Consider the following 115,343-nt stretch of genomic DNA (forward strand, 5'->3'; position numbering starts at 1 on the left):
TTGCGCTTTGTTCACTGTTTGAGGATTAGGTAGTAGTCGTTCCATACCCGAGAGTGCTACAACAACAATTGTCGGTTGCGCTGATTGTAATTTTAATAATGTATTAACTCGTTGTAGCCTTAATTCTGGTGAACTAATAGCCATTTCCGTTGCCAAAGATTCTTCAGCTGGAAAATTAAGAACATCCGGTACTAAGCTTGATAAATCTGAAAATAGTTGATCAGCATGAACTTGAGTATCAGTGACAACCAGTATCTGTTTCTTTTTAGCACGATATAAGGCTGCAATACTTGCCGCTCTAGCACTACCATTAACACCTAATAATAGTTGACTTGAATTTTCAATTGCACCCTCATTAAGTTTTTCAATTGTTGCTGTTTTTGCTAAAAAATCAATCAGCATTTTATTATCTTACTCCCTCATTATTAAGATAAGTTCAATAGCTATTAACCATTGAACTTATTACTTAACTCACTTGCTTCACTACCCTTTATCCAATAGGTCAGTGCCTCATTACTTTTATCCAACATGTCGTTGACTTGTGGTTGTTCAGAAGTCGTAAACTTACCCAACACATAATTAATGACTGCTTGTTTCTCATGTTGGGGATGCCCTAAACCAAATTTTAAACGTAAAAAGTTCTGAGAATTAGTATGTGAGATGATTGACTTAATGCCATTATGACCACCTGCAGAACCTTTTGCACGGAATCTTAGTTTTCCAAAAGGTAAGTCCATATCATCGACTAATACCAATACATCTTGCTCAATATCACCACCGTAGTAATCTAATACTGCCCGAACAGCCTTACCAGAATCATTCATATAAGTTGTCGGCTTAACGAGTAACACTTGTTCCCCATTGACTACTAGTTTTGCAACAGTTGCAAAGTGTTTGCTAGGTGAAAAAGTCACATGGTTAACTTCAGCAAAAGCGTCTATGGCCATAAAACCAATATTATGACGTGTCTTATCATATTCGGAACCAATGTTCCCTAATCCAATAATATATTTCATTTTTATTATACGTATATCCTCAATAAAATTATAAATCTTATTTACCAGTATAACAGAATTGTGTGTTATCATGATATATGGCTATTTCATGATAAAAAAATTAATTTTAGGGTGCGCATATGATTCATAAGTCATTAATTAAACCAAAATCAGAACTCACAACTGTGACTGAAAATACAACTATTGCTGAAGTAAATGAATTGTTTAATTCTCCCAATGAAGCCCATACTAGAACTATGCCAATTTTAGATGAATCTGGTAAACTCTTTCGTGGCAATGTTTATAAACAACATGTTTACGAACACATTGCAAAAAAAGGCGATATCAATCTGCCTGTCACAGCAATTATGCGTAATTCGACTAAATTTATTTACACTACTAGCCAGTTTTACGAAGTATTCTTTGCTATTAGAGATTTGCCATTTATTGCGGTTTTAGATGAAAATCATTATTTTACTGGTATATTTACACATGATGTCTTAATGGATCTCTTATCACAAAGTTGGTCTGTACATACTGGTGGTGTAGCTGTATCTGTTACCTCACACAATAGTCAAGGTGATTTAAAAGTTATTTCAGGTATTATTTCTCGATATGCTTATATCGAATCAGTTTTAAGCTTACAATCTAAAGATGGTACCGTTTCGCTAATGTTTACATTGCCAATAGATATTGAAAATCCTCAACTGGATAAAATCGTTTCTCATCTCGAAAAAAAGCATTTTAAAGTCACTAGTATTGAAGATCTACAACGTTTTAATTAGTCTAAATATAACGCATCGTTTTGATATATAATCAAGGCGATTTTTTATTTACTATAAAATAAAAGGTTAACTTCCTGTAAAAGAAACCTAACCTTTTTAATTATAAAATTATACCAACAACAATCACTACTGTCATTCCTAACATCAAAATAATTAGGTTTTTAATCGATAATATAAATGTCTCTTCTTTGATTGGGCGGGCAGTAAAATGACGCGCATTGCTGATAATCAAAGGTAACAAAATAATAATTGCATAACTTGTCACCGGTAACCAACCAACGTAAGTAACAATCAACAATTCCGCCACGGCTAGTATTGCCCAAAATAGATAAAGCTTTTTTGCGGCAGCGATACCAGTATAATGAACAATCGTATGTCTATTGTTACGTTCATCTTCAGCATGGTCTGCGATATTATTGGCCAACATAATTTCTGCGATGAACACCGTTAAAGGTAAACTAACCACAAACCATTGCCATAATACACTTGGCATCGGTACCATACGTGTATTGACATATACCTGGGCCACAAAAATGAAATAACCCATGGTGATACCTGAAACGATTTCCCCAAAAGGCGTATTAGTAATGGGTTTTGGTCCTGCCGAGTACAAATACCCAATTAAAAAGCTGACGATACCAATAACCCACGTCACATAATCAGTACGCAAGGCGACAATAACACCTGCTAAAGCGGCAATCAATGCCAACCCTGCAGCAACGTACAGTACCTGCTTGTTAGAAATCACTTCACCTTGTGCTGCTTCACGCAAAAACTCATTTTCTTTTTGTCGTTTTGAGTCTTCATAGCGATTAAATGTATTAACTGCTAAATGAACGCATACTGTCGCGATTATGAGTAATAGTGCGTTGATCCAATTTAAACGGCCATATTGCCACTGACTATAGGCTAATCCGACCATTAAAGGGGCCACACTAGGAATCACAACACGAATCTCAACTAAGTCTAAAAACTGTTTTGGTGTCATTTTTTCAACCTCTAGTCTTTTATTTTACCAGAAAAATATCGTCAGCTAACTTTGAGTTTTATGATAAGCAACTAACCGCACCTCACCATCAATAAATTCACCAATAAAAATATCGCCAATGTGCTGATAACCTTGTGCCTTAACCTGATCATTGAGCCAGTCTTCCGTTTTATCAATCATCTCTAATACATCCACATTAATTTGGCCATCGTAAATAATGGGATACTTAATGCTATCATCACCAAATTCTATCACAGTTAATTGCCCATTCTGCTCCAAAATAGCCCGCTTGACGTCTGCAATTTTATAAATCCCTTGTGTCCGTAGCTTAAACATTAATTCATCAGCCGTCATACCGGCACGTAACACATTATCGACATGAACTTGACCACGTTCAATCACGACGCGTGGTTGCCCATCAATTAGCTTTTTAACAAGGTTGTTATGTTGCTTAGCAAATTTCAACGACATCACGAGCATCGTCCAAATAATAAGCACAATCGTAAATTGGAAAATAGTAATGGTATCGGAATAAATCACTGCCCCAATAATGCCACCTAATACATAATTTTGAACCTGATCTAGTGCTGATGTAGGCGCTAAATTACCTTTACCCATAATATTAATTTGGATAATTAACGCTAACAAACCAATCGCTAATTTAATTAAAATCGGAAAATAGGTTGTCATTTGATATAGTTAATCTCCTTTACTGTAATATAAGTTCGCGTTAATGTATAAGACTGTTGGTCAGGACTAATTGTCATCCGAAAAAACTTGTCCTTTATTTTAACAATCATGCCATCATTGATTGTTTTTTGATTAAAATAGAGGTCATTTTTACTTACATGTTGTGTCTCAGCAACTTTTTGTGCAAAAGAAGGCATCTGCGTTACTTGTGTATCATTTGACTTTGCTTGTTCATAGTCTGTATATCTAGCACCTGCTAAAAATAAAAACAACAATAATGCAATAATACTTAAGTCTCGATATTTAGTATTATACCGATTTCGTAATGAGGCAACTGCACCAACCGCCATTAATCCAAAAACAACTACCATAGTATAAATGACAATAGTATCGTTCAAGTTAGCATTCTGACTTAAAAAATTAACACTATAAAAATTCACAATCTATCTCTCCCACGACCGCTTTTTAAAACAATTCAAACAACAATAAAAAGCGCAGTTTATGTTTATTACAAACAGCTGCGCTTTACTCATCTTAATTAAAAAACACTTCTATAACTGTTTAGTATCAAAACTGTTATCGATAACACTATTTGGGGCTAATTGTTGGAGCGTTTTGAGACTCATACTAACGGTGCTTGTTCCGCTCGTTATGAAAGGCTTAATCGTCTTTCCGGATAAATCATTTACTGCCAAAAATCCGCGCATAGCGTGTGCCATGTCCATGCCATACATTGGATAACCGAGATATATCGTATCATCTGATAACACATCTGTCGGCGCTTTTTTGACTTCTGGTATGCTCTGTGTGGCAATTTCCTTAGTAATACGTGGCGTTGCTAATATTGTACTACTTGGATAGGGTACAACTGGTTCGATAGCATATAAGCGATCGCCTGTTTTGTTGGCTATCTCCTCTGCAACCTTTTTCGTATGCCCACCCTGTGAAAAGTAAATGATCATATACGCCTCCAATGATTGCTCGCTGGCAACTCTTAATTAGTTTCTATGATAGTATACCGCAACCCTGAAGCTTTATCAATTCACAAAAAAACGATAAACCCTATCAAAAAGGTTATCGTTTGACTGTATCACTTCATTACATCATGCCTGGCATACCACCTTGTGGCATTGCAGGCATTGCATCATCCTTTGGTAGTTCCGCAACGACAGCTTCAGTAGTTAATAGCAATGCTGATACAGAGGCTGCATTTTGCAAAGCTGAACGAGTTACCTTAGTTGGATCAACAATACCAGCAGCAATCATATCAACCCATTCATCAGTTGCCGCATTGTAACCAAATCCTTCGTCTTGATCTTTCAACTTGTTAACAATTACTGAGCCTTCAAGACCAGCATTTTCAGCAATTTGACGTACTGGTGATTCAAGCGCCTTGATCACAGTATTAATACCTGTCTGTACGTCTCCCTCTTCACTTAGTGCCTCTACAGCAGAAATTGTATTTACAAGAGCCGTACCACCACCAGCAACGAAACCTTCTTCCACAGCAGCGCGTGTTGCGTTCAAAGCATCTTCGATACGATACTTACGTTCTTTGAGTTCTGTTTCAGTTGCTGCACCAACGTTAATCACAGCAACACCGCCAGCCAACTTTGCCAAACGCTCTTGTAACTTTTCACGGTCAAAGTCAGACGTTGTTTCAGAAATTTGTTGCTTAATTGTTTCAACACGTGAAGCAACAGCATCTTTATCACCAGATCCTTCAACAATTGTTGTATCGTCCTTAGTGATATTAACCTTGCTTGCTTGTCCAAGTTGATCAATTGTAACATCTTTTAAGTTCAAACCAAGGTCTTCGGTAATGACTGTTCCACCAGTTAAGATAGCAATGTCTTCAAGTTGTGCTTTACGACGATCACCGAATCCTGGTGCCTTAACCGCAACAACATTAAATGTACCACGCATCTTGTTCAAAACAAGTGTTGGCAATGCTTCACCAGTGATATCATCAGCAATAATTAGCATCGCGCGACCTTGCTCAACAACAGCCTGTAACACAGGCAAAATATCTTGAATATTACCAATCTTCTTATCTGTAATTAAGATGTATGGATTATCCAAGTTTGCTTCCATCTTGTCATTATCAGTCACCATGTACTGTGACATGTAACCACGATCGAATTGCATACCTTCAACAACATCGAGTGTTGTTTCAATACCCTTTGATTCTTCAATGGTAATGACACCGTCATTACCAACCTTATCCATTGCCTCGGCAATTAAAGCACCTACTTCTTCATTAGCCGCTGAAATTGAAGCAATCTGAGCAATTTCATCTTTTGTATTAACTGTATGTGACATCTCATGCAATTTTGCGACAGCAGCCGCAGTTGCCTTTTCGATACCCGTACGGATGCCAACTGGGTTTGCACCGGCTGTAACATTTTTCAAACCTTCTGCAACGATTGCTTGTGTCAAAACTGTTGCTGTTGTTGTGCCATCACCAGCAATATCATTTGTTTTTGAAGCAACTTCAGCTACTAGCTTAGCCCCCATATTTTCAAAATGATCTTCTAATTCAATTGCTTTAGCAATTGTTACACCATCATTTGTAATTGTTGGTGCACCATATGATTGCTCGAGAACAACATTACGTCCCTTAGGACCGATAGTCGTCTTAACAGTGTCAGCTAACTTGTCAACACCAGCCTTCATTTTTGAGCGTGCATCTTCTGAAAACTTTAATTCTTTAGCCATTTTTTTAAATACCTCTTTAGAATTTTTGAATTGTTAATATTTGGATTAAGCACTTGTTTTTATTAACTTTAAATTGTTACTCAACAATTGCAACAATGTCTTTTTCATGTAGTGCAAGATAATCTGTTCCTTCAAAAGTAACTTCTTGACCAGCATACTTGTCAAACAAAACAGTGTCGCCTTCCTTGACTGTCAAACTTTGCTTTGACCCATCGTTTAAGACATACCCAGAACCGGCAGCGATAACTTTACCGGTTACTGGCTTATCCTTGGCATTATTTGCTAAAACAATGCCACCAACTGTTTGTTCTGCAGCTTCTGTTACTTCAATAATCACGCGATCACCTAATGGCTTCAACATGAGACAATACCTCCGATTTTTTAGTTTTAGCACTCTTTTTACACGAGTGCTAATTACAGTTATAAGTATATCACGTTCACTAGTTTTGTCAATAAAAAAAACACCACTTAAGGTGTTATGCAGATAGTGTTAAGTGTTATATAAATGTTCCACCATGTGCCTCACTAATATCATAAGCAATCATAAATACGTTTGGATCAACCGTATGAATTGCCTTAATCAATGTATTGTAATCTTGATTTTCTATAATCACCATTAACATTTCACGATTATCACCAGTATATCCACCTCTAACATCCATTGCTGTATAACTTGTTTCATTGTCAGATAGATATTGTTTGATGTCAGCAATACGTTCATTGCTTGTAATGTAAACCATTTTACGTCTATCAAGACCGGTTTCAATGTAGTTCATCACAACTGCTGTGACAACTAATGAAAAGAAAGCCAATAATAATGCCTCAATACCCTCTGTAAATAAGTTTCCGAGAGACACAACCATATCAATGAGGAGTAACGATGCGGCTGGTGCAACTCGAAAATATTTTTTTAAAATCATTGGTGGTACGGCTGTCCCACCACTCGAAGCATCAACACGATATAATATCGCCACACCCGTAGCAAAAACAAATCCGCCCACCAATACTGAGAATGTGCGATCTGTTAAAATTGTATAGCTTGGCGTAATTTTTAGAAGAACCGGTAAAATTAAGCTACCTAGTGTAATTCTAGCTGTCGTGCCACGGTCTAAAAAGAAGGCTGCGAGACATATCATAATAATATTAACAACCAACACTGTTATCGCTCGATCAACACCTAAAAGCTCATTAATTAAAATGGCAAAACCTGTTGCACCTCCGGCAGCTACTTTTGCTGGCGCATAAAAGAAATTAATACTAATCGCTACAATTTCTAATGCCAAAACAATTGTTGCATAGCGTAAGATTTGATATTTATGCAATAATTTCATTTAGTGTCCTTCTTTATTTGTTTCTTTTTAAATAATGCTTTAATACGCGAAACCAGTGTTGGATTCTTAAGCACTTTGTCATTCCCGATATGTTCACGTATTAATTTTAATATCTTACCTGATTCAGGAGAGGAAAAATTAAAATTCGCCTTATCAGTTTCAATTCTAAAACGACGACTTATTTTATTTCTAGATACACTAGCGTAGACATAGGTCACATTTTCCCAAGGAATCTGAATATAGTCAGAAACATTATTATCGTTAAAAAATTCAAAAGCACGATCACCTACCAAAAATTTACCGTACTGTGCACCTATCCCCAAGTAGGAAATCCCCTTAGTTGCAAGCTGTGCTTTTATATTTAATGACTGAACCATATTATCTCCTTTTAAAACCTCTATCATTAACTGATAGTATTACATCCATCGTATCATTAAATTATTTAATACCATAGTTTTTATCTTTTATGTACAAAGGCGCCCGCCACAATTGACGAGCGCACTTTATTTGCTTTGTGAATTTTACATGATATGAAGAGCATGCATTAGAATTCCAAAGATGAAGATACCAATGATCATAACAATAGGTGATACCTTTTTCTTAAGTAGCCACATAGCCAAGAAAGTTAATAGCAATCCCATTAATCCTGGAATCAAACTATCTAAGTTAGCCTGTAAAGTATTTGGTGCCATCTTTGTTAATGACATGCCAGATGCTTGTTGTGACAAGATTTCTTGCAACTTCCCACCAGTTACTGAACCATTTGGGAACTTAATATATGCGCCTTCAGCTAACTTTTTAGCTGGCAATTCAACAGCAAATTTAATTGATACCCAACGTTCAACTAGGACAGCCAAGATAAACATTCCTAAAATAGAGGCGCCCTTTGTGATGTCTTTAAGCAAGCCACCTGACAAATCTTGAGTGATCGCTGATCCAGCCTTGTATCCGAATTCTTGGGTGTACCAGATAAACGACATACGGATAGCATTCCACAAAACGAAGAATAAAATAGGTCCTAAGATATTCCCTGACAGTGCTAATGATGCACCTAAGGCACCAAGAATAGGACGAACTGTAAACCAGAACACTGGATCACCAATACCAGCCAAAGGTCCCATCATACCAATCTTCACACCTTGAATAGCCGTGTCATCAATTTTTGCACCATTAGCACGTTCTTCTTCCAAAGCTAGTGTCACACCAATAATTGGTGAAGCAACGTATGGATGTGTATTGAAGAATTCCAAATGACGCTTCAATGCAGCTGTACGATCCTCTTTAGTTTTATATAATTTTTTAATTGCTGGGATTAATGAGTAAGCCCAACCGACGTTTTGCATACGTTCATAGTTCCATGATCCTTGAAGGAATTGTGAACGCCATGCGACAGACATACGATTGCTACGTGTTAGTTCGATTTTTTCAGCCATCATGTTGCTCCTTCCTAGTACTGATCCAAAATATCGCCGACAGGATCATTTGATCCACCACCGTTTGAACCATTGCCACCATTACCACCCATCTTTGACAAGTTAAGGTAAATGAAAGCTAATGCAACACCGATAGCACCTAATGCGATTAATGTTAATTGGCTAATAGCAGCTAGTGCAAAGCCAATGGCGAAGAATGGCCATACTTCACGTGTTGCCATCATATTAATAACCAACGCATAACCTACAGCGACAACCATTCCACCACCAATGGCCATACCACCAGTTAACCATTCAGGCATTGATGACAATGCTGATTGAACAGCTGAAGCAGGAATAGCAATTAATAATCCTGCTGGAATAGCTATACGCAAACCTTGAAGCATAATACCGAACAAGTGCAATCTTTCAATTGTCTTGTATTTACCTTCTTTAGCAGCAGCATCTGCACCGTGAGTCAATCCAACGGCAATTGTTCTGACAATCATCGTTAAGAACAATCCCGCAACAGCCAATGGAATGGCTGAAGCAACAGCAACAGAAATACCTGTTGCCGTGAAGTTGTCTCCCTTAACCATAATAATTGACGATGCAACTGACGCCAAAGCGATATCAGGTGCCACAGCTGCACCGATATTTGCCCAACCAAGAGCAATCATCTGTAATGAACCGCCCAGCATGATACCCGCTGTTAAATGGCCAGTAGCTAATCCGATTAATGTTGCCGAAACCAATGGTTGGTGAATTTGGAATTCATCCAATATACCTTCCATACCTGCGAAGAAGGCAATGATTACGACTAAAACCATTGAGATTATAGACATAGTTTAAACACCTTTCCTAATAAACATTCAATTTATTTAATGTGAGCTTTTTTGATTAATTCAAACAAATTAGCTTTGTTATCATTAGGCACTTTACGAACATCAAATTCGACACCTAATTCACGCAACTTTTCAAATGCTTCAACATCTTCTTTATTCATTGAAAGCACTTTATTGACCATTGTCTTACCTTCTGAGTGAGCCATTGATCCCACATTTAGTGTTTTAATGGGAACCCCACCCTCAACAGCTCTCAAAACATCTTGAACTGTTTCAAATAGCAAGAAGGCATCAACCCCACCAAATCGATCATCTTTGGAAACTTCTATCATTTTACTGATAGGCACAATGTTTGCCTTAACACCATTTGGCGCAGCTTGTTGAATTAAATTCTTCCGCAATTCATCACCAGCAACGGCATCCGAAACAACAATGATACGATTGGCTTTGGAATCTGGTATCCAAGCTGTTGCAACTTGACCATGCAATAGACGCGTATCCAAACGAACAAGCTTAATATTCATATGACCCGCCTTTAGACCGCTATTAAAGGCTGTCTTTGGCTTTTCAGCTTTAACTTCTTCTGCTTCTGGAACCGACTTCACACCATCCTTAGCTACAGGAACCAAATATTTTGCTAAATCTGCTGCAGTATTCATACCTAAACGTCCACCATATGCTTCAATTAACATAGGTAAATTAAGCCCTGCAACAATTGCTGTATGCTCGGGATTCTGTTGCTGAATCAAACTTGCACGGTTGAAAGGTGAGCCTCCCCACAAGTCAACCAAGAACAATGTATCATCATCATTATCAAATTTTGCTAGTGCTTCTTGATAATGCTTATCTAAGTCATCTGGCCCTTCAGTAGGTTTAAATGTGACAACTTCAACATTTTCTTGTTCGCCGAAAATCATTGAACCTGACATGATTATGCCTTCTGCAAAGTCACCATGACTGGCAACAATAAGATTAACCATTGATAATCTCCTTCTCAATAAATTGTTTACTATACGATTATATACTAGTTAAACCATCATGTAAACGCTTTCACAACAAACTGTGAGTTTCTTGTTTCTAACATTTAGTATACGCTTATTATGAATCTAAGTAAACGCTTTCATACCCTCTTACAAGCTACTTTTACAAAATTTACATATTGTTTCCTGAAAACTTACACTATTAGTTGTCAAGATAAGCGACTTCTTGCTTGTTATAACTTTCCGGTGTGACGAAACTGACAATAATATCTCCGACCCCTTCAATTGTGTAATTACCTGTATCTTTTAACATGATAAAGTTATCCCCTTTTTTTAACTGATAAGTTGCTTTAGAATCAGTTAACGCCATATCGCCATCGATGACATTAAACAATTCATACTGATGATGTTGATTAAAATGGCTCAATCCTCTCACTGATAATTTATCAATTGTGAACTTGGGAGATGTCAGTAATCGCGTCAATATTGTACTATCTTGAATGCGTGTTCTTTGATTCAGTATTGGGTCAACATGAGGTACCTTTGTTACTGCTATCGCTTCGTCAATCTGCAACGGTCGTTTCTTTTGTGTCGTTTCGTCAATACGATCAAAATCATAAAATCGATATGTAGTATCCGAACTCTGTTGAATTTCTAAAGCTAAAATACCTGCTCCTAATGCATGAAAAGTCCCTGAAGGAACATAGAAAAAATCTCCTTTTTGTACAGGAATAGTTCTTAAAAGGTGTTGCCAATCTTTTTCATCAACTTCATGCTGCAAAATTTCACGAGTTTTAGCATGATGCCCATAAAATAATTTTGCACCTGGATTAGCGTCCAAAATATACCAACTTTCAGTTTTTCCAAAGTTTTCAGAAGACTGTTTATCATTAGGATGTACTTGAATTGATAAATTGGTATTCGCATCTAATATCTTAACCAATAGTGGAAATTCTTCATTTTTATGATGCCCTCCAAAAAGTTCAGGATTATCTTCCCACAATGAGGTCAATGATCTTCCTTTATATTTGCCGCTACTCACAGTAGATACGCCATTCTTATGTGCAGCAATTACCCAGGCTTCACCAGTATGTTTGGAATCTAAATGATAATTAAATTGTTCTAAACGAGTTCCACCCCATATTTTATGGTGTAGTTCAGGATGTAACATCAATACTGTCATGATTATTTCTCCTTAATAAAACAAGATTTGTATGCGCTTTCATTTTAACATAAAAAAAATACCTGCTAAAATTTTCACAAGTATTTTAAATTATTTAAATAGTAAATCCCTTATCTTTAGGGTAATTTTCCAGTGCTGTCGTATCTCTATTACGCTTAAACATTTTGGTGTTATTTTTAATCCAAGAACTTTCCACACCTCTATCAGCATAATATTTTTGCATGGTTTTATCATAATTAGCGACAACTTTTTCAAGTTTCTCTTGATCATAGTGATCTTTCATCACAAAACCTGGCAAAGGTAATTTGGGTTTAATGCCCGGTTCTTGATTAGGATACCCTATTGAAAATCCCATAACTGCTTTCACAAATTTTGGTAAATTAAGCCGTTGCTCATATAATTCAAATGCTCCTAGAGCACCAGCCATTGTAACAGTTCCCAAACCTAACGATTCTGCGGCAACTTGCGCTCTTCCTAACGCAATACCAGCAGAAATAATGCCCCCCTCTAACATGGGATACACTGATATTTTATCTTCCGCTGCTTTTCTAACGTCTGGGTCTAATCCAATTAAATCTTTATTAAAATCAACAGCCAATACAAAATATCTAGCTGCCTTTTCAATGTAATCCATTCCTACTATTGAAGTTACCTCTGCTTTAAATGCTTGATCTGTAATTTCAATAAAGATAACAGGTTGAAAATTATTAATGTTAGGGCCAGCTGTCGCTGCTTCAAAAATTGTATTAATCATCTCATCTGAGACTGGTTTGTCAGTGAATGCCCGAATTGATTTATGATTTTTTAATACATTTAAAGTTTCATTTGTCATTTTGATATTAAATGTCCTTATTTTTACTCAAGAACATTTCTCCATTTATTTATTAAATAGATTTTAACATGTTTTTATGATAAAATGATAAGAATATTAAACAGGAGATTATTATGCAATTCGGAAGATTCCGTATCGGATTACGTACTTTAAAAACAGCTACAGCCGTCATGCTCATCATTACAACTTTTTATTTTTTAAAGCGCCCACCCTTTGTCACTGCCTTAGCATCTGTTTTCGCTTTGAGAGAAAGTTGGGACAAAACGTTAAGTTTTGCTAAAATTCGTTTAATCTCAAATATGGTTGGTGGTGTTTTAGCTTTAATTTACTTTCTGGTCCATACCCATACGCACCATGCTGTTTGGGTATCCATGATTTTTTTACCTTTTCTAGTGGTTGTTGCAATTGTCTTTCTAGATGGTTTCAATTTCAATAGTGGTGTTATCGGCGCTTTGGCAGCTTTACTTATGATTTCACTCAGTATCCCTACTGGTGCAACCGTTCTATATGTCATTGATCGTATCGCAGATACTTTCATTGGTGTAATCGTAGCCATTGCTGTTAACAGATTTGCATCTCCTGAACCAAAAAATAAGGCTTAAAGCCTTATTTTTTTTATAAATCTAAATAATCCTCAATGGTCTGCATAACACCATCATTCACATTAGTGTTCAAAGCTTTTTTATCAATTGCTTGTAACATAAATTTATTAGCATTAGGCATAACATAACTATTTGCGTATTTTTTCAACATTTCTAAGTCATTACCATTATCTCCAAAAGCCATGACTTCACTATCAAGTACGTCATAATAATCTTGTAGTACTTGCAAACCAGTCGCCTTATCCACACCTTTACCGAGAACATCCACAGAACCAAATCCTGATCCGGTTGCGTGTAATTCATCACCAAAAATGTCTCTTAATTCTAATACATGTTGATGAACTTCGTCATTTGGCCATACAAAAGTAATCTCCAGAATATGATCGTCAACTTCCATTAATTTTTCGACTTGTTTTACGTTTGGATAAAATTGAAAAACCATTTCTGCCACTGGCCCAGTTGCATGATTAGAAACATAAGTTGCTTTATCTCCCGTCATAAGGATGATATTCTCAGCCGATTCAGGGTTTTTTGCATTCCAATCAATGACTTTATGTAATTGGGCTGGAGATAAATGTACTGAATAAAGTTGCTCTTCATGTGTCGCAACCATTGCTCCGTTTGAACCCACGAAATCAATTTCATAACCTTTTTGAATTGTAGGCGCAAAAAGTTCCTGTAAATTTTTGACTTGTCGACCTGAAGCGGCGACAAATCGAGCATCTTGTGTTTTTAGCTTATCTAAAATACGTTCAAATCTTCGTTGACTATAGTCATCATTAGCAGTTAGAAATGTGCCATCCATATCAGATGCAATAATTCTGATTGTCATCAATTTCCTACTTTCTTAAAAATGATTAATTTGCTCAATACAAAATTAGATGCGACAACAAAAACATTCTGTATTATATTCCACAAATTCGCATCTTGTCTCAAAAAATCTACACCAAAAATTAAAATAAAATAACCAATAATCCCAGTTATGACACGCGCCAGGAAAAACTGCCATATTTCTTTTAAAATTTCAGCAAATGTTGAGTGAGTTGAATGAAATACCCAAACACGATTCGTTAAATAAGCAAAAAGTACAGATAAAAACCAAGCTGTCCCATAGGCTATATTATGCCCTGTATGCAATAGTGTATTGAACACAAAAAAAACGATAATATTAACTAGCGTTGTAAAGCCACCAAATAATATATATAACCAAAAAGATTGATATTTCTGGTAAAGCGTTTTTATAGTGATCATAAAATTCTCCAATTTAACCTTTCAATTATATCACATACTAAATTAATTAAAAAAGTCGCCCAATGGCGACAATGTGTTTTACTTAAATTGTTCTATATACGATTTATAGGCTACATCATCAATAACCCAGTCTAATTCACCAATGTATTCAGCATGCGGGTCATGATAAGCAAATCCATGCTTAAATTTATAGAGTCCGTCATCAGGTGTAAAATCACCAACACCACCAAAATCATACTCTACTTTTCCAAGAGATAGACCCCATTTTAACATTTCCCACTGTACAGCATATGGTCCATAATGCTTAGCGTAGGTTCTATCTGATCCAGCGTACATATACCAAATTTCATCCCCATAACTAAATCCTATACCACTAGCTATGACTTTATTTTCAAAATGAGCTAAAAATACTTTAAACAGACCTGTGCCATGCCAAATTTTTTGCATGTTCAAGAAGTAACTTATTGGACGATGTGTTATTCCCTGTGCCGCAGCCATCATAACATAGGTATCAAAGAAAGATCTAATATCTTCTTCGCTATCACCATTAGTAACAACTACACCATCTTTGGCGGCACGCCGAATTTGATTACGATAATCGCGCTTGAAGTGCAACATTAACTCTTCTTCGTTATTAATACTTTTTGCGCCTTCACCCCTGCCATCATAATACAAAACAACGTTTTTACGTGGTTGAATATTACCATGCATATTTTGAATGTCACGATTACGCGTTTTAAATCCTGCTTCTAGATAGGCTTTGTTTAGGTCATCACTGTACGCAACTTCTGGATCCATGCGAATCAAAAACACATTTTTGGGTAGTACCATTAAGGCTTCATCAATCATTGATTTGATTAAATCAATGTCGCTAACATCTGCAATGGGTCCACGCCCTGCATACCCAAGTAGTTTGCCAGGAACAGCTTCTATTGTTAGTATCGTCAAAACAGCATCAATTTTTCCAGCGGTTTCGTGATAAACATAAACATGACCCCAGTTATTTTTTAGTTCGCCCCACAAAGGATCTTGGGTAACTTGTCCTCTTGGATCTTCGCGCACAAACTTTTGATAAGCTAATACTTTTTTTTCATCGTTTAAATCTAAAATAGGCATTTTTTATAACCCTGTCGTGATTGAACCGTAGTTATCAATAAAGTAAACCAGTGTCTGCAACTCATTAGTCAAATCAACATTCTGCACACGTACATTATTTGGTACTGTGACACGCAAAGGCGTAAAGTTCAAAATACCTTTCACACCAGCTTCAACAAGTTGATCTGTTATGTCTTGCGCAACTGTTTGAGGCACAGTTAAGATAGCAATATTAATACGTTGTGCAGTAATTTGCTCCTTGAGATCCTCCATTGCATATATGGGAACACCGGCTAAAATTGTTCCTGCACGCGATTCATCAACATCGAATGCTGCTGAAATACGCATATTTGACGATTGATGAAAATTAAAATTCATCAAAGCTTGTCCTAGATTTCCAGCACCAATCAACGCAACGTTAATTAAACTATCTTGATCAAGTACATTAGCAAAGAAATCTAGTAATGCTTTCACATCATAACCATAGCCTCGTTTACCCAAAGCACCAAAATATGAAAAGTCGCGACGAATTGTCGCAGCATCAAATTTAATCGCATCACTTAATTCAGCCGAAGAAATACGGTCTGTTCCCGCATCATGTAAAAAAGTAAGATAGCGAAAATATATAGGTAATCTCTTTGCTGTAGCACGAGGAATTTTTGGTTGTTGAGTCATGATTTTCTCCAGTTTCAGATCATAATTTTGCCACTGCTGGCAGTAAATATTTTTTTTAAAACAACTATATAAAATAGATTGTGAACTTATGCATAGCAATTATACCACAAAAATAAACCTTAACAAAAAAGATAGTGATCTATTCACAATCTTTCATTGTTTAATAAGATCGAAATCTAATCCTGGGTTCGTATTCAAATCAAGATCGGCAAAAATTCGTTGTTTAAAATTCCAATAACCAGCTGCACCGATCATTGCAGCATTATCACCAGTATATTCTAATGGAACAGGTATAAATTGTGTATCATTGAATTGTTTTAGTAAAATTTCTAATGTATCACGTAACTGCTTATTTGCCGCTACCCCTCCTGCAAGAACAAAGCTTTTTACAGGAAAATCTTCCAATGCACGCTTTGTACGACCAATCAATGCATCAACGACAGCATTTTGAAAACTAGTAGCTAAATTGTTTTGGTTGATTGATTCACCCTTTTGTTCAGCATGATGTACATAATTAATGACAGCACTTTTCAAACCTGAGAAACTGAAATCATAATTGTCTTCATGTGCCATAGCAGTTGGAAACTTGACAGTGGCTTGTCCTCTATGTGCCATCTCATCAATTGTCTTCCCCGCTGGATAAGGTAGTTTGAGTAATCGACCAACTTTATCAAAACTTTCACCTGCCGCATCATCACGGGTCTCACCTAAGACAGCGAAATCGTTTTCTGATGTCATCAGTACAAGCTCAGTATGCCCACCGGAAACCATCAATGCCAACGCAGGATAAATAATTGGGGCATTGAAATTAGCAGCGGCAATATGACCCGCCAAATGATTAACCGGGATAATTGGCAAGTCGTGCGCCAAAGCAAAACTCTTAGCACCCATTAATCCGACAAGTAATGAGCCAACTAAACCAGGACCATAGGTAACAGCTACCGCATCTAGATCATCAGGAGAAACATTTGCAGTTAGCAGTGCTTCATCTAACACACGCGTTATCCATTCAATATGATGCCGACTTGCAACTTCAGGGACAATCCCTCCAAATCGTTGATGAGAATTAATTTGTGTTGCTACAGCATTACTAAGTACTATATGCCCGTCTTCAACAACAGCAACACTTGTCTCATCAGCACTTGATTCAAAAGCAATAATTTTTGTCATAGTTAACACCACATTTTGTAACTGAACACCAAGTTACATTACCCTTTCCATCATAATAGCAGCATGTCCGTTTTTATAATATTTTTCTCGCCTGTAATAAGAAATAAAGCCCATTTTTTTGTATAAGGCAATAGCTGTTTTATTTTTCTCATCCACTTCTAGCAAGAAACGTTTAATTCCTGGAATCTTAAGAACATGACAAATTAATTCTTGAGCGATACCTTTGCACTGAAAATTGGGATGAACTGCCAGACTAGCAATCTCAATTTCATCTAAAATTTTAGTGATACCAATAAAGCCATTTTTCGTACCAGCAATAAAATATTGACTGCGTGGACTCACTAGCTCATGCTGGAAAACAGAAATTGGCCAAGGAGAGGGACTAAAAGCCGCATCAGCCACTTCAAAAATACTCAAACTATCTTCAATTGTCGCTTGTCTAATTGTCAATTTTTTTTACCATTGAAACAGCATCTTCGTGGTCTCCAAGATAATAACCTTTTTTTATACCAGCCTGCTTAAATCCTAATCTATCATACAAAGAAATAGCGCGATGATTTGAAGCACGCGCTTCAAGCGTCAACGTTTTAATTTCAAGGTTAACTGAAAATTTCTCAATTGACTCAATTAGCATTTTACCTAACCCCATACTTTGCCATATTGGCACAACAGCAATATTAGTAATATGTATATCTAACAAATCTCTATCAAACGCAGCGCCAACAAATCCGATAACTTGTTTATGCCTTTCTACAACTAAATATAAACGTACCTGTGGCCGAGAAAGTTCGCTTAAAAAATCTCTCAATTGCCATGGTGCTTTCCCAGCATATACAGCTTCTTCAATATTAACTAATGTGTTAATATCCTCAATAGATGCACGGCGTAACAAAAAAGTGTACCCATTGACATCAACAGCACACGTTTTAAATTTCGGTAATGTTAATATAATTTTATTTTTTCGATTGAACTTCAAAAACATAATTTTCAGGCTTGTCCTCACCGGGATGGGCTGCTAGCCAATTAAGTTCAGCTTGTGTACGGCGTAGATAATCTGGATTAAATTCTGCAACAGAACGTGATGGGGTTGCGCCTAATCCCAGTGTTACAATGCTGTGTCCGTCAGGTAGACTATCGGCAGGTGAGATGATTTTTGCATTATGCTCAAAGGTTTCTTCAATCAATGATTCAAAGACATCCGTATCACCCAAAAAAACAATTGATTTTTCTTGTGCTTTCAGCCAATCAAATAAATTATTTATTGGTTGGTGAGCATCAGGTAATAGATTTTTTTGTTGATAATAAACACCTGAAAAAACATTATTATTTCGAGCATTAAACAAAGGAACTATTAAGTCATCACTTTGGACCTGACTGGCAAGAATAGCTAAACTGGATAGCCCGACCACTTCACATTTTAATGTATCGGCTAAGACTTTGGCGACTGTGACACCTATACGTAATCCGGTAAACGATCCCGGTCCTTTCGCCACAACAATGCGATCTATATCTTTCAATCGCCATTCTTGCTCATCAAGTACAGACTTAATGGCTGGCAACAATTGAATTGAATGATTACGCGCTTCATTAGTCGAAAACACACGTAAAACTTGATTATCTTCCGCCAAACTTACTGTTAAAGGCTGGTTACTTGTATCAAATGCTAAAATCTTCATAATCTATATTCTACCACAAAAAAACCGCCAAACGACGGTCTTTAACTGTTATGCTGATTTCAAACAAATACGATCACCATTTATTTAATTGGCGACTGGTATGGCATGATAGGTGTGGTTATACCGACATTACTTGCATAAGTATAAGGTAATTGGTCTAACTTCGCAAGATTTTCTGTACGTCCAGTGACGATAACCCCAGCAAATTCAGCCGTTTTAAGCGATGGTGCAAGTTGCTTTTCCGCATCTTTAGCAATATCAATATGATCAACATTTTTTCTGTTAATTTGACTTTTTAAAGCCTTCTTCAGACCTTGATAATCATTATATTTCGTTTTATCATGTAGCCCAGCAAATTGATCGTTCAATTTCCCGCTGCCGTCATCCTTTGCATTCAAACCAACATAACAACCAACATGACTTGACGTATCAAGTGCAGCAGAATGGAAACCAAGCCAATAATAGTTGATCATAATATTGTGTGGCATCATCTTTAAAATATCTTCATATCTGTATCGCTTATCAAACGTGATAGCCACTTCGCCTAGTGTGTTGGGTAATACTTGTAGGGTTTTCGCTTCATGTGTCGGTGTAATTGGTGACATCAACTTGTCTTTGTTCTTTTGGCTACCATACCAATTTGGGTAGGCCCGATTGAAAAATATCGGTTCTTTTTGCCCTGTTTTAGGGTTTGCTGCCATAATGTTAATGTTTTTGATGGTATCATTCTTATAGATATTAGAGGATGTTTCACTGCTACTCTCTGGTCCACGCAGATTGAGTATCACTTTTTTTTCAGGATAAGCAACGCGATAACCATCAATATTCTTTTGACGATCACTAGATAATGTTGCACGCGTCATTGCCGTAAGCCTATAATGTTGCGATGTTGACCTAATATTTGGTGAATATATAAGATCATCAATATTAAATTGATTAATCTGCTTTTCAGCTTGAACGTCCATCTGTTTCCCTAAAATAATGGTTGTTGCCATAACCGCAACAAAACCAATAGTTACTGTAACGATGCTTGAAATAACTGCTGTTATGAGTAGTTTTTTACGCTTTTCTTTTTTGATTATTCGCTCAAAATTTTGGTTATCGTTCATTTTGTGCCCTTTCTATTGTCTGCCTCAGTTGCTGTCTTGTGCGATATAAATCAACTTTTATTTTTGAATCACTCGCATTATATATTGTGGCAATATCACGAATACTGTGGCGACTGTCATAATAAAGTAATATCAACGATTTTTGGTAGTCATCTAACTTGTCTAGTGCCTGTTGCAAAAGCTCATTTTTAGTCATGCTTGGCGCAATTTCAGAATATTGTGCATACTGTGCTAGTAAAATATCGCGATACTTTTTTTGCCGACGATATAAATCGTAAAAACGTGATAAAGCAACACGATATAGCCACGGTCTTAATTTCTCAGGCGGTAACATGATGTCGGCTTGAATCAACCTGACAAAGACATCTTGTATAATGTCTTCTGCATCTTGTCTTTGAATCCGATGATTAATCAAAAAACCGGTGAGCTCATGTGCTATGTCAAGTAAAAGCTGTTCATAGTAATCTATTTTCATCTCCCCCGCCTTTCTATAGATATAACGAATCAAAAACAAAATGGTTACAAAAAAACAAGTATTTCTCAATATGAGTCATACTTGCATTTAAAAAAATTTTAACTATTTATTTTGTTGCTGCTTCAACTAACGCAATTACTTCATCATTTGTTTCAGCATCCAAAGCCTTTTCAGCCAATAATTTCATGTCAGCTGTATTTAACTTTTTCATTAATGAACGTGTCTGCAAAACAGAAGGGGCACTCATTGAGAATTCGTCCAATCCCATACCAACCAATAGCGGTACAGCAATAGGATCACCCGCCATTTCGCCACACATAGCGACGAACTTGCCTTCTTTATGAGCGGCATCAATCACATTATTGATTAAGCGTAAAATTGAAGGGTTATAAGGTTGGTACAGATAAGCAACCTTATCATTACCACGATCTGCAGCCATTGTATAACCAATCAAATCGTTTGTGCCAATTGAGAAGAAATCAAGTTCCTTAGCAAACTTGTCAGCCAGCATTGCTGCAGCTGGGATCTCAATCATAATTCCCAACTTCACATCACCCATAGTTACGCCATCTTTTTCAAGATTAGCACGTTCTTCTAAATAAATTTTCTTAGCATCACGGAATTCTGCCAACGTCGCAATCATTGGGAACATAATCCATAGATTACCATAAGCAGATGCACGTAACAATGCTCTCAATTGTGTACGGAAGATATCAGTTTGATCAAGAGAAATGCGAATTGCTCGATAACCTAAGAAAGGATTCTCTTCTTCAGGTAACTTCCAATAACTTAAGTGCTTATCACCACCAATGTCCATTGTACGAACTGTAACGGGCTTACCATCCATCTTTTCAATGACAGCTTTATAAGCTTCAAATTGCTCATCTTCTGTAGGTAAATGATCTGATTCCATATACAAAAATTCTGTACGGTATAAACCAACACCCTCAGAACCATTTTCCAGCACTGCGGGCATATCTTTTGGTGACCCAATGTTAGCACCTACAACGAACTCTTTGCCATCGGCACTAACTGATTGCTGATCTTTCAACAATGCCCATTCAGCACGTTGTGCTAAGTAGTCTTCTGCTTTCTTCTGATAAGACGCCAGCGTTGCATCATCAGGATCAACAATGACTTCACCCGTAAAGCCGTCAACAATCACAGTGATACCATCTGACACTTCTGCCGTAGCTACATCACATCCAACGACAGCTGGAATTTCTAAAGTGCGTGCCATAATTGAGGCATGGGCTGTACGCCCACCCAAATCAGTTAAAATACCTTTAACAAATTCACGATCAAGTTGTGCCGTATCTGAAGGTGTTAAGTCTTTAGACACTAGGATAACTTGCTCGTTAATTAGCGCTGGATTAGGTAGAGAAACGTTTAACAAATGAGACAAAATACGTTTGGTTACATCACGAATATCAGCTGCACGCTCTTGCATGTAAGCATTATCCGTCATAGCCTCAAACATATCGATATACATGTTCGTTACTTCTTTAACAGCTTCTTCAGCATTAACCTTATCGTCAGCAATTTTTTGTTTAAACGCAGCAGACATTTCTGGATCTGAGAGTACCATCAAATGTGCCTCGAAAACTTGCGCCTCTTCAGCACCTAAGTTTTGTTCTGCTTTGGTTTTGATAAGTTCAACATCAGCACTAGAAGCCTTCAAAGCATCATCGACACGAGCTTGTTCAGCTGCTACATCATTAATTTCAGTCTTTGTAAAAGATAAATCTGGATCAACTAATAAGTAAGCCTTAGCAATTGCTACACCGTTACTTGCCGCGATTCCTTTGAAGTTTTTAGTCATAATTATTCAGCTAGTCCTTCTGCTTCCATTGCAGTAGAAATAGCTTCCATTGCATCTTCTTCATCAGCACCATCAGTCTTGATTGTAACATCGGCACCTTGGCCAACACCAAGTGACATCACACCCATGATTGACTTCAAGTTAACATCCTTACCTTGGTAAGATAATGTAACATCTGAAGTAAACTTTGAAGCAGCTTGCACTAGTAGTGTTGCTGGACGTGCGTGTATTCCTGTTTCTGCTATGATATGAAAATCTTTTGATTGTGCCATGATTATTTTCTCCTTTTTAGCTGTGAATCAGCTTCTGCTAATAGTGTATCAAAGCGCTTACAAAATATCAAGTAAAATGTTAGCTAAATCGTTGGTATGACAGGCTAAACAGTTAAAAACGTTGTTGTATCAGGGTTTTATATGTAAACGTTTACATATATAATATGTTTATTTTCTGTAAACAAAAAAACAACCCTAAAGTTGTTTTAACATTAATTTAAAAATTCATGGTTTCCTGATGCTTTCCCTAACCGATTATTAAATGCTTTTCCTAATCCAATAGCCGGCATTTTTTCAACATAGATTGTTTGAATATCAGGTTCATCATCGTAAAAACGTAAACCAGCAAAGAGTTGTTCTGTTGCACTCATTGTCGTGCAGCCCAACGACCACGTTTGCTGGATGGATAAAGCCAATTTTTTTAAGGTACTATCCTGTGCCATAACTGCATCATGAGATGTAATCACTTCTTTTAATGACAAAGCATCTAATGAATCAAACATGATAACTTGTTTGTCTGGGGCATAGTGTCTATATTTCATACCAGGGGCTTTTGGTATAACATTATCAGCAACTGAAGTAGTACTAGTTGCATCAATAACTTTAGTACCAAGTACTTCTTCTAATTGCTGTTGTGTCACTGCGCCTGGTCTCAATATTGTTGGTGTGTCATTAGTCATATCAATTACTGTTGATTCGACACCCACCTGTGTTGGCCCATCATCAATAATTGCAGCTATCTTACCCTGCATATCGTGCCAAACATGTTGTGCCGTTGTGGGAGAGGGCTTTCCAGATGTGTTAGCACTTGGTCCAACAATCGGCACGCCAGATTGCCTAATCATTTCACGCGTCACATCATTTGCTGGCAGCCTGAAAGCAGCTGTTTGCAACCCCCCTGTCACCATCATAGAGACTTGACCAGTTTTAATTGGTAGAATAATAGTCAATGATCCTGGCCAAAATACCTTCATTAAGCTCAAAGCAGCATCAGTTACTACAACAAAATCTTCAAGTTGATCAATGTCTGCAATTGTCATAATCAAAGGATTATCAGCAGGTCTCCCTTTGGCAATAAAAACCTTGCTAACTGCTTCTTCGTTTGTAGCATCAGCGCCTAAACCATATACCGTTTCAGTCGGAAAAGCTACCACTTCTCCTGATTTAATTAACTGACTGGCCAAATGTATATTATCACCGTCTATACGCTCTGTTTTCATCTTAATTTACTCTCCTGCAAAAGTTTTACTCATTTATTAATGACACGAATCATACGATCCAGCCCAGCAAAGTCTTGTTTCAAGGTAATATCAGCTTTTGGTAAATATGTTTCCATAATTTTTTTAACTTGTTTTCCTTGTTTATAACCTATTTCAAAATAGGCACGTCCGTGTTCAGTTAAATGGTTTGATAATCCTGAAGCGATTCTTCTATAGATGGCTAAACCATCCTCTTCTGCAAATAATGCTTGGTGCGGCTCATATTTTATCACACTACTATCCATCTCATGTTGATCATGTTCTGAAATGTAGGGCGGATTACTAACAATCAAATCAAACTTCAAATTAGATAACCCAGAATACACATCACTTTGTATAAACCGTAATTGCTTAACTCCCAATCTTTGCGCATTTGCTTCTGCAACAGATAACGCATCAGCAGAAATATCAACTGCAAACCCTCTCACACGAGGATTTTCTAACATTAACGTCTCAATAATTGCTCCAGATCCCGTCCCAATATCTAGTACAGAAACTGTATTCCCGGTTTTACTGCTAGCATCTTTAAGAATCCATTCAACTAATTGTTCTGTTTCTGGTCTTGGTATGAGAACCCGTTCATCTACAAGATACTCTCTACCATAAAAAGGTGCTTGCCCTAAAATATATTGTGGCGGTTGTTGTTGTGTCAATTGTGCAATCCATTTCGGCCACTTTTCCACTAAGTCATCTGGCATCATTCGTGACATATTTGCACGTAAATATCCATAATTAATGTTCAAAGCACCGGTCAAAAGGAAATCAATATTATCTGTAGCCTCATCTCGATCAATGCCGGCAGCCGTTAACTCATTAATTGCCCATTTTTTGGATTCCAAAAGTGAAATTTTAATTTTGTTTGTCTTAGAAGTTTTTATGTGTTGTTTATTATTAGAAGGTTGGCGAGATATCACTTCAAATTGATGAGGCGTTTTAAAATTTTTTTCTACCATAGTTACACATTATTAAGATCAGCTAGTTTGGCAGTTTGGTCGGCAATGACTAATGCATCAATAACTTCTCCTAATTCACCGTTCATAATACGATCAAGTTTATTCAATGTTAAACCAATACGATGATCAGTTACACGGTTTTGAGGATAATTATAAGTTCTGATACGCTCAGATCGATCACCTGTCCCAACAGCGGACTTACGCTTTTCAGCATATTCTGCTTCGTTTTGTTGAGCATAAAAATCGTAGACACGGCTCGCTAACAATTTACGCGCTTTTTCTCGGTTTTTAATTTGTGTTCTTTCTTCTTGCATTTTAACCATGATACCTGTTGGTTTGTGAATTAGACGTACTGCTGTTGAAACCTTATTGACGTTTTGACCACCAGCACCACCAGAACGGAAAAATTCTTCTTCCAAATCTGATTCAGCTAGCTCAAAATCTATTTCTTCAAATTCAGGCATCACACCTACAGTAGCAGTAGATGTATGTACGCGCCCTTGTGTTTCAGTAGAAGGTACACGTTGTACACGGTGCGCACCAGATTCAAACTTTAACTTTGAATACACATTGTCACCAGTAATCATAACAGCAACTTCTTTATAACCACCAACTTCTGTTAAAGATTCATCAATAATGCTAAGTACCCAACGCTGTTTTTCAGCATAACGACGATACATATCTAATAAATCAGCAGCAAATAACGATGACTCATCTCCTCCAGCAGCACCACGAATTTCCATAATAATATTCTTGTCATCATTTGGATCTTTAGGTAACATCAAAATTTTTAACTCAGATTCGAGTGTTTCCTTTTCAGGCTTTAATTCATTTAAATCTTCTTTAGCCAAAGGTGCCATCTCGGGATCATCCAGTAAATCTTCAGCATCTGTTATATCTTGTATGACCTGTTGATAACGAGTATACGTTTCTACTGTTTCACGCATCTCACCAGCCTCTTTTGATAAGGTCATATATTTTTGACCATCGCTGGCAATTTCCGGATCAGCTAGTTGTTCGTTGAGTTCATCATAACGATCAACAACTGTTTGTAAAGACTCAAATATGGGGTCCATGTTATTTCTCCAATGTTAAATAGTTTTTATAAAATAGACTTGTTTCTAATTCATTTTCGTCGTTAATGTTGTTTTGGAAACATCACCGCCAGTTTTTGTATATCTGGTTTAAACCAATGATGTCTGCATGTTGGAATATAGGCCTCGTCACCACCAATAAACACTTGCACACCTTGACGCTGAGGTTCTCCATTCACAATGCGTAATTGCGTTGTCGCTTTTTTACCACAGAATGAACAGATGGTTTTCATCTCTTCAAGTTTATCAGCCAATTCGATCAGTCTCTTTGAGCCTTCAAATAACTGGTTAAAAGCATCTTGTTTCAATCCAAAAGTCATGACGGGAATATTCAATTCATCAACGACATAGGCTAACTGATCGACTTGTTTTGCACTCAGAAATTGTGCCTCGTCAACTAATATCACTGCTAAATCATCATTTTGTTGACTTTTTTTGACTAACAGATATAAATCATCTTCTTTTTTTATGACCATGGCCTGCCGCGATAAACCAATTCGGCTAGCCACAATACCAACACCAGCCCGCGTATCTAGTATTGGTGTCATCAATAAGATATGACGTCCTTGCGATTCATAGTTATGGGCTACTTTAAGTATTTCAATAGACTTTCCGGAATTCATCGCGCCGTATTCAAAGAATAATTGTGCCATAATCATTTATGTATTTAAAAAGTACAATACATAACCTTTCAATATATTTAACATATTACTAATAATTGTCACTGTTTACTATTATAGCAAACAGTGTCAAATAATTAATTATCAAATCGTCTTATGCCTATTTTTAGTCATCTTATTTGCCATTTCAAAGATAACTATCCTCGTGAATCTACCCAAAACATACCTTTGTCGTGGTAAAATGATAATTATGAAAGTGGGGAAACTTATGACACTTAGAAGTATAGTTGCACGTGCCACAGCCAAAAGCGCTCATTGGTTCTTGCATGACGTCATGCACCGTGGTGGTACAAGCCTACCTGGTAAATTGGCTGTAGCCATTGATCCAAATATCTTAAAGTCAATTCAGCAAGATTTTGACTTGGTCATTGTTACTGGTACAAATGGCAAAACCTTAACAACTGCTCTGATAACACGTGTTTTGCAAGCTGGTGGTTATGAAGTGATTACAAATCATTCTGGTTCAAACATGATTCAAGGTGTTACCGGCACATTAGTCACACGTAAAATTAAACCATCCTCTAATGGAAAAAAGCCAATTGCTGTATTAGAAGTTGACGAAGCTAACGTTGAAAAAATAACCCATGCAATTAAACCTAAAATGTTTGTTTTAACAAATATTTTTCGTGATCAATTAGATCGTTATGGGGAAATATACACAACTTATGACAAAATTATTGCTGGTATCAAGCATGCACCTGAAGCAGTTGTACTAGCTAATGGCGATTCTCCCCTATTTACCAGAGGGGATTTCCCAAACGAAAGACGCTATTTTGGATTTAATCATATCTCACCTGAAAATTATACTCCTGGTCCTGCACCGATTAACACTGACGGTATATTGTCACCAACAGACCATACTGTATTAAACTACGATTTTATTACTTACGCTAATCTGGGAAAATATTTCAGTAATTCAGATGATTTTGCCAGACCAAATTTACGATACCAAGTTACGAGTATTGATAAATTAACACCAAACTACTCAACATTTGCAATCGATGGCACACCATTACGAATTGAAATTGGTGGTTTATATAATATATATAACGCACTAACCGCATTTTCTGTTGGGCGAGAATTCGATGTGTCACCAGAACAAATTAAAACAGCGTTTGAATCAAATGCACAAATTTTTGGCAGACAAGAAGCTATCCATGTTGATGGTAAAGATGTCACAATTGTTCTGATTAAAAACCCTGTTGGCACAAATTCTGTCATTGATATGATGTTAACTGAAGACCATGAATTTTCATTATTAATATTACTCAATGCAAATTATGCCGATGGTATTGATACCAGTTGGATTTGGGATGCTGAATTTGAAAAGCTACATGATACTAACATTAAAGCAGTAGCCACTGGTGGTGAACGTCATAAAGATATCAGTGTTCGTTTGAAAATGGCTGGTTTTGAAGACCAAGCTACCTATAAGGATTTAGCAACAGTTGTCCAAGCAATCAAAGCAATGCCAACTGAAAAAGTTTATGTTGCTGCTACTTATACTGCTATGTTACAACTTCGCCAACAATTAGGAAGTGCTGGCTTTATCAAGGGAGGTTTTTAATGTCAACATATACACTTTCTTTTGCACACCTTTACGGTGATTTAATGAATACCTATGGCGATTACGGTAATTTTATCGCATTCAATTATTACGCAAAAAAAATTGGTGTCCAAACTGAATATCACTTAGTTTCATTAGATGATAAATTTGACGCTGAAGCCTTTGATTTTGCTCTCTTTGGCGGTGGACAAGATTATGAAGAATCAATTGTTGCAGAAGATTTGAAATATAAAGTTGATGATATTAAAGACTATATTGAAAATAATGGGCCGTTATTAGCTATTTGTGGTGGTTTTCAATTATTAGGTCACTACATTGAAATGGCTGATGGCTCAAAAGTTGATGGTATCAGCGTGATGGATCATTATACAACCAATATGTATCAAGATAATCTTACTGTTCTTAAAGGACAACGCTTGACAGGTAACATTGTGATTAAAAATAATGACACTCATGAAGAATATCATGGATTCGAAAATCATCAAGGACGTACTTTTTTAGGTAAAGATGAACGAGCACTAGGTACTGTTATTTCAGGAAATGGTAATAATGGTATGGACAAAACCGAAGGCGTCATTTATAAAAATGTTTATGGCTCATATTTCCATGGTCCTATATTCACTCGTAATGGTAATTTAGCAAAGCGTTTACTAGTAACTAGTCTGGAACGTAAGTATCCAGGTATCGACTGGCATAGTCAACTAGAAGCTATTGAAACAGAATCATTTTAAAAAGCACATCAACACAATTGTGTTGATGTGCTTTTTTATTTATGTTGTTTATGAGTCGAATTGTAATTATCTATCTTCTGTTGCTTAACTTTGTTAATTTCGCGATGATACCAACGCATAATCATAATTAAGCCAACCGTAGAAATAGTCATCGCAATAACAACCCAGACAAAAAATAAAGTTAATTTAGTTTCAAATGACATTGTTTACTCCTTAATTGAATTTACTCAGACAAATGATAATAGTACGTTGAAATTGAAATATCAGTTCGTGCAGCAAAAGCTGTTCTTAAGCGTAATGAATTTTGATTATGCAATATATTTTGCCAAGGTTTTTTAGGCACAAATTGTGGTAATAAGACCGTGACTGAGTGATTCCTTTTCCCAGCTTGCTTAACAACTGCATCAACAAAGCCAATTGCTGGTTTAATAATTGATCGATATGAGGAATGAATATCTACATAACGTACATCAGGAAAATCCGCTTTAAACGCGTTCGATATTTTTAACTCTTTTTTTGGATTAACATCAAAGCTGACGTGCATGGCAATAACGTAATCACCAATAGATAATGCATAATCAACAGCTTCTGTCGTCACTTTAGTCACATTTGATACTAAAACAATAACTGTTGATCCATCATATCGATGTCTGACAGCGCGATCGTTTTTCACTGATTCTAATCTTAATTGACGCGCAATACTAATATAATGATTTTTAACTTTTAGAAATAAGAATAATACAATCGGCATAATTAATAAATAAGGCCAAACATGTTCAATTCTAGTGGCAAATAGAGTAAGCACCAGAATAGCCGAAATGGCGGCACCAACAAAATTAATCATTGCCTTAAATACCCAACGTGCTGGCCTCTTACGCCACCAATGAATAATCATGCCCGATTGCGACAAAGTAAATGGTACAAAAACACCAACGGCATATAGAGGAATTAAAGCATCAGTTGAGCCATGAAAAATCATTAATAATATAATCGCACCAAATGCTAGTGACAAAATACCATTTGAATAGCCCAAACGATCTCCCTTATCCATATATAGGTGAGGAAGATATTTATCTTTGGCTAAATTAAGTGCTAGCATTGGAAAAGCAGAAAAACCTGTATTTGCTGCAACAGCCAATATCAAAGCTGTTGCCAATTGAATAACATAAAAGCCAACTCCATGACCACCGAACGTGGTTGCCGCAATTTGTGATAAGACTGTTGAATGCGCATTTGGTGTTATACCATACCAATAACTTAAGAAAGTAATGCCACCAAAAAACATCGCTAATACAATAGCCATCATTGTTAGTGTCGTCGCAGCATGTTTTTCCTTGGGTTCCTTAAAATTCGGTACAGCATTTGAAATTGCCTCAACACCAGTTAAGGAAGACGAACCACTGGAAAAAGCTCTCATGAATAGCACAAACGACAACCCTGAAAAACTGGTTCCGATTTTAGCAGCGGCATGATACGGCAATTGGCCTGTTATCGCTTGGTAAATCCCCCACAAGATCATAATGCCTAATGCCCCGATAAAAAAATAGACCGGGAACATCAGAAAATTAGCACTTTCACGTAATCCTCGTAAATTCATACCTGTTAATAGTACAACGACAATCACGGAAAGTGGCACAACATATGCCTGTAAAAATGGTACAGCGGCAGTGATGGCATCTGCTGCTGCTGATGCTGAAACAGCAACTGTTAACATATAGTCAACCAATAAAGAGCCACCTGCAACCAAACCAGCTTTGGCACCCCAATTTTCACTGGCAACGGCATAAGCCCCACCACCAGAAGGATAAGCATGAATAATTTGGCGATAACTCAACACAATCGCTGCCAACAGAATAAGCACTAATATGGCAATTGGCAATTGCAACCACAATGCAACTGCTCCCGCAGCTAACAATGTCGTTGTGATCGATTCTGTACCATACGCCACTGACGACAGCGCATCTGAAGAAAGTAACGCTAAAGCTTTCTTTTTAGACAACGATTGGCCACCCTCATCGAGTGTTTTCAGTGGTTTACCAATCAAAATCTTCTTGATATATTGAAACATATTCTTCTCCCAAGCATAAAATAAAAACAGCTATGCTCAAACCTTTTTGTATATTACTCATCACATTGTACGCCATTTCACAGCTTAAAAAAAGCCATCATTTATGACGGCTTTGTAACAAAAAACATTAAATTTTATTGACGAATGCATCAAATATTTTCTGAGCTTCCGGATTGGTCATCAATAACATTTCTGGATGCCATTGTATACCATATATTTTTTTATCATCATTTGAAAAAGCTTCAATTACACCATCAAAACTTTTAGCATCAACCACTAAACCATCCGCTAAATCTTTAATTGCTTGATGATGAAATGAGTTAATTAGCGCTTCAGGAGAAACAGCGTCATCTAACCAATTAGATCTTTCCCATGATACACGATGTGTAGGTGTTGACCACTTAGTCGGATACTGATCATGTTTAACTGTTAACTTTGGATATTGAGTTGGTAAATCTTGATACAGCGTGCCGCCCATAGCCACGTTAATAACTTGTGCCCCACGACAAATACCAAATACCGGTTTACCAGCACGAATAGCTTCTTTCAATAAAGCCAACTCAAATAAATCGCGTTGACGATCAATTTCACCAATCTGTGGTATAGGATCTTCACCATAATAATCTGGTGAAACATCCTGACCACCAGGTAATAGTAACGCATCAACACTATCAATGTATGCTTCAGCTAATTCCGGTTTCCCTAAAGGTAATACCATCGGTAATGCCCCTGCCCCCGTAATTCCCGCAATATAATTTTTTTGAACATAGTTAACATAATTTGTCCCAAATCTAGGGTTCGCATGTACGACATGATTACTAGAAATACCTATTTTTTTCATGAATGATACCTCAATCTGTTATTTTGCATATTTATAGTTTTGATAACCAATAAGTGGATAATTTAAATTTTTCACCGTGCTTTTAAGTAAATGAACATTTGACATCTGATAAAGTGGTGTAACACCATTCAAATCATTGTTTAGTTTAGCCGCTTCTTGTTGTAATTGGTAACGGCTATCGTTTGCTTCCCCTTGTTGATTAATTTGCTCAATTAAGTTGTCATATTTTTCATTATGCCATTTTGTAAAATTAATCGCACCATTAGAATATGCCATATCTAAAAAGTCAATTGGATCGTTGTAATCAGTAGACCAGCTTAACGTCCCAGCTTGAAAATTTCTTGAATTAAATGCGGCTATTTCGGCATTTAAAGGCATTTTATTTAAGTTGATTGTGACATCTGGCAATACAGTCTCAATTCGATGTTTTAAGTAAGTACCCAACAAATTATAACCATCTGTATCTGCAATATTCAACGTAATACTAATCTTTTTTTGGTTTAATTCTTTTTGTGCTTGTTTCAAATACGAAGTTGCTTTGTCTTTGTCAAATGGTAGATCCAAATTTTTATTAAAATCTTGCCCATCGATTGTCACTTCGTTACTTGGCACAATAGATTTAGCAGCCACAGAGCCATCCCCTAAGGTTTGATTTGCTAGAACCTGACGATCAATAGCATAACTAATGGCGCGTTTAAAATTAGTATTACTTGTAATTTTGTCTTGTGATTGCCAAACAATAAACACCATTCGACCCTTGGGTTTGGATTGCATGCCTGAAATATTTTTCTTTTTCAAATCACCGATGACACTACCAGAGATTTCGGCCTCATCTACTTGTCCAGCAATATATTGCTTACTTGCAAGCGTGGCATCTTTAACAACGGTGCTCTTAATTGTTTGGTAATGAACCTGATTAGCTCCGGCATAATAAGGATTTTTGACAAATTCCCAAGATGTAGCTGACTGGTTCCACTTTTTAATCATATATGCCCCGTTAGACATAGTTGTCTGATCAGTTTGTCCATATTTCTTGCCGTACTGCTTCACTTTAGCTGAGTTGATAGGATATAACTGGTTAGCTAAAATAAAATTAAAGTAAGGTACAGGGTGCGATAAAGTGATTTCAATTGTTTTATTGTCAATTGCTTTGATACCCAAATTATCGATGTCGCTACTGTTTTTTCTAATCTCATCATAATTAGCTAAATCTTTAAAATGATTGGCACGTGTTGATTTAGAACTAGGATTGACTTGTCTTTTTGCAGAATCAACAAAATCTTGCGCCGTAACAGCCGACCCATCAGACCACTTTTGATTATCTTTTAATTTAATAGTATAGACTTTATTATCATTTGTTGGTTTTACAATCGATTGAGCCATGCCAGGTATTACTTGACCTTTGTCACTCAGTGTATATAAACCTTCAAGTGTCTGTGTTTCAGCCCAATTAGAACCAATATCATCAGCAAAGTTAGGATCTAAAGTAGTAATAGGATTCTGAACTGTCACGCTTAATTGATCTTTGCTTGTTTTAGATTTTTGATTGAGTAGTGTGTAACTCCCCAAAACAACTAACAACACCACAGAGATAGTAATCAATGGTTTTTTCTTCATGTTTTAGATACCAACTCCATCGTTTATTTAACTTATTTTTTCAAAGTATTGATTAAGTATAACCCGATAAGATGTTATTGTTCAACTCCACAAATACATTTCATACAATCACTTCAATCTATGTACGGCGACAATTCGCCATTGTTAGTGCCAAACTTCTTCTATGATTTCTTTAACCAATTTAAGCTTGTCCCATTGTTGTTTTTCAGTCAAAATGTTCCCTTCTTCTGTCGAAGCAAAACCGCATTGTGTCGAAAGCCATAATCTATCCAACGGCAAATACTTTGCTGCCTCATATATTCGATTAATAATGCTTTGCTTATCTTCTAATTCAGGTGTCTTACTGGTAATCAAACCTAGAACAACTTGTTTATCCCCAGATACTTTTGCTAATGGTTCAAAACCACCAGCCCGTTGTGAATCATATTCTAAGAAATAGGTCGCAACATTTTCTTTGGCAAATAATGTGTCAGCAACACTGTCATATGCACCGCTTGAAGCCCAATCAGAATGGTAATTACCACGACATACATGTGTGTTGATAGTTAAATCATCTGGAAGATTTTCAATAGCCCCATTATTAAGATCCAAATATAGACGCTTTAATTCATCAATATCAAATCCTACCCCAGCCATTGTTTCCCAAAATTTAGGATCAACCAACATGCCCCATGTACAGTCATCTAATTGAATAATTCTTGCTCCTGCATCATAAAAAGACAGAATTTCTTCGTGATATACTTTTTTAATATCTTCATATAATGCTTCTTGGCTATCGTAATAGTCACCAATTACTAATGCATTTTTACCTCGTACGAGTTCTGCATAAAATTGTGATGGTGAAGGAATAGTCACTTTTGCTGTTACACCAGCCTGATCAGCTAGTTGCTTTAAATACTGAAAATGTTTTATGAATGGATGCTTATCAGCACTGAAACTCAACTTACCATTTAGGCGAGCTGAATCATCTCGAGTTTCTTCATGAGCAAATAAGTAACCTTGACCATAGTTAAAATGCTCAATACCGTTAAATCCCCAGAAATTATCTAAATGCCAATATGAACGTCTGAATTCCCCATCTGTTACAACATCAAGGCCAATAGCTACCTGCTTCTCTACTAAATCAGCAATCGCTTCATTTTCAACTTCTTCCAAATCTGTAGCTGTAATTTCGCCATTTGCGAATTGCTTTCTTGCTTCTTTTAGAGACTCTGGACGCAAAAATGAGCCAACATGTTGAAATCCAATTTTTTGTAATGTATTTGTTGTCATAATTATCTCCTATACCAATAAAAAAATATTAATTAATCCATGGTCCTACTACATAGAAAAATGTAGACCGCACCCTCTGCTTATTATGGTAAAAGAATTCAAAAATATATCGCCGCCATAATAAATTTACTTCCAGTATCTTGTCGTGAAATTCAGTAAAAATAAATGTTTTACACGACTCTTCTTTCAAACGCATCACTAGATATGCCTTGTTCTAAGATGATTTTGGCCCATTCTTTTGCAGAATGTAAACTATGATCTTTAAAATTACCACAACTTTCAATTTCTGCAGCAGGCACTTCAACGATCTCGTCACTCACAATACGTTCTAATACTTTTTTAAATACTTTAGCCAATGTCTCTGAATCATAGTTAACCCATGAAATAACATGAAATCCTGTGCGACAACCAAATGGTGAAATATCAATAATGCCATCTATTTCATCACGAACCAATCCTGCAAATAAATGCTCTAGTGTATGTAATCCACCTGTTTCAATAGCTGTCTCATTTGGTTGTGTGAGTCTCAAGTCATAATTAGTAATCGAACCGCCATTTGGTCCTTCTTGAGTTTCAATTACACGTACGTAAGGTGCTTTAACCTTTGTATGATCTAATGTAAAACTTTCAACAACAGTTTCTGACATAATTATTCTCCTCCTTTAAAATAACTCAATGGTTTCTGTACTTCGGTTTTTGTCCCGTGATATTTTTTAGATATATATTCTTGTGATGATTCGCTGTGATATAACGTCAATAACTTTTGATAAGTTTTGTTGTCTTTATTTTTGTTAGACGTTGCTAGGATATTAATATTATCACGAGTGTCACTGCTAACATGTTCATAAGCCAAAGCATCTTTTAGAACATTTAAGCCACTTGCTTGTGAAACAGAATTTGAAATTAAAACGGCAGCTATTTTAGGATCTTTAACCACCCTACCACCAGTTGTATCATCAATTTCCTGAAATTTAAAATGATGGGGATTACTGCTTATCTTTTCAATTCCATCCAAAGCGCTAAAGTGATTATCTAATTTAATTAAGCCATTATCAGATAATAATTTCAAACCTCTTGATTCATCTGCTAAATCTTTTGCAATCGCTATTGTTGCACCATCTGGAATATCATCTAAGGAATGATAATGGCTTGAATATATCCCCATTGGTTCTAGATAGGTTGTTCCAATATTGATTAATTTTCCAACTTTACTAGACTTATTAAACGCTTCAAAATAACTGTAACTTTGGAAAGCGTTAACATCTACTTGCCCTTGGGCAGTAGCCACATTTAAGGATTGACCATCGGTAAATTCTTTAACATTAATATCTAAATGTAATATCTTGGCCTCATGACTTTTAGCGAGGTGACGCCATATATCAGCATCACTAGTCACGGAACCCACAGTTATCTGATGCGTTGATTTTTTAGCATGAAACAGTGTGAAACTCAAACCGAACAATATCATTAAACCAACAATTGACAAAATTATTTTGCTTTTTCTTTTCAAATACAACTTCTCCTATACGTTATTTTACTAATGTCAATTCTTGATCAGCGACTTGTTTAATTAATGCTAATTTTTGCCACTGATCTTCAATGGTTAATATATTTCCTTCTTCTGTCGAAGAAAAACCACATTGAGTTGACAGTGCAAGCTGTGACTTTGGCACAAATTCTGTTGCTTGGTTAATACGAGATAAAATTTCATCAATATTTTCTAATTCTGCAGATTTAGATGTAAATAACCCAAGGACAATCTCTACATTTTCACGATTGTGCCATATTTCTTCTAGAGGAGCAAAATCGCCAGAACGTTCATTATCATATTCTAAGAAAAAAGCATCATAATTCAGTTGACCTAAATATTTAGCGACAGCTTGGTAACTACCTTCGAACAAATAAGTGGACTTAAAGTTACCTCGGCAGATATGAGTTGATAACTTAAGATCATCTGGTAATCCTGATAATGCTTTATTAATCACATAGACGTCATCTTCTGCTAGCTTCTCTAATGACTTTTTTACTTCGGGCTGATCTCTATTGTGGTTAATTTGATTGATTAAATATGCCCAGGTTGTATCATCTAATTGGATATATCTAGCACCTCTATCATAAAAATGCTGTAAAGTATCATGATATGCTTGAGCCAAATCATCTAAAAAGTCTGTCCATTTTTCATAATATTTTTCCCAACCGTCTGATCTTTTGTCACGATTTATAATGAGACTGGGTGATGGAATTGTTTGCTTGGGTTCTATGCCATTAGGAACAATTGACTTTAGGTAATCAAAATCTTTAAAAAATGGATGATTTAAGTTAGCATGTACTTTTCCAACTAAGCGAATATTTGTTGAACGTGTCTTTTCACCATGAAATTTGTATGAGTCTTCTTGATCATAGAATTCAAAACCACCTAAGTACCCCAGAAAATCTAAATGCCACCATGAACGATTAAATTCCCCATCAGTCACAGCCAACAAACCAGCTTCAACTTGTTTGTCTACAAGTTTCTTTATTTCTTCATGTTGCACAATAAGTAACTCATCTTTGGTGATTTCACCATTCTCAAATTGCGCACGTGCCTGTTTTAATCTTTCAGGTCTCAAATAAGATCCCACCTGATCGAAAATATAGTTTAACTTTTTTGGTTCTGACATCTTGTTACTCTCCTTTTATTCAACTGCCACAAAAAAATCCCGTAGTTCAATCATATGACTGAACTACGGGACGTTAAAATGACGTGTTACCACCCGGTATTCATATAGGACTTTCGACCTATACCTTTAAACGTACGCTTTGTAAAAATCGTCGAGAACATCTGTGATAATTACTTAGTTATACGTTGTGCAATAACGGACACTACCGATTTTAATTCACCGCGCAACACATATGAGTGTTCGCTTGCTCATCTCCATAAAAAACTCCAAGACCATTTTCTACAACTGCCAAATACCCACTTGCACCAAATGTGAGTTCTCTACAAGATATTGGTTGTATACTTATCTCATCAACGTTATGTTGGTTATACTTTATCGCCAACATTATGAGATGTCAATACTTTTTTAAAAAAAATTTATTTTTATCATTTTTTTGACACATTAAAATTAAACTTTTATATGTTTTTATGGTATACTTTTCAAAAACTTAGAGAATAGGAGTTTATCATGTACGAACCAACAAAAAATAGTGATGCTGTTTTGGAAAACTATATCCATGAATCTGGTCGTCATGTCATGTTTTTATCAGCTGACTGGTGTGGCGATTGCCGAGTAATCAAGCCATTTGTCCAAAATATAAAAGATCATGTATCACAAACTGCTACATGGTTTGATGCAGATCGTGATGATAATATCGCCGTTGCCAAAAAATATAATATGCGTGGTATTCCTTCATTTGTATTATTCGAAGATGGCAAAGAGATTTCCCGCATTGGACATGGTGAACGTTTAACGCCACAACAAGTTCTTGAGTGGTACGATACAACGTTAAATTAAAAAACTCGGTTAAAACGAGGTTTTTTTATTATAATATTTGACAAAATTCAATGATTTCTTTATTAGGACCAAGTATATTGAAGTAACGTATGCCATTATCCCAGAAAGTTTTGATAGACTGAATATTTGAATCAATTAATTCAAATTTCCCAGCTTTTATAATTTCAAAAGCTTTATCAATATCAGTTGTATTCAATGAAAAATGATTAATTGCCCCTGAATGTCCGGTACTATCTCCTTCCCAAGTTTCGATGACAAGATTACCGAATTTCATAAACGCACAACGACTATCATCATTATGAAATAATCCAGCTTCTGTGAAACCTAATGATTGATAAAACTTTATTGTTTTTTCTAAATCTTATGTTGGCATACCAATATGTTGTAACCCCGTAAAATAATTACTAATAGTCATTTTTATCCCTTTCTACTATTCAATATCATGCTTAATTTCTGTTGCAAAGAAGTAACTTACTAATGCAAATGCAATTGTTGGTACGATAAATGATAGTTGCATCGAACCTACAGCATCTGACACCACACCTTGAATTGCTGGTACAACAGCGCCTCCAACAATTGCCATAACTAAAATAGCTCCTGCTGTCTCTGTATGCCTCTTATCTTCCACATTATCCAAAGTATGCGCATAAATGGTTGGCCACTGTGGTCCAAAGAAAAAACTAGCACCGACTGCAGCATATACAGCGAGCATACCAGGAGCAAACGTTGCGACTAATAGGAAAACGGTTCCTAAAATTGAATAGCTCGTTAAAACTTTTGTTGGCTTGATTTGCGTAAATAGCCACGTAGCCACAACCTTACCCAAAAAGAAAACAATGTATGAATAGATCATAAAATTTGAAGCTTGTGCATCAGTAATATTATGATTCATAACCAATGCAAGACGAATAGTAAATGACCAAACTGCTGTCTGCATCCCAACATAAATAAATTGTGCTAAAATGCCTTTTTTAAAGCGGTAGTTATGAATTAAATACACAATTGATTCTTTAAAGTTCACTTTTGGTTGTTTACTTTCGTCAACAACTGGTTTAGCACTAGGCATTTTTGTAAAAGCTAGAACAATCAACATCGCAATTAATACAAACAAAATATACTTGTATGGTTGTAATGTTAGTTGTAACATTTTTTCACCGTATGCAATACGCTCAGCGCCTTGCATACCACTCATTTTTTCTGACAAATTGCCCACTGATCCAAAAATCAGATACTTTCCCAATAAGATACCCGTAATACTACCGATAGGATTTAAAATTTGTGAAATGTTTAACCGCAAATTAGCATACTTTTTAGGTCCCATCATTGAGCTATATGTATCACTGGCTGTCTCTAAAAATGATAAACCAATCGCAATCGCAAAAATTGCAACTAGAAACATAGAATATGTCGCCACTCGAGAAGCCGGAAAAAATAATCCTGCACCAAGTATGTACGCTACTAGACCAGTCATTATTGTCACTTTATATGATGCTTTACGTATTACAAAACTAGCCGGGATAGCCACTAAAAAGTAGCCCCCATAAAACGCAGACTGCACGAAAGCGGTAGCTGCATCGTTTAATTCAAATACCGTTTTAAATTGCGTAATCAAAATATCATTCAAACTAGCTGCTGTTCCCCATAACGGAAACATTAATGAAACCACAATAAACTGAAATATCGGTGTCTTTTTTAAATAACCATCAGCTAATTGTCCAAAATCATGATGCTTTTTTGTTGTGCTACCAACAGTGTTAATCATACTGCTCTCCTCTATATAAAAAACTAATTGTAAGCGTTTACAATTATTAATGTTAGCACATTTTAAAAGTTTATGAAAGCCCTTTCAAAAGTGGTTTTATGAACAAAAAAACTATGTTTATCTTTAATAGATACCATAGTTTTTTAGCTTTTTATTTTTCAGTTTTATCAATAAAAGATTGTACGATGTCAGACGGGATAGAAAATCCCATTCCTTCAACACTTGTACCGTCATCTGATGCCGCAATCTTAGAAGAATTAATACCGACAACTTTTCCTGACAGATCAATTAATGGTCCGCCAGAATTACCAGGATTAATCGCCGTATCAGTTTGAATAACTGTTTGCGTCCCATGCCCTGTGGCTTGTGACGATAATTCACGTCTTGGTGCAGAAACAATGCCGCTTGTAACCGAAGTAGCATATTGTGACCCTAACGGCGAACCAATAGCCAAAACTTGTTGTCCAGACTGTATATTACTTGCTTTTTCAAGTGATGCACTAGTTTTAATCAAATTTGTTTCGGTTTTGATTAGAGCAAGATCTTTTTGGGCATCAGTTCCCACAACTGTCGCTTTGGCTTTATCGCCATTAGCCGTAATGATTTGTAATGCATTGGAATGCGCTACAACATGATTATTAGTGATAATATAGGCAAAACCGTTATCAATTTTGTAAACAACACCGGAGCCTTCAGAAGCAGTTTCTAACTGTCCATTTTGATTCCCTTGTGAAGAATTTTGTCCAAATAAACCCGAAAAACCATTTATTGGTTGAGACGATTCTTTTTGCATGTTCTGAACTGTCACAACTGCATTTTTAACTTTATTATAGGCTGTAGTAGCCTGATCCTGACTTGTATATGCAGTTTTATCAATATTTGTTTGTCCAGAAATGTTAGCCACTTTCTCAGTGGCTGGTTGCCTTTGAAACCAAGAATTAGTTTGTGTTCCCGAATAAACGACACCACCACCAACAAGAGCTGCTACCACTGCTACAGTAACTAGCGCATGTTTCATAATATGACCCTCCATTGTTTTTAATAAGTATAAAATAGATAGTTTTATTGAAAATTAAAGTGGTAAAGTAATTTTAAATATTGTGCCCTTAGGTTCATTATCTGTAACCGCTATTTTACCACCATGCGCTCTGACAATCCATTCAGCAATTGACAAACCTAATCCTGTACCACCAGTCTCACGACTACCTGTTTTATCTTCTCGATAAAAGCGGTCAAAAATATGCTTTTTTGCTTCATCACTAATACCTTGCCCTGTATCGGAAACTGAAATAACAAACTTCTTCTTTTCTATAGTAGCAGTAACAGAAACAGTTGCGCCTGTATCTGAATATTTCATAGCATTATCAACTAATAAAACAATTAACTGATGAATTCTTTTTTGATCAATATACACTGGTTGGTTCACATGCACTGATAAGAGCACTTCTTTACCGTCAAATTCAGCCATTTCTTGATAAGGTGCAATAATGCAAGATAAAAACTGAGCTACATCTGTTTCTTCTTTTTCAATACGTGTCATATTGGATTCTGATTTAGCTAATGTCAGCATATTATTAGTTAACGAGGTTAAGCGTCTGATTTCAGATAGCGATAAAATAATAGCATTTGACTGTTCACGAACAGTTGATTCTGGATGTGTTAACATGTTTTCCAGTTTTCCTTGAATCACTGCCATTGGTGTACGTAGTTCATGCGCAGCATTATTAACAAAATCTTGTTGTTGTTGCCAAGACTTAATAATTGGTTTCATATTTTTGAGGCTAATCCAATACGACACCATTAATGCTAACAAACCAAACATGCCAAAAGACCATAAAATAACTTTTTTAAAATGGTTAAGGTTAAAGATAGTATCTGTCACATTAACGGTAATCATACCGTATTTAACAAGCTGCCCCTTATTGTTATGCGTATTGTCAATAAACTCAACCGTTGCGACACGATAATAGTTATCCCCAAGTTTGACAGTTTTAGGTTGGTCTGTCAAAGAAGGCGAACGATATTTAAATTGCTTACGGTAAATTTCTTGTAGGGGTTCTGGCACATGATCATCCACAATCAACTTTTTATTTTTATCGTAGACCCAGACATCTGCTAACGTATTGGATTGCAATAACATCGGTGATTTTCGATTACTATCTTCTGAATCTTTTAAAGCACCAGCCAAATTAAACTGCTTAATTTGCTGATTGATTGCCAAATCTGAATTTTGAAATATAGTGCGTGTATAGGATATAAACATCACGCCACCAAGCACCGAGAATATAACAAAAAAACTAACAATTAACAGTAAAAATCCCCTAATTTGTTGTTGTTTATTAATAACATTAGGCATCATCGACCTCTAAGATAAATCCAATGTTACGCAAGGTTTTGATCAAATCATTTTGCCCTACTGCTTCTAATTTACGACGTAAGTTGTTTAAGTAGATGTTAACCACATTAATTGTCGTATCAGAATCAATTCCCCACACGCGATCAAATATTTGATCACGAGTCACGATAATATTCTTGTTTTGGGCTAGATATGTCAAAATGTCAAATTCTTTACCAACTAATTTCACAGGTTTCCCATGGACTTGGACGCCACGATTTTCAAGATTAATTAGTACGTCTCCAACAGTAATCATGTTGTCTTCAGAATAAACCCCTGCTCGTCGTAACAATGCTTTGACTCGCACAAGTAACTCTTCACGATAAAATGGCTTGGTAAGATAATCATCAGCACCAACATTGAAACCTTCTAATTTATCATCTAATGATGTTTTAGCTGTTAAAATAAGTACTGGTGTTTCAACATCATTATCACGTAAGTGTTTAATCACCGACAAGCCATCCTCGCCTGGTAACATTAAATCAGAAATAATAAGATCATATGGTGACTCTTGCCCTTCATATTCACCATCTAGCCCGTTAGTGACAACATTAACATCAGCAAAATCTTGCAAAAAACCAACTATATTATCCGCTAAGTTTACATCGTCTTCGATCAATAAGATTTTAATTGCTTTTGACATGATTTTCTCCACTGTCCTTTTATGATTGAGATAATTTTACGTCTTTATGATTAATATCAGATTAAAGAAAAAATTAAGATTAATTTCTATCTAATTAATCTTATCATATAAAAAAACACCTTATCACATATAAGGTGTTTTTTCATCACGAAGCTACTTCTTTGTCTGATAATTTAAGGACATGCCACAATATAAGCGCAATTGCCCATGTTACGGCAAAAATCACCACCAAAATCATCCCTAAATGATTGAAATCTAAGCCATTTGCCCAGTTAGTGATTGGCCCATTCCAGTGGAACATAACCCTAAATGACTGAATAAAATCAACTAAACTAATGAATCCTGCTGCCATAATTGAAATACCCGTTAAGATTAAATTATAGTATATTTTTCGATAAGACGATGCAACGATCCAAGTATAGGTTGTACTCATAAAGAATCCATCTAGTGTATCCATCAAACACATACCAGCAGTAAATAATAATGGAAAAGCAAGCGTAGTATACCAAGCAATTCCTGAGTTAGCAGCAGTGGCTGAGGTCGCTAATACGGCAATTTGTGTTGCTGTATCAAATCCTAATCCAAATAAAAACCCAACTATTGCTACTTGCCAGTTATGATTAATTAGTTTAAGTAATTTCAAAAAATACTTAAAAATGCGTGATTGTTGGTAAGTTGTATTATTCTGATTTTCTCTTTCACCATAGCTAGCAGATTTAAACTCTCTCCAGATGCCTCTCATAATGACTGTATTCACAATCGTTAGCATCAATAACATAGTAGCGGCAATCATGGTACCAAAAATACTGCCAATTGTTTCAAATACAGGCATTGAATTTTTAGCCCATTCAACAAATAAAACTGTCAACAAGGCCATCAATACAACCACCATTGAATGTCCAAAAGAAAAACTAAATCCCACACCTCTTGTATTTTTACCATCATTAAGCATTTTGCGTGTTATATTATCAATTGCTGCGATATGGTCAACATCAAACGCATGTCTTAAACCAAAAGTGAATGATAAATAGGCCATCCCGATAATTTCTGGATATCTGGAAACACCTGACATGAGAAGCAATACGCCAGCTAACAAAATAAGTACGATAAAGCTTCCATACTTTATGATATCCGTTTTTAAAATGGTATTACTTCTTGAATTTGTCATATGTTCCCTCTATATCTATAATTTAATGCGTTAAATTTAATAATAATAACCGTGACGATAATCCCACGATACAAAAATATCACTCATATTCTTCATAATTTTATCTACGTCTAGTCCTTTACGAATAACCACTGGGGCAGGCTGAATCCCTACCTGACCATTTTGTTGTGGTATCAAGTTTCCTTCATCATCAACCATGGAAACCATTACGCCTTGCTCATAACGCGTTTCAAGTGTCTTGTCAGGCTGAATGCTAGCTACGTACTCATCCGCTTGAATAATTAAGTCAGCAGCATCTTCAATTTTTTCTCCAATACCAGATACTAAGCCTCTATTTCCTTTACCAGAAGGATTTGCAGAACTTGCAAATGAAAATTTATGATATTTTTCCCACATTTCTTGAGCAATTTGTTCGCTTGGTTTTCCAAATTTGATTACAAAACAACTAGTTTCACGTTGATCCATCATAAGTTCTTGACTACCATCATTTGGAATCATCGCCTTAGCGGAGTCTTTCCATGGCAAAATGCAGCCCAATAACACATCATCATCCCAATGTTTTTGATACATTTTTTCAATTTCAGGTGTCATCTGTGCTAATGTCTTGACTTGTTCTAGTGAACCACAAAGTACAACACCTGGTTTGTTACGTTTACGATTTTTGGCAGCAAATTTGCGTTCTAATCCCTGCTTATCAGAAGTCATAATAATATAGCCCACTTTTGTTGGACTAACAATCATTCCACCATTACCTTTCAAAATATCAATTGCTTCCCGCTGCGTATCTCCTTGCCAAATAACTTGCTTTGTCTCTACTTGTGTCATAATTTAATGCTCCTTTTTTTAATTGATAATTTGTTTTTTTGTTTCTGGTCCAAATACTGCAACAACAATCGCAGCCATAATTGCGATGCCAGCTATAAAGTAGAAAATTAAATTTGGATTAATTCTTGTTAATGCCCATGCAACCAGATATGGGGTTAATACTGTTAATATTTTTGCTATACCATTAGCATAACCAACACCTCTAAACCTAAAGTATGTCGGGAACAGCTCTGACATATACACTGCAACAATTGATGACATCAGTAGATAAATCATTGTAACTAAAGCAAACCCAATGACTAATACTCCAGTTACTTGTTTTTGATTCGCATAAATTAAACCAAAAATTGCTGTCATAAAAAATCCAAATATAATAACCTTCTTTCTGCCAATCCGATCAACCAACAATGTACCCAACAATGCACCTATCGGCGCTCCAGCCATCATTAAAGCTGAAAAAGTCAATGAATGAGCAATGTCAATACCTTGTTTGATTAACAAGGTTGGCATCCAAGAAGTAAACATATATTGTACTAAATTAATTGCTGTAACAGATATAATTGCCACAAACAAACCATGTTTGATGCCAATGCCTATATATGAAGAACTTTTGTATTTATCTTGTGTATCCAAAGCAACTTTTTGCGCACCGCTCTCTAACTTTGTAATAATTACTTCTGCCTGGTCATAGTGTCCATGTGAAATTAACCAACGTGGTGACTCAGGAAAGTTGTGTCTAATCACCCATAATATTAGAGCAGCGATCCCAACAATAATAAATGTTGCACGCCAAGAAAATTTAGGAATAATTATAGCGGAAAAGCACAACGTCATGGGTGCTGATAAATTGGCAATAACTGAAATTAATCCACTCCAACGTCCACGATGTTTAATTGGTGCAAATTCATTAATTAATGAAAAACCTGTGACGATTTCTGCTCCAAGACCTATCGCAGCAATAAATCTCAAGACAATTAAAATCCATATATTTGGTGAAAATGCAGCAAATACTGTAAACAACCCAAATATTAATAAATTAGTTTGGTAAGCTTGCTTACGTCCTAAAAAATCACCTACAAATCCGGTAATAATAGACCCGACAAACAATCCTAAAAATCCTGAAGATAAAAAAATTGAACCCTGTGCTAGAGTACCAAAATGAGTTGTTATAATAGCCCCATTAATTGCACCAGCAAGATAGACATCTGTACCATCTAACAGCATTCCCGCTGCAACCATTGCAACCACACGATAGAACATCTTTGTTTCGCCAATAGCATTCATTCTTTGTTGTAAATTTATTGCACGATCCATAGCATTCCTCTATCCAAAATTTGGTCTATTATGTTCAAAAATCGTAATTTGATCTTCATACTTCATTGTTACGTCGATATCATCTTCACCACTAATAAATTTTTCTTTCCATTGTTGGTTAATATCAAAGTGAAAGTGATATTGCCTAAAATGAACTACTTGCTCAGGTAGGTCAATTGTGACAGATTCATCAGCTCTAATCTGTCTTAAAATCGTTCTTTCTTCCTCAGACAAAACGATAGGCAGTAAGCCATTTTTAGTTGCATTCATATAAAAAATATCTGAAAAACTACCACCAATAACTGCTCGGAACCCATAATCCGTTAATGCCCACACAGCGTGTTCTCTGGAGGAACCAGACCCAAAATTATTCCCAGTAATTAAAATACTAGCACCAGCATGCTCAAGTTTATTCAATTCAAATTCTGTATTAAGAGACCCATCATCTTGGTAACGCCAATCATAAAACAAGTGTTTACCAAATCCTGTCTTTAAAATATTTTTCAAAAATTGTTTTGGCAAAATAATATCGGTATTAATACTATCATTGGGAATAACAACTGCCCGACCTGTTTGCTTAATAAAAGCTTCCATAAGTGTTCTACCTCTAATCTAATGTTTCAACGGTGATATCAATGAAATGACCAGCAATCCCAGCAGCAGCAACCATTGCTGGTGATGCCAAATGTGTCCGAGATCCAGCACCTTGACGGCCCACAAAATTACGATTGGATGTTGAGGCAACATGCTTACCAGATGGAATTTTATCTGGATTCATAGCTAGACAGGCAGAACATCCTGGCTCACGCCATTCACAGCCAGCATCTTCAAATATTTTTGCAATACCTGTTTTGATTGATTTGTTTCTAATAGCACGACTCCCTGGCACAATCCAAGCCGTAATATTATCTGCCAAATGATGCCCTTTCATAATATTGGCTGCAATTTCTAAGTCTTCATATCGACTATTTGTACATGACCCAATAAATATGTAATCTAACGGCACATCTCTAACTTTAATACCTGGTTTTAATCCGATGTAATCATACGCTACTCTATCATTGTCATTAGAAATTTCCGGTAACACTTGGTCAACTGGTGTTGTCATTCCTGGATTTGTTCCCCAAGTTACCATTGGTTTGAGATTTGTTACATCAAACACGATTTGTTTGTCAAAAGCAGATTCATCATCTGTATAAAATTCTTGCCAATAAACTTTTGCTTCTTCAAAATGTTTAGGCGCAAATTCTCTCCCTTTAATGTAATCAAAAGTTACTTGATCTGGTCGAACCATTCCTGTTTTGGATCCTGCTTCAATAGACATGTTGCAAATTGTCATACGCGATGCCATTGATAATTGTTCAATCACTTCTCCATAAAATTCAATAGCATAACCGGTTCCAAACGATACACCATGCTTAGCAATGATACCCATAATAATATCTTTCGCATAGATATTTTTCGGTAACTGACCTATTATTTTAATCCCCATCGTTTTTGGTTTCACTTGCCAAATAGTTTGGGTAGCCATAACATGTTCAACCTCAGACGTCCCAATACCAAATGCAATGGCACCAAATGCACCGTGAGTTGCTGTGTGTGAATCACCACAAACAATTACTTTTGCGGGCTGTGTTAACCCACGTTCTGGTCCTACAACGTGCACAATCCCTTGTTTATCATCTCCAATAGATGCTAATGGCACCCCGAACTCCTTGGTATTTTTTTCTAATGTTGCCATCTGTAAACGTGACATCTGATCTTGTACATTGAAAATATCTTTTGTGGGGACGTTATGATCCATTGTGGCAAAAGTAAGATCAGGTCGTCTGAGTCCTCTATGACTACTTCTTAATCCTTCAAAAGGTTGTGGTGATGTGACTTCATGAATAAGGTGTAGGTCAACATAAATAAGTTGTGCTTCACCAACTTCACCTGTGATAACATGCTTTTCCCAAATTTTATCAAATAATGTTTTGCTCATTTCATAGTAACCTTTTGTAATGTATGTTCGTTAATATACGACACAATGTTGTCTGTTACTGTTTTGGTGGTATCTTTCCCCCCCATATCAGGTGTACTAATACGCTTTGTCATAACATGTGCAACAGCTTTTCTAATTTCTTGCGCCATTTCTTGTTCATTAAAACTCTCAGCTAACATCATTGCCACCGTATTAATCATCGAAATAGGATTGGCTATCCCTTTCCCAGCAATATCTGGTGCAGATCCATGAATAGGTTCGTATAAATTAGGTCCTTCGCTACCAATTGACATAGAAGGAATTTGACCAATTGAACCTGCAATTTGAGCTGCTTCATCACTGAGAATATCGCCAAACAGATTTGGTGTAATCACAACGTCAAAACTGTTTGGTTCACGTATGATTGCCATAGACATTGCATCCACATAATAATAATCAACTGTAACATCTGGATACCGCTTTGCAATGCTTTGTCCCACCTGTCGCCATAATTTTGAGGTCGCAAGTACGTTTGATTTATCGACAATTGTGACATGTTTTTTCCGTCGAGCAGCCATTTTAAATCCTACATGCATGATCCTTTCAATTTCTTCAACGCTATAATACATCGTGTCAATGGCATTTGTTGTTGTTAATGCACGTGGTTTGCCAAAATAGGCACCAGAAGTTAGTTCTCTAACAATCACAAAATCCGTATGGTCAATGATGTCGGCTTTCAATGGTGAACGTTCAAGCTGAATTTGACTCACTTTAGTCGGTCGCACATTAGCAAATAAATTCAATTCTGATCTAATTTCTAACAGACCTTGTTCTGGTCTTTTTGCCGCATTGTCCCATTTGGGTCCACCGATTGCACTCAATAAAATGGCATCTGATTCTTTGGCCTTCTCAACAGTTGATCTAGGTAGCGGATCATTACAACGATCAATACCATCCCCGCCAAAAGGCAAATCAATCAACTCGTAATTAAAATCAGTATTTTGGGTCACTGCAGCTAATACTGATAGTCCTGCATCCATAATTTCCGGTCCAATGTAGTCCCCTTTTAAAACTGCAATTTTTTTTATCTCACTCATACGTTTTTAACCACCTTTTCCGACCAAAAATTCTGCATCATTTTTTTGATTTCATCATCGGAAACAATATTTGTTTTCTCAGCAATTTTTTTAAAAATAGGTAAAATATACGCCATATCATCTCGTGAAATTGAATAGCCCATTTCTGACAATTTAACCATAATTGCATGAGATCCAGATAGTTTTCCTAGCGGTAATGATGCTGTGGCACCCACACTCTCTGGACTCAAAATTTCATATGTTTCTGGTCTTTTCAAGTAACCATCTTGATGAATCCCTGATTCATGAGCAAAAGCATTACGTCCAGTAACTGGCTTATTATCAGCTATTGGCATATTTGTTTTGCTCGACACCATATCTGATATCTTTTTTGACTGCTTTAAACTAATCATTGTTTGCTTATCAAACTTTTGTTTTCTTACATGAATCGCCGCTGCAGCTTCAATAATATCAACGTTTCCAGCACGTTCACCAATTCCATTAATAGTCCCTTGAATCTCTGTTGCACCATGCGCAATCCCTGCTAGAGCATTTGCCGTTGCCATACCTAAATCATTATGTGTATGTGTTGACCATCTGACTTGATCAAAATTTTTAACGTGTGATTTAAGATAGTCAAACATTTCTCCGTATTCTTCGGGTGTTGTATAACCAACGGTATCAGGTAAATTAATCATAGTTGCTCCACAATCAATTGCCACCTGAATAATTTCTGCCAAAAAATGATATTCCGTTCTTGTTGCATCTTCTGGTGAGAAAACAATTTCATTCATAAATTGTTTAGTATAAGTTACCTCTTCAATTACTTTGTTAATAATCTCTTTTTTTGTCATATGCAACTTATATTCTCTATGAATGGGAGATGTGGCAATAAAAATATGAATCATCGGGTGCTGTGCAGATTGGGTTGACTTAATAACTGCATCAATATCCTTCCGAACCATTCTTGCTAATCCAACAACACTAGCATTTTTAACTGCAAGTGAAACTTGTTGTACCCCTTCATAATCTTGATCAGAAGCTGCTGGAAAACCAGCTTCAATTGCGGAAATGCCATAATTTTCTAATGCTTTAGCTATTTGAACTTTATCTTCAATTGAGAAATTAACGCCAATAGTTTGTTCACCATCTCTCATCGTTGTGTCGTAAAATGTAATCTTTTCCATCATCACCATCTCCTTAAAAAAATAAAAAATCCCGAACCAATCGTCACGACTGGTTCGGGATTTAACACACATCCTTATTCGCTAGTCGTTAGGTAATGACCTAACAACCAGCTGTAAAAGCTCAACTTGTTAGGACTGACTGAACAAGTTGAGGAGGAGGGCTGCATTATTAATATTAATTTGTGAAATTGCATAACTCTTCATGTGATTAACTTCCTCTATATTTAATAAATTTATCATATTACTTTTAGCATTATAGGTCAATGTCAAATCTAGAAATATGCCAAATTTATATAAACTGATTCAAATCCCTAAAGCCATACGTGCATAACGTGACATGCGATCTATGGTCCAAGCCGGATCCCACTGTAATTCAATCGCTACTGCATTAATTTCTGGCAAAATTTTCAAAGCATCATTAATCATTTCTTCCAAAACACCAGTTAGCGGACAGCCCATGGTAGTCAATGTCATATTAACCACTGCATGTCCTTCGCCATCGTAATTTACATAGTTAATTAAACCCAAATTAACAATATCGATTTGTAATTCGGGATCGATCACCATTTCTAATTGTGACATAATGTTGTCTTCAATTTTTGCCATATTATCCCACTGATCCAACCATTTCAAATTTCATTAATCGATTTAATTCGACTGCATACTCCATAGGTAGTTCCTTAGTAAAGGGTTCCACAAAACCCATAACAATCATTTCTGTCGCTTTTTCAGGTGTAATCCCTCGACTTGTTAAATAATATAATTGTTCTTCAGATACTCTTGAAACCTTAGCTTCATGTTCCATAGAAACATTGCCATTTAGAATTGTATTATAAGGAATCGTGTCAGCCGATGATTGATCATCCATCAAGATTGTGTCACACTCAACATGAGCAAATGAACCATCTGATTCACGACCAAATTTGATAGTACCCCGATAGTCTGTTGAACCACCAGCATGTGCTATTGATTTTGAAATGATTGACGATGACGTTTTTTTGGCATTGTGAATCATCTGTGCCCCGGAATCTAAAGTTACCCCCTCTCCAGCTACAGCAATTGACAACATTGTCCCTCGCGCCCCTTCACCTTCCAAATAAACTGATGGATACTTCATGGTTGTTTTTGAGCCAAAATTGCCATCCACCCACTCCATTGTGGCATTTTCATGTGCGGCAGCACGCTTAGTTTCTAAAGAATAAACGTTATTTGACCAGTTTTGAATGGTTGTATATCGGCAATAGCCGTCTTTTTTAACAATCACTTCCACTACGGCCGCATGCAATGCATCACCAGAATACATTGGTGCCGAACATCCTTCAACATAATCAACGTGCGCCCCCTCATCAACAATAATTAGTGTGCGCTCAAACTGTCCTTCATTAGCCGTATTAATTCTGAAATAAGATTGAATGGGCGTAGTGACGTGGACACCTTTTGGCACATAGATAAAAGTGCCACCTGACCATACTGCCGCATTCAAAGCCGCTAATTTATTATTTGTGGGCTTTACTAACGAACCAAAATAAGCTTTCACTAATTCTGGATATTCTTGTACTGCGGTATCTGTATCCGTGAATACGATACCTGTTTTTTCAAATTCAGCTTTCATCCGATGATAAACCACTTCCGATTCGTATTGCGCTGATGAACCAGCCAACCATCGTCTCTCAGCCTCTGGCACACCCAATCGTTCAAAAGTTTGTTTCAAAGTATCTGGTACATCATTCCAGTCACGATACTTCTCATGTGTTGGCTTATTGTAATAATATATCTCATCAAAATTAATGTCACTTAGATCTGGACCCCAAGTTTGCATCGGCATGTCTAAGTAAGTTTGATATGCACGTAACCGATAATTTAACATCCACTCTGGTTCTTTTTTTTCTGCAGATATTTTGCGAATAATATCTTCATTGATACCACGCCCTGTTGAAAAAACGGCTTCATAGTCGTCCTGGGTGCCCAATTCATCTTTTTTTTCTATTTTTATAGCTTCTTTTGTTCTATTTAAAGCTTCTCTACGATCAATTTCCATCTTCACTCCTTTTTAGTAATGGGCTAATAAGTCGTCCAAAGCATGCCAAGATAAAGTAGCACATTTAATACGGGTTGGAAACTTAGTGACACCTGCTAGTAGTTGTGCCTCTCCTATTGCGTCAAAATTAATATTTTCACCCATTGTCATAGCTGAAAACATTCTCATGAGTTCTTGAGATTGTGAAATTGTCTTGCCAATCATGATATCCGTCATCATTGAACAAGATGCAATAGCAATCGCACAACCATCACCATCAAAATGACAGTCGATAATTCTGTCATCATCAACAGTCACAGCAAGACTAATCATATCACCGCATGTTGGATTAAATTTTTGTATCTGATGCTTATCCTTTTCAGTAACTGGCGCATGATGATGTGGATACTTAGCGTGTTCCATCACTGCTTGACGATATAAATTGTCTAAATTATGTAAAGTCATATTGAAAATAGTCCTGTATTCCTTTTAACACGGTTACCAATTGATCAATTTCTGCTTTTGTATTGTATGATGCAATACTGACACGAACTGTTGATTTAATATTTAAATATTGCATTAAAGGTTGCGCACAATGGTGGCCCGCTCTGACTGCTATCCCTTCTTGATCAAGCGCCGTAGCTACATCATGCGCATGCACGCCAGATAACTTAAAACTAATAATATTAGCCTGGTCTTCGTTTCTTGGTCCATAAATTTGAATACCTTTAATTACTTTTAACTTGGTTAGTGCATATTTGGTCAACTCACTCTCATAAGTGCTTATATTAGACATGCCAACTAATTGAATATAATCTATTGCAGCACCAAGACCTACTGCACCAGCAATATTGGGTGTTCCTGCCTCGAAGCGCCAAGGTAATGATTGGAATGTTGCTGATTGCTCTGTCACATATTCGATCATTTCACCACCAAGTTCTAAAGGTGTCATTGTCTCTAACAAATCGCGTTTACCGTATAAAACTCCAATACCTGTTGGCCCCATCATCTTATGAGCAGAAAAAGCAAAAAAATCTGCATCCAAGTCAACAACATTAACTAGCATGTGCGGTACAGACTGTGCGCCATCTACAACAATCACGGCACCATTATCATGTGCTAATTTTGATAAAGTTTTAATCGGATTGATAACCCCTAAAACATTAGATGCTTGTGTTATTGCAACAATTTTAGTAGCGCTGGTAATTTTATTTTTAGCATCCACCATATCCAAAGTAAAATCATCATTTAAGTAAATATATTTTAGTTTTGCACCAACCTGCTTTGCAAGTTGTTGCCACGGTAATATATTAGCGTGATGCTCCATAATTGAAATGACTATTTCATCATCCTTTTTGACGTTTGCTAACCCATATGATTGAGCCACCCAATTAATACTTTCTGTTGTACCACGTGTAAAAATAATTTCTTCTCGATGCTTGGCGTTAATAAAGCCTTTTACCTTATCACGTGATGCTTCATATTGAGATGTTGCACGCTCAGACAAACTATAGATACCCCGATGAACATTCGCATTATTATTCTCATAATAGTATTTTAATGACTTAATAACTGCACTTGGTTTCTGAGACGTAGCAGCGTTATCAAAATAAATGAGTTGCTGCCCATTTATTTTTTGATTTAATAATGGAAAATCTTGCCTATTTATCTTCATCTATCAATTTACTTTCTATTGCTTGAATAACATATTGTTTAGAAGCTTTTGTTGGCATTTTTGCTAATACATCACCCATAAATCCTCGAATAACTAATTTACGTGCTGTTTTTTCACTTAATCCACGACTCATCAAGTAGTACAATTGCTCAGCATCAATTCGCCCTACAGATGCAGCATGTCCTGCCGTCACATCATTTTCATCGATAAGTAGTAGCGGATTAGCATCCCCACGAGCATGCCGAGATAACATCAAAACACGTGATTCTTGTTGCGCATCCGATCCTTTAGCGCCTTTAATAATTTTTCCAACACCATTAAAAATTAAATTTGATCGATTTAAAATTACGCCACGTTGAAAAATGTGCCCTACAGAATGTCGTCCATAATTAATAACTTTGGTTACAAAACCTTGAGTTTGTTTTTTATGTGTTATTGCAATAACATTGGCATGTGATATAGCGTTTTCTCCATTCAATTGGCTAACCAAATTAGTCACCACTTGACCATCATTAAATGCCACATTGTGCCAGTCCAATTGTGCGTGACTTCTAACATCAGCCTGCCGATTAATGTAAGCTGACGTATTTTCTTTTAACGCATCAATACTATTAAATTGTACACTCGAAGATTCTGATGCAATGACTTCCACAACAATTGATGCTTTTGTTACTTTATTGCCAATTGTATTTAAGGTTTGTAGTATGTTTACTGAAGCATTATCCCCAACATATATTAAGATACGTGCCACAAAATCTGCCTCTGATGTCGCTAACTGATTTAAAGTTAAATGTAAAACATCATGCACTGTGACATGGCTTGGTATATATAAAAAAATCCCTGTGTTAAATTGATGAGCATTTTGATAAGTTAACTGATCGGTTTCATCAAAAACAACTTGCCCTCGTAAACGCTCAAATAATTCTGAATGTTTTTTTTGCGCGTCAATAACACTCATCAGAATGACACCCTGGTCAATTAATTCTTGGTCAAGTTGATAATACGTTGTCGAAATGCCACTAATTTCAATTCCTTGTTCGTTTGATAGAAAATAGCTATTTTCTGTTTTCTCATTACTTGGGGTCATTCTATCTAACGCCCAAGCTTTATAACGTACTTTTGTAAATTTTGGCATAGGTAACTCGTTTGTTTTGCTCATATTCATCCTCTATTGACTAACTAATCAGCATCTTCATCAGTTAACGTAATATCTAATCCAAGTTCATCGCGCAAACCAGCATATCCTTCATCTTCAAGCTTTTTTGCCATCTCGGCACCACCAGTTTTTACAATTCTGCCACCCATCATGACATGAACAAAATCCGGCACAATATAATCTAATAAACGCTGATAATGTGTAATCATTAATGTGCCAAAATCATCAGAACGCATATGATTAACACCACGTGATACAACTTTTAGAGCATCAATATCTAATCCGGAGTCAATTTCATCCAAAATAGCAATTTTGGGTTCAATCATCATCATCTGCAAAATCTCATTACGTTTTTTCTCACCACCTGAGAAACCTTCGTTTAAATAGCGCTCTGCCATTTCTTCCGTCATAGACAAAAAAGCACGCTTTTCATCTAATTTTCGGATGAAAGTCATAATATCAATTTGGTTATGCTCATCACGTCGCGCATTAATTGCAGCACGCATAAATTCTGCGTTGGTTACACCTTGTATTTCGGAAGGATATTGCATAGCTAAGAATAGACCTGCTCTGGCACGCTCGTCTACAGACATTTCTGACAGATTCTTATCATCTAGGTATATGCTTCCCTGCGTTACTTGATAAGCAGGATGTCCCATAATAGCTTGTGACAATGTTGATTTTCCTGTACCATTGGGTCCCATAATTGCATGAATTTCGCCAGTTTTAACTATTAAATTTACCCCTTTTAAAATTTCTTTATCAGCCACTGTAACATGTAAGTTTTCAATTTTCAAAGTTGTCATTTATATTCTCCATTATATTGCTCAATTTTTTTAATAGTATTTTATTTCCATGTAACTTAGCCAATACTCTAGCATTGATTAACATCTCATTTTTAATGAAGTCCGGTTTTGATGTGGCATTACTTAAGTTAATCATAACCCAAAATAAATTTTCTAAAAGGAATGTTCCACCATTTTTATGACAAAACTTAATTCCTTTGGATGCTGTAGATAATGCTAAGCTGTTATTTTTAGTTAAACATTGATAATTAGTCATAACGTAGAGTGCCATCATGCTATAAACTGTATAGTCACCAGATATAATGTGATACTCTCGTAAAGACAACTCTGACATTATTTCGTTGGCTCGTTTGGGAAATCCAGTTAAATAATAATAGTAAGCTGTCAATGCATAAAATAGATATTTTTTGTCATCATCTAAGTGTTTAACATCAATAAGTTGCATCTTTTCTTTGGCTATGGGCAGGTTTACTGACCAAACCACAGATTCAAAATATAACAATAAATTAACAGCCTGATATCCCGAGAAAGATAGGGTTTGTTTTTGGCAACGTGTTATTATTCCCTTAAAAAGATCATAATTTTGTATACCAGCTGCTCTTAAAGCTTGTTGCAGTAAAGATTTTTCCTGATCGATTTCTAAATGTCTCAATGAAAAAACATCATCCAAAGTTAAACCAAGTCGCTCACATAATGCGCCAACAATATCAATTGCTGGAATCTGCTGATTACGTTCAAATTTAGATAAAGTTGTCTGTGTACAGATTCCCTCTGACAATTTAACTTGAGAAATTTTCATTCGTTTTCGTGCTTTAACAAATTTATCAATGTCAATATCCATTTTTCTCCCCAAAAAAATCCTAACTGATTTACAGTTAGGATTTTATAAACTCCCCTAACCGTCTACATGGTAATCAGTAGACAGTCACTAAAATGCCTACACACTTATCATGAGTAGGTTAAGCAATACTTGTTTTTTGTTATATTTATTTATCAACATATACTAGCCTTTAATTAGAAAATTATTATTTTAACGTTTTTATAATACAACTTTAATTAATAATAGTCAATAAAAAAAAACTACTATTTCTAGTAGTTTACTTCTTTGCCCATTTTGGCTTTCCTTTGTCCTTTGTTTCACGTTTACGCTTCTTCTTATGCGATTTCTGTTCTAAATCATGTGTTTCTAACGTTATCGTTGGACGTGAAGGTCTTTTATTGTTATCTGCACTAACATTTTTATTTTCAATTTTTTCTGAACTTGGTTTTGATTGGTTCTCAGTGTGCTCTGATACTGAACGTATTAACTCAAAATCTTCACCTAACTCACGTTTTAAATTTCGAATATCATGATCATTACCTAAGTTTAGTACACGCCCTTCTTTACCCATTCGCCCTGTGCGTCCCGTACGATGAATATAAGTTTTTTTACGTTGCGGTAATTGAGCATTGACAACAAGAGGTAAGTTTTCAATGTCTAACCCTCTGGCAGCAACATCAGTAACAAGCAATAAATTAACTTCTCCTTTTTTAAATAAGCGCAGTGCGTCTGCTCGCTGGACTTGTCGCTTATCATTACTACCAATACTCATAACACTAACGTGGGCATGGCGAAGTGTTGCTTGCATATTGACTAAAGCAGTAATTGTGTTAAAAAATACGAGCGCTTGCTTATTATTACGTGCTAATTGAATTAATACATTTGCCTTTGCTTTTTGATCGACATACTGAAATTCATGTCTAATTGATTTAGGTGCATCTGTACCAACTGATACTGGTCTCACCTCTTGACGAAAAGTATCTGCAACATATTTTAAGTCAACACCAGAAGTTGCCGAAAACAAACCAATTTGGATAGTAGTAGGTAACTGGTCAGCTAAATTTTGTAAGCTTTCATGCCGCTCTTCAGTTAACATAGCATCTGCTTCATCAAAAATCACAGTTGAAACACCCATGAGTTTAAGTGCACCGCCTTCAACCATTGTTAACACGCGTCCGAGCGTACCAACTATAATATGTGGCTTATCTTTTTTTATTTTATCTGCTTGACGTCGACCATTTGCACCGCCAATCAAACTTGTAACTTTCACACCAATAATTGCTCCCCAATCCCTAGCAACAGCAGTCGTTTGCATTGCTAGTTCTTGGCTTGGTGCTAAGATTAATACTTGTGTTCTCTTAGCATTAACATCTATTCTAGACAATATGGGCAGCACAAAAGCTAAGGTTTTTCCAGTTCCTGTAGGTGCTAATCCAAAGATATTTTCACCGTTTGATAATCTTTCCCAAACAGCTTCTTGGATTGGTGTTCTGCCATTAAATTGTTGGTCAAATTTTTCTTGTAATTCTGGTCTAATAGCCATTAATTAATTTTCTTTCTGGTCTGCTGGGAAAACTATGCCCGCGGATGAACGTAAATCAAATAAAGTTTGATTTACTTGTTTTGCAAGTTGGAACCACTGTGAATATTTTATGTAATTAGAATTGGGATCATTAATAACATCAGCAAAATCTTTAGCTTCGCAAATCATAGGATTTTCATCTATTCGTTCGCCAATATCGTCCGCATTACCTTCACCATCGTGATAAGTAACGGTTTCTAATTCAGCAATGTTAGATGTTGTAATTGTTTCTTTTAGTCCGTAAATCTCACTAGATAGATAAGAATTAGCATTTTTTCCAAAAATGACTGTTACATTAAAGTCATCATAAAATAGATTAGCAACACCTCTCCCATCAGCACCATTATCTAATAGTGTGGGTAAATACTGTACAGCTTGTGGGGCGCCAAATAAAGCAATAGCAGCATAAATAGGATAAACACCTAAATCGTAAAGTGCGCCACCACTAAATTCTCGTGTTAACACATTTGGTTCTTTTCCTGCTAAATAGGCATCAAATCTAGAAGAATACTTTTGATAAACAAGTGTTGCCCCTTGAACCAAAGACAATTCTCCCATGGTTTGTTGCATAATTTTAAAGTTTGGTTGATGAATGTGACGTGCCGCCTCAAAATAACACACATCTTTATGTTCTGATAATGCTTGCTCAATAGCTAAAAATTCTTCTGGATTACTTGTCGAAGGTTTTTCCACAATAACATGAACACCAGCTGCAATTGCTGCTTTTGATTGCTCAAAATGTAAAGCGTTCGGTGAGGCAATATAGACTGCATCAATATCTGTGTACAAGTCACTTAACGTCGTAACAACATCTATCCCATCCGCTGACATTGATAAGGATGATAAAAATTGTTCTCCTTTTGCCATAGTACGTGAATAAACTTTGACTAACTCATAATCTTTGGTTGCTATAGCTGCTTCTATGAACATTTTTGTAATCCAATTGGTTCCAATTACGCCAAATTTTATCATTTTATCTCCTTAAATTCTTGTACACTGCCATTAAATACACTGGTTGGCATTTTAATTGCTTTCAAGCCTTTCCCAATAGTGTGATCTTCACTATATTGAATAAATTGATTACTTTTTGATTTGTTATCTGTATTGTCTTCAATTAACCAATATTTTGTTTTAGTTATTGTGGATTTCAACTTTTTTTGCACGCTGGGTACAGTGTATATGATTATATCTCTATTATAGTGTGCAGATAATGTTTGAATCAATGACGCGAGTCTCAATTTGCTAGCATGAGTTGCCACTTCATCACTTGTTACATAAACGGCTATAGGTAATTGTCCAATATTATCTCCAATTTTATTGATGAAGTATTGAGCTTGAGCAGCTGCATCATCCCCTGAATCAAAAACCTGAATAGTTCCTACTTTGAGATTTGCTTCTTTTGCCCTATCATAACTTGATTGATAACTATCATCAGAAAAGGACGTGCCAGAAGTCGCCCTTAGGTACGCAAAATCAATATTGTTACTTGCTAAGTTATTGTAATCAACATATCCTGATGTCTCATTAATAGCTACTCCTTGAATGCTAAACCCAGCCGGTGCACTGCTTGTTTCCGTATAAATTGGTTTGGCAGTGAACCAAACAATAGCTGTTGCTATAATACCGATGATTATAAGTAGCCATGTTATAATCGGTAAAGTTTTATTTAGTTTAACTTTTAAGTTTTCATTACTAAAATTAGTCATAATATTCATTATACAAAAATAATTCGTTCAAAGCTCGTATATTAGATTAAACTTATGTCACAAAATATCATTGTTTGAAGTTAACTATTATTCATGAGATAATGAGCGTATTATTAAAAAAGGAGATAATTGTTAGTTTTTTAACTGACATAAATAATTATGACTTTAGATTCTAAACTAAATCAATATGCATCCTTAATTGTTAAGCGTGGTGTTAACGTACAGCCTGGACAAACAATCATTTTGTATGCTGCTGTAGATGAAGCTCATTTTGCACGCAAGATTGTCGATGAAGCTTATAAAGCAGGTGCTAAAGAAGTGATCTTAGAATGGTCAGACCAATCTGTTACAAAATCATTTCTAACATATGCACCAACTGAACGTTTGGAAAACATCCCAGACTATGAAGTACAAAAAGCTAATCAACTGATGGACAATTATGCTTCAAGAATTTCACTTATTTCTCAAGATCCTGATGGCTTGTCTACTGTTGATACTAAAAAATTACATATGTATACTAAGGCCAGCCAAAAAGCACTTAGTCGAGTAAGAGAAGCCACAATGAAAGATGACATATCGTGGCTAGTAGTTGCAGCTGCTGGACAATCTTGGGCTGAAAAAGTTTTCCCAGATTTGAAGGGTGAACAAGCTGTTGAACGTCTTTGGGAAGAAATTTTTAAAGCTGTTCGTATAGATGATCACTCTGATGCAATAGATAACTGGAATCAGCATATCAAAAAACTTCAGACTAAGGCAGAGTGGCTAACATCTCAAAACTTCAAAGCACTGCATTACAAAAATACTCGATCAGATTTTACAATAGGTCTTGCAGATGGTCATATTTGGGAAGCAGCAATTTCTAAAGACAAGTCAGGTAATATTTTTATACCAAATATGCCAACAGAAGAAGTGTTTACAGCACCTGATAATCGCCATATTGACGGTCATATTGAGGCTACTCTACCGCTATCCTACCAAGGTAACTTAATTGAAAATATTAAGCTAGATTTCAAAGATGGTCGCATTGTCAAATCGGATGCAACCAAAGGATTAGATGCATTAAATCAGCTCATTGATACTGATGACGGTTCTAATAGCTTAGGTGAAGTTTCTCTCGTTCCTGATGCATCTCCTATTTCTCAAAGTGGTATTTTATTTTTTAATACTTTGTTTGATGAAAATGCATCAGATCATTTAGCAATTGGTGCTGCGTATGCTTCAAATATTCGTGGTGGTAAAACTGATAAACTAGAAGTATTAGCTAAACGTGGTTGGAATATATCTGACGTACATGTCGATTTTATGATTGGTTCCCCTGATATGTCTATTGATGGTATCACTCAAGATGATAAAATTGTTCCTGTTTTCCGTTCGGGCAATTGGGCATAAAAAAAGCGCAAATTAAATATAATTTGCGCTTTTTAAAGATGCTTATGATTAATAGTTGCTTGAATGGCATGTGCCACAACATCATCAAAATTTTGTTGGTTAAAATCATCTAATCCAGCCCTAGTTGAACCGCCTGGAGAAGCTACCATATCTTGTAATTGTTGAGCCGTTTTATCACTATTAGCTAAAGTGTTAGCCGATCCAATAACTGTTTGCGTAACAATTTCAGTTGCCAATTCAAACGATAATCCCTTATCTGCACCAGATTTTGCTAGAGCATCAATAAACTTAAATACATAAGCAGGTGCTGAGCCAGCAACAGCTGAGAAAACTGCAAACTGATCCTCGGCAATCTCATATTGTTTCCCCAATAGTGACCAAAATCGCTCGACTACGAGTTGATTACTAGAAATTAATTCTGTTTTAGTTAAAGCTGTTACTCCTTGATTCAAGCTGACATTGACATTAGGTAATGCCCTGACAATTTGAGTTGTATTGATCGCCTGCGATAGTTCGTGCAGGGTCACACCAGCAAGAACTGAGGTAACCACTCTATTTTTAAAGTTAAGCTGGCTCGTAATATTTTTAAGTTGATTAGGAAGAAATGCTAATATTACCATATCACTCTGATTAATAAGTTCTTGAGCTGGCAAAGCAATCACACCTAATTCATCAGATAACCGCGCAGCTGAATTTGGTGACGAAACTAAAATATCTTTGGGTAAAATATTCTGCTGTAGTAAGCCATTTATCATCGCTTTCGCCATATTTCCTGTCCCAAGAAAACCGTATTTTGTCATCATATCATCCTTTCATATTAAAAAATTATGAGGTATTGTAAGTTAACTCTAAAAATTTAGTTGTGGACGTCAGCCAGCTTTCTATCAATAGCATCTAATACTTTTTCACGAGCCAGTTCATCGGTTACAAAATCAAACTTGTCTCCATCAATTTGAATTTTTGGTGAACGATTGTAATTATCAAACCATTCATCATAACGTCGATTTAACTCTTTATAATAATCATATAATTCTGGATTTTTGTCAATCTGCTCAAATGATCGTCCTCTCTTTTTGATACGTTCAAGCATTGTTTCAAAACTAACACGTACATGAATCAAGAGATCTGGATTCTTAAGATTTTGTACACCCTCAATTTCTGCCATCATATTATCAAGTAGTGACTTATAAATATCAACCTCAGTCTGTGTCGCACGATTCAAATCTGCAGTCAACTGAAATAACAAGGCATCCTCATAAATTGATCGATCTAAAATATTATTGGTATTGGAGGATTGAGCAATTTTAATTTGTGACAAACGCTTATTTAAAAAATAGATTTGAAGTAAAAAGCCATACTTTTTAGGATTTTCATAGAAGAGTGGCAAAATTGGATTATCATCAACACTTTCATAAAAAGCTTTTGACCCTAGGTGATTTGCTAACATTTCTGTCAAGCTAGTTTTCCCAGCGCCTATAGTACCTGATAATACAATCATAACTAATCTCCTTGTTCTTAACAATTTATTTCTTAATTAGTATAGCAAATATATTTTCCTTTTTCAGAAGTAAAATAATCATAATCTGTCAAAAAAAAAACGATACATTATACTGTATCGTTTTTATAGTGGACAGTCAGGGGCTCGAACCCTGGACCCACGGATTAAGAGTCCGTTGCTCTACCAACTGAGCTAACTGTCCATGTGTCGCTTTCACAACAAAATATAGTATATCATGTATTTTTGTTTTGCGCAATAGTTTTAATTCACTGTTTGCCTGTCAATTATCACGTAGCTCATAAAATAATCTTGTCACATATAACAATTTCAAAAGGAACGCAAGTATTAACAACACGATACCCGCACTGGATAAAGATATTGTTAGTTGATCCAATGAGCATGAAAAACCAACACACAAAATAACCACTATTGCCAACAACTTATGTCAAAACTCTTTTAATTTTCTTGTCAAACCAAATAAAAGAACAACCATTAGGTTGTTCTTTTTGTTTGCAATTTACTTATCATTATAGCCTGTTGGATGGCTCTTGTGCCAATTCCAAGCCGTCTTAATAATGTCTTGTACGTTATCATATTTTGGCGCCCAACCAAGCACATCACGGGCTTTGTCAGAGTTAGCAATCAAAATATCTGGGTCACCGGCACGACGTGGTCCTATTTTAGATGGAATGTCAACACCTGTTGCTTCACGTGCAGCTTCAACCATTTCTTTAACTGAAAATCCAGTTGCTGACCCTAAATTGAATTGGTTAGAATCATGCCCATCTGCCAAATACTTTAGCGCACGAATATGTGCATCTGCCAAATCTAAGACATGAACATAATCACGAACATTAAAGCCATCTGGTGTCTTATAATCATCGCCAAACATTTCAATATAGTCACGTTGTCCCAACCCAGCTTGCAAAATAATAGGCACTAAATGAGTTTCAGGCTTGTGGTCTTCACCAATTGTGCCATCTTCAGCTGCACCAGCAACGTTGAAGTAACGTAAGGCTACCCACTTCACGCCATCAGCTTGGTCAGACCAAGCCATGATTTTTTCCATCATCAACTTTGATTCACCATAAGGGTTAATTGGATTTTGTGGATCCGTTTCCTTAATTGGAATGTTGACAGGATTACCATAAGTTGCTGCTGTTGATGAGAACACAATCTGCTTAACATCATGTGCTTTCATTACTTCGAGTAACGTTATCATACCGCTTGTATTGTTATCAAAATATTTAAGCGGGTTTGCTACTGATTCCGGTACGATTGAAAAAGCAGCAAAATGAACAACCTGTTCAATATTTTCTTGTTCAAATACTGCCGATAATGCTGCTTTATCGCGAATATCAACTTGATAAAACTTGGCCGCGGGGTGTACAGCGTCACGATGTCCTGTAAACAAAGCATCAACAACTACCACTTCACGACCAGCTTCAACAAGTGTTTTGACCATGTGTGAGCCAATGTAACCGGCACCACCTAGTACTAATACTGACATAATAAGCCTCTTTACTTTGAAATAGTATCTTAAGTTTACACCATAATTACAAGTTACGCCACTTGAACACAGCCTCGGCACTCACAATATCTCCCATTAAAATACGGTGCTTGCTAATATTTCCATTCAAAAACACCTCTGATTTAATTGTATGTCCAATATGAATCTCATTTTCAAATTTTAAATTAATAGATGTAATTTCATGTTTTAACAAATAGTCAGGCGAGATAACATCTTGCATCCACTCAAAATATCTTGAATTATTAACATGCTGATTCGCATCGATATCTAAATAACGGACATGATAATCCTTAAAAACTGTTTCTTCATCTGCCGTGATTTTTTCAGGATTCGGTATACGTGGAATTTGTTTAACACGCTCTGCATGATATTTTTCAATGATATCTTCTGGTAACCGAGCCATTTTTCTATTTTCAATATCAATCATTGCCCATATCGAATCCACAATAATGATTTCTTCATCATTTTGATCAAGAAAGACAAATGGTCTACGAACAAAAAAAGGATTATACTTAGCAGCATTAGTTTGAATTTTAATCACTTCATTTACTTCTGGTCGGCGAATTATTTTTACCTCATACTGAAGTATGATCCATCCTAGACCTCGTGATAAGTGAACAGATTGACCCACTCCTAATGCATCACTTTGCATTTTTGATGCTAGTACTGCCCAATTTAAAATCATTGGTAATGATAACTTACCAGTCACATCAGCCTCATAATATTCAACGCGACGCTCTAATTCAAATAAATTCATGTCTTATTCCTTTTTATTTCCATAACTATTATCAAAATAAACTAAATAAGTTCGTGATAATCAGCATAGACAGCTTGACGATCAAGTTGACGTTCTTTAGCTATTTGTTTAATTGCAGCATTAGGTTTTAAACCTTTTTCGACTAAATATTCGACTGCATCATGAACAGAAAGTGTTAATAATTCATCTTCATTGTGAGACTTTCCCACACCTTGATAACCAGACACCACTATCACAAACTCACCACGAATTTCGCTTTCTTTGGACCATTGCATTAACTCACCTATCGTCCCTCTAATAAATTCTTCATAGCGTTTAGTTAATTCTCGTGCTAATACAATAGCTCTATCACTGCCATAAGTATGATTTAAATTAGTTAAAGTTTGTTTCAACCGATGTGGTGATTCATAAAAAATAGTCGTATCTGGGAAGGTGGATAACTTCTCTAGTTCTGCTAGTTGTTCACTATTTTTGCGTTGTAAAAAACCATAAAAATAAAAAGGTTGTGGCACCAAACCACTTGCAATTAATGCTGTAATACCAGCTGTTGCTCCTGGAATTGGAACAACTGGAATATTATGCTCAATAGCTTCAGCTACAAGTTCCTTGCCAGGATCAGAAATTGACGGCATCCCCGCGTCACTCACTTGAGCGATCATTGTACCCTGTTCTAAAGCTTCAATTAAACTAGGTACTTTTGACTGCCAATTATGTTCATGAAAGCTGGTTTGCTTTGTTTCAATATCAAAATGATTTAATAATTGTTTTGTATGTCTAGTATCTTCAGCAGCAATTAAATCTACCTGTGTTAAAATCTCAACAGCTCTTGGTGTCATATCTTTTAAATTACCAATTGGTGTTGGGACCAAAAATAAAGTGCCTGTTGATTGCTCTTCAAAACTTTTCTGACTGTGCATCTTATTCTCCCAAGACGTTAGCAACGTCTAATACAATTTTTTCTAGGCGTGTTTGTAATGACAAATTATAATTTTTCAGAAAATCATCCTTAAAGATGGCATCACTCACTGCTACTAATTTTTCCCTTGAGTAGATTTTGTCTAACGTTTTATATAGACCAACTAATTTTGGAAAATATAACTGTGATTCTGGTACTTGAGCAAACATAATCATATCTCGCGTTAACTGATGCAACCAGTTTAAAAATATAGTTTGTTGTTGAGCATCTTGCAAATTATCAATTAACTTTTCTTGCACATAAACAAACGCTTGTATCTGACGCTGCAGCGTTAATTCAAACCACTTAAATAACACAGTTAGAGTATTATCGGACCACTCCTTATATGCTTTATCATCTGAATCTATATCTATAGTCACATCTGATTCTGGTTGTAAATGTACAATCTGTGCTCGAGAGCGAATAGTAGGTAATACTTCATTAACATTTTCGGCAAACATCATTATCAATTGTGGTCCAAATGGTTCTTCAATAAATTTTAATAATGCATTTCCGGCTTCGCTTTTTAACGTTTCTACACTATCAAAAACGAAAACTTTTTTATTACTTTCACGCGCAACAGTGATAAATTCTGGTTTTAAAGCGCGAATTTGGTCTACTTTCCATGTTCTATTATTTTTCAAACCACTTTTCGGTAAACTAGGTTGTGTAATTTTCACATCTGGGTGGTCGTTCTCATTAATACGAATGGCATTACGTTCAGTTGGACCAATAACTTGCCATGCTAAATAACGTGAAAAAGCCAGCTTAATTGGCTGGCTCGGCCCAATAAATAAATACAGGTGACTTAATCGATTCTGAGTAATCAACATGTCAAAATGCATCATCATTTTTGGATAATATACTTTAGTTGTTTTTAAAAAATCTGGTTGCATCGTATTTAGAACTGATAAAATGATTCAATACTTTGTGTATAAACAGTCGCACCACCAACCTCTACTTCAATTGGATAAGCACCGACATGATCACCACCGGCATCTAGGTTAATTGGCGGTACCATATATTGTTTACGTTTCTGTGATACCTTTTGAATAATATCTAATACAGATTGGACACGTTCATCTTCAATGGCAATTAAAAATGTTGTGTTCCCTGATCTCAAAAAACCACCAGACGTTGTTAGACGGGTCGCACGTATATCTGCTTTGACAAATGCATTACTTAGTTTGTTTGTATCCTTGTCCTGGACAATAGCTGTCAATAATTTCATAACGACTCCTTTCGACTATCAAGAGCATTTTGCAACAACTTTCGTGCATCTGAGATGACATCTGGGAGCGCTTGTGTTGCATCGATTATTTTAATTCTATCAGAAAATTCACTTTGAAGTGCAAGATATGTTTCGCGCACCTTTTGATGAAAGGATATATCTTCTTTATCTAAACGATCGATTTTACCCTGACGATTGGCCATAACGCGATCCAATCCTTGTTCGACAGGTATATCAAAGTATAGCGTTAAATCAGGCATCACATTATCAATTGCAAACTGATTTATTTTCCAAATGTTATCCACACCCAGATTGCGCCCACCACCTTGGTATGCCAAAGAGCTATCAACATATCGATCCGAAATTAAAACCTTTCCTGCAGTTAGCGCAGGTTGGATAATTTCAACCAAATGTTGACGCCTTGCAGCAGCATATAGTAATGCTTCCGTTCGATCATCTATACCATTATCATTTTCTGGTTGAAGAATATGACGAATTGCTTCTGAAATTGGATTGCCACCAGGTTCTCGGGTTGTAACTAAGTCATCTCCCAAAACCAATGCAAGTTCAGAAATCAGTGCTGTTAAAACACTAGTTTTACCAGCACCTTCGGGTCCTTCAAACGTAACGAAAAGTGATTTATTCATAATTTATTATCTCTTTATCTTTTCAACTATTAAATACGGTCTGTTTTAATGACATGCGTCTGCATATGACCAATCGTATGTCGTCGTCTCGCTTCTCGATACAAAAAATTAAATTTTGCCTTAGCTAAAGCCGTTTGAGCCTGTATCAATCTAACATTAACCTGGCCATCTAATAATGCTTCTTCAGAATTTTTAGCTGTATCCCAATCGATTTTAGCTTTATCTATTTGAAAAACTAATGATTGATCATATTCTCGTCGTAAATTTAACTTCTTTTTTCCAAATATCATAATTCTGTTCGTCCTTGTACTGCTTTAATTAACGTCAATTGATCAGCATAATCAATATCGGAGCCTACAGCTAAGCCATGAGCTAATCTTGTAACCTTGATCCCAGCAGGTTTTAGTAATCTTGCTAGATACATTGCAGTAGCCTCTCCTTCAGCATTCGCATTTGTCCCAACAATTACTTCATTAATATCTTGATGTTCAGACAATCGTCTTATTAAACTTGGCAAATTAATGTCTTCAGGACCCGTCCCTGCTATAGGTGAAATCACACCATTCAAAACGTGGTACAGTCCATGATAGTCTCTTGTATTCTCCATGGCCATCACATCTCTAGAATTTTCAACAACAAAAACAGTTGTTTGATCTCGTGACTGATCACAACAAATAGCACAGGGGTTATTACTTTTTTCCGTAATATTGCCACATATATCACAGAAAGTTAAATCTTTTTTGGCAGATAGTAAAGCATTTGAAAAATGAGTCACATCTTCTACAGACATTCCTAAAGTATAAAAAGCTAATCTAGTTGCTGTTTTAACTCCGATTCCTGGTAATTTTGTGTAGCTATCAATTAATTTAGCAATAGGTTCTGGATATTCCATAAAATTTTAATTAATCTGGTAAAATACCAGTCCTTTCTTAATTAATCAACAATTGTTACGATATCATCTCCAAATAATAGTTTAGCTTCTGAAATAATTGGCGGTTCAGACATCTGACTTTGTGTAGGTTGCTCTTCAGATTCAATGTGTTTTTTACTAATCTTTCGAGTCACTTGCGGTAAATCTGCAAGTGAAATTTTATTGATGTTTCCTGATTTGAGTTGGGATACATATGTTGCACGAGTCACTTTCCAATCATCTTGTGAGATTAAAACAATTTCCGATGGTAATTGATTGGCATTCAAATTTTTGGTTAACTGTTGTTGCAACTCATCATCGTCTAATGCTTGTTCGAGTAAGGCTGGATAATCAAAAGCTAATACGACACCCTCTTCACTAGCTGCTACTGGCTCAGCAATCGTTAATAACGCCTGATGAGTCACATTAAAGGTTGCAACTAATGATGCCCAATTTTCTTTCATACGACTTAATGTGTCACGTTTAGCCTCTTGTAAAATAGCAAATACTGCTTTTTGTCCAGTACGAGCAACGAGTTGACGAGTTGACGAAGCTACTTCTTTGTCTTCATATTCATAATTATCAGCTACTGGTTTGATTTCATTTAATACAATATCGTCTGTTTTTTCGGAATCCAACTTAACAGAATCAATTTTCTCAATGTTTTTTTGTGCTGGTCTATCATTGACTTTAAAGTTACTTTCTTGAGAATCATTTTTTTCTGCTTGTTTGATTTCTGGTATGATAATTTGCTTATCAGACAACATGCTCAACTTAACAGTTAACAATTCTAAATAGATATCACTTTGCATTGTCTGAAGCAATTGCTTTTGAATGTCATCTAACACAACCATCATTTCTTCCAAGATTGGCGTAGTCAGTTTCTGAGCGACATCTTGCAATTTTTTTAGTGGTGTAGTTGATTTAATCAACTCTGGTGCTACAGAAGATAACATAACATCTCGTAGCAATCCTAAAATATCAACTACAAATCGTTGCGCATCTTTTCCGTCTAACAAAATATCATGTAAAATGTTTAAAGCACTTGCCGTATCATTATCAGCGATTTTTTCTAGGTAATTAACCAGCTGTTCAGTAGTCGTTGAACCTGTGACTTGTATAGCATTCTCAACTGTTACTTTATCATTTCCAAAAGCGATCACTTGATCAAGAATAGATAAAGCATCACGCATGCCACCTTCTGCTACATTTGCAATAATACGTAAAGCATCACTATCAAATGTGATCTGCTGGTTTTTTAAAATAGCTTCTAATCTATTTTGTATAGTCTGCCCATTAATACGTTTAAATTCAAATCTTTGTGTGCGAGACAAAATTGTTACTGGAACTTTTTGTGGTTCAGTAGTGGCTAAAATAAATTTTACGTTTGTTGGAGGTTCTTCAAGTGTTTTCAATAGTGCATTGAACGCACTATTTGATAACATATGCACTTCATCAATAATATATACTTTGAATTTAGATTCAATGGGCGCATAGTCGACATTAGATAAAATATCACGTATGTCCTCAACACGACTATTAGAGGCCGCATCAAATTCAATAATATCAGGTATTTGAGAATCTTCTGTCGCTGGATCAATACCATTAATTTCACGAGCAAAAATTTTAGCGGCTGAAGTTTTCCCTGTCCCTCGCGGTCCTGAAAAGAGATAGGCATGCCCAGTTTGTTCTGTTTCAATAGCATTTTTCAAAGTTTGGGTGATGACTTCTTGACCAACCATATCATCAAAGGTTTTCGGTCTGTACACACGATATAGTGCTTGATATGCCAAAGTTATCGCCTCCCAATAGAAAATAGTTCACAATAAGTTCAGTATTTTTAACTGAACTTACAAAAAAAGACCGCTAAGCGGCCAAATATGTACACAAGCACAACACCGAACAACCTTAGGGCTGCTACATTCCTGTCCTGACCCGGTTCGAGAGCCGACATTTGCCTGCCTTATTATTATATCTAATTTTTATATTTTACGCAAATACTTCTGAAACTTTTTTGACCCATCTTGTGCGCCACTTGAAATAAGTTAAATAAGCTTTTGGGATTAGGTATTCGTTTACAGCAGCAAAATCATCAACTAGTGAAACAATCCAGCTTTCACGATATTTTGGTAGACCAATTGTTGCACCAAACATGTGCTTAACAATAATATCAGCTTCTTTATCACTAATGTGGGTGATCTTTTGTGCATTAGCTAATGCAATTCTAGGATGAACGTATGCATGAGATCCTTCACTAAATTTAGTAACGCGCCAATCATAATAAAACATATCATGAAGTAATCCGGCACGTGCTGTGGCTACTGAGTCCCCACCTACAAATTTAGCAATTTTATAAGATTGGTATGACACAGATATCGAGTGACGTAATCTATTTGAAAAGTGATGTTGTGTATACTGCTCTAATTGTTGCACTTCTTGATGTTGTAATAAATCGTTAACAATACTTAAATACTCTTGATCGTGTTGCCAAGCGTCGGGATTATACATGTATGTTTTAGCCTCTTTATTAATGCTTTACTACCATTATAATACGTTTATTCATTTTTAGCTAAATTTTTTTGTAAAGATTTATTTTCTCGGCGCTTTTTCCTAATATTGGCAAAAAAATTTTGTAATAAAACACGACTATCATCATGTCGTATTTGAGAATGAACTTCGACACGATGATTTAAACGGCTATCGTCCAGCAATCTATAAAGTGATTTTGCTGCACCCGCTTTAACATCATCTGCGGCATAGTAGACAATTGGGATACGAGAATTAATAATAGCTCCCGAACACATAATACATGGTTCTAAAGTAACAAACAAGGCGACATTTTCTAATCGCCAAGACCCAAGTAACTGGTTAGCTTTTTCAATAGCCACTAATTCTGCATGCGACGTTGCTAATTGTTCGGCTTCACGATGATTATGCGCACGAGCAATAATTTGATTTTCTTGGACAATAACAGCCCCTATAGGAACTTCGCCTTCTTCTCCTGCTTGTTTAGCCTCATTCAAAGCCTCTTGCATAAAATAATCAATTTGAGCATCACTAAATGTCGGTATTTGGTTCATAAACACTCTCCAATATGTAATAACCTTTATTTTTATGAATTACTTTTATATTACCAAAAACAGCATGCATATTTTTTTGTGCTGAAGGAGCGCCTTGCTTTTTTTGCAATACGGCAATTAATTTACCACCGGGAAGTAAGTAGTTTTTCGCTTGTTGAAGCATATCTGTTACAACATGTTTGCCTGCTCTAATCGGTGGATTGGTAAGAATTAACGCATATTTATCAGTAATATTTTCATAAATATCAGATTTAAAAATATGGGTCAACTGTTCAACATGATTTTGTACTGCATTAATTTTAGCTAATTCTAACGCTCGTTCATTGACATCAACCATATCAACTGATCGTTGAAATGCTTTGGCAATTGCTATTCCAACAGGCCCATATCCAGAACCTAAATCTAAGATTTTGCCATCAATGATAGTTGTTTTTGATAAAGCATCGAGCATTGTTCTAGTTCCAAAATCAACAGTTGATTTTGAAAAAACACCACTATCTGTTTTAAAGTGTAACACTTGATTCAAAAGTTCAAAATCAAAATTTTGATATCGATGTTCTGAATTAGGATTGGCAGTAAAATACATTTCTCCAGAGGTCTTCTGTTCTTTAGAGTTCATTACTTGATATCTCCTTAGCTTATGTACAAAAAAAGAAGTACCGGAGTACCTCTTTTAATATGACAACTAATGCTTAAAAATTACAATAGCTATTAAGCATTACTCGAAATTATTAGAACTCAGATTACTTCAAAGTAACTGAAGCACCAGTTTCTTCCAAGGCTGCCTTCAAGTCGTTAGCAGCTGCTTCGTCAAGACCTTCCTTAACGATTGAAGGTGCGTTGTCAACTAAGTCCTTAGCTTCCTTCAAACCAAGACCTGTTGCTTCACGAACTGCCTTGATAACCTTAACCTTAGCAGTACCTGCTGAAGTCAATTCTACATCGAAGTCTGTCTTTGCTGCGGCTGCGCCGTCAGCTGCACCAGCTGCTGCTACAGGAGCTGCTGCTGAAACGTTAAATTCTTCTTCGATTGCTGAAACTAAGTCAGCCAAATCCAAGATTGTTGCATCTTTCAATGATGCGATAATCGCGTCTTTATCAAAAGCCATGATTAAATCCTCCAAATTTTTTATGTGTGTTTATAAAATAGTTTAATACTTGAAACCAAACTGATTATTCAGCAGAAGTCGCTTCTTCAACGTTAGTTGCAGCGGCTTCGCCACCTTCTTCTTCCAACTTTTCTTGCAATGCCTTAACAACATATGCAAATGAACGGATTGGGAATTGGAATTCTGCCAATAATTGGCCAAACAAACCTTCGCGTGATGGCAAAGATGCATACTTGTTAATATCATCAAGGTTAGCAATGTTACCATCAACAACGCCACCTTTAATTTCCAAGTGTTCATTTTCATCAGCAAACTTCTTCAAAATACGTGAAGGGGCAATTGCATCTTCACTTGAGAAAGCAACTGCTGATGGACCAGCAAAGATATCCTGCAATTCAGCATATCCTGCTTTTTCAGCTGCACGAGTCAAAATCTTGTTCTTAATTACTTCAAGAACAACACCTTCTTGACGCAATTGATGACGTAATTCAGTTGATTGAGCAACTGTTAAACCACGCGCATCAACAACAACTGATGATGCTGAGTTTTTAAATTGTTCAGCAATTTCTTCAACTTTTTGCGCCTTAATTGCAATAGCTTTTTCACTCATAGTGTTTTCTCCTTCCTTAAATTTTTCTTTTGCAAAAGAAATCCCGTGCGCAAAAGACACACGGGAAAAGTATTTAAACTTCCTCGGCAGGATATTAAGGTAAAATACCACCTGAGTCTTAGGCAAAATGATTTAATTTACTTAAACAGTATAACAGCTTAAGTCATTAACGTCAATTAATTTTTAATTATAGCGATGTTACATCTAATGAAACTGATGGACCAAATGTTGAAGAAATTGATACGTGTTGTACATAAGTTCCTTTAACAGCTGCAGGGCGTGCCTTCAAAACTGTTCCAGCAATTGTCTTAATGTTTTCAGCTAGTTTAGCATCTTCGAAAGATACACGTCCCACTGGTACAGCAACGTTACCATCACGATCAGTACGGTATGTCACTTGTCCACCTTTAGCGTCTGAAACAGCCTTAGTTACGTCCATAGTAACTGTTCCAGTCTTAGGGTTTGGCATCATACCTTTAGGTCCCAAGATACGTGCAACACGTCCAACTTGTGCCATCATATCAGGTGTGGCAATGGCTGTATCAAAGTCCATCCATCCACCTTGAATTTGGGCAACTAAGTCAGCTGCACCAACAACATCAGCACCAGCAGCTTCGGCTTCCTTAGCCTTATCACCTTGTGCAAATACGATAACTTTCTTGTCTTTACCAGTACCGTTTGGCAACACAACAGCTCCACGTAATTGTTGATCTGCTTGACGTGTGTCAACGTTTAACTTGAAAGCAATTTCAATTGATGAATCAAAATTAGCGTAATCAATTTCTTTAACTAGTGCAACAGCATCATTTAAACTGTAGTTCTTTTCAGCGTCTACTTTTTCAAATGCTGCAACATACTTCTTACCATGTTTTTGAGTCATTATTCTGCGTCCTCCTTGATTGCTGTTCCTTCAACAGTCAAGTCAACACCATCAACAGTAACACCCATTGAACGTGCTGTACCTTCGATCATACGCATAGCTGCTGTAATATCGTTAGCATTCAAGTCTGCCATCTTGTTTTCAGCAATTGCACGAATTTGATCCAAAGTGACGTTTCCAACCTTCTTAGTGTTAGGTTCACCTGAACCCTTACCAACGATCTTACGTAATTGGTCAGCAGCAGGTGGTGTCTTTGTAACAAATTCAAATGAACGATCATCAAAGACAGAAATTTCAACTGGAATAATTGAACCTGCTTGATCTGCTGTACGCGCGTTAAATTCCTTTGTAAATTGCGCGATGTTAATACCTGCTTGACCCAAAGCCGGACCAACTGGTGGAGCTGGTGTTGCTTTAGCAGCAGCGATTTGTAGTTTAACTACTGTTGTAACTTTTTTAGCCACGATTTTTTCCTCCTCGTGTTGTGGTAGACGCAGCTTTAGTGCTGCTCCCACGCATGTCTATGACATACCATTCAATTATACACACAAAAATCTATTTATTCAATAGTTTTTTTATGCTTCATCTAGAACTGTGTCAATATCAGCAAAGTCTAGCTCTGTCGGTGTTTCACGACCAAATACCTCAACTGTGGCTTCAAGTGTCTGTTTTTCAACGTCAACAGCCGTAACTGCGCCTTCCATACCTGAAAATGGCCCTGCTATTATTTTAACCATTTGCCCAACTTCAACATTTAGTTCAACGACTTCTCTGGTAACCATACCCATACGCTTCATCAATAAATCTACTTCTTCAGGAAGCAATGAGTTAGGCTTTGACCCAGCACCGTGAGACCCTAAGAAACCAGTGACGCCAGGTGTGTTACGCACAACATACCAAGCTTCATCAGTCATATTATAGTCATGAGGTGTTGCCATCTCAACTAAAACATATCCGGGAAAATCATTTTCCACAGAAGTTTTTGCTTCACCATCTTGAATGGTGGTAACTTCTTGTTCAGGCACTAAAATACGAAAGATTTGTTGACTCATACCCATTGTTTGAGTACGAGACTCCAAATTTGCTTTAACTTTATGTTCATAACCTGAATAAGTGTGAACCACGAACCATGATTTCTCAATGTCGTCATTAGTTACCTGTGTATTTTCTGAATCATTGTTATTAATTTCTGACATGTTATTGATGAAATTATCGAATTATAATTCGATAATATTCCTCCTTAATTTTTGAGATATAAAAAAGAACTCCTTACAGAAGTTCTTGTCGTTGGTTTAATTATACTATATTTCAGCTGATTGCGCTATTATTTCATAATTGTATTGAAGCCAGTTTGTAACAACCAATCAACACCACCGAGAAATACAGCAAAAACAATTGAAACTGTAATAACAGTTACTGTTTCTTTCGAGGCTTGTTCTAGTGACAACCAGGTCACATTTTTCATTTCTGCTGCAACGTTTTTAAAATATTTAAACATAAATTCAAACCTTTACTTTGTTTGTTGATGAGGTGTATGTTTCCCACAAAAAGAACAAAACTTTTTGACAGCTAAACGTTCTGTACGATCTTTAGATAATGTTACCGTATAATTGCGCGAACCACATTCTGTACACGCGAGTGAAACTTTTTGACTAGCCATAATTGTTCTCCATTTAATCCTTATAATAGAATAACACTTACGTTTTTAAAACTCAATGTTCAGCAACACCATTTAAAATCAGATCAACAAGCTGATACACATGCTCGTCTATACTTTGCCCCCCATTTAATGCATGAAAATTACCAAATAAAGGTGCCAAACTTGTAATATAAAAGGAGCTTGCTACTCTCGAATCGACATTCCCACGTAACACTAGTGAAGATTTTTCAAAAAAACTAGCAATAGGCATAATGTAATCATGTCCAAACACTTTGCCTAATTCCTGTTGATTCCTTAGTGACAAACTTTTAAAACTACTATGAATCAGTGTAAACACATCACTGGGATGACGATTCACAATCACTCTAGTTAATGCAACAAGTTGGTCAACAGGGCTTTTATAAGATTGATCCAATATAGACTGCATGTCACCAAACACTTGATGCCCAACTCTTTTTATGACCTCAACAAACAATTCTTCTTTATCACCAAAATAGTGATATAAAGCTGGTTGTGTCATATTTAGTAGTTTTGAAATTTCTCGCGTTGTGGTTTGATCATAACCATGAGATAAAAACTGTGTGGTCGCAGCTAAAATGATCCTTTCCTTTGTTGCTTCACTTGTCTTTGACTTCACTACCATTTTTAATATTGCATCCTTTGAGCACTCTAATTTAGTTACATTATAAAACAAATTTCCAAAACTTTTCAGAATTCGTTACTGTTCCAATGCTGATTTTAAATATTGACGTTGCTTCATACGATAGTAACTAACTAATACTATTGTTAATAGTACACACCATAAAATTAAAATTAAGAAATCTTGTTGCACATTATTGTCAAAAACTATTGCGCGAATAACATGTCCTAATACACTTAGTGGCAACATACCTTGCAAATAACTTAACCATTGATTTGACACTACAGAAATGTTAGCAAGTATAGCTTGTCCTATCATAAAAGAAACTGATAACCACCATCCAACTTGTCCTAGCCACTGTTTCAAATACCAAGTTAACGTGATTGAAGCCAAAGTGGCCAGTATTATAGCAATCGTCAATAAGAACACGTTATTTACTGTGACATGAAGCATTAGTGTTGTTGAAACTATCAACAAGCTAGCTAGCAAAGTAAAACTACCAATAACGCTAAAAGTTTGCCACCATTCTTTTAACGCTAAACCATCGAGCTTTGTAGTTGTAACTGGTAATAAAATTCCGACTAACACCGTAAATATAATGACACTCGACACAATTACCATAGGCAACAATATTTGTCCATCCTGTTTAATCGGTTTCAAATCTGTGATATCAAAGACCAACATTTGTGTCAGTGGTGAAGACTTCGTGTCAGAATCAGTATCGCCAAATAGTTCGTTTAACTTATCAGATAGTGCTGATTGCTGGCTTTTAATTTTCTTCACACTTGATTGAATTGCGCCATTATTGTCACTTAAGGCCTTTGTTTGATTTAAACTAGAAGCTATATTACTAATGCCATTCACAATATCACTTTGAAATGTGTAAGACAGATTGTTGATAGCTACTGCCATAGCTTGAATTTTCGTGGTGTCTCCTGCGTTAACTGCGTCATTTAGTTGTGCCGAGTAACTAGCTAACTTTGTCGCTGTGTCACTAGCAGTGTCACGTAAATCGCTAGCATTTTCCGCATCCAAACTGCTACCAACAGACTGTAAGCTACTTTGTAAATTATCTGTCTGCTCAGATAATTCTTGACTTTTTGCAGCTATATTTTTTAAAGTAGAACCATTATCTGTGCCTAAACTTAGCATACTACTTTCTCTAGTCAATGTTTGATTAAGCACACGTTGTAAATATTCTCCGGCAAATGCATTATTTCCCATTGCTAAAAATAACGGCAAACGAACCGTTTCTCCATGTTGCTGAAATTCAGCTAACTGTTGTGTTAAATTTTTGGGGATGATAACAGCTGCAGTAATATCACCTTGTAATACTGCTTTTTTTAAGTTTTTTTCAGTTGCATAACTCTTCACTTTAAAGTCATGATTTTCTTGAAAATCACGTTGCAACTTATTTCCAATACGTTGCTTCTTGCCTTGATAGTCAGCACCTTGATCTAAATTAATCACACCAAGCGAAAAGTTTTTAGCTTGCTGGGTACGATGCCCGTTTGTGATTAAAACACCGATTACTAAAACAGCTGGGATCGCAACTGCCCATAACCATTTAATTAATTGATGCTTATTTTGTATTAAATTACGCCACGTTAACATAGAAAACCTCTTTTTTATACTATCTAATAGCATAACGATAATTCATTGAAAATTGTTAGATTTTATAAACTTTTAAAATATAGGTTACATCACCAAAATGAAAACATAAAAAAGCTACTAAAATTTAGTAGCTTTTTATGTTTTCATAACTTATGCATTAACTGTTTCTAGCAAACCATATTTACCATCTTGACGCTTATAAATAACAGAATCAGTGTTCGTGTCGGAATCCTTGAAAATAAAGAAATCATGACCTAACAAGTCCATCTGTAATGCCGCCTCTTCTGGAGACATTGGCTTTAAGTTAACTTGCTTCGTTCGTACAATCTGCAGTGCTACATCATCGTTTTCCTCATCAGGAATTTCATTTTGTGAATCAATACCTTTAAAACCAGTTTCTCGAGACTTACGGTTAATCTTAGTCTTATACTTACGGATTTGACGTTCTAATTTTTCAGAAACAGCATCAATCGCTGCATACATATCTTTATTTGTATCCTCAGCACGTAAAACAACGTAAGGCAAGACAATTGTAACTTCTGCTTTTCCTGAATTGTCGGACTTGTATGTGCGTAAATTGACATTAGCATTTGACTTTTCCTCGATGTAACGGTTCAATTTAGTCAGTCTCTTCTCGACATATTCACGAAGTGAATCAGTTACTGCGATATTTTCGCCACGTACATTATAATCTAACATAATAAATTCCTCCATTGAGTTACTACACTTATTATAGCATAAGTGTAAGCGTTTTCTGTAAAAAAATTCATTTTTTCATATTTAACGCGCTAATGAACAACTTTTCACATTTTTAGCGCCAGCTTGATATAATATATCAGCAGCATGATACAATGTCATGCCTGTTGTATAAACGTCATCAACTAAAGTAATGTCTTTCCCTATAACAGCAGTTTTGTTTTCAATCATGAAAAATTGTTCTCGGTTTAATCGATCATATCGGCTAAACTTTGATTGACGTTGTTTACTACTCTTAATGGTAACTAATAAATCAGTTAACCTAACATTCTCAAATAACCCTATTGTTTGATTAAATCCTCTAGTCATTAGTGTATGGTAGCTCACTGGAATCGGTACCACCATATCAGTGTCACGACTTTTAACTAGGTCTTTTAACTTCCGATTAAACACATGCCGTATTGCATATTCGCCATAAAATTTGTAACGTTGCATAAATAATTTCATAGCATCATTATACTGGTAGAGTGCACGATGTTGAAGTAACCGTTTGCCATCTATTTGCCAGCGAACACAATCAGTACATAATTGATTATTTCCTTGATGTCGTCCACAACCTTTACAACTTGTAAATATTGCGGCAAACTGATTATTGCAATCATCACATATTGGTCGTTCTAGTACTTTTTTTAAACCAAGTACCTGTAATAAAGTATCTGATTCATATTTTTTTGTCTGACATAGTAAACAAATCATAATTGATTCTTTAACATTCTCCCCTTTTTATTCATAGATTTTATTTGGCGTTGTGCAGCGAGAATTTTAAAATTAATATGTTGTACATAAGCTTGAACTAACCCTGTTGGCCGCTCTTTACTTCGGCCAACTCTACCAGCAATTTGAACTAATGCATTTTCAGTAAATGTATCCTCTTCAGCACCAAATATAATGACATCAATTCCTGGAAAAGTGACACCTCTCTCTAAAATAGTTGTTGTTACTAAATATTGAATGTTTTCTTGACGCATACTTTCTACTTTTTCTTGCCTTAAATCATCTGATGCCGACACAAAGTCACCTTTCATTTCTGGAATATGCGATTTAATAACTTTGCATAATGTTTTAGTATCAGCAACTTTTGGGACAAAAATCAAAAAACGTTGCTGATTTTTATAAAATGTCTGTAACTGTTTTAAACATTTAGTTGGTAATTTTTTACGCCAATCATTAATCGTTTTTGTTACAATTTCCGGTAAGAGATTCTGATGAAACCTTAAAGGTAAGTAAGAAGTTGCTATAAGCCCTGCGTTACTTTTTTTTCGCAATTTTTTTGTAGGTGTTGCCGTTAAATAAATAAGTGTACTCAATTGTTTTCTGGCTTTCTCTACACCATATTCGAGCATCTGATTACCTGCATATGGAAAGCTATCAACTTCATCAATAATCATTAAATCAAATGCTGCTCTGAAATTAAGCATTTGATGCGTTGTTGCTAAAACTAGTGGGGTATATTGATACGCTTCGTTTTGATCACCGTATAGTACTGCTAAATCGGTGTTCATAAACGCCTCCTGAATTCTAGGAGCTAATTCGACGATAACATCCACTCTTGGTGATACGATGGCAACTCGCTTGGATTGTTTAAGCGCCATATAAATTAAAGGAAACATCATCTCTGTTTTGCCAGCACCAGTAACTGCCCACACAAGATGTTCCCCGTTTTTGGAAAACGTTTTTAATAATGCATTACTTACTCGGTTTTGTTGTTTAGTTAATTGGCCTTTCCATGTGAGTTCCACTTGATTGCTAAAATGATTTGGTTCTGGTAAAGATAACATGACATCTAAGGAGCTAACACGTCCTAAAATAAAACATGCTTTACAATAAAACTGTTGATTAGGTAAAATATAATGATTTATTTGACCACAGCGCTGACAAACATCATTAATAAAGCATGGCCTAATTTTAAGGCCAGCTGTAATAGCATCAATCTTAGGTACTACAATTTGCCGTCCATAATATCTATCCATAATGTATAATACGTTACATGAATAAATACATCACAATTGCACCACTAACTTATCGTTGGGAAGAAACTATCAAAAAATCGCGTTTCATCTTAAATATCTCTCGCATTGAATCAGAAAGTGATGCACATAATTTTATCAATCAAATTACTAAGCAACATCACAAGGCCAACCACAATGTTTTCGCTTATGTTTTAGGAGAAAAAAGTGAAATTCAGCGCTATTCCGATAACGGTGAACCAAGTGGGACAGCCGGTGTCCCTATGTTAGAAGTTATTCAGAAAAATGAACTACGCAATGTTGTAGCTGTAATAACGCGTTATTTTGGCGGTATTAAATTAGGTGCTGGTGGTTTGATTCGTGCCTATGCTAGTACCACAGCAAAAGGCATTGAACAAGCAGGGCTAGTCAATCGGTTACTGCAACAAAAAATTACTATTACGATTGACTATAAGTATGCTGACTCATTGATTTATTGGTTAACTGTCAATAAATATACACTATCAGAAATCAGTTATGATACTGCAGTCCATATCATTGTTCCTATTGAGAAGGACAAAGTGACTGACGTGCGTGCAACATTGACTGACCGATTTTCAAACCAACTTACTTTTATTATTGGTGATGAAACATTTTTTGAAATTCCACTAAAATAAGCTATAATATAATAGTTATGATTCGCTAGTGTAATGGATCGCACGCAAGATTCCGGTTCTTGAAATCCGGGTTCGACTCCCGGGTGAATCATAAAAAAGTAGTAAGACTAATAGTCTTACTACTTTTTTATTTTTATATTAAGATATATCTTCTGTATCAACTGTCATAGATGCAGGTTCAGGTGAAATAACCTCATGACCAGTATGTGAAGTAATTTGTTCAAACAAAAATCCTTCACGCAAACCACTTTGAGAAAAAATAACTTGACGACTCTCAGTGTACAATAATAACTCAATTAAAGGTAATAAACCACCTATAATGATGTCTCCACGTTCTTTGGCTAACCCTGGTACTTTCTTTCGTTGATCAAGATTTTTAGACAAGATATCTTGAAAAATTGATGATATATCATCAATTTTTAAATGATAGCCATGAATTGGCATATCTTGGACTTTTTCTTGTTTACGACTAATCTTAGCTAAGGTACGATTACTACCCCCTAGTGCAACAATAGGTAAGTTAATAGCTTCTCGAAGCCAAGCAATATCTCCAAATAACTGTCGCATCCCCATAATAGCCTTGAATAACGAACGCGCAGTTATTAGATCAGGTTCTAAATATCGCTCTGTAATATTGACAGCACCCACAGGTAAACTGACAGCATGGATTGGTTTTTTATTACGAACCAATATGATCTCTGAAGAGGCACCACCTGTGTCTAATATAAGTGCATCACGAATAGGAAATGTATTGATTACACCGACATAGTCAAAGTACGCCTCTTCTTCACCTGACAAAATTCGCAATTCAAAACCCATTGTTTTTTTAAAATCTAACAAAAAAGCCTTCTGATTACTGGCCTGTCGTACTGCAGCTGTTGCAACTGCATGAACATGTAGCTTCTTTTGATCGTATGCTTTTAATGCTTCTTTAAATTTTTCTAGTGCCGACAATGTACGTTTAATTGATTCAGGTTGAAGAACTTTATCTTTTCCCATACCAGCAGACAATCTAACCATTTCCTGAAAACGTGCTAACACATCGTAAGAACCATCAGAATGATATCGACTAACTGTCATGCGCACAGAGTTAGAGCCTAAATCAATTACTGAAATTATTGTCATATTTATGCCTCATTTTCATCATTAATAAATGGATTATTTAGTGGTTCAAATCGCTGAGTCATTTCCATCATTCTAGTTTGACTTTTTACTTGATTTTGTCTCATAATTGCATCTGCTATAAATAATTCTTGTGAATTCACGGCAAGAATACCACGACGATCTTTTTTAATGAACTCACCATTTGGTTGTAGTACACGTGTTTTAACGTTATCTTCCCACATTGTATTGAATATTTCTAATACTTTATCACGTAATAAATCAGATTTCAATGGAAATAGTAATTCTACCCGGCGATCTAAATTCCGAGTCATTAGATCTGCAGATGATAAATAAACTTTAGGATTCCCGTCATTTTCAAAACTATAAACACGACTGTGTTCTAAAAATCGTCCTACTATAGAGTGCACCTCAATACTATCACTTACTTCAGGAATCCCTACTTTTAAAATAGTGATGCCTCTTATAATCAGTGAAACTGGTACGCCAGCATGACTAGCTTCATATAAATGCTTAACCATCCGCTCGTCAGAAAGAGAATTAAACTTCATTTTTATACCAGATGGTTTCCCAGCCTTGGCATTGTTAATTTCTTGATCAATTTGATCATAAATAAACTCACGAATACCGTCAGGCGACATATGTAGTTGGTGAAAGTAACCCGGATCAGAATAACCTGTCAAAATATTAAAAATAGAAGCAACATCTGCACCCAGTTCAGGATCACTCGTCAACAATCCTAAGTCAGTATAGAAGTTAGCTGTCACATCATTATAATTACCTGTCCCTAAATGTACGTAACGGCGTATAGCATCATCTTCACGTCTAACTACTAGGGTCACTTTAGCGTGGGTCTTTAAACCTCGAAGACCGTATACAACATGCACCCCTTGTCTTTCTAATTCTCGCGCCCAGTGTACATTATTTTCTTCATCAAATCTTGCTTTGATCTCAACTAAAACCGTTACCTGTTTACCTAGTTGTGCAGCATCTCCTAGAGCTTTTATTATCGGAGACTTGCCAGAAACACGATACAGCGTCATTTTAATCGCCAAAACTTGATCATCTTTTGCAGCGGTCTGAATAAACTGTAACACTGATTGAAATGAATCGTATGGATGATGTAATAAGTAGTCGTTAGTTCTTATACTATTGAAAATGTTTTCAGGAAACAAATCAGGATTATTATAGCCTTTAAAGTCTGGAAATTTTAACGTATCATTTTTTATGAATTTTAACCAAGAATTTAAAAATGTTAAATCTATTGGTCCGTTAACAAGATATGTCCGTTTCTCGTCAACATGCAATAATTTAATTAATTTAATCATCAAAGCTTTACTAGTTGACCCAGATAAAATTAATCGAATAATTCTACCACGTTCACGTTCTTGCAATTTAGATTGTACTTCTTGCAAGATATTAGGTGTATCTTCATCATCAGCAACATCTAATTCCATATCACGAAGTACGTGAAATACAGTAGATTCTTTAATCGTATAGGCTGGAAAAAGAGAATCCAAAAACATTTGAACAACATCTTCTACTAAGATATATTGACCTGTTTCTGGTAATGGAATGACACGACCCGATGTTTCTGGTACTTGCAAAACCGCTAAATATTTTTCTGTTTTTTCACCTGATTTTTTCAAACGCACACCAATATTAAGTGTATCATTACTCAAGAAAGGGAATGGTCGTGTTGAATCAACTGCCATAGGTGTCAGTACGGGCAATAATTCTTGTTCAAAGAATTGTTTTAAAAATTCAAACTGTCCATTTGATAATTCCTCTGCTTTAAGTAATTCATATCCCTCACGCTTTAATGCTGGTAGCAAACTACGTGTCCATACTTGATACTGATCTTTAATTTGTTTTCCTGAGATTTTTGAAACTTCACTTAGTTGCTTTTCTGGTGTTAAACCTGCCGCATCAATCTTGTCATGCCCTAACATGACTTGTTGTTGTAAACTCGCAACTCTTACCATGAACCATTCATCCATGTTTTTTTGTGTAATGGATAAAAAGTTTGCTCGTTCTAACAAAGGATTATGAGTATCACGAGCCTCTTCCAGTACACGATCATTAAATGCTAACCAACTCACTTCTCTATTAACATAGTACTTCGGTAACTTGAAATCCACCATCAGATCCTCTTTCCCTTTCTCTTTAATATAATTGGTAAACCAAACACGTTTTCAAAAAAGTTTGCTTTTTTGGCAAATACAAACATTTCTAATTGTAGATTAGCCGCTGTTTGAGCTGTAACTACAATTTCTTTTTGTCCAATAGATACTGACAACTTTTCAATTTTCTGTAGACGACTATCATCTAAAGCATCTGCTAGACGTAAAATAGACACTAACTTAGCTATACGTATGCGTTGTTTAGGTGAGAAATCTTGTGTTGATCGTAAGTCGCTATCTGGAGTTTCAGCACTATGATACCTTGCAATCATGGCAATCATATGTTGTTCACTTGTAGATAAACCGTGTAAATCTATTCCAGAGATGACTTCCTCAGAATATTGGTAATGTCGTTGAGAATTAATAAAACTACCGACATCATGTATTAACGCAGCCACGCCTAATAATAATCTATCTCTTTTGGTAAGATTATGGATACGCTTTAATCGATCAAACAACTGATTGGCATAAAGCAATACAATTTCGCAATGATTTTCTTCAACCATGTATCGCTCAGCTATTCCCCTAGCAGCTGTAATAATATCGTTTTCATCTCGGTTTCCTTGAACAATTAAGCCATCCAGTACTGTTAAATCGCCAATTTGAACATTGTTTACTCCAACGGCTGTCATAACATTCATAAGCAATAGCATTTCAGTTAAAGCAAAAGGAACGTCATTAAGATGTACATCATATTTTTCAATAACGGCTTGATCATTTAAAAATGATAGATTATCGATAACAGTTTGAACTTCTTGTTTTTCAACGTTTACCCAATGTTTGCTATCCTGTAAAAAAACATTTTGTGCTGTTTCAGCACCAAGTAAGACTAATTTATCGATTCGATTAAACGGTGGTAGCATGTGCCAAAAGTCTGCTAGTTTACTATTAATAAATTCACTTGCTAAAGCTGTTTCTTCGGTTACTTCAAGTGACATCTCATGTATAGTTTTTGCTAAACGTACTGGTCCAACAGAAGAATGTTGAGAAAATTTAAAATAACCATGTTCAAAATATCCTAAATCAATTCTAGTAGAACTCATCCCTAAAACAAGCACATTTTCATCTGCCATGCACGATTCATTGCCACTTTGCGATTGCCTAAAAGCTAATTGACGAAAATAACTCTCCTGATTGCCGTTAAGCCAGTTTATCTGTAATCCTGTTACACTTTCTAACTGATCTGCAAAATAAACCGCATTATTCATTTCAGACAATGTTTCACTACCAAATAATTTCACTTCCGTTACACCATAGTCACGAATCAGTTGCTGAAAACGTTGAATTTGTTCTAATGCACGATTCATAATATCGCTAGAAAATACCGGTGCATTAATATCACTTTCAGTAAACTCTTTACTAACATTCTCAATCGGTTTACCCGATGTCAAATTGACGATTTGCAATGATGCAGTATTTGAATTTAATAAAATAACACCCTCGAATTTTGCCATGTTCACCCTCTAAATTTTATATATTTAGTTTATCACATGCACTTTTCATTTTGTAAAGAAATCGCTATCAGATAATGTTCTTAAAACTACATGTCATTTCATGATCATTAATTACACCAATGGCTTGTAAATAAGAATATATAATAACTGGTCCAACAAACTGAAAGCCCAATGCTTTCATTTGTTTTGAAATTTCCTGTGACAATCGTGTCTGAGTTGGCACATCAGAAGGTGAATTTATTGTATGGTTAATAATTTCATATTTTGTGAATTTCCACATATAATCGGCCTTCCCCACTCGCAATCATGATAATTTTTCATTAATTGTGAGGCTTTCCCTTCAGCCCATAAGCATCTTTTTAATTGTTTTTCAACCATTTGAATAACCTTCTTAAAGGATCTTTAACTCTAGTTTTATCATCACGCGTCTCCCAATAAATAACATGCGCTAAACTGAACAGTAATAATATACTAATTAGTCGTTTATAAATCATATTCGTAATTATCCAATCCAACTGATTTGTGTTTTATTTTACCACTGACGTGTAATTTTCAGCACAAAAAAACACACGCTAGTGTGCTTTTTAAAAATATCAATTATTTGGCTTGGACAGCTTCGCGAGCAGCAGCTGACAAGTTGTAGAATGAGTGGATTCCCTTGTATTGTGCTGTTGTGTCCAACAATTCTTCGATACGGATCAATTGGTTGTACTTAGCGATACGATCAGTACGTGACAATGAACCTGTCTTGATTTGGCCAGCGTTTGTCGCAACAACCAAGTCAGAGATTGTCGTGTCTTCTGTTTCACCTGAACGGTGTGACACAATCGCTGTGTAACCAGCTTCCTTAGCCATTTCAATAGCTTCGAAAGTTTCTGTCAAAGTACCAATTTGGTTAACCTTGATCAAGATTGAGTTTGCGGCACCCATGTTGATACCCTTTTGTAGGTATTGTGTGTTAGTAACGAAGAAGTCATCACCAACCAATTGGACCTTCTTACCCAATTCAGCAGTGATTGTTGCCCAATCTTCCCATTCGTTTTCATCGATAGGATCTTCAATTGAGATAATTGGGTAACGGTCTGCCAAGTCTTCAAGGTACTTGATAAATTCAGGTGTCGTGAATTCTTCACCTGTTGACCAACGCAACTTGTAAGTCTTTGTTGCAGCGTCATACAATTCTGAAGAAGCAACATCGACAGCGATTGCGATGTCCTTACCAGGCTTGTAACCAGCAGCTTCGATCGCACGGATCAAGTACTTCAATGGTTCTTCGTTGTCAGCAAAATCAGGGGCGAAGCCACCTTCATCACCAACTGAAGTGGCCTTACCGTCAGCTTCCAACAACTTCTTCAAAGCATGGAAAGTTTCGGCACCGTAACGAATAGCTTCCTTAACTGTTGGTGCACCAACAGGCATAATCATGAATTCTTGGAAGTCAACCTTGTTGGCTGAGTGTGCACCACCGTTGATAACATTCATCATTGGTGTTGGCAAAACATATGAGTTTGCCCCACCCAAGTATGAGAACAAAGGCACACCTAATTCGTCAGCGGCAGCACGGGCAGCAGCGATTGACACAGCCAAGATGGCGTTTGCACCCAACTTACCCTTGTTTTCTGTACCGTCGAGTTCGATCATTGCTTGATCGATTGCACGTTGGTCAGTGACATCAAACTTACCAACCAAAGCCTTAGCGATAGCATCGTTAACATTGGCAACGGCCTTTGTTGTTCCCTTGCCACCGAAGCGTGACTTGTCGCCATCACGCAATTCAACGGCTTCGTGTTCACCAGTTGAGGCACCTGAAGGTACCATACCGCGACCGAAACCACCTAATTCTGTGATAACTTCCGCTTCAAGTGTAGGGTTTCCACGTGAGTCAAGGACTTCACGTGCGATAATATCTGTGATTAAAGACATTTGTCTATTTCTCCTTTGGTTTTTGGTTCTATAACATGTATATTATATCACAGACTGAGAACTTATATATACATAGAACCATAATTATTTCAGTATGTACTATTTATCGCTGATCGAATGGATTTTTTTAAACGATACTGCATTTGTTCCAAGCGACGGCTTGATTTGATATTTTTAATGTGTTCAACACCTAAAAAATGTCTTATTGCCTGACAAAATTCAGGAGTTCTTGCAACTTCTGTCTGCTGCAACAGTTCTCGTAAGATATACAATTCTTCAGGATTATAAGTATCAGTTCCTTGTTCAAAATGATAACCATAGTCTTCAGAATTATCTGACAGTAAATTTTTTTCAAAATCTGCTTTTGCTGTGTAATACGATCTTACTAAATCAGTAGCATGATTTGACAGTGCAGATATAAAGTACGTTGAAAACTTTGCCCTGGGATTGTCTGTATCAAATTTGTTAACACATTTGATAAGCACATTGAGTCCGTCTGAATACCACTCATCTGCAGTCATTCTACTACTAACTTTTCGTCGATGTATATCAAATACCGCTCCCTTTAAATGTTTAATTAAAACATCATATGCAACATCGTGTCCTTTTTGTGCTGCACGTACAACTGAAACTAATCTATCTTTTGCCAAATTAATATCCTCATTATACTAATCGGTAAAATCAATTACCTATTAATTATAATGGGTTGCGTGAATTATATCCTTGATAAATCAATAAACTTGCCGCCACACTAGCATTAAGACTTTGAACATGCCCGATCATTGGGATAGTTAACATGCTATCCACTTTCTTTTTGAGTAACGGTGATATTCCCTTACCCTCATTGCCAATAACTAATGCTGTAGCACCTTTAGCATCCCAATGCCGATAGTCCTCACCAGACATGTCAGTCCCAAATACCCATACTCCACGGTCTTTAAGTTCACCAACAAGATTAACTAAGTTAGTAACTCGGGCCACAGGAATATGCTCAATTGCACCAGTTGAAATTTTAGCAACAGTAGCTGTCAGCTGAACTGCCCTTCTTTTTGGAATGATAATGCCGTGAACACCAGCTGCATCAGCTGTTCTTAAAATGGATCCTAAATTATGTGGATCCTCGATACCATCTAAAATCAAAAAAAATGGTGCTTCATTATGTTTTTCAGCATTTTCGAACAACTCATCAATCGTCGCATAATTATAAGCTGCCACACTTAATACAACGCCTTGGTGATTACCACCGTCTGTTAATTCATCCAACTTTGATTTAGGTGCTTGTTGAATTACTAGACCACGTTTTTTTGCTAATTGCGTCACTTCATTTCTTATTTTATCTTGTAGTCCAGTCTGCAACCAAACCTTATTGATTTCTTGTGTGCCTTTAAGCGATTCGACACCGGCATAGTGTCCATATACAAATTCAGATTGATGCGTTTCTACTTGTTCACGTTTCATTATTGACCTGTTCTCCCGGTTTCTACCTGTTCAAAAATCCATAACATTAATTGATGAATACGATCATGTTGCTCCGATAAATATAAATAACCAAAAAGTGATTCTATACCTGTGGATATTCTATATGTGACAACATCTGTATTCTTTGCCTTGGTATGAGATTTAGCATTGCGACCTCTTTTAAAATAACTCAATTCTTGTTCTGTTAACAATTGTTCTTGTGTCATATTAGAAAAAAGTGCAGCATGTGCTTTAGCCGAAACATAGGCTTTACTCCGTTTTTGTAACATGTTTACTTTAGTTAACCCTAATGACAATAAGTGTTGACGAACTTCAAGTTCATATATTGCATCACCGATATAAGCCAACGATAACCCATTCATTTGTTCATATTCTAATTTATTCATAGTTCTATTATACGCAAGTTTATTAGTTCGCGTATTAGTTTATCAATGTTCTGCAGAACTTTTTTAGTTTATATGAATGAACATCATTACGCTATTAATTTGCCCTAATTGGTTTTTTATTTGTCTTAATTGGGAAAATAAAAAAAGCTATTTACTTACATCGTAAATAGCTTTTATATTATTCTTCAAATGTTCTGGCAACATCATCCAATTTTGGTATATCAGATGTTACATCATTTTCAGTATCAGGTTGTGCAATTACATCGCCAACCACTTTACTTTTAATCTTACGGTACTCAGCCATACCAGTACCAGCAGGAATAATCTTACCAATAATTACATTTTCCTTTAGTCCAACTAACGGATCATTCTTACCGCGTATCGCAGCATCTGTCAATACACGTGTTGTTTCTTGGAATGAAGCAGCAGACAAGAATGAATTAGTTTCCAAGGCAGCCTTAGTAATACCTAGCAAAACAGGTCGTGCTGTAGCAGGTACAAGTCCATCAAAGAGTGCTGGCTCATTTGCACGCTGGAAATCAGCAATATCCATAAGCATACCTGGTAAGAGCTTAGTTTCACCAGGATCCATAACACGTACTTTACGTAACATTTGACGAATCATAACTTCAATATGTTTATCAGACACTTCAATACCTTGCAAACGATAAACTTTTTGTATTTCTGTTAACATGTATGATTCTGTCGTTAATGTATCCGTAACAGCTAGCAATTCTTTAGGATCAATAGGTCCTTCATTAATTGCATCACCTCGTTTAATATCATCACCTTCAGCAAAACGCATACGTGCTGCTAATGGTAGAGTATAAGTACGTGTGTCAGTCTCACCTTCAATTGTCACAGCTTTTGTACGTTCAGCTGGATTTTCTTCAATAGAAACCACTGTTCCTGTGACTTCAGAAATTTCTGCACGTCCCTTAGGAATACGAGCTTCAACAATTTCTTGAACACGAGGCAAACCTTGCGTAATATCGTTTCCGCCGGCAACACCACCTGTGTGGAAGTTACGCATAGTCAATTGTGTACCAGGTTCACCAATTGATTGTGCAGCAACAGTTCCTACAGCTTCACCAACTTCAACTTCTTCTCCAGTCGCTAAGTTACGACCGTAATCAAGAACTGAAACACCATGCTCGGTTGTTGATGTAAATACCGAACGAATAGTTACTTCTTCAATACCAGCAGCAACAATTGCTTTAGCAACATCTTCATCAATCATTTCATTACGCGAAACTAACTTATCACCCGTTTCTGGATTAAAGACTGATTTCATTGCGTAACGACCCAAGATACGATCGTACAATGGTTCAACAACAGATGTACCATCCATGATTGCTTTAACAGCAACACCACGGTCTGAGTTATTGTTCCATTCGCGAACAATAACATCTTGCGCAACATCAACCAATCGACGTGTCAAATAACCTGAGTTGGCGGTCTTCAACGCTGTATCTGACATCCCCTTACGCGCTCCGTGAGTAGAAATAAACATTTCCATCACAGTTAAGCCTTCACGGAAGTTGGCAGTAACCGGCAATTCGATAATCTTACCACCAGGACCAGCCATCAAGCCACGCATACCAGCTAATTGAACGAAGTTCGAAATGTTACCACGCGCACCTGAATCTTGCATCATGAAGATTGGGTTTGTTGGTTCAAAAGATTCAATCAACTTGTCTTGGATCACATCCTTTGCCTTTGTCCAAATTTCTGTCACACGTTGATAACGTTCTTCGTCTGTAATCAACCCACGACGGAATTGTTTTGTAACAGTCGCAACTTGTTTGTGAGCATCCTCCAAGATGGCTGGCTTCTCTGTTAATTCAGTCACATCATTCATCGAAACTGTTAGTCCAGATTCTGTTGACTTAGCATAACCAAGATCCTTCATTCTGTCCAAAAGTAGAGATGTTTCAGTCACTTTATAACGCTTATAAACTTCTGCAATTATGTCTGATAAGAACCCTTTTTTGAATGAACCTACAACTGCTGTCTCAGCCAAATGTTCATTGATATTTTCTCCAAAATCAATGAAGAATTTATCATCAACACCTTTGAAGTTGTCTTCAGAAGGTTCATTAATATATGGAAAATCCGTAGGTAATATTTCGTTAAAAATTAACTTACCGACAGACGTAATCAAAATTTTTGATCTTTGTTTTTCAGTAAATGGTTTTTCTGATGGGAAAGATGATGTTTGAATACCAATACGTGTATGATAATGTACAACTTTGCTTGCAAAGGCAATTTGCGCTTCTTCTACTGAAGAGAAAATCATCCCTTCGCCCTCACGCTTTGCTTCTTCGGTTGTCAAATAATAGTTTCCAATCACCATATCCTGAGATGGTGCAACGATTGGCTTACCATCTTTCGGTGCCAAAATGTGCCCAGCGGCAAGCATCAACAAACGTGCTTCAGCTTGTGCTTCATCAGACAATGGCACGTGAATGGCCATCTGATCACCATCGAAATCGGCGTTATAGGCTTCAGTAACCAATGGGTGCAAACGCATGGCCTTCCCAGATACCAAAACAGGTTCAAAGGCTTGAATTCCTAAACGGTGCAACGTAGGAGCGCGGTTCAAAAGAACTGGATGTTCCTTGATTACATCTTCCAATACGTCCATCACATCTTCATCAGCCTTGTCAATTTTGCGCTTAGCAGACTTGACATTACCGGCCAACTTACGTGTTGTCAGTTCTTTCATGATGAATGGGCGGAACAATTCAATTGCCATTGGACGTGGCAAGCCCATTTGGTTCATCTTTAAGAATGGCCCAACATCGATAACAGAACGTCCTGAATAGTCGACACGCTTACCCAACAAGTTTTGACGGAATCGTCCTTGCTTACCCTTCAACATATGTGAAAGTGATTTCAATGGGCGATTTCCTGGTCCAGCCACTGGACGTCCACGACGACCATTATCAATCAATGCATCAACGGCTTCTTGTAACATACGTTTTTCATTTTGAACGATGATACCTGGTGCATTCAAATCTAACAAACGCTTCAAACGATTATTACGATTAATAACACGACGATACAAATCATTCAAATCAGAAGTAGCAAAACGGCCGCCTTCTAATTGAACCATGGGACGCAAGTCAGGTGGAATAATTGGAATAACATCCATAACCATCCATTCAGGCTTGTTAGCTGATTGCAAGAAAGCTTCAATAATGTCTAAACGGCGAACCGCCCTGACACGTTTTTGACCCGTTGCTTCCTGTAATTCACGTTTCAATTGATCTGCTTCATCAGCTAAATCAACACTTGCGAGCAAATCTTTAATTGCTTCAGCACCCATGCCAGCCTTAAAACTAGCACCATATTCACGTTTTAATTCTCGGTACTCACGCTCTGTTAACAACTGTTTTTTCTCAACTGGCGCATCACCAGGTTCAATAACAGTGTATGAAGCAAAATAAATAATTTCTTCCAATGACCGTGGTGACATGTCTAAGACAAGTCCCATACGAGAAGGAATACCCTTGAAGTACCAAATATGCGTTACAGGCGCAGCCAATTCGATGTGACCCATTCGTTCACGGCGAACTTTTGATGATGTTACTTCAACACCACAACGGTCACAAACAATTCCTTTATATCGGATTCGTTTGTATTTACCACAGGCACATTCATAATCCTTTGTAGGTCCGAAGATGCGTTCATCGAACAAACCGTCTTTTTCTGGCTTAAGTGTTCGATAATTAATCGTTTCAGGCTTCTTCACTTCACCATAAGACCACGAACGGATCTTATCAGGAGAAGCCAAACCGATTTGCATGCTTTCGAACTTATTAACATCGATTGCCATCTATTTGCTGTTACCTTTCGTTATTTATTAAATCCAACATGTTAACAATGTTGGCACGCTTGCTATAGGCTATTCTTACTTCCTCTGAGTGAAAAATTAAAAACACCCTATAACAAACGTGCTAGCTTTGCTACACGTTGTTTTGATTTGTGTTTAGTTACTTTGCTCTGGTGTTTCTCTAGATTCAACCTTAGAGAAAGCAGCCGCAACTTCATCGTCTTCTTTGTTTAATAGGTCTGGATTAGTACGAACTAACTTTTCTAATGCATCAACAGGCAAAATTGAATCGTCTTCATCCATTTGGCGCAATTCCACTTCGTCACCCGCATTATCCAAGACTTGCATATCTAAGCCAAGTGCTTGCAATTCTTTTACAAGCACACGGAATGACTCAGGTACACCTGGACGTGGAATTGGTTCACCCTTAATGATTGATTCATAAACCTTAACACGACCAGCAACATCATCTGACTTATAAGTCAAAATTTCTTGCAATGTGTACGCCGCACCATAAGCTTCAAGCGCCCAAACTTCCATTTCACCGAAACGCTGACCACCGAATTGGGCTTTACCACCCAAAGGCTGTTGTGTAACTAATGAGTAAGGACCGATTGAACGTGCATGAATTTTATCATCGACCATGTGTGCAAGTTTCATGTAATGCATCACACCAACACCGACACGCTTATCAAAAGCTTCACCTGTACGACCATCATAAACAACAGACTTACCATCTTTTGGCAAACCAGCTTCACGTAAAGCAGCCTCAATTTCGTCATCACTTGCACCGTCAAAGACTGGTGAAGCAACATGAATACCAAGCTCTTTAGCAGCTAATCCTAGATGTAATTCAAGAACCTGCCCAATGTTCATACGTGAAGGCACACCCATAGGTGACAACAAAATATCAATCGGTGTACCGTCTGGCATATATGGCATGTCTTCTTCTGGAACAACAACGGAAACTGTTCCCTTGTTACCGTGACGACCGGCCATCTTATCACCAACTTGAATCTTACGCTTTTGAGCGATGTACACACGAACCATCATGTTAACACCTGGCGCTAATTCATCCCCATTTTCAGGTGTATAAATACGGACATTTTGCACAACGCCGCCACCACCATGAGGTACACGTAGTGATGTGTCTCGTACTTCACGAGCTTTTTCACCAAAAATGGCATGTAATAAACGTTCTTCAGCTGATAATTCTGTCACACCCTTAGGTGTTACTTTACCAACCAAAATATCGCCATCATGAACTTCTGCACCAACACGAATAATACCATCAGCATCCAAATCCTTTAACTGATCTTCACCAGTATTAGGGATTTCGCGAGTCATTTCTTCCGGTCCAAGTTTTGTATCACGAGCCTCAGAATCGTACTCCTCAATATGAATTGACGTATACACATCTTCACGAACCAAACGTTCATTCAAAACAATGGCATCTTCGAAGTTGTACCCTTGCCAAGTCATAAAGGCAATTAATGGATTTTGTCCCAGAGCTAGCTCACCATTTTCCATAGACGGACCATCCGCCAATACTGCATCAGCTTCAACATGTTCCCCTTCACTAACAATTGGTTTTTGGTTATAGTTTTTACCACCGTTAGAACGACGGAACTTCATAAGTTCATAAGTATCAAGTTGACCATCTTCACGACGCACACGAATTTGACGCCCATCAACATATTCAACAACACCAGCCGCACGAGAGATCATTGCAACACCAGAATCGTGAGCAGCCTTATATTCGATACCTGTACCAACAAGTGGTGCATGTGGGTCAAGCAAAGGTACAGCCTGACGTTGCATGTTGGCACCCATCAAGGCACGGTTAGAATCATCATTTTCTAAGAAAGGAATTGCTGCTGTACCAACAGAAACAACTTGCTTAGGCGAAACGTCCATGTAATCAATGCGATCTATTGGTGTTTCGATGTTTTCTTCACCAAAACGTGCCATAACTGTATTATGAACGAAACTACCATCATCATTTAATGGTGAGTTAGCTTGTGCGACAATATAGTTGTCTTCTTCATCAGCAGTTAAATAGTCGATTTTGTCAGTAACCATATGGGTTGTCCAATCAACACGACGATACGGTGTCTCAATGAAGCCATACTTGTTAATGCGACCATATGTAGCTAACGAGTTAATCAGACCAATGTTTGGACCTTCTGGCGTTTCGATTGGATCAATTCGACCATAGTGTGTATAGTGAACATCTCGCACTTCAACACCAGCACGATCACGTGTCAAACCACCAGGTCCAAGGGCTGAAAGACGACGCTTGTGGTTCATTTCACCCAATGGATTTGTTTGGTCCATGAACTGTGAAAGTTGTGATGAACCAAAGAATTCTTTAACAGCTGCCACAACAGGTCGAATGTTGATTAATTGTTGTGGTGTAACTGTATTGGCATCCTGAATTGACATGCGTTCACGAACAACACGCTCCATACGTGTTAAACCGATACGGAATTGGTTTTGTAGCAACTCACCAACAGAGCGAATACGACGATTACCAAGATGATCGATATCATCAACATTTCCGATGCCTTCTTGTAAGTTCAAGAAGTAGTTCATACCAGCTAAGATATCTGCTGGACGTACTGTACGATCGGTTTCATCAATATGTCCATTACCAATTAATAGTAATGTCTTTTCAGGATTTTCTGGTGATTCAATTTTAATCTTTTGAAGTGTTACAGGTTCTTCAAGAACAGCATCACCAGATGGTGTGTATGTCGTTGTCTTAAAGTCTTCACGATCAAGGAATGGACTTAACTTAGACATTACTGTTTTATCTACCAAAGTACCTTTTTCAGCAATAACTTCACCTGAATCAGGATCTGCTAATGTTTCAGCTAAAGTTTGGTTAAGTAAACGTGTCTTTAATGATAGCTTTTTATTAATCTTATAACGACCAACTGAAGCTAAATCATAACGCTTTGGATCAAAGAAGCGAGCAACCAACAATGCTCGAGATGAATCAGCTGTCTTAGGTTCCCCTGGACGCAATCGTTCGTAAACGTCTTTCAAAGCTTCTTCAACACGTGAATCAGACATGTCTTTATGAACATCTTTTTCCAAAGTCATGTTTAAAGCGTCATATTGGTCAGAGAAAATATCGAGAATGTCTGAATCAGATCCAAACCCAAGGGCACGAACCAATTCTGTCATCAATAACTTTCTCGTGCGATCGATACGAACGTTTGCAATTCCTTTAGCATCAGTTTCGTATTCTAACCAAGCACCACGATTAGGAATAACCGTTGTTCCATAGCGTGGGCGACCATTTTTATCATTTTCTTGGTTATAGTAAATACCAGGAGAACGTACTAATTGTGAAACAATAACACGTTCAGCACCATTAATGATAAATGTGCCTTGCTCGGTCATCAATGGAAAATCACCAAAAAATACATCTTGGGACTTGATTTCACCTGTTTCATGATTTGTTAATCGTAACGTCACATGCAATGGCGCTGAATAATTGGCATCGTGTTCACGGGCCTCATCAATATTATATTTTGGTTCCATCAATTGATAATCAACGTATTCCAAAGATAGTGTTCCTTGGAAATCATCGATTGGCATGATATCACCAAACATCTCTTTTATACCTTCATCTAAGAACCATTGATATGATGCCGTTTGAATTTCTATTAAGTTAGGCACATCAAGAACTTCTTTGATGCTAGCGTATGAACGACGGGTACGGTGCTTACCGTACTTAACTAAATGTCCTGCCACATTTATCACCTCGTTTGTTTTTTGCTGCGTTTTGTTGTTACAATTTGGTTACAAAAACAACTTTAATATCGTTTTCGTTGCCGCATAGGCACAAAAAAAGCAATCGCCGCTGTTTCCGCAGACAACGTTTGCTTCAATATAAAGGTATTGCGGACAATATTTCGCAAATTTCCGTATTTATTCACAGTACTACTATACACAATTATACGTTTTTTGTTGTTAATTTGCAAGTTAAAAACTCAAACATGATCAATGTCAAAGTTTGGCACTGACGGATCTTTGGCAATCTCGACCAATTGTAGAAACTTGTCAGGATCAAGCGCTGCTGTCCCAACTAGTACACCATCTATGTCTTCTTGAGACATAATTTCACGTGCATTATTGGGTGTTACAGAACCACCGTACAAAATACGTACTTGTTCTGCAATAACTGGCGAATACAACTTAGCTAATGTTTGACGAATTAAGTACGCTGCTTTTTGAGCTTGATCAGCACTTGCTGCCTCCCCAGAGCCAATTGCCCAAGTCGGTTCATAAGCAATAGTTACTTTTCGAATTTGATCAACCGATACGCCCGCCAGAGCTGCTGAAACTTGTGCTACAGAAGGTTGCGCATCCATAAACTGAGCATAAGTACTCATATCTTCGTCAACATCAATAATTGGTCGTAACCCATTTCTCAGTGCAGCAGTGACTTTTAAATTAACAGTTGAATCTGTTTCATTAAAAAACTTGCGACGTTCAAAATGCCCAATTAGCACATATTTAGCACCGACATCTTTTAACGCCTTTGGAGAAGTTTCACCTGTATACGCACCATTGTCTTCCCAATGAACATTCTCAGCAACAATATGAATCGGTGAATCCGCTGTTGCACGAACCATATCTGCTAAAAACAAATCTTGTGCTGCAATACCTGTTTCCACGACTTTTTCGCCAGGTACTTTCTCGTTAACTTTTTCAAGAAAGTCCATAACATCACTTTGTAACTTATTAATTTTCCAATTAGCAACAACAAATGGAATGCGTCGCTCTTTATGAATTTTTGACATGATTACTTATCATCTCCTTGTAACATCATGAACATGAAAGCAGCTTCTATTAACAGAAGTACCACCTTATATTGTGGGTCTTCATTAAGAAAATGCAAAAATAGATAACTAACAATCAAAACACTTAATCCAATAGCTGTTTTAGTTAATTTCTTTCGAAACCCACTTTGCAATAATTTAGTTTCTACACGTTCTTTTTCCACTTGCAATTCTGCTAAATCTAGTTTCAACGCTTCTACTTGATCCAATAGCTGGTCGTTTTCTTTTTGAATGTTGTCAAATTCAGCCTGTGATATCAATTGATCATTTTGTTTTTCACGTGATTTTCTTTTAAAAAATTGCATAATGTCTTATCTCCATAAACTCTATTTTACCATAAGAAAACTACGTAAAAACGTAAAATAAAAAGCATCACTTCAAAATCATTGAAGGATGCTTTTACCTAGTGCAGCCGGCGGGAGTCGAACCCGCACGCCCTAAACGGGCACAGGATCCTTAATCCTGCGCGTCTGCCAATTCCGCCACGGCTGCAATGTTGTTTGTATTGACAACCTTATTATTTTAACGTGAAAAATTTTATTTGTCAATTAGAAACCTTGACCAATAGATGCGTACTCTATCTTTTTTAATAACTACTAAAGCGATGCCAGATTACATTTTAAATTATACTTGCTTAATCTCATCAATATGTTACACTAGCCTTGTAATAAAAGTTATTGATTTTGATTTGTTTTTCTCGGAAGGCGCTCAAGTACCAATTATTTAAGTTACAAAATAAAAATCATTGGTGGAGCACACCAAAGGAGAAACATATCATGGAAAAAGGCACAGTAAAGTGGTTTAACGGCGAAAAGGGTTACGGTTTCGTAACTCGCGAAAACGGTGAAGATGTGTTCGCACACTTCTCAGCTATCCAAGGTGACGGCTTCAAGACTCTTGAAGAAGGTCAAGCTGTTGAATTCGAAGTTGAATCATCAGACCGCGGTTTGCAAGCTGCAAACATCGTAAAGTTGTAAGATTAAGTTCTACAATTTTTCAAAAACTCGCTTAGGCGAGTTTTTTTGTGTCGAAAATTCGTGGTATAATGATTTTGTTAGATTAAACACAAATTAAGGAGTTTAGCACACATGGCTAAGTTAGTATTAATCCGTCACGGTCAAAGTGAATGGAACGCATTGAACTTATTTAACGGTTGGATTGACACAAAGTTGTCAGACAAAGGCATTGCCCAAGCAAAAGAAGCTGGTGAATTATTAGCTGCCGAAGGCATCCAATTTGATCAGGCATACACATCTGTTTTGACACGTGCCATCACAACATTGCACTACGCATTGGAAGAAGCTGGACAACTATTTATTCCCGAAGCAAAATCATGGCGTTTGAACGAACGTCACTACGGCGCTTTGCAAGGCCAAAATAAAGCTGAAGCTGCAGAAAAATGGGGAGACGAGCAAGTGCATATTTGGCGTCGTTCATACGATGTGTTGCCACCATTGTTGGACGGTTACGATAAAGAAGTGACTGTTCAAGGTAAGACATACCCCGCCTTTGACCGTCGCTATGCAGATGTTCCTGAAGGTGAATTGCCATTAGGCGAAAACTTGAAGATTACTTTGGAACGCGTTTTGCCTTTCTGGGAATCAGATATTGCGCCACAATTGCAAGCTGGTAAGAATGTTGTTATTGCCGCCCATGGTAACTCATTGCGTGCTTTGGTTAAGCATCTAGAAGATATTTCTGATGATGACATTTTGAACGTTGAAATTGCCAACGGCCAACCATTGGTATATGACTTAGCTGATGATTTGTCTGTTATTTCTAAAAAAACATTAACTAAGTAAGTTAAAACCACCTCTGTCTGGTGGTTTTTTTGTATAAAAAAATAGTCCTTTACAGGACTATTTTTACTTATTTTGATTGCCCCTGCTGGATTCGAACCAGCGCATGGCGGTACCAAAAACCGCTGCCTTACCGCTTGGCGAAGGGGCAATAGTTAATTTATTTAGCCGTTAACTATTAGATCGGCTATGGGAGCGGTAGGATTCGAACCTACGAACCCGAAGGAACGGAGTTACAGTCCGTCGCGTTTAGCCAGACTTCGCTACACTCCCATATCTCAAACAACTATATTATCATAACAAAAATTATTACCCTTATCAACCTTTTTTACTAACTTATTTAAAATAGATTATTTTATATACAAAAAGATAGTCATTCATTCTCGAATAGCCTTGTTTATACCTAAACGTTTCATTATACTAGAGTAAGGTAAATTTATCACGTGGAGTAATTTAATGATTATATCAGTTACAAATAAACAACGACGATATGCTTTAATTAATCTAGTTATATTATTGTTGTTAACTATTCTAGTAAAACTAAATTTTATAATTCCAGTTGGCATTGATAATATATTCCACAACTTATTTAATAATTTACAAAGCGGATTCGGTGATATTGTCATGACCGTTGCTGCTTTTCTGGGCAATCCGATTGTAGATTTTATATATATTCTTGCTCTCACCGGTGTACTAATTATAGCAAAATTACGTATCCCTGCCATATGGGCAATCTTAACTATTCTATCAGGAAATATTGTTCTAAAGATTTTTCAAATCATAATCAATCGTCCAAGACCGATGGGACACCTACTTTCTGACAGTTCTGCTTCATTTCCCAGCTCATATATTTTTGGATTATTTGTGGTTATATTTATTATCAAAATCCTCGTGATTCCCAATGTTAATACGCTATTGACACAAATTGTTATGAATTGGGTTATCATATTAATAGGTTTAATGGCAATTATGAGTCGTATTTACTTCAATGCACATTTTGTTAGTGACACAGTTGCTTCAGTTATGTTTGCCTATTCATGGGTTATCTTCTCAGCAACATGTTACGGTAAATTAGCTCACTACTTAAAAAAACGGCTTGTTTTACTCGAAAATGATGAAATATAAAAAGCTAAGGAATAATTATTCCTTAGCTTTTTTGTTCGACCCGATTGTGTAGTCATCTTCTTCCATCGCTTCAACAGCACCTAGAAGATAGCCGTTACCCACTCCTGAAAAGAAGTCGTGGTTTGCTGTCGACGTCGAAATACCGTTCATAACAACAGGATTCACATCATCGGCACCATCAGGAAACATTGGTTCTTGTCCTAAGTTCATTAATGCCTTGTTAGCATTGTAACGCAAAAAAGTAAGCACTTGTTCTGTCCAGCCTAAATCATCATAGAGTTCATGTGTGTATTTGTCTTCGTTTTCGTATAATTCAAAGAGTAAATCATACATCCAACTTTGTAACGTGTCACGTTCTGATTCTGGCAATTGATTAAATCCAATTTGAAATTTATAGCCAATATAAGTGCCATGAACTGATTCATCGCGGATAATCAGTTTAATAATTTCAGCAACGTTCAACATCTTGTTGTGACCTAAAAAATATAACGGTGTGTAAAATCCAGAATAAAACAAGAATGTCTCTAAAAATACTGAAGCAATTTTCCGTTGTAATGGTGTTCCTGTCTGGTAAATATCATTGATACGATTTGCTTTATACTGCAAAAATTCGTTTGAGTCAGCCCAATTAAAAATTGACTCTATCTCTGCTTTTTCGTTTAGTGTTTCAAAAATTGAAGAATATGACTTAGCATGAACTGATTCCATAAATTGAATATTGTTCAACACTGCCTCTTCTTTTTGATTCACAACGTCTAACTTCAATGCTGCCATACCATCTTGAGACTGCAATGTATCTAATGTTGTTAACCCACCAAAAACAAGGTTCAATGTCTGCCGTTCCTTGTCTGACATATTTCCACGCCATGTTCTTAAATCATTTGAAATGGGGATACGTGTATCTAACCAAAATTGTTGTGTCAACTTTTCCCAAGTTGCTTTATCAAGTTCATCTTCAATATTATTCCAATTTATTGCAGTATATGAATTATTTTGTGTATGTTTCACGATTCTCCTCCAAATAACGGTTTCATCAAATTATAAACTTTTTCTGCATCAAAGATACTTCCACGCAGTTCAAACTCAAACAAAAGTGGCACATCAAATTTTTCAGCGTAACGTCTACCAGTTAAATCAAACTGAACATTAAAATTACGATTACCTCCACCAACAATTCCTTTTAAAAACTGTCGATTATTCTCGTATGCTATATAGTCACCAAGAGCATTAGTAAATATTTCCGTTACATCTGGACCTGTGCCAGTGCCGCCAGTTAAGTAAGTTGGCACAACTGCTATATACGGAGCCGTTTCAATTTCATATTCTGTCTCATCACCAATATTTTTCGTTAAAAGCACATTCCCGTTTGATTCCGCAACTGTTTTTAATTTTTCTACAAATGACTTAGTATTGCCTTCTGTGGAAGTGTATAAGACATTCATCGTCACCATGAAGTACCCCTCTCAATATTATGTACAAAAAACCATTAAGACTTGATAATGATTTTTTATATTTAAATTTTTAAATTGAACAACTTTCACACTCATTAACCCCTGATTCTTGATTATCATCAGTAAAGGTTCTGATATAGTACAGTGACTTAATACCTTTATTGAATGCATAGTGTCTTAGAATCGTTAAGTCACGTGTTGTCATCTTATTAGTCCGACCTTGTTTCCATTCATACAATTGTTCTGACAAGGTTGAACGCATAAATAATGTCAAAGACATCCCTTGATCCACATGCTCCTGAGCTGCCGCATAGACGTCAATTACTTTACGCATATCAGTGTCATACGCCGATACATAGTATGGCATAGTTTCATTGTTTAATCCAGGTGCCGGATAATAAACTTTACCAATCATCCCTTCTTGGCGTTCTTCAATTCTGTTAACTATTGGTAGCAGTGTTGCTGTTGTATCGTTGACATATGATATTGAGCCAGTCGGTGCAATAGCATGTCGATATGCATTATACATACCATATTGCGCAACTTCTGCTTTTAATTGTTCCCAATCATTTTTAGTTGGTATATGATGATCTTTAAACAATTGCGTCACTTTTTCAGTTCGAGGCGTCCAATCGTTTTCTAAGTACTTATCAAAATATGTTCCATCAGCATAAGCAGATTTTTCAAATTCAAAGAAACTTTCGTTACGTTCCTTTGCGATGTTCATTGATGCTTTAATCGAATAATAATTCAACGTCAAGAAAAAAGTTGAGGTGAAGTCGATTGATTCATCATCGCCATAGTACATTTTATTTTGTGCTAAATACGCAGCAAGACCCATCGCACCCAAACCAATCGCGTGTTTTTCAGTGTTACCCTTGGCTATAGATGGCACAACCGATAAATTAGACGTATCAGAAACAAAAGTAAGTGCTCTTACCATAGTATCAACGGAAGTACTGAAATCTGCAGTGTTCATCATGTTAACAATATTAATCGACCCTAAGTTACAACTCACATCTGAGCCTAGTTTCGTATATTCTTGTTCATCATTAATATTCGAAGAACTCTGTACTTGTAGAATTTCTGAACATAAGTTTGAAGAAATAATCTTACCATTAATTGGATTAGCTCGATTAGCTGTGTCAATGTTAATGATGTAAGGATATCCAGATTCTTGTTGAAGTTTGGAAATTTCTTCTTCTAACATACGAGCATCTACACGATATTTGGCAATTTTTTCATTTTCAACCATGTTATCGTATTCTGCTGTAATATCAACATAATTAAATGGTGTATCATATACTTTTTCTACGTCTGCAGGACTAAAAAGATACATTGGTTTATTTTGACGTACTAATTCATAAAATTTATCTGGAACTGTTAAGCCAAGAGATAGCGTTTTAACACGGACTTTTTCATCTGCATTTTCTTTTTTTGTAGACAAAAATGCCATAATGTCCGGATGGAAAATAGACAAGTAAACAACACCCGCGCCTTGTCGTGCCCCCACTTGTGAAGAAAAAGTAAATGAATCTTCCAATAATTTCATAATTGGCACAACACCACCAGCTGAGTTTGCAATACCCATAACTGGTGCTCCGGCTTCACGAACATTGGATAATGCAATGCCAACTCCCCCGCCCATCTTTGACAATTGCAACGCTGAATTAATTGTACGACCAATTGAATTCATGTCATCAGAAGTTTGAATAATGAAACAAGAAACCAACTCACCTCTACGAGCACGACCAGCATTTAAAAAGCTGGGAGTGGCCGGTTGATATCGTTGATGGATCATCTCATCTGCTAACCTTAACGCGAGTTCTTCGCGTCCATTTGCATAATACAACGCATTCATCGCAACTCGGTCCACATAGGTTTCTACATAATGTTGCCCATCGTTTGTTTTTAGGGCATATTGATTATAGAACTTAAAGGCAGCCATGAAAGACTTGAAATTAAAATGTTGAGCATCAAGAAAATCGTAAATTTTCTCTACAAAAGAAAAACGATATTGCTCAATAAATTGGCGTTCTAAAAAATTATTTTCAAAAAGCCAATCAAATCTTTCAGCAAGAGAATCAAATTTTAATACATTGGGCCACACATTTTCAGTCAAAAAGGCATCGAGAGCCTCTTGATCTTTCTCTAATTGAATTTGATTATTCTTTGGGATATTGACTTGATTATTTAAATCAAAATAAGTAACAGCATCAATATCAAGTTCTTTTAATGGCATATTGTTTAACCTCAAATTTTTTTATATTTTTGGAATAAAAAAACATCGTTCGTTTTCCTCTCGATGTTATCTAGTAAGATTAAGCTGAAATCTTTTTTAACACGTCTGGACGAAAGCCAGAAAACTTAGGCATACCTTCAACCGATATAACTGGTGTTTGACGGAATCCATCAGCCTTTAATTGATCAACATAGTCAACTTCTTCTTCGATATTAATTTCCTTAAAGGGAACCCCTTGTGCCTCTAAAAACTTTTTAGTCATTTTGCATTGTACACAATTGTATTTTGTATATACTGTTACTTTTTCCATAATCAGTTCCCTCTTCTCTTAAAATTTATATTAATAACTAAATAAACTGTTATATGTTAGTTTACCTTTTTTATTCAGATTAACAAGGACTATATAAGTCCTCACAAACAATTGTTCGAGATAATTCAATAACAACAAGAATCTAGCATACGAATTTTTTTAAAATTTCACAAACTATTCTAACGAACGTTAAAAACCTTGATAAATCAACCTTTTTAACGATTTTTAACAAATGAAATTTGTACCATAATTTTATAAAAGTTCTTCAAAAGCTTTAAAATCAACTTTTTTTCAAAGATCCCTTAATTAATTAATTTCAGTTAAACGAAAATATGTTCGCTTTTTATTCAACAGAACTAATATTATTTTTATAAAGTTCGTTATATATAATAAAAAAGTTAGGATTTCAATAATTATTTCATACAATGTACTATTAATGTGCTATTTTCTGGTATAATAGCCGATAGTTATAATTAAGAAAAGAGGTTTACGATTTTGGATTCTGGTCCGTCTATGTTCCTTAACTTTTTCATCATTGTTTTGGTTCTATTACTTGCTATTTTATTTACTTTGACAGAATATTCTTTGGTTAAAGTACGTTTGAGTGCACTTCGTGATTTGCAAGAAAAACGTGACAAACCTTCACGAAATATTGACAATGCCATCCATATGGTAACGCATTTAACTGAATATTTGTCCACAGCACAAGTAGGTATTACTTTGACGAGTCTTATCTTAGGTTGGATTGGTGAGGAAACAGTTGCCGAAATTATTTTAGGTACTGGTATGTTACCAGCAGAATATGCTCGCGTTGTGTCATCTGTTTCCGCCATGATTATATTTACAATTGTGCATGCCGTCTTTACTGATTTAGTACCTAAAAACATCGCAATTGAATCACCTGTTAAAGTTTTATTGTTCATTGTTCGTCCAGTTAGATTTTTCCATATCGCGCTTTTCCCAATGATATGGTCGTTAGATCATCTATCAAACTTTATTACTCATTTGTTGGGTTTCCGCACTGATGGTGAGGAAGATATTTATTCTCAAACAGAAATTTTATCTCTTTCAAAGAATGCCGCTGCTGCTGGTGAATTAGATGAAGAAGATCTGACTTTCATGCAGCGTGCTTTTGAAATGAATGATAAAGTCGCGGTAGATATCATGATTGATCGAACATCAATGACAGCAATTGATGTTAAAACAACAATTGCTGATGCGCTCAACTTATATTTGCAAGAACGCTACTCACGTTTCCCAGTAATCGCTGATAACGATAAAGATAAAGTTTTGGGATATGTGTTTAACTACGATTTGGTTCGCCAAGCCCGCATTAATGATACAGACTCTGTTTCAAAAATTATGCGTGACATTCCTGCGGTACCAGAAAACATGGATTTGCATGATGTGATGGACGAAATGATTATTAAACGTTCCCCTATTGCGATTGTTGTTGACGAATACGGTGGTACAAGTGGGCTTATTACCGATAAAGATATTTATGAAGAATTATTTGGTACTGTTAGAGATGAAATAGATGATGTCTCAGATGATTATATTAAAAAATTAGGGGATCACCGCTATAAAGTTTCTGGTAAAATGACGCTTTACGATTTCGAGCGATACTTTAATCAAAATATTAAAGAGCTGGAAGAAGATGATGCTGTTACACTAACTGGTTATGTCTTGAATCATGATCCCGAATTTAGAGCTGGTGATACCATGAAAGTAGCTAACTTTAGGTTTACCGCACTAGATTACGACAACGCTTATATTTCGGAATTTATTGTGCAAGCCTCTCCTACACCTCGTCAAGATCGTAATAATAATGGTATTTTTGACGAAGATGAAGTCGCACAAACAACAGAGGAAACAACTGAAAGTACTATCACAAACTAAGAAACCGTATATGCGGTTTTTTTTAGTATATTCATAAAATAAATGTTAAAATCGAGGTAATAATAAATAGGAGGTTTGTACGCATTAATTCAATAATACGTACAATTTATTTATGGCAATCAACTTATATATTGTTAGACATGGTGAGACTTACTTTAATTTTTTACATCGCTTTCAAGGATGGTCAGATGCACCACTAACACCTAAAGGTATCGAACATGGCAACCAAGCTGGTAAACGATTAGCCAATATTCATTTTGATGGTGCCTATTCTTCAGATTTAACACGTGCTATCCACACAGCCAAATACATTTTACAACAAAATAATGCTAATTCACCACTTGAACCAAAACAAGTATTTGATTTTAGAGAGCAATTTTTTGGATCATTTGAAGGTGTCAACGGTGAAACGGTTGCCACAACCTTACAAGCATATAAAGCAGAACAATTTAACGATTACACTGATTTAATAACACAATTTGGTATGGCAACTGCAATGAACACCATTGCTGAAGCTGATCCTTATCATTTCTCTGAAAATGATAGTAAATGGTGGCAACGTGTTTCGCAGGGAATAGAGTCAATTCGTAGCCAACATAAAGATGGTGATAATGTTTTAATTGTGTCGCATGGTACTACAATCAGAGGTATTGCTGAAAAATTAGGACGCCATGATTTGGCAAGTCAACCCGTTAAAAATGGTGGGTTAATGATTCTAGAATTATCACATGATAAAGACCAAATCACACTATTCAACGACGATCAAACTGTATTTTAGACAAGCATAATATTGGACATTACTACTATAACCTGTTAAAATTAACAAATTATAATGAAGGAAGTAAAGTGACTTGTCAAAAAAATTTTAAGATTTCACATACAAAAATAGTTATTTTTTTGTATGATTTCTTGAGATTGGTTTGACATTTTACTTTCGTTCAGTCAGTTAAAATGCCACCAGTCTCACTATGAAAAGACTAGAGGTATTTTTTTATGACCGAACAACGTATTATTAACGATAAAAAACGTAGTGTATTTTTAATTGGTTTAACTAATTCTAGAACAAACATTGATTACGAGTTAGAGGAACTTGCGAACTTAGCAAAAGCTAACAATTTAATACCACAAGAAATTTTTTCTCAAAAATTAGAAAGACCAAATCCTGCAACTTATTTTGGTAAAGGAAAAGTCGAAGAACTTGCTGAATTAAGCAAAACATACGATGTTGATATGATTATTGCAAATGATGAATTGTCTCCATCTCAAATTAGAAATCTAGAAAAGTTAACCAATACCACTGTTTTAGATCGAACAGGGTTAATTCTAGACATTTTTGCACAACGCGCGCAAACTAAAACTGCTAAACTACAAGTTCAACTGGCACGCTTACAATATCAGCTACCACGTTTAAGAACAAGTATGTCTATCAGTTTAGATCAGCAGACTGGCGCCGGAGGTGGCGGATTCACCTCTCGTGGATCAGGAGAAACAAAGTTAGAAGAATCTCGGCGTCGTATTACTTCTCAAATGGTTCATATTCGCCAAGAGCTTGCAGAACTATCAAAAGGAGATAACACGCGCGCTTTACGCAGACAAACGAATAACTTAGCTAGTGTTGCTTTGGTCGGGTATACTAACGCCGGCAAATCAACGCTAATGAATCGTTTACTCAATAGATTTGGTATTGGTTCTGAGACATCATCTACTAAACAAGTCTTCGAAAAAGACATGCTATTTGCCACATTGAATACCACTGTTAGACAGTTAACACTCCCTGATAAAAAGCAGTTCTTATTGAGCGATACTGTCGGTTTTGTCTCTAAATTGCCTCATAACCTTGTAGCTGCATTTAAATCAACTTTACAAGAAGCATCTCAAGCTGATTTACTATTGCAAGTCGTTGATATTTCTGATGAACATTACAAAGAAATGATGGCTACTACTGAGCAAACATTATCAGAAATTGGTGTAACCGATATTCCTATGATTACAATATATAATAAGGCTGATAAAGCAGAGTTGAACTATCCTGATATTTCTGGCGAAAATACTATCACACTATCGGCATACGATGAAGCCTCGCAAGACGCACTAATCGAACTAATCAAAAAACAAATTTTTAATGATACAGAAATTGTTAATCTTCATATTCCTTTTGATAAAGGTGATGTCCAAGCAAAATTAGCCGCTAATCATACTTTCATTGAGGAAAACTATGATACATCTGGTACATTATTAACAATTGAATTATCCAAATTAGAACGTGAACTTTTTAAAAAGTATATTCTATAAAAAAACAAGAAACTTAATACTAAGTTTCTTGTTTTTTATTAAGCATCACAACAAAAAGGCAATTAATACCCAGGTATTAATTGCCTTTTTAGCATAATAATATTTTTTAAAAATATTAACGCTTTGAGAATTGTGATGCCTTACGGGCTTTCTTCAAACCTGGCTTCTTACGTTCCTTCATACGTGAGTCACGAGTCAACAAACCTGCTGCCTTCAATGCTGCACGGAAATCAGGATCTACTGTCAACAACGCGCGGGCGATACCGTGACGTGTTGCACCAGCTTGACCAGAATAACCACCACCAATAACATTAACTAATACATCGTAGTTACCCAATGTTTCAGTTGCGTTAAATGGTTGCAAAACAACTTCACGCAAGTTAGCAAAAGGAATATATTCTTCGATTGACTTGCCGTTCATTGTGATTTGACCATTACCTGGAACCAAACGCACACGAGCAACTGAGTTCTTACGACGGCCTGTGCCGGCATATTGTACTGCTGTAGCCATAATTTAGATTCTCCTTTCTTAAACCAACTTGTTGATGTCAAGTACTTCAGGTTGTTGTGCAGTATGTGCATGTTCTGCACCTGCATATACGTGCAAGTTTAAACCTTGCTTACGTCCCAAAGTGTTCTTTGGCAACATACCGTGGATTGATAATTCAAGCAACTTTTCAGGGTTGAATTCACGATAGTTTCCAGCTGTGCGAGCCTTCAAACCACCTGGGTGGTTTGAGTGATGGTAATAAACTTTATCAGTGGCTTTCTTACCAGTCAATTTAACTTCGCTTGCATTAATGATAATTACATGGTCACCCATGTCAACGTTTGGTGTAAACGTTGGCTTGTTCTTACCACGCAAAATTGAAGCAACTACTGTTGACAAACGTCCCAAAACGACGTCTTTGGCATCAATAATATACCACTTCTTTTCGATTTCACCTGGTTTTGCTAAAAATGTTGTACGCATGTTGCGCTCCTTTGATTAGTTGTTTACAAACATAGCCGTTCCTTGCTATGCAATTACAATAAGTTTCCGGGGCTTATCGTGAGGTAAACAATACCGTGTATTATCTTACCTAAAATAAGCAATAATGTCAATGGGTTTAATCAAATTTATCGTTTTAGCAAAGAGATTTCATCATAAAAAATCTCATCCAAATATAATCCACTTGCTGGTGCTGTGAATCGCGCTTGTTCTCTATCTTTAACAGCAATTAAACGTTGGATATCATGAACATCCCGACGTTCATTGCCTATTTCTAGCAAAACACCAACCATAATACGAATTTGATTATACAAAAAGGCATTGCCCTCAAAGATGAAAATTAATTCATCTTCCTTTTCATCTTGTATTAACTCTGCTCGAGTAATTGTGCGAATTGTTGTCATAGTTTGATTTCCAGAAGCTGCAAAACTTGCGAAATCATGCTCCCCTATTAAATCGGGTAAAGCTTCTTTGATTCGATCAATATTTAAGCGCCACTGAAAATGTCCAGTATAGTGACGTTTAAATGGATCTGTAAAATCTTGGGTTGATACTCGATAAAAATAACGTTTTGCATGCGTATTAAACCTTGCATGAAATGCATCTGACACCTTAAATACTTTTTTAACCATAATGTCTCTCGGTAATAATGTATTTAATCCTTTTCTAACACCATCTTCATGTATGTCAAATGGCAAATCAAAGTGAACGACTTGTCCATTTGCATGAACCCCAGTGTCAGTACGAGAAGCCCCGACTACTTTGATAGCAGGAACAGGGTTTTTAGCCATTTGATTGACCGCACGTATTAGTTCTCCCTGTACTGTTCTATCACGCTCGACTCCTTGTTTGGTCTGGATTTGAAATCCATAAAAATCAGAGCCGTCATATGAAACAATGGCCTTGTATCGTGGCATAAGCGTTAACTATCTCCTTACTACGTATAACTATGATATTAATTTAATACCTATAAAAATTACGGTAAACACACCTAAACAACCAAAAGCAAAGTAATCGACTCGATTGTATTTTAAAACACGATACTTAGTTCTTTGTACAGCATCTTTAAAACCACGAACTTCCATAGCATTTGCTAAATCAAGTGCACGCTGTAAGGCACCAATGAACAGCGGTATCAATAGCGGTATAATAGCTTTTGCTCGCTTAATAGGTCCGCCACTTGAAAAGCTCATGCCTCGTGATTTTTGCGCATTCATAATTTTTTGTGTTTCATCCATTAACAACGGCACAAATCTCAGTGCAATAGATAACATTAACGCTAGCTCAGCTACTGGTACTCGTATTTTTTTTAAAGGCTTTAGTAACGATTCAATGGCATTGGCAATGCTTGTGGGTGGTGTTGTCAACGTTAAAATAGTAGACATCAGAATGATTAAAATGAAACGAATCATAACATACACAGCATTGACAACGCCTGTTGTTGTAATTTGAAGTGGCCCAATTTTTAAAAGTGTTGGTGTCCCAGGTGTAAACAATAATTGCAGAACAACCGTAAATAAAATCAAACAAAAAATAGGTTTTAACCCATCCCAATATAATTTCAATGGCTGGCTTGTTAGCTTAATACTAGCAAAAATAAAAATAGCTGCCCATAAATAAGTTTGCCAACTATCAGCCCACAGCATCACAAAAATATAGACAAAAGTCGCAATCATTTTTGTTCTTGGATCCAGTCTGTGAATGAATGACTCACCCGGAATAAAGCGACCAATCATAATGTTATTCATGGTCAATCTCCTTATTAATTAAATCTGCTAATTCATCTACTGTTAAAGGGCGACGCGATAGTTTAATCCCTGCTTTTTCTAACTTTTCACTAAACTGCCCTGCTTTAGGTAGATCAAGTCGCATCTCTTTAAACCAATTAATATCACGATTAAACAATTCTTGTGGTGTCGTTTCAGCTGAAACTTCGCCATCATGCATCACAATAACTTTATCAGCAACATGAATAACATGATCCATTTGATGCGAAATAAACACAACCGTTTTCCCCAATTTTTTTAGTTCCAGTACCAAATTTAGAAGTTCTTTTTGGCCTTTAGGATCTAAACCAGCAGCTGGCTCATCCATTACAATTACTTCTGGATCACTCGCAAGTGCTCCAGCCATTGCAACACGTCTCATTTGCCCGCCTGACAAATCAAAGGGAGATTTCATCCATAGAGATTCTGCAACACCAACACGAGTTAAAGCTTTTTCTGCTAAACTACGAGCGGCTTCTTTGTTACTACCAAAATTAAGTGGGGCATACATAACGTCTTCTATAACAGTATTAGCAAATAGTTGATTTTCTGGAAATTGAAATACCATTCCAACTTTTTGCCTAAGCGTCACCAATTCTTTTTCTTTGGTTTTAGAAGTCAACTCAAAGTCGTCTATCGTGACTTTACCACTGGTTGGCTTTAGCAATCCATTAATGTGCTGTACTAATGTTGATTTCCCAGAACCAGTTTGCCCAATTATTGCAGTAATCGCTCCAGTTTTCATTTCCAAAGAAACATGATGTAAAACACTTTGTGCAAGTGTTGTTCCTGCACCGTAACTAAAATTTACTTGTTCAAATTTGATAGCCACTGAATCAATTCTCTTTCATTTAAGTAATGTTTTGGCTTATGTTGCAATGATGCCACAAGTTCAGCAGAAAATGGTAGTTCAAGCCCATTTTCATGTATAAGATTAGTTTGTTTAAAAACATCTTCTGGTTCACCGTCTAAAATCAACTGGCCATCATTAATCACAACGACCCGGTCAGCCAATGCTGCCTCATCCATATCATGCGTAATTGTTATTAATGTTAGTTCTGAGCCAAATTGTGCCTTGAGCAACTTTAATGTGCGCATTACCGTGTCCCTACCATCAGGGTCAAGCATTGCTGTCGCTTCATCAAGAATAATTATTTTTGGTTTGAGTGCTAGAACACTAGCCAAAGCAACTCTTTGTTTTTGACCACCAGACAATGTATGCGGTTCACGGTTTTTAAAATCTTGCATCCCAACTACAGCTAACGCTTCATCGATTGTTTTTGCCATTTCTTTGTTAGGAATTTGTTTATTTTCTAAACCAAAAGCAACATCATCAGCAACAGTTGCTCCAACAAATTGATTATCCGGATTCTGAAATACCATGCCAATTTGTTCTCTAACATGATAAACAGTGTCTGTGGTTAGTTGTTCATCAAAAACACAAATTTTACCTGAATTAGCCACCATTAACCCAAGGATTAATTTAGCTAGTGTTGATTTCCCAGAACCATTATGTCCTACTAATGCGACCCACTGACCTTCTTCGATAGATAAATTGAAATCTTCAAATAAAGTATGATCTTCATTATAGTTATAGTTTAAATTGTTAATTTTAATTGCTTTAGTCATTAGTCACTATTTTATCACAGGTTAACGTAATATTCTCTATTTTAGTTTATGGCATACCTTGTCAGATTTAATGTTTCTTCACAAGGATATTTTCTAGTTAACCCTTTTAAAATAAAGAATATTGGTCT

General features: G+C 36.3%; 121 protein-coding genes, 4 tRNA genes, 1 other RNA gene, 1 pseudogene and 2 other annotated features (1 of these 129 only partly in view). Of the genes and pseudogenes, 13 read left to right on the forward strand and 114 right to left on the reverse strand.

The window, feature by feature from the left end; all coding sequences use genetic code 11:
* Positions 1-402: the beginning of a transcription-repair coupling factor gene (gene mfd, locus K5Q12_RS00550; protein ID WP_220741818.1), read on the reverse strand. It extends 3,120 nt beyond the left edge of the window; 402 of the gene's 3,522 nt are visible here — the first part of the coding sequence; its start codon is at positions 400-402; its stop codon lies off the left edge, out of view.
* 44 nt (positions 403-446) lie between these two features.
* On the reverse strand, positions 447-1,016 hold the full coding sequence (gene pth, locus K5Q12_RS00555; protein ID WP_220741819.1) for an aminoacyl-tRNA hydrolase: 570 nt from the start codon (positions 1,014-1,016) through the stop codon (positions 447-449).
* Between the two features lie 119 nt (positions 1,017-1,135).
* Between pth and cbpA the strand changes: the two genes are divergently transcribed.
* Positions 1,136-1,780 carry a cyclic di-AMP binding protein CbpA gene (cbpA, locus tag K5Q12_RS00560; RefSeq protein WP_220741820.1) on the forward strand — a complete coding sequence of 215 codons (645 nt, stop codon included), beginning with the start codon at positions 1,136-1,138 and terminating at the stop codon, positions 1,778-1,780.
* 100 nt (positions 1,781-1,880) lie between these two features.
* Here cbpA and K5Q12_RS00565 read toward each other — a convergent pair whose 3' ends face one another.
* From K5Q12_RS00565 to K5Q12_RS00625, 13 genes are all read right to left on the reverse strand, one after another.
* On the reverse strand, positions 1,881-2,768 hold the full coding sequence (locus tag K5Q12_RS00565) for a prenyltransferase (protein ID WP_220741821.1): 888 nt from the start codon (positions 2,766-2,768) through the stop codon (positions 1,881-1,883).
* Between the two features lie 45 nt (positions 2,769-2,813).
* Complete coding sequence (locus K5Q12_RS00570; RefSeq protein WP_220741822.1) at positions 2,814-3,458, reverse strand: DUF421 domain-containing protein; 645 nt, start codon at positions 3,456-3,458, stop codon at positions 2,814-2,816.
* Positions 3,455-3,898 (reverse strand): DUF3290 family protein, encoded by a 444-nt coding sequence (locus tag K5Q12_RS00575; protein ID WP_220741823.1) that lies wholly within the window; start codon positions 3,896-3,898, stop codon positions 3,455-3,457. The genes K5Q12_RS00570 and K5Q12_RS00575 overlap by 4 nt, the downstream gene beginning before the upstream one ends.
* Positions 3,899-4,009: 111 nt before the next feature.
* Positions 4,010-4,420 (reverse strand): flavodoxin, encoded by a 411-nt coding sequence (locus K5Q12_RS00580; protein ID WP_220741824.1) that lies wholly within the window; start codon positions 4,418-4,420, stop codon positions 4,010-4,012.
* A 136-nt stretch (positions 4,421-4,556) separates the two neighbouring features.
* Positions 4,557-6,176 carry a chaperonin GroEL gene (gene groL / locus K5Q12_RS00585; RefSeq protein ID WP_220741825.1) on the reverse strand — a complete coding sequence of 540 codons (1,620 nt, stop codon included), beginning with the start codon at positions 6,174-6,176 and terminating at the stop codon, positions 4,557-4,559.
* A 76-nt stretch (positions 6,177-6,252) separates the two neighbouring features.
* Positions 6,253-6,537 carry a co-chaperone GroES gene (groES, locus tag K5Q12_RS00590; RefSeq protein WP_220741826.1) on the reverse strand — a complete coding sequence of 95 codons (285 nt, stop codon included), beginning with the start codon at positions 6,535-6,537 and terminating at the stop codon, positions 6,253-6,255.
* A gap of 136 nt (positions 6,538-6,673) precedes the next feature.
* On the reverse strand, positions 6,674-7,507 hold the full coding sequence (locus K5Q12_RS00595) for a YitT family protein (RefSeq protein ID WP_220741827.1): 834 nt from the start codon (positions 7,505-7,507) through the stop codon (positions 6,674-6,676).
* Positions 7,504-7,884 carry a DUF956 family protein gene (locus tag K5Q12_RS00600; protein ID WP_220741828.1) on the reverse strand — a complete coding sequence of 127 codons (381 nt, stop codon included), beginning with the start codon at positions 7,882-7,884 and terminating at the stop codon, positions 7,504-7,506. Before K5Q12_RS00600 ends, K5Q12_RS00595 begins: the two co-directional genes overlap by 4 nt.
* A gap of 144 nt (positions 7,885-8,028) precedes the next feature.
* Entirely contained in the window at positions 8,029-8,943 is a 915-nt protein-coding gene (locus tag K5Q12_RS00605) for a PTS system mannose/fructose/sorbose family transporter subunit IID (RefSeq protein ID WP_281418925.1), read from the reverse strand.
* A gap of 11 nt (positions 8,944-8,954) precedes the next feature.
* On the reverse strand, positions 8,955-9,764 hold the full coding sequence (locus K5Q12_RS00610; protein ID WP_220741830.1) for a PTS mannose/fructose/sorbose transporter subunit IIC: 810 nt from the start codon (positions 9,762-9,764) through the stop codon (positions 8,955-8,957).
* Positions 9,765-9,796: 32 nt separating this feature from the next.
* Positions 9,797-10,744, reverse strand: a complete 948-nt coding sequence (locus tag K5Q12_RS00615; RefSeq protein WP_220741831.1) for a mannose/fructose/sorbose PTS transporter subunit IIA — start codon at positions 10,742-10,744, stop codon at positions 9,797-9,799.
* A gap of 202 nt (positions 10,745-10,946) precedes the next feature.
* A complete protein-coding gene (locus K5Q12_RS00620) occupies positions 10,947-11,927 on the reverse strand; it encodes a type I phosphomannose isomerase catalytic subunit (RefSeq protein WP_220741832.1) in 981 nt (326 codons plus the stop codon).
* A 94-nt stretch (positions 11,928-12,021) separates the two neighbouring features.
* On the reverse strand, positions 12,022-12,759 hold the full coding sequence (locus tag K5Q12_RS00625; protein ID WP_220741833.1) for a nitroreductase family protein: 738 nt from the start codon (positions 12,757-12,759) through the stop codon (positions 12,022-12,024).
* A 113-nt stretch (positions 12,760-12,872) separates the two neighbouring features.
* Here K5Q12_RS00625 and K5Q12_RS00630 point away from each other — a divergent pair, with 113 nt between their 5' ends.
* A complete protein-coding gene (locus tag K5Q12_RS00630; protein WP_220741834.1) occupies positions 12,873-13,361 on the forward strand; it encodes an FUSC family protein in 489 nt (162 codons plus the stop codon).
* Positions 13,362-13,374: 13 nt separating this feature from the next.
* On the opposite strand, the gene K5Q12_RS00635 is transcribed toward K5Q12_RS00630, so the two are convergent.
* The 16 genes from K5Q12_RS00635 to K5Q12_RS00710 form a co-directional block, all read right to left on the reverse strand.
* Positions 13,375-14,193, reverse strand: coding sequence for an HAD-IIB family hydrolase (locus tag K5Q12_RS00635; protein WP_220741835.1), 819 nt, complete (start codon positions 14,191-14,193; stop codon positions 13,375-13,377).
* The gene (locus K5Q12_RS00640; RefSeq protein ID WP_220741836.1) at positions 14,193-14,612 is read right to left on the reverse strand and encodes a GtrA family protein; all 420 of its coding nucleotides are present in this window, start codon (positions 14,610-14,612) and stop codon (positions 14,193-14,195) included. The genes K5Q12_RS00635 and K5Q12_RS00640 overlap by 1 nt, the downstream gene beginning before the upstream one ends.
* Positions 14,613-14,690: 78 nt before the next feature.
* The gene (locus K5Q12_RS00645) at positions 14,691-15,728 is read right to left on the reverse strand and encodes a lipid II:glycine glycyltransferase FemX (protein ID WP_220741837.1); all 1,038 of its coding nucleotides are present in this window, start codon (positions 15,726-15,728) and stop codon (positions 14,691-14,693) included.
* 3 nt (positions 15,729-15,731) lie between these two features.
* Positions 15,732-16,382 carry a redox-sensing transcriptional repressor Rex gene (locus K5Q12_RS00650; RefSeq protein WP_220741838.1) on the reverse strand — a complete coding sequence of 217 codons (651 nt, stop codon included), beginning with the start codon at positions 16,380-16,382 and terminating at the stop codon, positions 15,732-15,734.
* Between the two features lie 153 nt (positions 16,383-16,535).
* The gene (gene tsaD, locus K5Q12_RS00655) at positions 16,536-17,552 is read right to left on the reverse strand and encodes a tRNA (adenosine(37)-N6)-threonylcarbamoyltransferase complex transferase subunit TsaD (RefSeq protein WP_220741839.1); all 1,017 of its coding nucleotides are present in this window, start codon (positions 17,550-17,552) and stop codon (positions 16,536-16,538) included.
* A gap of 33 nt (positions 17,553-17,585) precedes the next feature.
* Entirely contained in the window at positions 17,586-18,002 is a 417-nt protein-coding gene (gene rimI, locus K5Q12_RS00660; RefSeq protein ID WP_220741840.1) for a ribosomal protein S18-alanine N-acetyltransferase, read from the reverse strand.
* Entirely contained in the window at positions 17,992-18,534 is a 543-nt protein-coding gene (gene rimI, locus K5Q12_RS00665; RefSeq protein ID WP_220741841.1) for a ribosomal protein S18-alanine N-acetyltransferase, read from the reverse strand. Before rimI (K5Q12_RS00665) ends, rimI (K5Q12_RS00660) begins: the two co-directional genes overlap by 11 nt.
* A complete protein-coding gene (gene tsaB, locus K5Q12_RS00670) occupies positions 18,506-19,228 on the reverse strand; it encodes a tRNA (adenosine(37)-N6)-threonylcarbamoyltransferase complex dimerization subunit type 1 TsaB (protein ID WP_220741842.1) in 723 nt (240 codons plus the stop codon). The genes rimI (K5Q12_RS00665) and tsaB overlap by 29 nt, the downstream gene beginning before the upstream one ends.
* A gap of 80 nt (positions 19,229-19,308) precedes the next feature.
* Positions 19,309-20,337 carry an anti sigma factor C-terminal domain-containing protein gene (locus K5Q12_RS00675; RefSeq protein ID WP_220741843.1) on the reverse strand — a complete coding sequence of 343 codons (1,029 nt, stop codon included), beginning with the start codon at positions 20,335-20,337 and terminating at the stop codon, positions 19,309-19,311.
* Positions 20,327-20,812 (reverse strand): RNA polymerase sigma factor, encoded by a 486-nt coding sequence (locus K5Q12_RS00680; protein WP_004899084.1) that lies wholly within the window; start codon positions 20,810-20,812, stop codon positions 20,327-20,329. The genes K5Q12_RS00675 and K5Q12_RS00680 overlap by 11 nt, the downstream gene beginning before the upstream one ends.
* 106 nt (positions 20,813-20,918) lie before the next feature.
* The gene (ptsP, locus tag K5Q12_RS00685; RefSeq protein ID WP_220741844.1) at positions 20,919-22,634 is read right to left on the reverse strand and encodes a phosphoenolpyruvate--protein phosphotransferase; all 1,716 of its coding nucleotides are present in this window, start codon (positions 22,632-22,634) and stop codon (positions 20,919-20,921) included.
* Positions 22,635-22,636: 2 nt separating this feature from the next.
* A complete protein-coding gene (locus K5Q12_RS00690) occupies positions 22,637-22,906 on the reverse strand; it encodes a phosphocarrier protein HPr (protein ID WP_220741845.1) in 270 nt (89 codons plus the stop codon).
* A 212-nt stretch (positions 22,907-23,118) separates the two neighbouring features.
* Entirely contained in the window at positions 23,119-24,126 is a 1,008-nt protein-coding gene (locus K5Q12_RS00695; RefSeq protein WP_220741846.1) for an L-threonylcarbamoyladenylate synthase, read from the reverse strand.
* A gap of 29 nt (positions 24,127-24,155) precedes the next feature.
* Positions 24,156-25,118, reverse strand: a complete 963-nt coding sequence (gene prmC / locus K5Q12_RS00700) for a peptide chain release factor N(5)-glutamine methyltransferase (protein WP_220741847.1) — start codon at positions 25,116-25,118, stop codon at positions 24,156-24,158.
* Positions 25,119-25,120: 2 nt separating this feature from the next.
* Complete coding sequence (gene prfA / locus K5Q12_RS00705; protein ID WP_220741848.1) at positions 25,121-26,194, reverse strand: peptide chain release factor 1; 1,074 nt, start codon at positions 26,192-26,194, stop codon at positions 25,121-25,123.
* Between the two features lie 62 nt (positions 26,195-26,256).
* Complete coding sequence (locus tag K5Q12_RS00710) at positions 26,257-26,865, reverse strand: thymidine kinase (protein ID WP_220741849.1); 609 nt, start codon at positions 26,863-26,865, stop codon at positions 26,257-26,259.
* Positions 26,866-27,100: 235 nt separating this feature from the next.
* Here K5Q12_RS00710 and K5Q12_RS00715 point away from each other — a divergent pair, with 235 nt between their 5' ends.
* Together K5Q12_RS00715 and K5Q12_RS00720 are read left to right on the forward strand one after the other, a co-directional pair.
* A complete protein-coding gene (locus tag K5Q12_RS00715; RefSeq protein WP_220741850.1) occupies positions 27,101-28,459 on the forward strand; it encodes a Mur ligase family protein in 1,359 nt (452 codons plus the stop codon).
* Positions 28,459-29,190 (forward strand): type 1 glutamine amidotransferase, encoded by a 732-nt coding sequence (locus K5Q12_RS00720; RefSeq protein ID WP_220741851.1) that lies wholly within the window; start codon positions 28,459-28,461, stop codon positions 29,188-29,190. The genes K5Q12_RS00715 and K5Q12_RS00720 overlap by 1 nt, the downstream gene beginning before the upstream one ends.
* Before the next feature lie 35 nt (positions 29,191-29,225).
* Here K5Q12_RS00720 and K5Q12_RS00725 read toward each other — a convergent pair whose 3' ends face one another.
* From K5Q12_RS00725 to K5Q12_RS00760, 8 genes are all read right to left on the reverse strand, one after another.
* The gene (locus tag K5Q12_RS00725; protein ID WP_220741852.1) at positions 29,226-29,393 is read right to left on the reverse strand and encodes a hypothetical protein; all 168 of its coding nucleotides are present in this window, start codon (positions 29,391-29,393) and stop codon (positions 29,226-29,228) included.
* A 20-nt stretch (positions 29,394-29,413) separates the two neighbouring features.
* Entirely contained in the window at positions 29,414-31,258 is a 1,845-nt protein-coding gene (gene kimA / locus K5Q12_RS00730; RefSeq protein WP_220741853.1) for a potassium transporter KimA, read from the reverse strand.
* A 127-nt stretch (positions 31,259-31,385) separates the two neighbouring features.
* Entirely contained in the window at positions 31,386-32,099 is a 714-nt protein-coding gene (locus K5Q12_RS00735; RefSeq protein WP_220741854.1) for a gamma-glutamyl-gamma-aminobutyrate hydrolase family protein, read from the reverse strand.
* Between the two features lie 18 nt (positions 32,100-32,117).
* The gene (locus tag K5Q12_RS00740) at positions 32,118-33,716 is read right to left on the reverse strand and encodes a peptide ABC transporter substrate-binding protein (protein ID WP_220741855.1); all 1,599 of its coding nucleotides are present in this window, start codon (positions 33,714-33,716) and stop codon (positions 32,118-32,120) included.
* Between the two features lie 144 nt (positions 33,717-33,860).
* Positions 33,861-34,988 (reverse strand): 5-methyltetrahydropteroyltriglutamate--homocysteine S-methyltransferase, encoded by a 1,128-nt coding sequence (locus K5Q12_RS00745; RefSeq protein WP_220741856.1) that lies wholly within the window; start codon positions 34,986-34,988, stop codon positions 33,861-33,863.
* 170 nt (positions 34,989-35,158) lie between these two features.
* Entirely contained in the window at positions 35,159-35,635 is a 477-nt protein-coding gene (locus tag K5Q12_RS00750) for an S-ribosylhomocysteine lyase (protein WP_220741857.1), read from the reverse strand.
* A gap of 2 nt (positions 35,636-35,637) precedes the next feature.
* On the reverse strand, positions 35,638-36,456 hold the full coding sequence (locus tag K5Q12_RS00755; protein ID WP_220741966.1) for a MetQ/NlpA family ABC transporter substrate-binding protein: 819 nt from the start codon (positions 36,454-36,456) through the stop codon (positions 35,638-35,640).
* A 61-nt stretch (positions 36,457-36,517) separates the two neighbouring features.
* Entirely contained in the window at positions 36,518-37,648 is a 1,131-nt protein-coding gene (locus K5Q12_RS00760; RefSeq protein ID WP_220741858.1) for a vitamin B12 independent methionine synthase, read from the reverse strand.
* A gap of 63 nt (positions 37,649-37,711) precedes the next feature.
* Positions 37,712-38,011, reverse strand: a binding site (T-box leader).
* A 144-nt stretch (positions 38,012-38,155) separates the two neighbouring features.
* On the opposite strand from K5Q12_RS00760, the gene K5Q12_RS00765 reads away from it, so the two are divergent.
* Positions 38,156-38,485, forward strand: a complete 330-nt coding sequence (locus K5Q12_RS00765) for a thioredoxin family protein (RefSeq protein ID WP_220741859.1) — start codon at positions 38,156-38,158, stop codon at positions 38,483-38,485.
* A gap of 28 nt (positions 38,486-38,513) precedes the next feature.
* Here the strand turns inward: K5Q12_RS00765 and K5Q12_RS00770 are convergent.
* From K5Q12_RS00770 to K5Q12_RS00875, 22 genes and pseudogenes are all read right to left on the reverse strand, one after another.
* Positions 38,514-38,900, reverse strand: a pseudogene (locus K5Q12_RS00770) (VOC family protein).
* Positions 38,901-38,915: 15 nt separating this feature from the next.
* Positions 38,916-40,247: an L-fucose:H+ symporter permease gene (fucP, locus tag K5Q12_RS00775; RefSeq protein ID WP_220741860.1), complete on the reverse strand. Its 1,332-nt coding sequence runs from the start codon at positions 40,245-40,247 to the stop codon at positions 38,916-38,918.
* 151 nt (positions 40,248-40,398) lie between these two features.
* Complete coding sequence (locus K5Q12_RS00780) at positions 40,399-41,265, reverse strand: S1C family serine protease (protein WP_220741861.1); 867 nt, start codon at positions 41,263-41,265, stop codon at positions 40,399-40,401.
* Between the two features lie 54 nt (positions 41,266-41,319).
* Positions 41,320-42,603, reverse strand: a complete 1,284-nt coding sequence (locus K5Q12_RS00785; protein ID WP_220741862.1) for a sensor histidine kinase — start codon at positions 42,601-42,603, stop codon at positions 41,320-41,322.
* The gene (locus tag K5Q12_RS00790; protein WP_220741863.1) at positions 42,596-43,285 is read right to left on the reverse strand and encodes a response regulator transcription factor; all 690 of its coding nucleotides are present in this window, start codon (positions 43,283-43,285) and stop codon (positions 42,596-42,598) included. Before K5Q12_RS00790 ends, K5Q12_RS00785 begins: the two co-directional genes overlap by 8 nt.
* 145 nt (positions 43,286-43,430) lie before the next feature.
* Entirely contained in the window at positions 43,431-44,453 is a 1,023-nt protein-coding gene (locus K5Q12_RS00795; protein ID WP_220741864.1) for a HoxN/HupN/NixA family nickel/cobalt transporter, read from the reverse strand.
* Positions 44,454-44,489: 36 nt separating this feature from the next.
* Complete coding sequence (locus K5Q12_RS00800; protein ID WP_220741865.1) at positions 44,490-45,278, reverse strand: L-threonylcarbamoyladenylate synthase; 789 nt, start codon at positions 45,276-45,278, stop codon at positions 44,490-44,492.
* Between the two features lie 18 nt (positions 45,279-45,296).
* On the reverse strand, positions 45,297-46,592 hold the full coding sequence (locus tag K5Q12_RS00805) for an MFS transporter (protein ID WP_220741866.1): 1,296 nt from the start codon (positions 46,590-46,592) through the stop codon (positions 45,297-45,299).
* A 9-nt stretch (positions 46,593-46,601) separates the two neighbouring features.
* A complete protein-coding gene (gene leuD, locus K5Q12_RS00810; protein WP_220741867.1) occupies positions 46,602-47,186 on the reverse strand; it encodes a 3-isopropylmalate dehydratase small subunit in 585 nt (194 codons plus the stop codon).
* A 13-nt stretch (positions 47,187-47,199) separates the two neighbouring features.
* A complete protein-coding gene (leuC, locus tag K5Q12_RS00815; protein WP_220741868.1) occupies positions 47,200-48,576 on the reverse strand; it encodes a 3-isopropylmalate dehydratase large subunit in 1,377 nt (458 codons plus the stop codon).
* Positions 48,573-49,652 carry a 3-isopropylmalate dehydrogenase gene (gene leuB, locus K5Q12_RS00820; RefSeq protein WP_220741869.1) on the reverse strand — a complete coding sequence of 360 codons (1,080 nt, stop codon included), beginning with the start codon at positions 49,650-49,652 and terminating at the stop codon, positions 48,573-48,575. Before leuB ends, leuC begins: the two co-directional genes overlap by 4 nt.
* A complete protein-coding gene (locus K5Q12_RS00825; protein WP_220741870.1) occupies positions 49,649-50,821 on the reverse strand; it encodes a 2-isopropylmalate synthase in 1,173 nt (390 codons plus the stop codon). The genes leuB and K5Q12_RS00825 overlap by 4 nt, the downstream gene beginning before the upstream one ends.
* A 300-nt stretch (positions 50,822-51,121) precedes the next feature.
* A complete protein-coding gene (locus tag K5Q12_RS00830) occupies positions 51,122-51,424 on the reverse strand; it encodes a metal-sulfur cluster assembly factor (protein ID WP_220741871.1) in 303 nt (100 codons plus the stop codon).
* A gap of 1 nt (position 51,425) precedes the next feature.
* Complete coding sequence (sufB, locus tag K5Q12_RS00835; protein WP_220741872.1) at positions 51,426-52,856, reverse strand: Fe-S cluster assembly protein SufB; 1,431 nt, start codon at positions 52,854-52,856, stop codon at positions 51,426-51,428.
* 12 nt (positions 52,857-52,868) lie between these two features.
* On the reverse strand, positions 52,869-53,300 hold the full coding sequence (gene sufU / locus K5Q12_RS00840) for a Fe-S cluster assembly sulfur transfer protein SufU (protein ID WP_220741873.1): 432 nt from the start codon (positions 53,298-53,300) through the stop codon (positions 52,869-52,871).
* Positions 53,287-54,510 carry a cysteine desulfurase gene (locus K5Q12_RS00845; protein WP_220741874.1) on the reverse strand — a complete coding sequence of 408 codons (1,224 nt, stop codon included), beginning with the start codon at positions 54,508-54,510 and terminating at the stop codon, positions 53,287-53,289. Before K5Q12_RS00845 ends, sufU begins: the two co-directional genes overlap by 14 nt.
* Complete coding sequence (sufD, locus tag K5Q12_RS00850) at positions 54,497-55,669, reverse strand: Fe-S cluster assembly protein SufD (RefSeq protein ID WP_220741875.1); 1,173 nt, start codon at positions 55,667-55,669, stop codon at positions 54,497-54,499. Before sufD ends, K5Q12_RS00845 begins: the two co-directional genes overlap by 14 nt.
* A 20-nt stretch (positions 55,670-55,689) precedes the next feature.
* Positions 55,690-56,472 (reverse strand): Fe-S cluster assembly ATPase SufC, encoded by a 783-nt coding sequence (sufC, locus tag K5Q12_RS00855; RefSeq protein WP_220741876.1) that lies wholly within the window; start codon positions 56,470-56,472, stop codon positions 55,690-55,692.
* A complete protein-coding gene (locus tag K5Q12_RS00860; protein ID WP_220741877.1) occupies positions 56,453-57,313 on the reverse strand; it encodes a helix-turn-helix domain-containing protein in 861 nt (286 codons plus the stop codon). Before K5Q12_RS00860 ends, sufC begins: the two co-directional genes overlap by 20 nt.
* 256 nt (positions 57,314-57,569) lie before the next feature.
* On the reverse strand, positions 57,570-58,835 hold the full coding sequence (locus tag K5Q12_RS00865; RefSeq protein WP_220741878.1) for a DEAD/DEAH box helicase: 1,266 nt from the start codon (positions 58,833-58,835) through the stop codon (positions 57,570-57,572).
* A 3-nt stretch (positions 58,836-58,838) separates the two neighbouring features.
* Positions 58,839-59,846: a Gfo/Idh/MocA family protein gene (locus K5Q12_RS00870; protein ID WP_220741879.1), complete on the reverse strand. Its 1,008-nt coding sequence runs from the start codon at positions 59,844-59,846 to the stop codon at positions 58,839-58,841.
* Positions 59,843-60,580, reverse strand: a complete 738-nt coding sequence (locus K5Q12_RS00875) for a GH25 family lysozyme (RefSeq protein ID WP_220741880.1) — start codon at positions 60,578-60,580, stop codon at positions 59,843-59,845. Before K5Q12_RS00875 ends, K5Q12_RS00870 begins: the two co-directional genes overlap by 4 nt.
* A 159-nt stretch (positions 60,581-60,739) precedes the next feature.
* On the opposite strand from K5Q12_RS00875, the gene K5Q12_RS00880 reads away from it, so the two are divergent.
* Entirely contained in the window at positions 60,740-61,969 is a 1,230-nt protein-coding gene (locus tag K5Q12_RS00880; RefSeq protein ID WP_220741881.1) for an aminopeptidase, read from the forward strand.
* Positions 61,970-62,001: 32 nt separating this feature from the next.
* Here K5Q12_RS00880 and proC read toward each other — a convergent pair whose 3' ends face one another.
* The 28 genes from proC to K5Q12_RS01020 all read right to left on the reverse strand — a co-directional run bounded on the left by proC (position 62,002) and on the right by K5Q12_RS01020 (position 81,817).
* Positions 62,002-62,769, reverse strand: a complete 768-nt coding sequence (gene proC, locus K5Q12_RS00885) for a pyrroline-5-carboxylate reductase (protein WP_220741882.1) — start codon at positions 62,767-62,769, stop codon at positions 62,002-62,004.
* A gap of 56 nt (positions 62,770-62,825) precedes the next feature.
* Positions 62,826-63,467: a deoxynucleoside kinase gene (locus tag K5Q12_RS00890; protein ID WP_220741883.1), complete on the reverse strand. Its 642-nt coding sequence runs from the start codon at positions 63,465-63,467 to the stop codon at positions 62,826-62,828.
* A 129-nt stretch (positions 63,468-63,596) separates the two neighbouring features.
* Positions 63,597-63,669: transfer RNA gene (locus tag K5Q12_RS00895), tRNA-Lys, on the reverse strand.
* Positions 63,670-63,984: 315 nt separating this feature from the next.
* Positions 63,985-64,977: a UDP-glucose 4-epimerase GalE gene (galE, locus tag K5Q12_RS00900; RefSeq protein ID WP_220741884.1), complete on the reverse strand. Its 993-nt coding sequence runs from the start codon at positions 64,975-64,977 to the stop codon at positions 63,985-63,987.
* A gap of 46 nt (positions 64,978-65,023) precedes the next feature.
* Positions 65,024-65,755 (reverse strand): acyl-[acyl-carrier-protein] thioesterase, encoded by a 732-nt coding sequence (locus tag K5Q12_RS00905; RefSeq protein ID WP_220741885.1) that lies wholly within the window; start codon positions 65,753-65,755, stop codon positions 65,024-65,026.
* Between the two features lie 41 nt (positions 65,756-65,796).
* Positions 65,797-66,672 (reverse strand): 16S rRNA (cytidine(1402)-2'-O)-methyltransferase, encoded by an 876-nt coding sequence (gene rsmI, locus K5Q12_RS00910; RefSeq protein WP_220741886.1) that lies wholly within the window; start codon positions 66,670-66,672, stop codon positions 65,797-65,799.
* Position 66,673: 1 nt separating this feature from the next.
* Positions 66,674-67,606: a DNA polymerase III delta subunit-related protein gene (locus K5Q12_RS00915; protein WP_220741887.1), complete on the reverse strand. Its 933-nt coding sequence runs from the start codon at positions 67,604-67,606 to the stop codon at positions 66,674-66,676.
* Positions 67,607-67,611: 5 nt separating this feature from the next.
* The gene (darA, locus tag K5Q12_RS00920; RefSeq protein WP_220741888.1) at positions 67,612-67,941 is read right to left on the reverse strand and encodes a cyclic di-AMP receptor DarA; all 330 of its coding nucleotides are present in this window, start codon (positions 67,939-67,941) and stop codon (positions 67,612-67,614) included.
* Entirely contained in the window at positions 67,938-68,588 is a 651-nt protein-coding gene (gene tmk, locus K5Q12_RS00925; protein WP_220741889.1) for a dTMP kinase, read from the reverse strand. Before tmk ends, darA begins: the two co-directional genes overlap by 4 nt.
* Positions 68,589-68,617: 29 nt before the next feature.
* The gene (locus K5Q12_RS00930; protein ID WP_220741890.1) at positions 68,618-68,878 is read right to left on the reverse strand and encodes a YaaL family protein; all 261 of its coding nucleotides are present in this window, start codon (positions 68,876-68,878) and stop codon (positions 68,618-68,620) included.
* Positions 68,875-69,480: a recombination mediator RecR gene (gene recR, locus K5Q12_RS00935; RefSeq protein WP_220741891.1), complete on the reverse strand. Its 606-nt coding sequence runs from the start codon at positions 69,478-69,480 to the stop codon at positions 68,875-68,877. Before recR ends, K5Q12_RS00930 begins: the two co-directional genes overlap by 4 nt.
* A 41-nt stretch (positions 69,481-69,521) precedes the next feature.
* Positions 69,522-71,291, reverse strand: a complete 1,770-nt coding sequence (gene dnaX / locus K5Q12_RS00940) for a DNA polymerase III subunit gamma/tau (RefSeq protein WP_220741892.1) — start codon at positions 71,289-71,291, stop codon at positions 69,522-69,524.
* 85 nt (positions 71,292-71,376) lie between these two features.
* An RNA gene (gene ffs, locus K5Q12_RS00945) (signal recognition particle sRNA small type) lies at positions 71,377-71,464 on the reverse strand.
* 23 nt (positions 71,465-71,487) lie between these two features.
* Entirely contained in the window at positions 71,488-72,006 is a 519-nt protein-coding gene (locus K5Q12_RS00950) for an HD domain-containing protein (protein WP_220741893.1), read from the reverse strand.
* Between the two features lie 47 nt (positions 72,007-72,053).
* Positions 72,054-72,578, reverse strand: coding sequence for a tRNA adenosine(34) deaminase TadA (gene tadA, locus K5Q12_RS00955; RefSeq protein ID WP_220741894.1), 525 nt, complete (start codon positions 72,576-72,578; stop codon positions 72,054-72,056).
* Positions 72,556-73,197, reverse strand: a complete 642-nt coding sequence (locus K5Q12_RS00960; RefSeq protein WP_220741895.1) for a class I SAM-dependent methyltransferase — start codon at positions 73,195-73,197, stop codon at positions 72,556-72,558. Before K5Q12_RS00960 ends, tadA begins: the two co-directional genes overlap by 23 nt.
* Positions 73,198-73,321: 124 nt before the next feature.
* Entirely contained in the window at positions 73,322-73,687 is a 366-nt protein-coding gene (rplL, locus tag K5Q12_RS00965; protein ID WP_220741896.1) for a 50S ribosomal protein L7/L12, read from the reverse strand.
* 64 nt (positions 73,688-73,751) lie between these two features.
* Positions 73,752-74,297 (reverse strand): 50S ribosomal protein L10, encoded by a 546-nt coding sequence (gene rplJ, locus K5Q12_RS00970; protein WP_220741897.1) that lies wholly within the window; start codon positions 74,295-74,297, stop codon positions 73,752-73,754.
* Between the two features lie 26 nt (positions 74,298-74,323).
* Positions 74,324-74,438, reverse strand: a sequence feature (ribosomal protein L10 leader region).
* Between the two features lie 46 nt (positions 74,439-74,484).
* Positions 74,485-75,177: a 50S ribosomal protein L1 gene (gene rplA / locus K5Q12_RS00975; RefSeq protein ID WP_220741898.1), complete on the reverse strand. Its 693-nt coding sequence runs from the start codon at positions 75,175-75,177 to the stop codon at positions 74,485-74,487.
* Positions 75,177-75,641, reverse strand: a complete 465-nt coding sequence (rplK, locus tag K5Q12_RS00980) for a 50S ribosomal protein L11 (protein WP_220741899.1) — start codon at positions 75,639-75,641, stop codon at positions 75,177-75,179. The genes rplA and rplK overlap by 1 nt, the downstream gene beginning before the upstream one ends.
* 111 nt (positions 75,642-75,752) lie before the next feature.
* A complete protein-coding gene (nusG, locus tag K5Q12_RS00985) occupies positions 75,753-76,373 on the reverse strand; it encodes a transcription termination/antitermination protein NusG (RefSeq protein ID WP_220741900.1) in 621 nt (206 codons plus the stop codon).
* A 128-nt stretch (positions 76,374-76,501) separates the two neighbouring features.
* Positions 76,502-76,675, reverse strand: a complete 174-nt coding sequence (gene secE / locus K5Q12_RS00990; RefSeq protein ID WP_220741901.1) for a preprotein translocase subunit SecE — start codon at positions 76,673-76,675, stop codon at positions 76,502-76,504.
* Positions 76,676-76,687: 12 nt separating this feature from the next.
* Entirely contained in the window at positions 76,688-76,837 is a 150-nt protein-coding gene (gene rpmG, locus K5Q12_RS00995) for a 50S ribosomal protein L33 (protein ID WP_220741902.1), read from the reverse strand.
* 52 nt (positions 76,838-76,889) lie between these two features.
* A complete protein-coding gene (locus K5Q12_RS01000; protein ID WP_220741903.1) occupies positions 76,890-77,480 on the reverse strand; it encodes a TetR/AcrR family transcriptional regulator in 591 nt (196 codons plus the stop codon).
* Positions 77,481-77,555: 75 nt separating this feature from the next.
* Positions 77,556-79,091, reverse strand: coding sequence for a YhgE/Pip domain-containing protein (locus tag K5Q12_RS01005; RefSeq protein ID WP_220741904.1), 1,536 nt, complete (start codon positions 79,089-79,091; stop codon positions 77,556-77,558).
* Between the two features lie 150 nt (positions 79,092-79,241).
* Positions 79,242-79,790: a ribosome hibernation-promoting factor, HPF/YfiA family gene (gene hpf / locus K5Q12_RS01010; protein ID WP_220741905.1), complete on the reverse strand. Its 549-nt coding sequence runs from the start codon at positions 79,788-79,790 to the stop codon at positions 79,242-79,244.
* 81 nt (positions 79,791-79,871) lie between these two features.
* The gene (locus K5Q12_RS01015) at positions 79,872-80,543 is read right to left on the reverse strand and encodes a ComF family protein (protein ID WP_246570422.1); all 672 of its coding nucleotides are present in this window, start codon (positions 80,541-80,543) and stop codon (positions 79,872-79,874) included.
* A complete protein-coding gene (locus K5Q12_RS01020) occupies positions 80,540-81,817 on the reverse strand; it encodes an ATP-dependent helicase ComFA (RefSeq protein ID WP_220741906.1) in 1,278 nt (425 codons plus the stop codon). Before K5Q12_RS01020 ends, K5Q12_RS01015 begins: the two co-directional genes overlap by 4 nt.
* A gap of 17 nt (positions 81,818-81,834) precedes the next feature.
* On the opposite strand from K5Q12_RS01020, the gene K5Q12_RS01025 reads away from it, so the two are divergent.
* A complete protein-coding gene (locus K5Q12_RS01025; RefSeq protein WP_220741907.1) occupies positions 81,835-82,470 on the forward strand; it encodes a YigZ family protein in 636 nt (211 codons plus the stop codon).
* Positions 82,471-82,608: 138 nt separating this feature from the next.
* On the opposite strand, the gene K5Q12_RS01030 is transcribed toward K5Q12_RS01025, so the two are convergent.
* From K5Q12_RS01030 to K5Q12_RS01090, 13 genes are all read right to left on the reverse strand, one after another.
* Entirely contained in the window at positions 82,609-83,595 is a 987-nt protein-coding gene (locus tag K5Q12_RS01030; protein ID WP_220741908.1) for a Ppx/GppA family phosphatase, read from the reverse strand.
* Between the two features lie 2 nt (positions 83,596-83,597).
* On the reverse strand, positions 83,598-85,736 hold the full coding sequence (locus tag K5Q12_RS01035) for an RNA degradosome polyphosphate kinase (RefSeq protein WP_220741909.1): 2,139 nt from the start codon (positions 85,734-85,736) through the stop codon (positions 83,598-83,600).
* A complete protein-coding gene (locus K5Q12_RS01040; RefSeq protein ID WP_220741910.1) occupies positions 85,736-87,229 on the reverse strand; it encodes a Ppx/GppA phosphatase family protein in 1,494 nt (497 codons plus the stop codon). Before K5Q12_RS01040 ends, K5Q12_RS01035 begins: the two co-directional genes overlap by 1 nt.
* Before the next feature lie 67 nt (positions 87,230-87,296).
* Entirely contained in the window at positions 87,297-87,509 is a 213-nt protein-coding gene (locus K5Q12_RS01045) for a DNA-3-methyladenine glycosylase I (protein ID WP_220741911.1), read from the reverse strand.
* Between the two features lie 317 nt (positions 87,510-87,826).
* Positions 87,827-89,152, reverse strand: coding sequence for a phosphopyruvate hydratase (eno, locus tag K5Q12_RS01050; protein ID WP_220741912.1), 1,326 nt, complete (start codon positions 89,150-89,152; stop codon positions 87,827-87,829).
* Between the two features lie 89 nt (positions 89,153-89,241).
* Positions 89,242-89,802 (reverse strand): sigma-70 RNA polymerase sigma factor region 4 domain-containing protein, encoded by a 561-nt coding sequence (locus tag K5Q12_RS01055; RefSeq protein WP_220741913.1) that lies wholly within the window; start codon positions 89,800-89,802, stop codon positions 89,242-89,244.
* 46 nt (positions 89,803-89,848) lie between these two features.
* The gene (gene rlmB, locus K5Q12_RS01060) at positions 89,849-90,610 is read right to left on the reverse strand and encodes a 23S rRNA (guanosine(2251)-2'-O)-methyltransferase RlmB (RefSeq protein ID WP_220741914.1); all 762 of its coding nucleotides are present in this window, start codon (positions 90,608-90,610) and stop codon (positions 89,849-89,851) included.
* Positions 90,610-91,017: a Mini-ribonuclease 3 gene (locus tag K5Q12_RS01065; protein WP_220741915.1), complete on the reverse strand. Its 408-nt coding sequence runs from the start codon at positions 91,015-91,017 to the stop codon at positions 90,610-90,612. The genes rlmB and K5Q12_RS01065 overlap by 1 nt, the downstream gene beginning before the upstream one ends.
* A gap of 178 nt (positions 91,018-91,195) precedes the next feature.
* Positions 91,196-94,858, reverse strand: coding sequence for a DNA-directed RNA polymerase subunit beta' (gene rpoC, locus K5Q12_RS01070; RefSeq protein WP_220741916.1), 3,663 nt, complete (start codon positions 94,856-94,858; stop codon positions 91,196-91,198).
* Between the two features lie 153 nt (positions 94,859-95,011).
* A complete protein-coding gene (gene rpoB / locus K5Q12_RS01075) occupies positions 95,012-98,620 on the reverse strand; it encodes a DNA-directed RNA polymerase subunit beta (protein ID WP_220741917.1) in 3,609 nt (1,202 codons plus the stop codon).
* A gap of 239 nt (positions 98,621-98,859) precedes the next feature.
* Complete coding sequence (tpiA, locus tag K5Q12_RS01080) at positions 98,860-99,672, reverse strand: triose-phosphate isomerase (protein WP_220741918.1); 813 nt, start codon at positions 99,670-99,672, stop codon at positions 98,860-98,862.
* A 2-nt stretch (positions 99,673-99,674) separates the two neighbouring features.
* Positions 99,675-100,016 carry a hypothetical protein gene (locus K5Q12_RS01085; RefSeq protein ID WP_220741919.1) on the reverse strand — a complete coding sequence of 114 codons (342 nt, stop codon included), beginning with the start codon at positions 100,014-100,016 and terminating at the stop codon, positions 99,675-99,677.
* Between the two features lie 102 nt (positions 100,017-100,118).
* Positions 100,119-100,203 (reverse strand) — tRNA-Leu (locus tag K5Q12_RS01090).
* Between the two features lie 284 nt (positions 100,204-100,487).
* On the opposite strand from K5Q12_RS01090, the gene K5Q12_RS01095 reads away from it, so the two are divergent.
* Both K5Q12_RS01095 and gpmA read left to right on the forward strand, forming a co-directional pair.
* Positions 100,488-100,688, forward strand: coding sequence for a cold-shock protein (locus K5Q12_RS01095; protein WP_004899341.1), 201 nt, complete (start codon positions 100,488-100,490; stop codon positions 100,686-100,688).
* 111 nt (positions 100,689-100,799) lie between these two features.
* Positions 100,800-101,513, forward strand: coding sequence for a 2,3-diphosphoglycerate-dependent phosphoglycerate mutase (gene gpmA / locus K5Q12_RS01100; RefSeq protein WP_220741920.1), 714 nt, complete (start codon positions 100,800-100,802; stop codon positions 101,511-101,513).
* Between the two features lie 76 nt (positions 101,514-101,589).
* On the opposite strand, the gene K5Q12_RS01105 is transcribed toward gpmA, so the two are convergent.
* Together K5Q12_RS01105 and K5Q12_RS01110 are read right to left on the reverse strand one after the other, a co-directional pair.
* A tRNA-Gln gene (locus K5Q12_RS01105) sits at positions 101,590-101,661 on the reverse strand.
* Positions 101,662-101,700: 39 nt separating this feature from the next.
* A tRNA-Tyr gene (locus K5Q12_RS01110) sits at positions 101,701-101,783 on the reverse strand.
* 183 nt (positions 101,784-101,966) lie between these two features.
* On the opposite strand from K5Q12_RS01110, the gene K5Q12_RS01115 reads away from it, so the two are divergent.
* The gene (locus tag K5Q12_RS01115) at positions 101,967-102,635 is read left to right on the forward strand and encodes a phosphatase PAP2 family protein (RefSeq protein ID WP_220741921.1); all 669 of its coding nucleotides are present in this window, start codon (positions 101,967-101,969) and stop codon (positions 102,633-102,635) included.
* 15 nt (positions 102,636-102,650) lie between these two features.
* Here the strand turns inward: K5Q12_RS01115 and nrdF are convergent, their stop codons facing one another.
* The 4 genes from nrdF to nrdH all read right to left on the reverse strand — a co-directional run bounded on the left by nrdF (position 102,651) and on the right by nrdH (position 106,638).
* Positions 102,651-103,643 (reverse strand): class 1b ribonucleoside-diphosphate reductase subunit beta, encoded by a 993-nt coding sequence (gene nrdF / locus K5Q12_RS01120; protein ID WP_220741922.1) that lies wholly within the window; start codon positions 103,641-103,643, stop codon positions 102,651-102,653.
* Entirely contained in the window at positions 103,640-104,086 is a 447-nt protein-coding gene (locus tag K5Q12_RS01125) for a class Ib ribonucleoside-diphosphate reductase assembly flavoprotein NrdI (protein ID WP_220741923.1), read from the reverse strand. The genes nrdF and K5Q12_RS01125 overlap by 4 nt, the downstream gene beginning before the upstream one ends.
* A 70-nt stretch (positions 104,087-104,156) precedes the next feature.
* Positions 104,157-106,328 carry a class 1b ribonucleoside-diphosphate reductase subunit alpha gene (gene nrdE, locus K5Q12_RS01130; protein ID WP_220741924.1) on the reverse strand — a complete coding sequence of 724 codons (2,172 nt, stop codon included), beginning with the start codon at positions 106,326-106,328 and terminating at the stop codon, positions 104,157-104,159.
* 79 nt (positions 106,329-106,407) lie between these two features.
* The gene (nrdH, locus tag K5Q12_RS01135; RefSeq protein WP_220741925.1) at positions 106,408-106,638 is read right to left on the reverse strand and encodes a glutaredoxin-like protein NrdH; all 231 of its coding nucleotides are present in this window, start codon (positions 106,636-106,638) and stop codon (positions 106,408-106,410) included.
* A 495-nt stretch (positions 106,639-107,133) separates the two neighbouring features.
* Between nrdH and K5Q12_RS01140 the strand changes: the two genes are divergently transcribed.
* The 3 genes from K5Q12_RS01140 (at position 107,134) to hflX (ending at position 110,829) form a co-directional block, all read left to right on the forward strand.
* On the forward strand, positions 107,134-108,537 hold the full coding sequence (locus tag K5Q12_RS01140; protein WP_220741926.1) for a hemolysin family protein: 1,404 nt from the start codon (positions 107,134-107,136) through the stop codon (positions 108,535-108,537).
* Between the two features lie 112 nt (positions 108,538-108,649).
* Positions 108,650-109,315: a histidine phosphatase family protein gene (locus K5Q12_RS01145; RefSeq protein WP_220741927.1), complete on the forward strand. Its 666-nt coding sequence runs from the start codon at positions 108,650-108,652 to the stop codon at positions 109,313-109,315.
* A 215-nt stretch (positions 109,316-109,530) separates the two neighbouring features.
* A complete protein-coding gene (gene hflX / locus K5Q12_RS01150; protein WP_220741928.1) occupies positions 109,531-110,829 on the forward strand; it encodes a GTPase HflX in 1,299 nt (432 codons plus the stop codon).
* A 115-nt stretch (positions 110,830-110,944) separates the two neighbouring features.
* Here hflX and rpsI read toward each other — a convergent pair whose 3' ends face one another.
* The 6 genes from rpsI to K5Q12_RS01180 all read right to left on the reverse strand — a co-directional run bounded on the left by rpsI (position 110,945) and on the right by K5Q12_RS01180 (position 115,215).
* Positions 110,945-111,340, reverse strand: coding sequence for a 30S ribosomal protein S9 (gene rpsI / locus K5Q12_RS01155; RefSeq protein ID WP_220741031.1), 396 nt, complete (start codon positions 111,338-111,340; stop codon positions 110,945-110,947).
* Between the two features lie 18 nt (positions 111,341-111,358).
* Positions 111,359-111,802, reverse strand: coding sequence for a 50S ribosomal protein L13 (gene rplM, locus K5Q12_RS01160; protein ID WP_220741929.1), 444 nt, complete (start codon positions 111,800-111,802; stop codon positions 111,359-111,361).
* Between the two features lie 146 nt (positions 111,803-111,948).
* Positions 111,949-112,737, reverse strand: a complete 789-nt coding sequence (gene truA / locus K5Q12_RS01165; protein ID WP_220741930.1) for a tRNA pseudouridine(38-40) synthase TruA — start codon at positions 112,735-112,737, stop codon at positions 111,949-111,951.
* A 30-nt stretch (positions 112,738-112,767) separates the two neighbouring features.
* A complete protein-coding gene (locus K5Q12_RS01170; RefSeq protein WP_220741931.1) occupies positions 112,768-113,568 on the reverse strand; it encodes an energy-coupling factor transporter transmembrane component T family protein in 801 nt (266 codons plus the stop codon).
* A complete protein-coding gene (locus tag K5Q12_RS01175; RefSeq protein WP_220741932.1) occupies positions 113,561-114,418 on the reverse strand; it encodes an energy-coupling factor transporter ATPase in 858 nt (285 codons plus the stop codon). Before K5Q12_RS01175 ends, K5Q12_RS01170 begins: the two co-directional genes overlap by 8 nt.
* The gene (locus tag K5Q12_RS01180; RefSeq protein WP_220741933.1) at positions 114,394-115,215 is read right to left on the reverse strand and encodes an energy-coupling factor transporter ATPase; all 822 of its coding nucleotides are present in this window, start codon (positions 115,213-115,215) and stop codon (positions 114,394-114,396) included. Before K5Q12_RS01180 ends, K5Q12_RS01175 begins: the two co-directional genes overlap by 25 nt.
* Between the last annotated feature and the right edge of the window lie 128 nt (positions 115,216-115,343).

This window comes from Leuconostoc palmae (genome assembly GCF_019656075.1).
Classification (GTDB): Bacteria; Bacillota; Bacilli; order Lactobacillales; family Lactobacillaceae; genus Leuconostoc; species Leuconostoc palmae.

Bases quoted from the DNA above. Each gene is read 5' to 3' on its own strand.
- tmk (WP_220741889.1), bottom strand. From the start codon at position 68,588: ATGAATAAATCACTTTTCGTTACGTTTGAAGGACCCGAAGGTGCTGGT.
- galE (WP_220741884.1), bottom strand. From the start codon at position 64,977: ATGTCAGTATTAGTACTAGGTGGTGCCGGTTACATTGGCTCACACATG.
- leuB (WP_220741869.1), bottom strand. From the start codon at position 49,652: ATGAGTGAGATAAAAAAAATTGCAGTTTTAAAAGGGGACTACATTGGA.
- recR (WP_220741891.1), bottom strand. From the start codon at position 69,480: ATGGAATATCCAGAACCTATTGCTAAATTAATTGATAGCTACACAAAA.
- K5Q12_RS00625 (WP_220741833.1), bottom strand. From the start codon at position 12,759: ATGACAAATGAAACTTTAAATGTATTAAAAAATCATAAATCAATTCGG.
- K5Q12_RS00760 (WP_220741858.1), bottom strand. From the start codon at position 37,648: ATGTCAGAACCAAAAAAGTTAAACTATATTTTCGATCAGGTGGGATCT.
- K5Q12_RS01035 (WP_220741909.1), bottom strand. From the start codon at position 85,736: ATGGTGGATTTCAAGTTACCGAAGTACTATGTTAATAGAGAAGTGAGT.
- K5Q12_RS01030 (WP_220741908.1), bottom strand. From the start codon at position 83,595: ATGACAATAATTTCAGTAATTGATTTAGGCTCTAACTCTGTGCGCATG.
- secE (WP_220741901.1), bottom strand. From the start codon at position 76,675: ATGTTTAAATATTTTAAAAACGTTGCAGCAGAAATGAAAAATGTGACC.
- K5Q12_RS00690 (WP_220741845.1), bottom strand. From the start codon at position 22,906: ATGGCACAATCAAAAGATTTTCATATCATAGCAGAAACAGGAATACAC.
- prfA (WP_220741848.1), bottom strand. From the start codon at position 26,194: ATGGACCCCATATTTGAGTCTTTACAAACAGTTGTTGATCGTTATGAT.
- K5Q12_RS00765 (WP_220741859.1), top strand. From the start codon at position 38,156: ATGTACGAACCAACAAAAAATAGTGATGCTGTTTTGGAAAACTATATC.
- K5Q12_RS00930 (WP_220741890.1), bottom strand. From the start codon at position 68,878: ATGATATTTGGAAAAAAGAAGTTAAATTTACGACGAGAATATGATCAA.
- K5Q12_RS00565 (WP_220741821.1), bottom strand. From the start codon at position 2,768: ATGACACCAAAACAGTTTTTAGACTTAGTTGAGATTCGTGTTGTGATT.
- prmC (WP_220741847.1), bottom strand. From the start codon at position 25,118: ATGGTAGAAAAAAATTTTAAAACGCCTCATCAATTTGAAGTGATATCT.
- K5Q12_RS00915 (WP_220741887.1), bottom strand. From the start codon at position 67,606: ATGCAACCAGATTTTTTAAAAACAACTAAAGTATATTATCCAAAAATG.
- rplA (WP_220741898.1), bottom strand. From the start codon at position 75,177: ATGACTCAAAAACATGGTAAGAAGTATGTTGCAGCATTTGAAAAAGTA.
- truA (WP_220741930.1), bottom strand. From the start codon at position 112,737: ATGCCACGATACAAGGCCATTGTTTCATATGACGGCTCTGATTTTTAT.
- K5Q12_RS00610 (WP_220741830.1), bottom strand. From the start codon at position 9,764: ATGTCTATAATCTCAATGGTTTTAGTCGTAATCATTGCCTTCTTCGCA.
- K5Q12_RS00675 (WP_220741843.1), bottom strand. From the start codon at position 20,337: ATGAACGATAACCAAAATTTTGAGCGAATAATCAAAAAAGAAAAGCGT.
- K5Q12_RS00825 (WP_220741870.1), bottom strand. From the start codon at position 50,821: ATGATGGAAAAGATTACATTTTACGACACAACGATGAGAGATGGTGAA.
- rpsI (WP_220741031.1), bottom strand. From the start codon at position 111,340: ATGGCTACAGCAGTACAATATGCCGGCACAGGCCGTCGTAAGAACTCA.
- K5Q12_RS00780 (WP_220741861.1), bottom strand. From the start codon at position 41,265: ATGAAACATGCGCTAGTTACTGTAGCAGTGGTAGCAGCTCTTGTTGGT.
- sufU (WP_220741873.1), bottom strand. From the start codon at position 53,300: ATGACTTTACATAATTTAGACAATTTATATCGTCAAGCAGTGATGGAA.
- K5Q12_RS00680 (WP_004899084.1), bottom strand. From the start codon at position 20,812: ATGAAAATAGATTACTATGAACAGCTTTTACTTGACATAGCACATGAG.
- pth (WP_220741819.1), bottom strand. From the start codon at position 1,016: ATGAAATATATTATTGGATTAGGGAACATTGGTTCCGAATATGATAAG.
- sufD (WP_220741875.1), bottom strand. From the start codon at position 55,669: ATGAGCAAAACAAACGAGTTACCTATGCCAAAATTTACAAAAGTACGT.
- K5Q12_RS00600 (WP_220741828.1), bottom strand. From the start codon at position 7,884: ATGGTTCAGTCATTAAATATAAAAGCACAGCTTGCAACTAAGGGGATT.
- K5Q12_RS01095 (WP_004899341.1), top strand. From the start codon at position 100,488: ATGGAAAAAGGCACAGTAAAGTGGTTTAACGGCGAAAAGGGTTACGGT.
- K5Q12_RS00905 (WP_220741885.1), bottom strand. From the start codon at position 65,755: ATGAATTTATTTGAATTAGAGCGTCGCGTTGAATATTATGAGGCTGAT.
- rplJ (WP_220741897.1), bottom strand. From the start codon at position 74,297: ATGAGTGAAAAAGCTATTGCAATTAAGGCGCAAAAAGTTGAAGAAATT.
- K5Q12_RS01020 (WP_220741906.1), bottom strand. From the start codon at position 81,817: ATGGATAGATATTATGGACGGCAAATTGTAGTACCTAAGATTGATGCT.
- K5Q12_RS00650 (WP_220741838.1), bottom strand. From the start codon at position 16,382: ATGACTCAACAACCAAAAATTCCTCGTGCTACAGCAAAGAGATTACCT.
- K5Q12_RS00750 (WP_220741857.1), bottom strand. From the start codon at position 35,635: ATGTCAGAAACTGTTGTTGAAAGTTTTACATTAGATCATACAAAGGTT.
- K5Q12_RS00725 (WP_220741852.1), bottom strand. From the start codon at position 29,393: ATGTCATTTGAAACTAAATTAACTTTATTTTTTGTCTGGGTTGTTATT.
- K5Q12_RS00715 (WP_220741850.1), top strand. From the start codon at position 27,101: ATGACACTTAGAAGTATAGTTGCACGTGCCACAGCCAAAAGCGCTCAT.
- K5Q12_RS01115 (WP_220741921.1), top strand. From the start codon at position 101,967: ATGATTATATCAGTTACAAATAAACAACGACGATATGCTTTAATTAAT.
- K5Q12_RS01025 (WP_220741907.1), top strand. From the start codon at position 81,835: ATGAATAAATACATCACAATTGCACCACTAACTTATCGTTGGGAAGAA.
- K5Q12_RS00620 (WP_220741832.1), bottom strand. From the start codon at position 11,927: ATGACAGTATTGATGTTACATCCTGAACTACACCATAAAATATGGGGT.
- K5Q12_RS00695 (WP_220741846.1), bottom strand. From the start codon at position 24,126: ATGAAAACAGAGCGTATAGACGGTGATAATATACATTTGGCCAGTCAG.
- rsmI (WP_220741886.1), bottom strand. From the start codon at position 66,672: ATGCACAGTCAGAAAAGTTTTGAAGAGCAATCAACAGGCACTTTATTT.
- K5Q12_RS00605 (WP_281418925.1), bottom strand. From the start codon at position 8,943: ATGATGGCTGAAAAAATCGAACTAACACGTAGCAATCGTATGTCTGTC.
- tpiA (WP_220741918.1), bottom strand. From the start codon at position 99,672: ATGTCAAAAATTCATAAAGAGCGACGCATTCCATTTGTTGTTGCTAAT.
- gpmA (WP_220741920.1), top strand. From the start codon at position 100,800: ATGGCTAAGTTAGTATTAATCCGTCACGGTCAAAGTGAATGGAACGCA.
- K5Q12_RS01005 (WP_220741904.1), bottom strand. From the start codon at position 79,091: ATGTTAACGTGGCGTAATTTAATACAAAATAAGCATCAATTAATTAAA.
- rplM (WP_220741929.1), bottom strand. From the start codon at position 111,802: ATGCGTACAACATTTTTAGCAAAACCAGGTGAAATCGAAAAGAAGTGG.
- K5Q12_RS00950 (WP_220741893.1), bottom strand. From the start codon at position 72,006: ATGTATAATCCCGACGCTTGGCAACACGATCAAGAGTATTTAAGTATT.
- K5Q12_RS00580 (WP_220741824.1), bottom strand. From the start codon at position 4,420: ATGATCATTTACTTTTCACAGGGTGGGCATACGAAAAAGGTTGCAGAG.
- K5Q12_RS00720 (WP_220741851.1), top strand. From the start codon at position 28,459: ATGTCAACATATACACTTTCTTTTGCACACCTTTACGGTGATTTAATG.
- K5Q12_RS00960 (WP_220741895.1), bottom strand. From the start codon at position 73,197: ATGAACTCTAAAGAACAGAAGACCTCTGGAGAAATGTATTTTACTGCC.
- K5Q12_RS01085 (WP_220741919.1), bottom strand. From the start codon at position 100,016: ATGCAATTTTTTAAAAGAAAATCACGTGAAAAACAAAATGATCAATTG.
- kimA (WP_220741853.1), bottom strand. From the start codon at position 31,258: ATGTTTCAATATATCAAGAAGATTTTGATTGGTAAACCACTGAAAACA.
- sufC (WP_220741876.1), bottom strand. From the start codon at position 56,472: ATGACAACTTTGAAAATTGAAAACTTACATGTTACAGTGGCTGATAAA.
- hpf (WP_220741905.1), bottom strand. From the start codon at position 79,790: ATGTTAGATTATAATGTACGTGGCGAAAATATCGCAGTAACTGATTCA.
- rlmB (WP_220741914.1), bottom strand. From the start codon at position 90,610: ATGAAACGTGAACAAGTAGAAACGCATCAATCTGAATTTGTATATGGA.
- K5Q12_RS00630 (WP_220741834.1), top strand. From the start codon at position 12,873: ATGCAATTCGGAAGATTCCGTATCGGATTACGTACTTTAAAAACAGCT.
- K5Q12_RS00640 (WP_220741836.1), bottom strand. From the start codon at position 14,612: ATGATCACTATAAAAACGCTTTACCAGAAATATCAATCTTTTTGGTTA.
- tadA (WP_220741894.1), bottom strand. From the start codon at position 72,578: ATGAACCAAATACCGACATTTAGTGATGCTCAAATTGATTATTTTATG.
- K5Q12_RS00800 (WP_220741865.1), bottom strand. From the start codon at position 45,278: ATGACACAAGTAGAGACAAAGCAAGTTATTTGGCAAGGAGATACGCAG.
- K5Q12_RS00745 (WP_220741856.1), bottom strand. From the start codon at position 34,988: ATGACAACAAATACATTACAAAAAATTGGATTTCAACATGTTGGCTCA.
- ptsP (WP_220741844.1), bottom strand. From the start codon at position 22,634: ATGACTAAAAACTTCAAAGGAATCGCGGCAAGTAACGGTGTAGCAATT.
- K5Q12_RS00615 (WP_220741831.1), bottom strand. From the start codon at position 10,744: ATGGTTAATCTTATTGTTGCCAGTCATGGTGACTTTGCAGAAGGCATA.
- K5Q12_RS00735 (WP_220741854.1), bottom strand. From the start codon at position 32,099: ATGAAAAAAATAGGTATTTCTAGTAATCATGTCGTACATGCGAACCCT.
- K5Q12_RS00795 (WP_220741864.1), bottom strand. From the start codon at position 44,453: ATGACAAATTCAAGAAGTAATACCATTTTAAAAACGGATATCATAAAG.
- K5Q12_RS01170 (WP_220741931.1), bottom strand. From the start codon at position 113,568: ATGAATAACATTATGATTGGTCGCTTTATTCCGGGTGAGTCATTCATT.
- K5Q12_RS00785 (WP_220741862.1), bottom strand. From the start codon at position 42,603: ATGCCTAATGTTATTAATAAACAACAACAAATTAGGGGATTTTTACTG.
- eno (WP_220741912.1), bottom strand. From the start codon at position 89,152: ATGTCTTTAATCACAGATATTATCGCACGTGAAGTCCTTGACTCACGT.
- K5Q12_RS00645 (WP_220741837.1), bottom strand. From the start codon at position 15,728: ATGCCTATTTTAGATTTAAACGATGAAAAAAAAGTATTAGCTTATCAA.
- leuC (WP_220741868.1), bottom strand. From the start codon at position 48,576: ATGAGCAAAACATTATTTGATAAAATTTGGGAAAAGCATGTTATCACA.
- K5Q12_RS00890 (WP_220741883.1), bottom strand. From the start codon at position 63,467: ATGATTGTATTATCAGGTACTATAGGCGCTGGGAAAACTAGCTTGACA.
- rpoC (WP_220741916.1), bottom strand. From the start codon at position 94,858: ATGGCAATCGATGTTAATAAGTTCGAAAGCATGCAAATCGGTTTGGCT.
- darA (WP_220741888.1), bottom strand. From the start codon at position 67,941: ATGAAATTATTGACAGCTATTGTCCAGGACAAGGATACAAACAAACTA.
- K5Q12_RS00570 (WP_220741822.1), bottom strand. From the start codon at position 3,458: ATGACAACCTATTTTCCGATTTTAATTAAATTAGCGATTGGTTTGTTA.
- K5Q12_RS01145 (WP_220741927.1), top strand. From the start codon at position 108,650: ATGGCAATCAACTTATATATTGTTAGACATGGTGAGACTTACTTTAAT.
- rpmG (WP_220741902.1), bottom strand. From the start codon at position 76,837: ATGGCTAGTCAAAAAGTTTCACTCGCGTGTACAGAATGTGGTTCGCGC.
- tsaB (WP_220741842.1), bottom strand. From the start codon at position 19,228: ATGAAGATTTTAGCATTTGATACAAGTAACCAGCCTTTAACAGTAAGT.
- rimI (WP_220741841.1), bottom strand. From the start codon at position 18,534: ATGTTTTTGAAGTTCAATCGAAAAAATAAAATTATATTAACATTACCG.
- K5Q12_RS01015 (WP_246570422.1), bottom strand. From the start codon at position 80,543: ATGATTTGTTTACTATGTCAGACAAAAAAATATGAATCAGATACTTTA.
- groES (WP_220741826.1), bottom strand. From the start codon at position 6,537: ATGTTGAAGCCATTAGGTGATCGCGTGATTATTGAAGTAACAGAAGCT.
- cbpA (WP_220741820.1), top strand. From the start codon at position 1,136: ATGATTCATAAGTCATTAATTAAACCAAAATCAGAACTCACAACTGTG.
- K5Q12_RS01065 (WP_220741915.1), bottom strand. From the start codon at position 91,017: ATGAATAAATTAGAATATGAACAAATGAATGGGTTATCGTTGGCTTAT.
- proC (WP_220741882.1), bottom strand. From the start codon at position 62,769: ATGACAAAATACGGTTTTCTTGGGACAGGAAATATGGCGAAAGCGATG.
- leuD (WP_220741867.1), bottom strand. From the start codon at position 47,186: ATGGAAGCTTTTATTAAGCAAACAGGTCGGGCAGTTGTTATTCCCAAT.
- nusG (WP_220741900.1), bottom strand. From the start codon at position 76,373: ATGTCAGAAATTAATAACAATGATTCAGAAAATACACAGGTAACTAAT.
- K5Q12_RS00845 (WP_220741874.1), bottom strand. From the start codon at position 54,510: ATGAAGATAAATAGGCAAGATTTTCCATTATTAAATCAAAAAATAAAT.
- K5Q12_RS01045 (WP_220741911.1), bottom strand. From the start codon at position 87,509: ATGTGGAAATTCACAAAATATGAAATTATTAACCATACAATAAATTCA.
- K5Q12_RS00805 (WP_220741866.1), bottom strand. From the start codon at position 46,592: ATGGATCGTGCAATAAATTTACAACAAAGAATGAATGCTATTGGCGAA.
- K5Q12_RS00710 (WP_220741849.1), bottom strand. From the start codon at position 26,865: ATGGCACAATTATTCTTTGAATACGGCGCGATGAATTCCGGAAAGTCT.
- nrdH (WP_220741925.1), bottom strand. From the start codon at position 106,638: ATGGAAAAAGTAACAGTATATACAAAATACAATTGTGTACAATGCAAA.
- K5Q12_RS01180 (WP_220741933.1), bottom strand. From the start codon at position 115,215: ATGACTAAAGCAATTAAAATTAACAATTTAAACTATAACTATAATGAA.
- K5Q12_RS00880 (WP_220741881.1), top strand. From the start codon at position 60,740: ATGACTTTAGATTCTAAACTAAATCAATATGCATCCTTAATTGTTAAG.
- K5Q12_RS00865 (WP_220741878.1), bottom strand. From the start codon at position 58,835: ATGGCTATTAGACCAGAATTACAAGAAAAATTTGACCAACAATTTAAT.
- K5Q12_RS01125 (WP_220741923.1), bottom strand. From the start codon at position 104,086: ATGGTGACGATGAATGTCTTATACACTTCCACAGAAGGCAATACTAAG.
- K5Q12_RS01040 (WP_220741910.1), bottom strand. From the start codon at position 87,229: ATGGCAAAATTCGAGGGTGTTATTTTATTAAATTCAAATACTGCATCA.
- K5Q12_RS00870 (WP_220741879.1), bottom strand. From the start codon at position 59,846: ATGATAAAATTTGGCGTAATTGGAACCAATTGGATTACAAAAATGTTC.
- sufB (WP_220741872.1), bottom strand. From the start codon at position 52,856: ATGGAAATTGATCGTAGAGAAGCTTTAAATAGAACAAAAGAAGCTATA.
- fucP (WP_220741860.1), bottom strand. From the start codon at position 40,247: ATGATTAACACTGTTGGTAGCACAACAAAAAAGCATCATGATTTTGGA.
- K5Q12_RS00830 (WP_220741871.1), bottom strand. From the start codon at position 51,424: ATGGCAAAAATTGAAGACAACATTATGTCACAATTAGAAATGGTGATC.
- nrdE (WP_220741924.1), bottom strand. From the start codon at position 106,328: ATGCCATTAAAAGAACTTGATATTGATGCTGTTACTTATTTTGATTTA.
- groL (WP_220741825.1), bottom strand. From the start codon at position 6,176: ATGGCTAAAGAATTAAAGTTTTCAGAAGATGCACGCTCAAAAATGAAG.
- K5Q12_RS00755 (WP_220741966.1), bottom strand. From the start codon at position 36,456: ATGATATTGTTCGGTTTGAGTTTCACACTGTTTCATGCTAAAAAATCA.
- K5Q12_RS00740 (WP_220741855.1), bottom strand. From the start codon at position 33,716: ATGAAGAAAAAACCATTGATTACTATCTCTGTGGTGTTGTTAGTTGTT.
- K5Q12_RS00635 (WP_220741835.1), bottom strand. From the start codon at position 14,193: ATGACAATCAGAATTATTGCATCTGATATGGATGGCACATTTCTAACT.
- K5Q12_RS00860 (WP_220741877.1), bottom strand. From the start codon at position 57,313: ATGGATATTGACATTGATAAATTTGTTAAAGCACGAAAACGAATGAAA.
- K5Q12_RS01000 (WP_220741903.1), bottom strand. From the start codon at position 77,480: ATGGTAGTGAAGTCAAAGACAAGTGAAGCAACAAAGGAAAGGATCATT.
- K5Q12_RS00875 (WP_220741880.1), bottom strand. From the start codon at position 60,580: ATGACTAATTTTAGTAATGAAAACTTAAAAGTTAAACTAAATAAAACT.
- rplL (WP_220741896.1), bottom strand. From the start codon at position 73,687: ATGGCTTTTGATAAAGACGCGATTATCGCATCATTGAAAGATGCAACA.
- tsaD (WP_220741839.1), bottom strand. From the start codon at position 17,552: ATGACAAAAATTATTGCTTTTGAATCAAGTGCTGATGAGACAAGTGTT.
- K5Q12_RS00595 (WP_220741827.1), bottom strand. From the start codon at position 7,507: ATGAAATTATTGCATAAATATCAAATCTTACGCTATGCAACAATTGTT.
- hflX (WP_220741928.1), top strand. From the start codon at position 109,531: ATGACCGAACAACGTATTATTAACGATAAAAAACGTAGTGTATTTTTA.
- K5Q12_RS00790 (WP_220741863.1), bottom strand. From the start codon at position 43,285: ATGTCAAAAGCAATTAAAATCTTATTGATCGAAGACGATGTAAACTTA.